Here is a 115,343-nt window from a genome sequence, read left to right on the forward strand (position 1 = left end):
TCGACGTGGTGACCGGTGAACCCGCCAAGGCCCACCACCAGCGCTCCGATGTCTGTGCCGTTCCGGCCGCCGGTATCGTCGCCGAGGCGATGGTCGCGCTGGTGCTCGCCGACGCGGTCGCGGAGAAGTTCGGCGGCGACAGCGTCCCCGAGACCCACCGCAATGTGCAGTCGTACCTCGACCACCTGCAGATCCGATGAGCGCCCCGCTGATCGTCCTGGTCGGCCCGATGGGTGTCGGCAAGTCCACCGTCGGTGAGCTGCTCGCCGCACGGCTCGGCACCTCCTACCGCGACACCGACGCGGATGTCGTCGCCACGGCCGGAAAGCCGATCGCGGAGATCTTCTACGACGAGGGCGAGGACCGGTTCCGCGAGCTGGAGAGCGGGGCCGTCCGGGCCGCGGTCGCCGAGCACACGGGCGTGCTCTCGCTCGGCGGCGGCGCCGTCCTCGACGAGACGACGCGCGCCCTGCTGGCAGGCCATGCCGTCGTCTATCTCTCGATGGACGTCGACGAGGCGGTCAAGCGGGTCGGGCTGAACACCGCGCGTCCGCTGCTCGCCGTGAATCCGCGCCGGCAGTGGCGCGAACTCATGGAGGCCCGCCGCCACCTCTACACGGACGTGGCCCGCGTGGTCGTCGCCACCGACGAGCGCACACCGGAAGAGGTCGCCCAGGCGGTCCTCGACGCACTGGAACTGCCGGACGCGCCGTCGTCCGGCCGGGAGAACGCAACGATGACGGACCAGGGCCCCACACGCATCCAGGTCGCCGGCAGCGCGGGCACCGACCCGTACGAGGTGGTGATCGGCCGGCAGCTCCTCGGCGAGCTGCCCACGATCATCGGTGACCGCGTCAAGCGCGTCGCGATCCTGCACCCCGAGGCGCTCGCCGAGACCGGCGAGGCGGTCCGCCAGGACCTCGCCGCCCAGGGCTACGAGGCCATCGCCATCCAGCTGCCGAACGCCGAGGAGGCCAAGACCGTCGAGGTCGCGGCGTACTGCTGGAAGGCGCTCGGCCAGACCGGCTTCACCCGCACCGACGTCATCGTCGGCGTGGGCGGCGGCGCGACCACGGACGTCGCCGGGTTCGTCGCGGCGACCTGGCTGCGCGGCGTGCGCTGGATCGCCGTACCCACCACCGTGCTCGCCATGGTGGACGCGGCCGTCGGCGGGAAGACCGGCATCAACACCGCCGAGGGCAAGAACCTCGTCGGCGCCTTCCACCCGCCGGCCGGAGTGCTCTGCGACCTCGCGGCCCTCGACTCGCTGCCGGTCAACGACTACGTCAGCGGCATGGCCGAGATCATCAAGGCCGGCTTCATCTCCGACCCGGTGATCCTCGACCTCGTCGAGGCGGACCCGCAGGCCGCCCGTACGCCCGCCGGACCGCACACCTCCGAGCTGATCGAGCGCGCCATCCGGGTCAAGGCCGAGGTCGTCTCCAGCGATCTCAAGGAGTCCGGGCTGCGCGAGATCCTCAACTACGGCCACACGCTGGCCCACGCCATCGAGAAGAACGAGCGCTACAAGTGGCGGCACGGTGCGGCCGTCTCGGTCGGCATGGTCTTCGCCGCCGAACTGGGCCGGCTGGCCGGACGCCTGGACGACGCGACCGCCGACCGGCACCGCACCGTCCTGGAGTCCGTCGGACTGCCGCTCACCTACCGCGGCGACCAGTGGCCCAAGCTGCTGGAGAACATGAAGGTCGACAAGAAGTCCCGCGGCGACCTGCTGCGCTTCATCGTCCTGGACGCCCTCGGCAAGCCCACCGTCCTGGAGGGACCCGACCCGGCCGTTCTGCTCGCCGCCTACGGGGAGGTGTCCGCGTGACCCGCAGGGTGCTGGTGCTCAACGGTCCGAACCTCGGCCGGCTGGGCTCCCGCGAGCCCGATGTCTACGGAGCCACCTCGTACGCCGGGCTCGTCGACAGCTGCCGCACCCTCGGCAAGGAGCTCGGCTTCGACGTCGACGTCCGGGAGACCAACGACGAGGGGGAGCTGATCCGCTGGCTCCACGAGGCCGCGGACGGTTCAATTCCGGTCGTTCTCAACCCGGGCGCCTTCACGCACTATTCGTACGGAATGCGGGACGCGGCGGCCCAGCGCACCGCCCCGCTCATCGAGGTGCACATCTCGAACCCGTACGCGCGCGAGGAATTCCGCCACAACTCCGTGGTCGCACCGGTCGCCACCGGGACGGTGGCCGGGTTCGGCATCGGTTCCTACCGGCTCGCCCTGCGCGCTCTCGCGGACGAGCTGACGGACTGACGGACTGACGGACCGGACGGCCGACGTGGCCGACGGGGCACTCCGTACCGTCCCCGGCCGTTCCCTGTGTGGCGGCCGAGGACGGTACGGTTGCCGTTCCACCAGCGCCAGTTGCCTGTACGAGACGGAGTGCCACCGGATGCAGCACGCAGTGGGGGCACCGCTGCCGCCGCCCCAGGGACCCGGAAACGGGCCCGTCGGCTGGTCGCACCAGGCCCAGCACCCCGGCCACCCCGGTCCGCCGGTTCCACCCCCGGCCGGCCCCCCTGGCCCGCCCCCGGCGAGCCGTCCCCTCCCGCCGCCCCCGGCCGGACACCCCGCCCCGCCGCCCCCGGCCCCGCCCGCCCAGCAGAGGCAGAGCCAGGGCTGGAGCGGGCCCGCACCGCACCAGGCGCCGGCGCCGGTCTCCAGGGAGACCACCGGGCACATCCAGCTGCCGCCCGGAGGGCCCGTACCGCTGCCCGCGCCGCCCGCCGAGCCCGGGACCGGCACCGCGACCCTCGCCGTGCTCCTGATCGGCCCGGCAGGCGCCGGAAAGACCACCGTGGCCAAGCTCTGGGCCAGCCGGCGCCGGGTCCCCACCGCCCACGTCAGCCTCGACGACGTCCGCGAGTGGGTCTGCTCCGGTTTCGCCGACCCGCAGGCGGGGTGGAACGACCAGTCGGAGGCCCAGTACCGTCTGGCCCGCCGCACCTGCGGCTTCGCCGCCCGTAACTTCCTGGCCAACGGCATCTCCTGCATCCTCGACGACGCGGTCTTCCCGGACCGCCCCGTGGTCGGCCTCGGCGGCTGGAAGCGCCATGTCGGCCCGGGGCTGCTGCCCGTCGTCCTGCTGCCGGGCCTGGAGATCGTCCTGGAACGCAACGCCGCCCGCCGCGGCAACCGCCGCCTCTCGGACGAGGAGGTTGCCCGGATCCACGGCCGGATGGCCGGCTGGTACGGCTCCGGGCTGCCGATCATCGACAACTCGACGTACGACGTGGAGACCACCGCCCGCGTCCTGGACGACATACTCGCCCGTTCCGTAGCCAGCCCCCCGGCCTGGTAGCGCCCACCGCCCGCCGTACCGCCCCCGGTCGGGTGCGCTGACCGGGCGGGCCCGCGCCCGCGCTCGTACGCTCGATGTATGTCAGAGGTGTACGCCGTCCGCCGCGGGCTGCTCCGCGACCGGTGCGCCGCCGTCGGATCCGCGGCCGCCCTGGTCTCCCGCCCCGCCAATGTCCGCTACCTGGCAGGGGGAGCGCCCCCGGGCGCCGTGCTGCTGCTCGGTCCCGACGAGGACGTTCTGCTCTGCCCGCGCCCACCGACCGGCGATCCGGCCGACGGACGTACCGACGAACAGCTCCGGGTGGACCTGCTGTCGGTCACCGGCGGCGATCCGGTGGTCGCCGCGGCGGATCTGGCCACCTCCTGCGGCGCCGAGTCCCTGGCCGTCGAGGAGCACGATCTGACGGTGGCCCGGCACCGGGCCATGGGCGCGGTCGCCCCCAAGCTCCGGCTGGCCGACCTCGGGGTCACCGTCGAGCAGCTGCGCATCGTCAAGGACGAGGAGGAGATCGGCTGCCTGCGGATCGCCGCCGAGATCACCGACCAGGCGCTCGGCGAACTCCTCGAATCGATCCTGGTCGGCCGCACCGAACGGCACCTCGCGCTGGAACTGGAGCGCCGGCTGGTGGACCACGGCGCCGACGGCCCCGCCTTCGCCACCTCCGTCGCCACCGGTCCCAACTCCGGCCGGGGCCGTCACAGGCCCTCTGACCGAAGGGTGGAGGAAGGAGATTTCCTCTCCGTCTGCCTCGGTGCGAACTACCGCGGCTACCGGTGCGAGATCGGCCGTACCTTCGTCATCGGAACGGCTCCGGCCGACTGGCAGATCGAGCTCTACGACCTGGTTTTCGCCGCTCAGAGGGCTGGACGGGAGGCACTTGTGCCCGGCGCCGCCTACCGCGACGTGGACCGTGCGGCCCGCCACCTGCTGGATTCCGCGGGGCACGGTGAGGGGCTCCCGCCCCGGACCGGGCACGGGGTGGGGCTCGAAATCGTCGAGGACCCGCAGCTGGCACCTGCGGCCATGGGTAAACTGGACGCTTGCGTGCCGGTCACCGTCGAACCGGGGGTTCACCTCCCGGGCCGGGGCGGGGTCCGGATCGATGACACGCTCGTCGTGCGCCCCGAGGCGGACGGCGGACCCGAGCTACTCACCATTACGACCAAGGAGCTGCTCGCGCTCTAGCGCGGATCCTCGGTCGTTCCACCAGCTTCAGTCCAGGAGATTCCGCAACCGTGGCTTCCACGAACGACCTCAAGAACGGCCTGGTGCTCAAGCTCGACGGAGGCCAGCTCTGGTCCGTCGTCGAGTTCCAGCACGTCAAGCCCGGCAAGGGCCCCGCCTTCGTGCGCACCAAGCTCAAGAACGTGCTCTCCGGCAAGGTCGTCGACAAGACGTTCAACGCCGGTGTGAAGGTCGAAACGGCCACCATTGACCGACGCGACATGCAGTTCTCGTACATGGACGGCGAGTACTTCGTCTTCATGGACATGGACACCTACGACCAGCTGATGGTCGACCGCAAGTCCGTCGGCGACGCCGCCAACTTCCTGATCGAGGGCTTCACCGCCTCCGTGGCGCAGCACGAGGGCGAGGTGCTCTACGTCGAGCTGCCGGCCGCCGTCGAGCTCGTCATCCAGCACACGGACCCGGGCGTCCAGGGCGACCGTTCCACCGGTGGCACCAAGCCCGCCACGCTGGAGACCGGTTACGAGATCGGTGTCCCGCTCTTCATCACGACCGGCGAGAAGATCAAGGTCGACACCCGCTCGGGCGATTACCTCGGCCGGGTGAACAGCTAACCGTGGCTGCCCGGAATACGGCCCGCAAGCGCGCCTTCCAGATCCTCTTCGAGGCCGACCAGCGCGGTGAGTCCGTGCAGACGGTCCTCGCGGACTGGGTGCGGCACTCGCGGTCCGACACCCGTCAGCCGCCGGTCACCGAGTACACGATGGAGCTTGTCGAGGGGTACGCGCAGTACGCGGACCGGATCGACGACCTCATCGTCACCTATGCGGTGGACTGGGAGATCGACCGGATGCCGGTCGTCGACCGGAACATCCTGCGGCTCGGTGCGTACGAGCTGATCTGGGTGGACGCGACCCCGGACGCGGTGGTGATCGACGAGGCGGTCCAGATCGCCAAGGAGTTCTCCACCGACGACTCCCCGTCCTTCGTGAACGGCCTGCTGGCCCGTTTCAAGGACCTCAAGCCGAACCTTCGCCGGGAGCAGTAGCTGCCGGCGGTGCTCAGCCGACGAAGGGCCCGCGGTCGAGAGACCGGGGGCCCTTCGTCATACTCCGGCCCACCCGCCGTGACCGGGTCCGGAAAACAGGAACGCCGGAGCGGCGGGGCATCCGGGAAAGGGCCCCGCCGCTCCGGCGGCACGTTTCTGCTGGGGTGCTCAGCCCTCGTCGTGGGCGACCGCGCGGCGCGCGTCCGCGTCCAGCACGCCCCAGCTGATCAGCTGTTCCGTGAGCACGGACGGCGACTGGTCGTAGATGACCGCGAGCGTGCGCAGGTCGTCCTGGCGGATCGACAGCACCTTGCCGTTGTAGTCACCGCGCTGGCTCTGGATCGTCGCCGCGTAGCGCTGCAGCGGTCCGGCCTTCTCCGGCGGGACGTGGGCGAGGCGCTCCAGGTCCAGGACGAGCTTCGGCGGCGGCTCGGCAGCTCCGCCGGGCGTCGTGCCGGGCAGGAGCTCCTGCACGGGGACCCCGTAGAAGTCGGCCAGCTCGGCCAGGCGCTGTACGGTCACGGCACGGTCGCCGCGCTCGTACGATCCCACCACGACGGCCTTCCAGCGGCCTTGGGACTTCTCCTCGACGCCATGGAGGGAGAGGCCCTGCTGGGTGCGGATGGCACGGAGCTTGGCCCCGAGCTGCTTTGCGTATTCGCTGGACATAAGGCTCCCGGGACGCTGGAACATTTCGCGGCTCCGCCGCGTGGCTGGTAACTCACTGTGAGGTTACGCAGCGTTACTTGGGTGCGTCAAGCTGAAAGATTCGGACCGGTACCTCCCGGGGGTGCGACCAGGGCCCTGCACAAGCCCTGGTAACGTGGATGACGCAATTTCGACGTCCTTTAAGATCCGTCCAGTGAGGCGGAGAAGGAGGTCCGTTTCTTATGGACGCACAGCACGACGCCACCGGCAATGCGGCACGCCCCGTTCTCGAGGCTCCCGACATCGCCCGAGTACTGACCCGTATCGCCCACGAGATCGTCGAACGCGCCAAGGGCGCCGACGATGTGGTGCTTCTCGGCATCCCGACCCGGGGCGTGTTCCTCGCCCGCCGGCTCGCCGACAAGCTCGAAGAGATCACCGGCCGGAAGATGCCGGTGGGCTCCCTCGACATCACGATGTACCGCGACGACCTGCGGATGCACCCGGCACGGGCCCTGGCCCGCACCGAGATCCCCGGCGAGGGCATCGAGGGCCGCCTGGTCGTCCTCGTCGACGACGTCCTCTTCTCCGGCCGTACGATCCGCGCCGCGCTCGACGCGCTCGGCGACATCGGCCGGCCCCGCGCGGTGCAGCTCGCGGTCCTCGTCGACCGCGGACACCGCGAACTCCCGATCCGCGCCGACTACGTCGGCAAGAACCTCCCCACGTCGCTGCGGGAGACGGTCAAGGTCCAGCTCGACGAGGAGGACGGCCGCGACGCCGTGCTGCTCGGTGTCGGGCGCACCGCCCCGGCGGGCGAGCAGTAGCTGCACATCCCGTACGGCTCACCTGCCGTACGGCGGCTTCCGCACGCCCGCACGCCTGAACCCTCCAGCCACCCGGAGAACACCCAGATGAAGCGCCACCTCATCTCGGCCGCCGACCTCACCCGCGACGACGCCGTCCTGATCCTCGACACCGCCGAGGAAATGGCCAGGGTCGCGGACCGGCCGATCAAGAAGCTCCCCACCCTGCGCGGCCGGACCGTCGTCAATCTCTTCTTCGAGGACTCGACACGGACCCGCATTTCCTTCGAGGCAGCCGCCAAGCGGCTGTCCGCCGATGTCATCAACTTCTCCGCCAAGGGCTCGTCCGTCTCCAAGGGGGAGTCGCTCAAGGACACCGCCCTGACCCTGGAGGCGATGGGCGCGGACGCCGTCGTCATCCGGCACGGCGCCTCCGGCGCTCCCTACCGGCTGGCCACCTCGGGCTGGATCGACGGTGCGGTCGTCAACGCCGGTGACGGCACCCACGAGCACCCCACCCAGGCCCTCCTGGACGCGTTCACCATGCGCCGCAGGCTGGTCGGGGCCGACGCCGGACTCGGCAAGGACCTCGACGGCCGCCGGATCACGATCGTCGGCGACATCCTGCACAGCCGGGTCGCCCGCTCCAACGTCCATCTGCTGACCACCCTCGGCGCCCACGTCACCCTGGTCGCTCCGCCGACCCTGGTCCCGGTCGGCGTCGAACAGTGGCCGTGCGACGTCAGCTACAGCCTCGACAAGGTGCTGCCGGCGTCGGACGCGGTGATGATGCTCCGGGTGCAGCGTGAGCGGATGAACGCCGCGTACTTCCCGACCGAGCGGGAGTACTCCCGCCGCTACGGCCTGGACGGCGAGCGGATGGCGAAGATGCCCGAGGACGCCATCGTCATGCACCCCGGCCCGATGGTCCGCGGCATGGAGATCACCGCCGAGGTCGCCGACTCCGACCGCTGCACGGTCGTCGAGCAGGTCGCCAACGGGGTCTCCATCCGGATGGCCGTGCTCTACCTGCTGCTGGGCGGCTCCGGACCCGCCGCCCCTTCCCACCCGTCGCCCGCCGCCCGTACCGAGGAGAACAAGTAACCATGAGCAAGATCCTTATCCGCGGCGCGAAGGTCCTCGGCGGCGAGCCGCAGGACGTCCTGATCGACGGCGAGACCATCGCGGCGGTCGGCACCGGCCTCGACGCCGCCGGCGCCACCGTCGTCGAGGCGGCGGGCCAGGTCCTGCTGCCCGGTCTGGTCGACCTCCACACCCACCTGCGCGAGCCCGGCCGGGAGGACTCCGAGACCGTCCTGACCGGCACCAGGGCCGCTGCGGTCGGCGGCTTCACCGCCGTGCACGCCATGGCCAACACCTTCCCGGTCGCCGACACCGCAGGTGTCGTCGAGCAGGTCTGGCGGCTCGGCAGGGAGTCCGGCTACTGCGACGTGCAGCCCATCGGCGCCGTCACCGTCGGCCTGGAGGGCAAGCAGCTCGCCGAACTCGGCGCCATGCACGATTCGGCCGCCGGAGTGAAGGTCTTCTCCGACGACGGCAAGTGCGTGGACGACGCGGTGATCATGCGCCGCGCCCTGGAGTACGTGAAGGCGTTCGACGGAGTCGTCGCCCAGCACGCCCAGGAGCCCCGCCTCACCGAGGGGGCCCAGATGAACGAGGGCATCGTCTCGGCGGAGCTCGGCCTCGGCGGCTGGCCCGCGGTCGCCGAGGAGTCGATCATCGCCCGCGACGTGCTGCTCGCCGCACACGTCGGCTCCCGGGTGCACATCTGCCACCTGTCGACCGCCGGTTCCGTCGAGATCGTCCGCTGGGCCAAGTCCAAGGGCTGGAACGTCACCGCCGAGGTCACCCCGCACCACCTGCTCCTCACCGACGAGCTCGTACGGTCCTACAACCCGGTCTACAAGGTGAACCCGCCGCTGCGCACCGAGGCCGACGTCCTGGCCCTGCGCGAGGCCCTCGCCGACGGCACCATCGACTGCGTCGCCACCGACCACGCCCCGCACCCGCACGAGGACAAGGACTGCGAGTGGGCCGCGGCCGCCATGGGGATGGTGGGCCTGGAGACCGCGCTCTCCGTGGTCCAGCAGACGATGGTCGAGACCGGACTCCTCGACTGGGCCGGCGTCGCCGACCGGATGTCGCTGCGCCCGGCCGCCATCGGCCGGCTGGACGGCCACGGGCGGCCCGTCGCCGAGGGCGAGCCCGCCAACCTCACCCTGGTCGATCCGGCATACCGTGGAGCGGTGGACCCCGCGGGCTTCGCCTCCCGCAGCCGCAACACCCCGTACGAGGGGCGCGAGCTGCCGGGCCGAGTGACCCACACCTTCCTGCGGGGCCGTGCCACGGTCGTCGACGGGAAGCTCGCGTGACAACACTCAGCCCGAACTATCAGCTGTACCGACTGGCCGCCGAGCAGAAGTCGGCGGAGGTCACCGACTGGTCCGCCCGGATCAGCTGGGTGATCGGACTGGCCGTCTTCGTCGCCTTCGTCTACTGGCTGATGCGCCAGGGATGGAAGTGGCGCGGCAGCCTCCAGTCCGGACTGTCCGACCTCGCGGTCCGCCCGGACGGGTTCGCGGACGGCGGGAAGCTGCTCACCCTGACCGGGCGCTACCACGCCTCGACGACGGCCGGGCAGTGGCTCGACCGGATCGTCGCCCACGGCCTCGGCACCCGCAGCCGTGTCGAGCTCACCCTCACCGAGCAGGGCCTCGACGTCGTACGGCCCGGCGCGGCGGACTTCTTCGTCCCCGCCGCCGACCTGCGAGCGGCCCGGACGGACAAGGCACTCGCGGGCAAGGTCCTCCCCGAGGGCGGTCTGCTGATCATCACCTGGGCGCTCGGCGACCAGCTGATCGACTCCGGATTCCGCTCCGACCACTCGGCCGAACACCCTGCCTGGGTCGAGGCCGTCAACCACCTCACCAGCTCTACGGAAGGCACCGCACGATGACGATCTCCAATCCGGGGCACGCCTCGAAGAGGGAGAGGGTGTCTCCCGCCGTACTCGTACTGGAGGACGGCCGCGCCTTCCGCGGCCGCGCGTACGGGGCTGTGGGGGAGACCCTCGGAGAGGCGGTGTTCTCCACCGGCATGACCGGCTACCAGGAGACGCTGACCGACCCGTCGTACCACCGCCAGGTCGTCGTGATGACCGCCCCGCACGTCGGCAACACCGGTGTGAACGACGAGGACCCCGAGTCGAAGCGGATCTGGGTCGCCGGCTACGTCGTGCGCGACCCCGCCCGGGTGCCCTCCAACTGGCGCTCGCAGCGCTCGCTCGACGAGGAGCTCACGACCCAGGGCGTAGTGGGGATCAGCGGCATCGACACCCGCGCCCTCACCCGCCACCTGCGCGAGCGCGGTGCGATGCGCGTCGGCATCTTCTCCGGCAACGCACTCGCCGACGAGGGCACGCTGCTCGCCCGGGTGCGCCAGGCCCCCGAGATGAGCGGCGCCGACCTCTCCGCCGAGGTCGCCACCAAGGAGGCCTACGTCGTCCCCGCGATCGGCACCAAGAAGTTCACCGTCGCCGCGGTGGACCTCGGCATCAAGGGCATGACCCCGCAGCGGATGGCCGAGCGCGGCATCGAGGTGCACGTCCTGCCCGCCACCGCCACACTGGAGCAGGTGTACGCGGTGAAGCCCGACGGCGTGTTCTTCTCCAACGGCCCCGGCGACCCCTCCACCGCCGACCACCCGGTCTCCGTCATGCAGGGCGTCCTGGAGCGCAAGACCCCGCTCTTCGGCATCTGCTTCGGCAACCAGATCCTGGGCCGCGCGCTCGGCTTCGGCACGTACAAGCTGAAGTACGGCCACCGCGGCATCAACCAGCCCGTGCAGGACCGTTCGACCGGCAAGGTCGAGGTCACCGCGCACAACCACGGATTCGCCGTCGACGCCCCGCTCGACAAGGTCTCCGACACCGCCTACGGGCGGGCCGAGGTCTCGCACGTCTGCCTGAACGACCAGGTCGTCGAGGGCCTCCAGCTCCTCGACCGGCCGGCCTTCAGTGTCCAGTACCACCCCGAAGCGGCCGCCGGCCCGCACGACGCCGCGTACCTCTTCGACCGCTTCGTATCCCTGATGGAGGGCCAGCGTGCCTAAGCGCTCCGATATCCAGTCCGTCCTGGTCATCGGCTCCGGTCCGATCGTCATCGGCCAGGCCGCCGAGTTCGACTACTCCGGCACCCAGGCCTGCCGCGTACTCAAGGCCGAGGGCCTGCGCGTCATCCTGGTGAACTCCAACCCGGCGACGATCATGACCGACCCGGAGATCGCCGACGCCACCTACGTCGAGCCGATCACCCCCGAGTTCGTCGAGAAGATCATCGCCAAGGAGCGCCCCGACGCGCTGCTTCCCACCCTGGGCGGCCAGACCGCGCTGAACACCGCGATCTCCATGCACGAGAACGGTGTCCTGGACAAGTACGGCGTCGAGCTCATCGGCGCCAATGTCGAGGCCATCAACAAGGGCGAGGACCGCGAACTCTTCAAGGGTGTCGTCGAGGCCGTCAAGGCGAAGATCGGCTACGGCGAGTCCGCCCGCTCCGTCATCTGCCATTCCATGGACGACATCATCAAGGGCGTCGACACGCTCGGGGGCTACCCGGTCGTCGTCCGGCCCTCCTTCACGATGGGCGGCGCCGGTTCCGGCTTCGCCCACGACGAGGAGGAGCTGCGCCGCATCGCCGGACAGGGCCTCACGCTCTCCCCGACCACCGAGGTGCTCCTGGAGGAGTCCATCCTCGGCTGGAAGGAGTACGAGCTGGAGCTGATGCGCGACCGGAACGACAACGTCGTGGTCGTCTGCTCCATCGAGAACTTCGACCCGATGGGCGTCCACACGGGCGACTCGATCACCGTCGCCCCGGCGATGACGCTCACCGACCGCGAGTACCAGCGGCTGCGCGACATCGGCATCGCGATCATCCGCGAGGTCGGCGTCGACACCGGCGGCTGCAACATCCAGTTCGCCATCGACCCGGTCGACGGCCGGGTCATCGTGATCGAGATGAACCCGCGCGTCTCCCGCTCGTCGGCGCTGGCGTCCAAGGCCACCGGCTTCCCGATCGCCAAGATCGCCGCCAAGCTGGCCGTCGGCTACACGCTCGACGAGATCCCCAACGACATCACCGAGAAGACCCCGGCCTCCTTCGAGCCGACCCTCGACTACGTCGTGGTCAAGGCCCCGCGTTTCGCCTTCGAGAAGTTCCCCTCCGCCGACTCCACCCTCACCACCACCATGAAGTCGGTGGGCGAGGCCATGGCGATCGGCCGGAACTTCACCGAGGCGCTGCAGAAGGCGCTGCGCTCCCTGGAGCGCAAGGGCTCGCAGTTCGCCTTCACCGGCGAGCCCGGTGACAAGGCGGAGCTGCTGGCCGAGGCGGTCCGCCCGACCGACGGCCGGATCAACACCGTCATGCAGGCGATCCGGGCCGGCGCCACCCAGGAGGAGGTCTTCGACGCCACGAAGATCGACCCCTGGTTCGTCGACCAGCTCTTCCTGATCAAGGAGATCGCCGACGAGCTGTCCGCCGCCGACAAGCTCGTCCCCGAGCTGCTGGCCGACGCCAAGCGGCACGGCTTCTCGGACGTTCAGATCGCCGAGATCCGCGGCCTGCGCGAGGATGTCGTCCGCGAGGTGCGGCACGCGCTCGGTATCCGCCCGGTCTACAAGACGGTCGACACCTGCGCCGCCGAGTTCGCCGCGAAGACGCCGTACTTCTACTCCTCCTACGACGAGGAGAGCGAGGTCGCGCCCCGCACCAAGCCCGCGGTGATCATCCTCGGCTCCGGCCCCAACCGCATCGGCCAGGGCATCGAGTTCGACTACTCCTGCGTCCACGCCTCCTTCGCGCTGAGCGACGCGGGCTACGAGACCGTGATGGTCAACTGCAACCCGGAGACCGTCTCCACGGACTACGACACCTCCGACCGCCTGTACTTCGAGCCGCTGACGCTCGAGGACGTGCTGGAGATCGTGCACGCGGAGTCCCTCGCGGGCCCGATCGCGGGTGTCATCGTGCAGCTCGGCGGCCAGACCCCGCTCGGCCTGGCCCAGGCGCTCAAGGACAACGGCGTGCCCGTCGTCGGCACCCCGCCGGAGGCGATCCACGCCGCCGAGGACCGCGGCGCCTTCGGCCGGGTCCTGGCCGAGGCCGGTCTGCCCGCCCCCAAGCACGGCACCGCCACCACCTTCGCCGGGGCCAAGGCCATCGCCGACGAGATCGGCTACCCCGTCCTCGTACGCCCGTCGTACGTGCTCGGCGGCCGCGGCATGGAGATCGTGTACGACGAGACCCGGCTCGCCTCGTACATCTCCGAGTCCACCGAGATCAGCCCCACCCGGCCGGTCCTGGTCGACCGCTTCCTCGACGACGCCATCGAGATCGACGTCGACGCGCTCTACGACGGCACCGAGCTCTACCTCGGCGGCGTCATGGAGCACATCGAGGAGGCCGGTATCCACTCCGGGGACTCCGCCTGCGCACTGCCCCCGATCACCCTCGGCGGCTACGACATCAAGCGCCTGCGCGCCTCGACCGAGGGCATCGCCAAGGGCGTCGGCGTACGCGGACTGATCAACATCCAGTTCGCGCTCTCCGGGGACATCCTCTACGTCCTGGAGGCCAACCCGCGCGCCTCGCGCACCGTGCCCTTCACCTCGAAGGCCACCGCGGTCCCGCTCGCCAAGGCCGCCGCCCGGATCTCGCTGGGCGCGACCGTCGCGGAGCTGCGCGAGGAGGGCCTGCTGCCCAAGCACGGCGACGGCGGCACGCTGCCGCTGGACGCGCCGATCTCCGTCAAGGAGGCCGTCATGCCGTGGTCGCGCTTCCGCGACATCCACGGCCGCGGCGTCGACACGGTCCTCGGCCCGGAGATGCGCTCCACCGGCGAGGTCATGGGCATCGACTCGGTCTTCGGCACGGCGTACGCCAAGTCGCAGGCCGGCGCGTACGGCCCGCTGCCCACCACCGGCCGCGCCTTCATCTCGGTCGCCAACCGGGACAAGCGCTCGATGATCTTCCCGGCCCGCGAGCTGGTCGCCCACGGCTTCGAGCTGATGGCCACCTCCGGCACCGCCGAGGTGCTCAAGCGCAACGGCATCAACGCCACGGTCGTGCGCAAGCAGTCCGAGGGCGAGGGCCCGAACGGTGAGAAGACCATCGTCCAGCTGATCCACGACGGCGAGGTCGACCTCATCGTCAACACGCCGTACGGAACCGGCGGCCGGCTCGACGGCTACGAGATCCGTACCGCGGCCGTCGCCCGGTCCGTACCGTGCCTGACCACGGTCCAGGCGCTCGCCGCGGCGGTCCAGGGCATCGACGCCCTCAACCACGGCGACGTGGGCGTCCGTTCCCTCCAGGAACACGCGGAACGTCTGACCGCGGCCCGCGACTGACGGCCTCTCGTCCGGATCGGGCCAGACCTCAGCCCGGCCTGATCCGGACGAAAGGCCCACAGCCCAGCAGGGGGGCACCGGAAACGGTGTCCCCCTCTTCGTGAGAACACCGAGGACACCCCCGATGTACAAACTCTTCTTCCAGCTGGTCTTCAAGCGCATGGACCCGGAGCAGGCCCACCACGCCGCGTTCCGGTGGATCCGCCTCGCCGCCCGCGTCCCCGTCCTGCGCACCTTCGTCGCCGCCGCGCTCGCCCCCCGCCACCGGGAACTGCGCACCGAGGCGCTCGGCCTGCGGATGCACGGGCCCTTCGGCCTCGCCGCCGGCTTCGACAAGAACGCCGTCGCGATCGACGGCATGTCGATGCTCGGCTTCGACCACATCGAGATCGGTACGGTCACCGGCGAGGCGCAGCCCGGAAACCCCAGGAAGCGGCTCTTCCGCCTCGTCGCGGACCGCGCGCTGATCAACCGCATGGGCTTCAACAACGAGGGCTCGGCCGCCGTCGCCGAGCGCCTGGCCGCCCGCGTGCCGGTCTTCCGGACCACGGTCGGCGTCAACATCGGCAAGACCAAGGCCGTCCCCGAGGCCGAGGCCGCAGCCGACTACGTGAAGTCCACCGAGCGGCTCGCCGCCCACGCCGACTACCTCGTCGTCAACGTCTCCTCGCCGAATACGCCGGGCCTGCGCAACCTCCAGGCCACCGAGTCGCTGCGCCCGCTGCTGTCCGCGGTGCGCGAGGCCGCCGACCGGACCGTCACCGGCCGCCGGGTCCCGCTGCTCGTCAAGATCGCCCCCGACCTCGCGGACGAGGACGTCGACGCGGTCGCCGACCTCGCGGTCGAGCTGGGCCTGGACGGCATCATCGCCACCAACACCACCATCGCCCGCGACAGCCTGGGCCTGAAGTCCTCGCCGTCACTGACCGGGGAGATCGGCGGGCTGTCCGGCGCACCCCTCAAGGAACGCTCCCTGGAGGTCGTGAGCCGCCTCTACGCGCGCGTGGGCGACCGGATCACCCTGGTGGGCGTCGGAGGCATCGAGAACGCCGAGGACGCCTGGCAGCGCATCCTCGCCGGCGCCACGCTCGTACAGGGCTACAGCGCCTTCATCTACGAGGGCCCGTTCTACGCGCGGGCGATCCACAAGGGCCTGGCCGCGCGCCTGGCCGCCTCCCCGTACGCCACCCTCGCCGACGCCGTCGGCGCGGAGACCAGGAAGGCCGCCCGATGACCCAGGAACCCTTCGGCGCACGTCTGCGCCGGGCCATGGACACCCGTGGCCCGCTCTGCGTCGGCATCGACCCGCACGCCTCCCTGCTGGCCTCCTGGGGGCTGAACGACGACGTGGCGGGCCTGGAGCGCTTCACCCGTACGGTCGTGGAGGCGCTGGCCGACCGGGTCGCCGTGCTCAAACCGCAGTCGGCGTTCTTCGAGCGCTTCGGCTCGCGTGGCATCGCCGTCCTGGAGAAGGCCGTCGAGGAGGCCCGCGCGGCCGGCGCACTGGTCCTGATGGACGCCAAGCGCGGCGACATCGGCTCCACCATGGGTGCCTACGCCGCCACCTACCTGGACAAGGACTCGCCGCTGTTCTCCGACGCGGTCACCGTCTCGCCGTACCTCGGCTTCGGCTCGCTGCGGCCGGCCCTCGACGCGGCCGAGATCTCCGGCTCGGGCGTCTTCGTGCTGGCCCTCACCTCCAACCCGGAGGGCGCCGAGGTGCAGCGTGCCACCGCGGCCGACGGCCGCCTGCTGGCGCAGCTGATGCTCGACCACATGGCGGCCGAGAACGAGGGGGCCACCCCGCTCGGCTCGGTCGGCGCGGTGGTCGGGGCCACGCTGGGCGACGCGGGCGTGGACCTCGCGATCAACGGACCGCTGCTCGCGCCCGGCATCGGCGCCCAGGGCGCGACCCCCGCGGATCTGCCGGGGGTCTTCGGTGACGCGGTGCGCGATGTGCTGCCCAGCGTGAGCCGGGGCGTGCTGCGCCACGGTCCGGACGCGGCAGGGCTGCGCGAAGCCGCCGAGCGGTTCGCGGACGAGGTCCGCGCGGCCGTCTCGGATGGCTGACCATCCCACGTAACAGCGTGTTGACGTAATCCTGACCAAAAAACTCGGTTGTTATGCCAGGAATGTCCTGGTCGGCAAAGGCTGACCAGGACTTTTCGTCTGTTCTCGCTGACTCCGGCGGCCCTGGCCGCTAGTCTCCGTCGAGAGCCAACGCGCACAGGTTGTTCGTTGCTCACCAGGTGAGGGACGATCCAGTTGCCTCACCGGTCCGTATCCGACAGATCGACATCCGAGGTGACGTAGGCGTGGCTCTTCCGCCCCTTACCCCTGAACAGCGCGCAGCCGCGCTCGAAAAGGCCGCCGCGGCTCGCCGGGAGCGGGCCGAGGTCAAGAATCGACTCAAGCACTCCGGCGCCTCCCTCCACGAGGTCATCAAGTCGGGCCAGGAGAACGACGTCATCGGGAAGATGAAGGTCTCCGCCCTGCTCGAGTCCCTGCCCGGCGTGGGCAAGGTCCGCGCCAAGCAGATCATGGAGCGGCTCGGCATCTCCGAGAGCCGCCGGGTCCGGGGTCTTGGCTCCAACCAGATCGCATCCCTGGAGCGTGAGTTCGGCGGCAGCGCCGCCTGACGTTCTCAGGCACTCCTGAGAACCTGGATAATCGCTCCATGGCTGCAACATCCCGGGGGACGTCCCCCGTACCCCCGGACGTACGTCCGCGGCTGACCGTGCTCTCCGGCCCCTCGGGGGTCGGCAAGAGCACGGTCGTCGCGCATATGCGCAAGGTCCACCCCGAGGTGTGGCTCTCGGTGTCGGCGACGACCCGCAAGCCCCGCCCCGGCGAACGCAACGGTGTTCACTACTTCTTCGTTGACAACGAGGAGTTCGACAAGCTGATCGCCAACGGCGAGCTGCTGGAGTGGGCCGAGTTCGCCGGCAACCGCTACGGCACGCCGCGCCGCGCCGTGCAGGAGCGGCTGGAGGCGGGTGAGCCGGTGCTGCTGGAGATCGATCTCCAGGGCGCCCGGCTGGTCAGGCAGTCGATGGCCGACGCGCAGCTGGTCTTCCTGGCGCCGCCGAGCTGGGACGAGCTGGTCCGCCGGCTCACCGGCCGCGGCACCGAGGCGCCCGATGTGATCGAGCGTCGTCTCGGCGCGGCCAAGATCGAACTGGCTGCCGAATCCGAGTTCGATACGACGCTTGTCAATACCTCCGTCGAGGATGTGGCACGTGAGCTGCTAGCCTTGATGCTGGAGGCTTCCGGCCACCGTGCCGACAGCGACTGAACACACTGGACGCACCGACACGGGACCGCATCACACAGCCCCTGACTGTCAAAGATTTCTTTGATCTTCACCCCCTTCGGAAGGCAGAGAGTGTCCTCTTCCATCACCACGCCCGAGGGCATCATCAACCCGCCGATTGATGAGCTCCTCGAAGCAACCGACTCGAAGTACAGCCTCGTGATCTACGCCGCCAAGCGCGCGCGCCAGATCAACGCGTACTACTCGCAGCTCGGTGAGGGACTCCTCGAGTACGTCGGCCCGCTCGTCGACACCCACGTGCACGAGAAGCCGCTCTCGATCGCACTCCGCGAGATCAACGCGGGCCTGCTCACCTCCGAGGCCATCGAGGGCCCCGCGCAGTAAGCAGGAGACGCACCTTCACCACAGGCCCGGCGGTCACCACCGTCGGGCCTGTGGTGTGTCCGGGGCGGCAGACCGGCGTCCGCGACAGTGAGGCAGCATGGGTGCGTACGTATCCGAGTACGTATCCGAGTGCGGGGAGACGCAGTGGAGAAGCCGAAGGTCGTTCTGGGCGTCAGCGGGGGCATCGCCGCGTACAAGGCGTGCGAGCTGCTGCGGCGGCTGACCGAGTCCGGCCACGACGTACGGGTCGTGCCGACCGAGTCGTCGCTCCACTTCGTGGGCGCGGCCACCTGGTCGGCGCTCTCCGGCCACCCGGTGTCGACCGAGGTCTGGAACGACGTCCACGAGGTCCCGCACGTACGGATCGGGCAGCACGCCGACCTCGTCGTCATCGCTCCCGCCACCGCCGACCTGCTGGCCAGGGCCGCTCACGGGCTGGCCGACGACCTGCTCACCAACACGCTGCTCACCGCGCGCTGTCCGGTCGTCCTCGCGCCTGCCATGCATACCGAGATGTGGGAGCACCCGGCCACCCAGGAGAACGTCGCCACCCTGCGCCGCCGGGGCACCGTCGTCATCGAGCCCGCCGTCGGCCGGCTCACCGGTGTCGACACCGGCAAGGGCAGGCTGCCCGACCCGGCGGAGATCTTCGAGGTCTGCCGCCGGGTGCTGGCCCGCGGCGTCGTCGCCCCCGACCTGGTGGGGCGCCATGTGGTGATCAGCGCGGGCGGCACCCGGGAACCGCTCGACCCGGTCCGGTACCTCGGCAACCGCTCCTCCGGGAAGCAGGGGTACGCGCTCGCCCGCACCGCGATCGCCCGCGGCGCGCGGGTCACGCTCATCGAGGCCAACACCGGCCTGCCCGACCCGGCCGGGGCCGACGTCGTGCGGGCCGGGACCGCGATGCAGCTGCGCGAGGCCGTGCTGAAGGCGGCGACGGACGCGGACGTCGTGGTGATGGCGGCGGCGGTGGCCGACTTCCGCCCGGCCGAGTACGCCACGGGGAAGATCAAGAAGAAGGACGGCCAGGAGCCCGCGCCGATCGCTCTCGTCCGCAACCCGGACATCCTCGCCGAGGTCGCCGCGCGGCGCGCCCACCCGGAGCAGATCGTCGTCGGATTCGCCGCCGAGACCGACAACGTCCTGGCCAACGGACGCGAGAAGCTCCGCCGCAAGGGCTGCGACCTCCTGGTGGTCAACGAGGTGGGGGAGCGCAGGACCTTCGGCTCGGAGGAGAACGAGGCGGTGGTGCTCGCGGCCGACGGCGGTGAGACCCCGGTGCCGTTCGGGCCCAAGGAGGCGCTCGCCGACACGGTCTGGGATCTCGTGTCGCCGCGTCTTGGATGAATTTCTCGTGTCCTGGTACCGGTGGGTCCGATCCCTTGGGAAACGGGGCTTCGGCGGGGCCTTGTGAGGCCGCCGGAGGGTATCCGGCCGGCCGTGCCTCATGTCACAGAACTCCCAAAGGGCGAGACACGTTGTCCGGCAGCCGGAGCCGACCGATAAACTGATGCCGGACCTTACCGGGCGCAGCTCCCGGGCCGTCCGCCAAATGATCAGCCAGCAGCCGCTGCAACCCCAGGGAGCGATGTGTCCCGCCGTCTCTTCACCTCGGAGTCCGTTACCGAGGGTCACCCCGACAAGATCGCTGACCAGATCAGCGACACCATTCTCGATGCACTCCTATCCGAGGACCCGACGTCGCGTGTCGCCGTCGAGACCTTGATCACCACAGGTCAGGTGCATGTTGCGGGTGAGGTCACGACCAAGGCCTATGCCCCGATCGCGCAGCTGGTGCGCGACAAGATCCTGGAGATCGGCTACGACTCCTCCAAGAAGGGCTTCGACGGCGCCTCCTGTGGCGTCTCGGTGTCCATCGGCGCGCAGTCGCCCGACATCGCGCAGGGCGTGGACACCGCGTACGAGAAGCGGGTCGAGGGCGACGAGGACGAACTCGACAAGCAGGGCGCCGGCGACCAGGGCCTGATGTTCGGGTACGCCTGTGACGAGACGCCCGAGCTGATGCCGCTGCCGATCCACCTCGCGCACCGGCTGTCCCGCCGCCTCTCCGAGGTCCGCAAGAACGGGACCATCCCGTACCTGCGTCCCGACGGCAAGACCCAGGTCACCATCGAGTACGACGGTGACAAGGCCGTCCGTCTCGACACGGTCGTCGTCTCCTCGCAGCACGCCAGCGACATCGACCTCGACTCGCTCCTCGCGCCCGACATCCGCGAGTTCGTCGTGGAGCACGTGCTCGCGCAGCTGATCGAGGACGGCATCAAGCTGGACACCGAGGGCTACCGCCTGCTGGTCAACCCGACCGGACGTTTCGAGATCGGCGGCCCGATGGGCGACGCCGGTCTGACCGGCCGCAAGATCATCATCGACACCTACGGCGGCATGGCCCGCCACGGCGGCGGCGCCTTCTCCGGCAAGGACCCGTCGAAGGTGGACCGCTCGGCCGCGTACGCGATGCGCTGGGTCGCCAAGAACGTCGTCGCCGCGGGCCTCGCGGCCCGTTGCGAGGTGCAGGTCGCCTACGCGATCGGCAAGGCCGAGCCGGTGGGCCTCTTCGTCGAGACGTTCGGCACCGCCGCGATCGAGACCGAGAAGATCGAGCACGCCATCGGCGAGGTCTTCGACCTCCGCCCGGCCGCGATCATCCGCGACCTCGACCTGCTCCGCCCGATCTACGCCCAGACCGCCGCGTACGGCCACTTCGGCCGCGAGCTGCCCGACTTCACGTGGGAGCGCACGGACCGGGTGGACGCACTGCGCAGCGCCGCGGGCCTGTAAGCCCCCGGGCCGCCCCTTCTCGTCGGAGCCCGGACGCCGTCATCGGCGTCCGGGCTCCGGCGTCCCGTCCGCCCGGTCCCGGGCGGCGGCTGCGAATCACGGGTGCGCTGCCGGACGCGGGAGCCCTGCGGTGGCGTTCTCCCGCGCCTGATCCCGGGAGGCCCACATGTCCGCCGGGCGCCGCTGTCAGTGGCATCTGGTAGGAATTTGGCTGTGAGCAGCGACAACGAGCGGTCCGACGAGCCCGACACCGGGGCACCGGAGCAGCTTGCGCTGATCCGGGAGTCGGTGCGTCAGGCCAAGGTGCCGCGCGCCAAACCACGCACCTGGCGCGGGGCCGCTCTCGCCGGTGAGCTGCCCGTCGCCCGTGTCCTGGTGAACAAGGGCGCGCTCCACCTCGACCAGTACTTCGACTACGCCGTCCCCGAGGAGCTTGACGCCGACGCGCAGCCCGGGGTGCGGGTGCGGGTGCGCTTCGGTGCCGGCGGGCGCAATGTCCGGGGCGGGCGGCGCGAGGGCGGCGGGCTGATCGACGGATTCCTGGTCGAGCGGCTGGCCGAGTCCGACTACAGCGGCGCACTGGCCGCGCTCGCCTCCGTCGTGTCTCCCGAACCCGTCCTCGGGCCGGAGCTGCTCGGACTCGCCCGGTCCGTCGCCGACCGTTACGCGGGCAGCCTCGCGGACGTCCTGCAGCTCGCGGTGCCGCCGAGGAACGCCCGGGCCGAGTCCAAGGCGTCTCCCGAACCGCTGCCGCCGCCCCTGGCACCCTCTCCCGGTACCTGGGCGCGGTACGGGCAGGGCGCCGCGTTCCTGGAGGCGCTCGCCTCGGGCGGCGCGCCCAGGGCCGTGTGGACCGCGCTGCCGGGCCCGCACTGGCCGCAGGAGATCGCCAGGGCCGTCGCCGCGACCCTCGCGTCGGGCCGCGGCGCACTGGTCGTGGTCCCCGACGGAAGGACCGCGGGGCGGGTCGACGCCGCGCTCTGCGGGATCCTCGGCGAGGGCCGTCATGCCCTGCTGACCGCCGGCTCGGGGCCCGAGAAGCGGTACCGGGAGTGGCTCGCCGTGCGGCGCGGGTCCGTCCGGGCGGTCGTCGGGACGAGGGCCGCGATGTTCGCCCCGGTCGCCGACCTCGGCCTGGTCGCGATCTGGGACGACGGGGACTCCAGCCACAGCGATGACAACGCCCCCTTCCCGCACGTCCGCGAGGTCCTTGAGCTACGGGCCGCTCACAGCAGGTGCGCCTTCCTGCTCGGCGGTACGAACTGCACCGTGGAGGCCGCCCAGCTGGTGGAGAGCGGCTGGGCGCTGCCGCTGCGCGCCGACCGGGAGCAGACGCGGACCGCGGCGCCCCTGGTGCGTACCGTCGGGGACGGCGAGCTCGCGCGGGACGGCGCCGCACGGGCCGCGAGGCTGCCGAGCCTCGCCTGGCAGACCGTGCGGGACGGACTGCGCAGCGGCCCGGTGCTCGTGCAGGTGCCGCGTCGCGGGTACGCCCCGCGGCTGGCCTGCGAGCGATGCCGGGAGCCCGCGCGGTGCCGGCACTGCGCGGGGCCGCTGGAGGCGCCCGACCAGCAGGACCTGAACTGCGCGTGGTGCGGCCGGGCCGAGACGTCCTGGCACTGCGTCGCCTGTGGGGCCCGGCGGCTGCGGGCCCAGATCGTCGGTGCCCGCCGGACCGCGGAGGAGCTCGGCCGGGCGTTTCCCGCCGTGCCGGTGCGTACCTCGGGGCGCGACCATGTGCTGGACTCGGTTCCGGACCAGCCCGCGCTCGTGGTCAGCACCCCGGGGGCCGAACCGGTCGCCGAGGGCGGGTACGCGGCGGCGCTGCTGCTGGACGGCTGGGCGATGGTCGGCCGCCCCGACCTGCGGGCCGGGGAGGAGGCGCTGCGCCGCTGGACGGCCGCCGCCGCGCTGGTACGGGGGCAGCCCGAGGGCGGCACGGTGGTGATCGTCGCCGAGCCGACGCTGCGGCCCGTTCAGGCCCTGGTGCGCTGGGACCCGGTCGGACATGCGCGCCGTGAGCTCGCGGAACGGGCCGAGCTGGGCTTTCCGCCGGTGTCCCGGATGGCTTCGGTGACGGGTGAGCCGCAGGCGCTCGCCGCGTTCCTGGCCGCTGCGGAGCTCCCGCCGGACGCGGAGGTGCTCGGTCCGGTACCGGTCCCCGGCAGCGAGCCCGGCCGGCCCCGCAGGCCCTTCGACGCACCGCCGGGGGAGACCTGGGAGCGGGCGCTGGTCCGGGTGCGCCCGGGCAGCGGGGCGGCGCTGGCGGCCGCGCTGAAGGCGGCACAGGCGGCGCGGATGTCGCGGGGCGGTGGGGGTCCGGTGCGGATTCGGGTGGATCCGCCGGACATCGGGTGACGGGGGAGCGGGGGTGCGGGCGCCCGCTGGACGCTTCGTCCTCAATCGCCGGACGGGCTTGAGCCGGCGACAGTGGTGCCTTTGAGTTCCGTCGTGCTTGATGCCGGACGGGGCTGATGCCGGACAGGTCTGACCGGGCCCGTCCTGCCGTGCCGGGGCACGGCCGGACAGGCCCGGGTGGGTCAGCCGTTGCGCGGACCCGGGAAGGCGCCCGGGCGCAGGTCCTCGCGCAGGGACGGGCGGTCCGCCGACGGCTGCGGGGGCATCGAGCGCGCGGCCGGAACGACGGGCAGAGCCGGAGCGGCGGGGGATCCGGGAACCACCGGCACCGGACCGTGCACCACGGGCTCGGCGGCCTCGGCCGCCAACGGCTGCGGGGCGGCGCGCCGTGTGCCGTAGCGGCGGTGGACCGCCTGTTTGGTGACTCCGAGCGCGGAGCCCACCGCGTCCCAGGAGAAGCCCAGCGAACGGTCGAAGTCCACTGCCGCCGTCACCAGGGTCTCGACACTGTCCCGCAGTTCCTGCGCCAGCCTGACGGTGGGGGCCGGGGCCCTGCCGTAGACGACGAAGCCCGCGGACGGGCCGGAGCGGCGCGGACGGTAGACGTTGCCCAGTTGGGCGGTGAGCGTGCGCAGCGCGTCCACCTGCCGCCGGACCCGCTCGATGTCTCGCACCAGAAGATGCAGGCTGGCCCGCGCTTGGGCGTCGTGGGTTGCGTGGTCGGCCATGAAGAAGCCTCTCGAACCGGCGTTGAAAGGGATCGGGCCGCACCGTGGCGGCTCGCTTCGGTCAATCTCTCTTGACCAACGCCTCACCCGGGGATGTGGTCACGCTCCGGGGGCGTATACGCACCTGCAAGGGGCGCGCAACGCTGCGTACGCCCCCCGGGGAGGACGCCCCGGCGCCTTGCGCCCTGCACGCACCGGACGCCGCTCCCTGATCCCGCCAAGACCTCCAGCGCCCTCCCGGCCGCCGGGCCCATAGACTTGTGCGTTGCTCGTCACCGTACGTTTCTGGCCTGAGAGGCAGTCAGCCACCCATGAAGCTCGTCTTCGCAGGCACCCCCGAGGTAGCCGTACCCGCACTGGACGCCCTGATCGCCTCCGGCCGGCACGAGGTCGCCGCCGTCGTGACCCGGCCCGACGCGCCCGCGGGGCGCGGCCGCCGTCTGGTGGCCAGTCCCGTCGCCGAACGGGCCGAGGAGGCCGGGATCGAGGTGCTCAAGCCGGCCAGGCCACGGGACGAGGACTTCCTGGCGCGGCTGCGGGAGATCGCGCCGGACTGCTGCCCGGTCGTCGCCTACGGGGCACTGCTGCCCAAGACCGCGCTGGACGTGCCCGCCCACGGCTGGGTCAACCTCCACTTCTCGCTGCTCCCCGCCTGGCGCGGCGCCGCACCCGTGCAGCACGCCGTCATGGCGGGCGACGAGGTGACGGGTGCCTCCACCTTCCTGATCGAGGAGGGGCTGGACTCCGGGCCCGTGTACGGCGTCCTCACCGAGGAGGTCCGGCCCACCGACACCAGCGGCGATCTGCTGACCCGGCTGGCGTTCGCCGGAGCCGGGCTGCTCGCGGCGACCATGGACGGCATCGAGGACGGCACGCTGCACGCCGTTCCGCAGCCCGCCGAGGGGATCACCCTGGCGCCGAAGATCACCGTCGAGGACGCGCAGGTCCAGTGGTCCGCGCCCGCGCTGCGCGTCGACCGGGTGGTCCGCGGCTGCACCCCCGCCCCCGGCGCCTGGACCCTCTTCCGCGGGGAACGGCTCAAGCTGATCCAGGCAGTGCCCGTCCTGGCCCGGACGGATCTGGCACCCGGTGAGCTGTCCGCGGCCAAGAACAACGTCCACGTGGGCACCGGATCGCACGCGATCGAGCTGCTCTGGGTCCAGCCGCAGGGCAAGAAGCCGATGCGCGCCGCCGACTGGGCGCGCGGGGTGCGCATCGTTCCGGGCGAGCTCGTCGGGATCTGAGGCCTGTCCCGTGATCCGCCATGGACCACGGGACAGCCCCTGGGGTCCCCCGCCCGGTTCATGCCGGGCCCGCGGGGGCCCGGGGCCTCTCGCGGAGCGCCGGGGCCGGGCGGGGACGTAGGCTGGGGCGGTTCGCCCTCTCACCATCAGCGGAGCACCTTTCACGTGAACGACCAGCCGCGTCGCCGTCCCGCCACCCCGCACCGCCGCCCGCAGAAGGACCCGGTCCGGTTCCTTGCCTTCGAGGCCCTCAGGGCCGTCGACGAACGCGACGCGTACGCCAACCTCGTCCTCCCCCCGCTGTTGAAGAAGGCCCGCGCCAACGGCGACTTCGACAACCGGGACGCGGCGCTGGCGACCGAGCTGGTCTACGGAACGCTGCGCCGGCAGGGCACGTACGACGCGATCGTGGCGGCCTGCATCGACCGGCCGCTGCGCGAGGTCGACCCGCCGGTCCTGGACGTGCTGAACATGGGCGTGCACCAGCTGCTCGGCACCCGCATCCCGACCCACGCCGCGGTCTCCGCCAGTGTGGAGCTTGCCCGGGTGGTGCTCGGCGAGGGGCGCGCCAAGTTCGTCAACGCAGTCCTGCGCAAGGTCTCCGCGGACGACCTCGACGGGTGGGTGGCGCGGGTCGCCCCCTCGTACGAGGACGACGCGGAGGACCACCTCGCCATCGTGCACTCGCATCCGCGGTGGGTCGTCTCCGCCCTCTGGGACGCTCTCGGCGGCGGCCGCGCCGGCATCGAGGACCTGCTGGAGGCCGACAACGAACGGCCCGAGGTCACACTCGTCGCCCGCCCCGGCCGCTCCACCACCGATGAGCTGCTGGAGGCGCTGGGCGAGGAGAACGGGCTCCCCGGCCGCTGGTCGCCCTACGCCGTGCGGATGGCCGAGGGCGGCGAGCCCGGCGCACTGACCGCCGTGCAGGAGAGCCGGGCCGGTGTCCAGGACGAGGGCAGCCAGCTCGTCGCCGCGGCCCTCGCCAACGCGCCGCTGGAGGGCCGTGACACCCGCTGGCTCGACGGCTGCGCCGGGCCCGGGGGAAAGGCCGCCCTGCTGGCCGCCCTCGCGGCCGGACGCGGCGCCGCCCTGCTGGCGGCCGAGAAGCAGCCGCACCGGGCCCGCCTCGTCGAGCGCTCGCTGGCCGGCAACCCCGGCCCGTACCAGGTGATCACCGCCGACGGCACCCGCCCGCCGTGGCGGCCCGACACCTTCGACCGGATCCTGATGGACGTCCCGTGCTCGGGCCTCGGCGCGCTGCGCCGCCGGCCGGAGGCCCGCTGGCGACGCCGCAAGGAGGACCTGGAGAGCTTCGCGCCGCTCCAGCGCGGTCTGCTGCGCGAGGCGCTGAAGGCCGTACGGATCGGCGGCGTCGTCGGCTACGCGACCTGCTCCCCGCACCTCGCGGAGACCCGGGTGGTCGTCGAGGACGTGCTCAAGGGCCGCGGCGGGGCGCCGGTCGAGGCCGAGTGGGTGGACGCCCGTCCGCTGATGCCCGGGGTGCCCGCCCTGGGCGACGGGCCGGACGTTCAGCTGTGGCCGCATCTGCACGGCACGGACGCGATGTACCTCGCCGTGCTGCGGCGTACCGGCTGATCAGACCGGCTGAAGGGGCGGCCGCCCCCGGACCGGGGGTGAAAAGCCGGGAATGTGCGAACCGTAATGATCCCGTGAGGCTTTGGAGCGCACCGAAGCGGGGAAGTGCCGCAGAACGTGGCAGGCTTGGCCCATGGCCCAGATCAACCCCAGCATTCTCTCCGCCGACTTCGCACGCCTCGCCGAGGAGGCGCAGGCCGTCGAGGGCGCCGACTGGCTCCATGTCGACGTCATGGACAACCACTTCGTGCCCAATCTGACGCTCGGCGTGCCGATCGTGGAATCACTCAGCAGGGCCACGTCCACGCCGCTGGACTGCCATCTGATGATCGAGGACGCGGACCGCTGGGCCCCGCAGTACGTCGAGGCGGGGGCGGGATCCGTCACCTTCCACGTGGAGGCCGCGGCCGCCCCCGTGCGGCTGGCGCGGGAGATCCGGGCCAAGGGGGCCCGCGCGTCCATGGCGCTCAGGCCGGCGACGCCCATCGAGCCGTACGAGGACCTGCTTCCCGAGCTCGACATGCTGCTGATCATGACGGTGGAGCCGGGCTTCGGGGGCCAGTCCTTCCTGGACATCATGCTGCCGAAGATCCGCCGCACCCGTGAGCTGATCTCCAGGCACGGCCTCGAACTGTGGCTCCAGGTCGACGGCGGGGTCTCCGAGTCCACCATCGAACGGTGCGCCGAGGCCGGCGCCGACGTCTTCGTCGCCGGTTCCGCCGTGTACGGCGCCAAGGACCCGGCCGCGGCGGTGCAGGCCCTGCGCGCCAAGGCCGACGGAGCCATCGCCTCGGCGCCGTGGGCGTGCGGCCACTGACGCGGGCGACGGAGCATCCAGCCGCTCCGGCCCCCGATTGCCGGTCGGCCCGGCCAAGGGCAGATGAACGCGGTCCGACGGGACCGATCAAGGATCGCCGTATCTGACAGGATGAACGGCGTATCAAGAGCGTGAACAGCAGTGAGGAGAACGCGGTGTCTGCAATGTCGGCGGGCCGGTCCGCCCTGCGGATGGGGCCCGCGGAGCTGGTGCAGGCGGCGGCCATGGCCCGCCGCTTCTACCTCGAGGGCAAATCCAAGATCCAGATCGCCGAGGAGTTCGGCGTCAGCCGCTTCAAGGTCGCCAGGGTCCTGGAGACGGCGCTGGAACGCGACCTCGTACGGATCGAGATCCGGGTCCCCGCCGAGCTGGACGCCGAGCGCTCCGACGCGCTCCGCGCCCGCTACGGGCTGCGCCACGCCGTCGTGGTCGAATCCCCGGCCGAGGAGCAGGACGACGCCGCCGACCCGGAGAACCTGGGCGAGGTCGCGGCCGATCTGCTCGGCGAACTGGTGAACGAGGGCGATGTGCTCGGGCTGGCCTGGGGCCGGTCCACCATCCACATGGCGGCGGCCCTGGACCGGCTCCCGCCGTGCACGGTCGTGCAGCTCACCGGGGTGTACGACGCGGGGACCGCCGAGCGCGGCTCGGTCGAGGCGGTCCGGCGGGCCGCACAGGTGTCCGGCGGCGAGGCCCACCCGATCTACGCGCCGATGCTGCTGCCCGACCCGGCCACGGCCGCCGCGCTGCGCCACCAGACCGGGATCGCCCGCGCCTTCGACTACTTCGACAAGGTGACGGTCGCGGCGGTGTCCATCGGCTCCTGGGAGCCCGGCATCTCCACGGTCCACGACATGCTGTCCGACGAGGAGCGGGCGCACTACGCCTCGCTCGGCGTCGCCGCCGAGATGTCGGCGCACCTCTTCGACTCGGAGGGCCGGCGGGTCGGCCGGGACCTCGGCGAGCGCTGCATCACGGTCGAGGCGGACCGGCTGCGCCGGATTCCCGAGGTGGTGGCGATCGCGGGCGGCCAGCGCAAGGCCGCGGCGATCGGAGCGGTGCTGCGGTCCGGGCTGGTCACCAGCCTGGTGACGGACACCGCGGCGGCCGACTACCTGCTGACCGACTCGGCCGCACCGCGCAGGCCCGCGCTGGAGCGGTCCGACCCGGACGGGGAGTGAGCGAAGGACGCAGGGGGTGCGGGCGGTGTCACCGCCCGCACCCCCTGCGTCCTTGATGTTTCAGGCCCGGGTCAGCTCTGCCGGACGCCCAGGACTGTCGCCTCCAGATACTGCTCCGGCTCCTTGTACTGGCTGACGTCGGCCGGGTTGTACCGCGGGGTCTGCCGGGACCAGTCGAGATTGCCGCGCATCCAGCTCCGCATCCCGTCCAGATACGGCTTCAGCATCCAGTTGAGCTGCGGATACGCGGTGAGCAGCTCGGCCTCCGCGGCGAGGAAGCGCTCGGTCTCGGCGGCGATCTCCGCGCAGACGTGGTCGAGCGACTGCTGCTTGCCGTACCCGCGGTGGTGCCGGACCAGATGGACGAGATTGTGGATCTCGCCGAGGACCTGCTCCTTCTCGTACGAGTACACGTCATTGGCCCAGCACACGACGTTGCACGAGGCCTCCAGCGCGATGATGAACCGGGGATCGTTGTGGATCGACTCGGGAGCCTCGATGCCGGCCACGATCTCTATCAGGTCCATGCAGACATGTATCGCACCGGTGTGCCGGCGCTTCTCGATGTACGTCGCCTCGGGCGGGACCACGCCGTCGGCCCGGTTCCCGGCCTCCCAGGTGGTGGCGGTCGTGAGGTACTTCATCAGGTGATAGGTGAAGCGGCGCCGCCACTGCGGTGCGGCGGCCGGCACCGTGCGTTCCCACAGATCGACGAGGGCGACGACAGCGGCCGGCAGCTCCTCGTCCGCCGGTGTGCCGCTGCCGTCGACCACGCACCGCATCAGCTCGACCACGCTCCGCACCCGGTCCGGCCTGCGGCCGAGATGGCCGTCGTCCAGCTGGTCGTCGACGAGAAACAGCCAGACGAACCAGTCGGCGACAAGGTCCAGATTCTTACTGTCGGCGGTCGGGTACACCATGCCTACGAAGGCCCCGAAGTCCGCCTGCTCGAAGCGTTCCCTGGCTGAATCCCGGTGTACCAGGCCGGTGTTGCGGGTCCAGCTGTCGAGATGTGCCCTTACGTGCCCGACGTGCGGGTTCGTGCGCTGGGGGAACGGGCAGTAGATGTCCGGCAGTTCGCTCTCCACGGGCGGGTCGTGATCCTCTCCGGTCGTGCGTATGACGGAAGTTGTGACCAATCCGCCTGTTCCTCCGGGGCGTGTTACTGACCCGCGGGACCTGCGCATTTGAAGCTACCTGACCCCTTGTCACCAGGTCCAGGGATGCTGATCCCGAATGATCGGGATGCCGTGCAGGTAGGGTCTGTGGGTAAGGCAGGTTCCACTTGCCCGGGACTCCCGATCCGGTTCCTCGGAGGAACACACGAACGCGGGAGTCATTTGTTGTGTCTTCGTGGAAACGACCTGCGCCATTTCGTATGAAAAAATGAGTGTTATGCGTTTTCTTGAGCCCGGCACCGGTCGATACACAGAGTCCCCCGCCGTCCCGTACGACCTCACGTACGACGATGTCTTCATGGTCCCGGGCCGGTCGGCGGTCGGATCCCGCCAAGGGGTGGACCTGTCCTCGCCCGACGGCACCGGCACCACCATCCCGCTCGTTGTCGCGAATATGACGGCGATCGCGGGCCGTCGGATGGCCGAAACGATGGCCCGTCGCGGCGGTCTCGTCGTCATCCCGCAGGACATTCCGATCGAGGTCGTCACCGAGGTCATCGCCTGGGTCAAGACACGCCACCTCGTGCTCGACACGCCCATCGTGCTGGCTCCCGGCCAGACGGTCGCCGACGCGCTGTCCCTGCTCCCCAAGCGCGCCCACGGCGCCGGCGTCGTTGTCGACAGCGAGCGGCGGCCCGTCGGCGTGGTCACCGACCACGACCTGACCGGCGTCGACCGCTTCACCCAGCTCTCCGAGGTCATGTCCAAGGACCTGGTGCTGCTCGACGCGGACATCGACCCGCGCGACGCGTTCAACAAGCTCGACGGCGCCAACCGCAAGCTCGCCCCCGCGGTCGACGAGCAGGGCCGTCTCGTCGGCATACTCACCCGGAAGGCGGCACTGCGCGCGACGCTCTACACCCCCGCCACCGACGCGGGCGGCAAGCTGCGGATCGCCGCCGCCGTCGGGATCAACGGTGACGTGGCCGGCAAGGCCAAGCAGCTCCTCGACGCCGGCGCCGACACGCTGGTCGTCGACACCGCGCACGGTCACCAGGAGTCCATGATCAGCGCGGTCCGCGCGGTCCGGGCGCTGGACCCGCAGGTGCCGATCGTCGCCGGCAACATCGTCGCCGCCGAGGGGGTGCGCGACCTCATCGAGGCCGGCGCCGACATCATCAAGGTCGGTGTCGGACCGGGCGCCATGTGCACCACCCGGATGATGACCGGGGTCGGCCGGCCGCAGTTCTCCGCGGTCCTGGAATGCGCCGCCGAGGCGAAGAAGTACGGCAAGCACGTCTGGGCGGACGGCGGCGTCCGCCACCCGCGCGATGTCGCCATGGCGCTCGCCGCGGGCGCGTCCAACGTGATGATCGGTTCCTGGTTCGCCGGGACGTACGAGTCGCCCGGCGACCTCCAGCAGTCCGCCGACGGGCGCTTCTACAAGGAGTCCTTCGGCATGGCGTCCGCGCGCGCCGTGAAGAACCGCACCTCCGACGAGTCCGCGTACGACCGGGCCCGCAAGGCGCTCTTCGAGGAGGGCATCTCCACCTCGCGGATGTTCCTGGACCCGTCCCGTCCCGGCGTCGAGGACCTGGTCGACTCGATCATCGCGGGCGTCCGCTCCTCCTGTACCTACGCCGGCGCGGGTTCCCTCGAGGAGTTCGCCGAGAAGGCGGTCGTCGGTGTGCAGAGCGCCGCCGGTTACGCGGAGGGCAAGCCGCTGCACGCCAGCTGGAATTGATCCCGCGCACCGCACCATCCGTGCCCCTTCAGGCCGTTCGCGCCGGAAGGGGCACGGGCGTTCCGAGGGAGCTCAGGGGCCCTTTCGGAGGGCTCGCGCGGGCCGTTTCGGATGTCCGGATCCGGGTGCCTGAGAACGCTTTCACGCTTTCCAACTCAGTTGAAAATTAAGTAACATGAACCCCAATCAGCTGCCCGCCTCTCTGCGGTAAGGGATCTCATGTCCTTCTTCACTGACCTGGCCCATCAGTACATCGACGGCGAGTGGAGGCCGGGCAAGGGGTCCTGGGACATCATCGACTTCAACCCCTTCGACGGGGAGAAGCTCGCCTCGATCACGGTCGCCACGGCCGACGAGGTGGACCAGGCGTACCGGGCGGCCGAGACCGCTCAGCAGGCCTGGGGCGACACCAACGCCTACGCCCGGCGCACCGTGCTGGAGAAGGCGCTGCGGATCGTCGAGGACCGCGAGGCCGAGATCGGTGACGCGATCGTCGCGGAGCTCGGTGGCACACGGCTGAAGGCCGCCTTCGAGCTGCATCTGGCCAAGGAGTTCCTGCGCGAGTCGATCCAGCTCGCGCTGCGGTCCACCGGGCAGATCCTGCCCTCGCCGACCGAGGGCAAGGAGAACCGGGTCTACCGCGTGCCCGTCGGCGTGGTGGGTGTCATCAGCCCGTTCAACTTCCCCTTCCTGCTGTCGCTGAAGTCGGTCGCCCCCGCGCTGGCACTCGGCAACGCCGTGGTGCTCAAGCCGCACCAGAACACGCCGGTCTGCGGCGGCACCCTGGTGGCGAAGGTGTTCGAGGACGCGGGGCTGCCCGCCGGACTCCTGAACGTGGTGGTCACCGACATCGCCGAGATCGGTGACGCGCTGCTGGAGCACCCCGTTCCGCAGGTCATCTCCTTCACCGGCTCGGACAAGGTCGGGCGGCACGTCGCGACCGTGTGCGCGGCGAACCTCAAGCGTTCCGTGCTCGAACTCGGCGGCAACAGCGCGCTCATCGTGCTCGACGACGCCGATGTGGACTACGCGGTCGACGCCGCGGTGTTCAGCCGCTACGTGCACCAGGGGCAGGTCTGCATGGCCGCCAACCGGATTCTGGTCGACCGTTCGGTGGAGCAGGAGTTCACCGAGAAGTTCGTCGCCAAGGTCGCCTCGCTGCGCGTCGGCGACCCGGCCGACCCGGCGACCCAGATCGGTCCGCTGATCAACTCCACCCAGGCCGAGGCGATCGCCGCGCTCGTCGACCAGACCGTGGAGGCCGGTGCGACCGCACTGCTGCACGGGCGGGCCGACGGCAACCTCGTCAGCCCCTCCGTGCTGACCGGCCTGGCGGCCGACTCGCCGGTGCTGTCCCAGGAGATCTTCGGCCCGGTCGCGCTCCTCGTGCCGTTCGACGGCGAGGACGAGGCCATCCGGATCGCCAACGACACCCCGTACGGGCTGAGCGGCGCGGTGCACACCGGCAACGTCGAGCGCGGTGTCCGGGTCGGGCAGCGAATCCGCACCGGCATGATCCACATCAACGACGGCACCGTCCACGACGAGCCGATCGTTCCCTTCGGCGGCGAGAAGAGCTCCGGCCTCGGGCGGCTGAACGGCGACTCGATGCTCGACGCCTTCACCACCCAGAAGTGGATCTCCGTGCAGCACGGGCGCTCGCAGTTCCCGTTCTGACCCCGTTCCACCTGCGGTGAGCGCGCCCTGCGGGGCGGGCCCGTGGTCTACTTCGGGGGCGGCACCGCCGCCCCCGAACCGGCCGTCGCCCTGGCCGTCACCCGGCCATCGCCATCGCAGAGAAGTGATCCGTACGACGTGCGACTGAACGACCTCGACGAACGCATCGTCCACGCCCTCGCCGAGGACGCCCGCCGCTCCTACGCCGACATCGGCTCGATCATCGGGCTGTCCGCGCCCGCGGTGAAGCGCCGGGTGGACAGGCTGCGCGCCGAGGGCGCGATCACCGGGTTCACCGTACGGGTGGATCCGGCGGCGCTCGGCTGGGAGACCGAGGGGTTCATCGAGATCTACTGCAGCCGCAACACCTCGCCGGAGTCGATCAAGCACGGTCTCGCCCGTTATCCCGAGGTCGCGTCCGCGTCCACGGTGACCGGGGACGCGGACGCGATCGTTCAGGTGTTCGCGGCTGACATGCGCCACTTCGAGCAGGTGCTGGAGCGGATCGCGGGCGAGCCGTACGTCGAGCGGACGAAGTCCGTGCTGGTGCTCTCGCCGCTGCTGCGGCGGTACTCGTCGGGGTCGCCGGGCTAAGGTGCCGCGCCGCAGCCGGATGCCGCGGGTCGGGACGGAGACCTGGGTCACCTTGTTGACCTGCGGGAACGCTGGGCGCAATGAATCGTCGCCCGCGCCCGGTGGGGCGCAACGGATCGACGGTCGGTGCGCAACGGTCGCGCCTTGTCCGGGGGCGATCGCGGACCGTACCGTCAATACGTCCCCGCCCCGCCCGCACCGCCCGAGGTCTGCCATGCCGCCGTTGCGCACCGCCCTGCTCCAGAGCTCCGGACATCCGGGCTCGGTGGCCCGGAACATCGAGGTGATCGAGGACGCCGCACGCCGCGCCGCCGCCGACGGGGCCCGGCTGCTCGTCTGCCCCGAGATGTTCCTGACCGGGTACGCGATCGGGGACGACGTGCCCCGGCTGGCCGAGGCCGCCGACGGGCCCGCCGCGCAGGCCATCGCCGCGATCGCCGCCCGGCACGGGCTCGCCGTTCACTACGGCTACCCGGAGCGGGACGGCGACACCCTGTACAACGCCGCCCAGCTCATCGGGCCCGACGGCGCCGCGCTCGCGAACTACCGCAAGACCCATCTCTTCGGCGGCTTCGAGCAGCAGTGGTTCACCCCCGGCGAGCAGCCGGTCGTCCAGGCCGAGCTGGACGGCGTACGCATCGGGCTCATGATCTGCTACGACGTCGAGTTCCCGGAGAACGTGCGGGCGCACGCCCTCGCCGGCACCGATCTGCTGCTGGTGCCCACGGCATTGATGCACCCCTTCCCGTTCGTCGCAGAGTCCCTCGTCCCGGTCCGTGCCTTCGAGAACCAGCTGTACGTCGCCTACGCCAACCGGACCGGTCCGGAAGGCGAGTTCGAGTTCGTCGGGCTGAGCTGCCTGGCCGGTCCCGACGGCACGGTCCGCACCCGTGCCGGACGCGGCGAGGAGCTCGTCCTCGGGGACGTCGACCCGGCCCTGCTGGCCGCGTCCCGGGCCGGCAACCCGTATCTGCTCGACCGCCGCCCAGGTCTGTACGGCTCCCTCGTCTGAGCCCGCCGCTCCGCTCACTCACTCTTCCCGCAAGGAGTCCGTACCCCATGACGTCCACGGTGCCCACCGCCGTCCAGCACACCGAGGCAGCCCCGCCGATCACCATGTTCGGGCCGGACTTCCCGTACGCGTACGACGACTTCCTCGCACACCCCGCCGGACTCGGACAGATACCGGCGACCGAGCACGGCAGCGAGGTCGCGGTCATCGGCGGGGGGCTCTCCGGGATCATCACCGCCTACGAGCTGATGAAGATGGGGCTCAGGCCCGTCCTCTACGAGGCCGACCGGATCGGCGGACGGCTGCGTACGGTCGAGTTCGACGGCTGCACGGTGGACGGGCAGCCGCTCACCGCCGAGATGGGCGCGATGCGCTTCCCGCCGTCCTCGACCGCGCTCCAGCACTACATCGACCTGGTCGGGCTGGAGACGAAGCCGTTCCCCAACCCGCTCTCCCCGGTCACCCCGTCGACCGTCGTCGACCTGAAGGGCGCGTCGCACTACGCCCGGACGATCGACGACCTTCCGCAGATCTACCGGGACGTGATGGACGCCTGGAACAGCTGCCTGGAGGAGGGCGCCGACTTCTCCGACATGAACCGGGCGATGCGCGAGCGCGATGTGCCGCGGATCCGGGAGATCTGGGCCCGGCTCGTCGAGAAGCTCGACAACCAGACGTTCTATGGCTTCCTCTGCGACTCGGAGGCCTTCAAGTCCTTCCGGCACCGCGAGATCTTCGGCCAGGTCGGCTTCGGCACCGGCGGCTGGGACACCGACTTCCCCAACTCCATCCTGGAGATCCTGCGCGTCGTCTACACCGAGGCGGACGACCACCACCGCTCCATCGTGGGCGGCAGCCAGCAGCTTCCGCTGCGCCTGTGGGAACGCGAGCCGCAGAAGATCATCCACTGGCCGCTCGGCACCTCGCTGGCCTCGCTGCACGACGGGGAGCCGCGTCCCGCGGTGACCCGGCTGAACCGCACCGCCGGGAACCGGATCACCGTCACCGACGCCTCCGGTGACATCCGCACCTTCCGCGCGGCCGTCTTCACCGGGCAGTCCTGGCTGCTGCTCTCCAAGATCGCCTGCGACGACGCGCTCTTCCCGATCGACCACTGGACGGCGATGGAGCGCACCCACTACATGGAGTCCTCCAAGCTGTTCGTCCCCGTCGACCGGCCGTTCTGGCTGGACGGGGCCGTCGACGGCAACGGGGAGCCCACCGGCCGCGACACCATGTCGATGACGCTCACCGACCGGATGACGCGCGGCACCTACCTCCTGGACGACGGCCCGGACAAGCCGGCCAGCATCTGCCTCTCGTACACCTGGTGCGACGACAGCCTGAAGTGGCTGCCGCTCTCGGCGACCGAGCGCATGGACGTGATGCTCAAGTCGCTCGGCGAGATCTACCCGGGCGTCGACATCAGGAAGCACATCATCGGCAATCCGGTGACGGTCTCCTGGGAGAACGAGCCCTTCTTCATGGGTGCGTTCAAGGCCAATCTGCCCGGCCACTACCGCTACCAGCGGCGGCTGTTCACCCACTTCATGCAGGACCGGCTGCCCGCCGACAAGCGGGGCCTGTTCCTGGCCGGCGACGACATCTCCTGGACGGCCGGCTGGGCCGAGGGGGCCGTGCAGACCGCGCTGAACGCCGTCTGGGGCGTGATGACCCAGTTCGGCGGTGCGACCGACGCGGCCAACCCCGGCCCCGGCGACGTCTACGACGAGATCGCCCCGGTCGAACTCCCGGAGGACTGAGCGGGACTACGCGGGCCGGCAGACGCTGCGCTGCCGGCCCAGGCCGGAGATCTCGACCTCCATCACATCGTCCGGGCCCAGGTACGGGAAGCGACCGGACAGGGCCACCCCCTGGGGCGTACCCGTGTTGATGATGTCTCCGGGCTCCAGCACCAGGTACTGCGACAGATGGTGCACCAGATGCGCCACGCTGAAGATCATGTCCGCGGTGGAGGAGTCCTGCCGGGGCTCTCCGTTGACATGGCTGGTCAGCCTCAGCTGCTGCGGGTCACCGACCTCGTCGGCCGTCACCAGGACCGGGCCCAGCGGGTTGAACGTGGCGCAGCTCTTGCCCTTGGACCACTGGCCGCCGGACTCCTCCAGCTGGAAGGCGCGCTCGGAGACGTCGTTGCTCACCGCGTAGCCCGCGATGTGGGCGGCGGCGTCGGCGGGGGAGTCCAGGTAGGAGGCGCGGCGGCCGATGACGACGGCCAGCTCCACCTCCCAGTCGGTCTTCCTCGATCCGCGCGGGATGAGGACGTCGTCGTACGGGCCGACGACCGTGTTCGGGGACTTGTAGAACAGGATCGGCTGCTCGGGCGGCTCGGCCCCGGACTCCGCCGCGTGGGCGGCGTAGTTCTGTCCGATGCACAGGAGCGCGGAGGGCCGGGCCACCGGGGCACCGATCCGCTCGCCGGTGATGTCGGTCTCCGGGAGCTTCGGCTCGGCGGGGATCAGGTGCGGATTGCCGGCCAGCGCGGCGAGGAACGCGCCGTCGATGTCGTCGGTGATGCCCGACAGGTCGTAGTGGCGGCCCTCGGGGCAGACGACGACCGGGCGCTCGTGGCCCGGCTCGCCTATGCGCATCAGTCGCATGAAGGGTGGATCTCCTGACGGGTACGGGGGTCGGTACGGGTACGGGGCGGTCAGCGCAGCCGGACGAGGGCGTCGGCGGTGACGGCGTGCACCGGCGGACGCCCGGCGAGCAGTCGCAGCACCTCGTTGACGGCGCTGGTGCCGAGCCGCTGCCGGCACTCGACGCTGCCGGCCGCCTGGTGCGGGGTGAGCAGCACGTTCGGCAGGGAGCGGAAGGGGTGGCCGACGGGCAGCGGCTCGGCGTCGAAGACGTCGATCGCGGCGTCCAGCCGGCCGGTGGTCAGTTCGGCGAGGAGCGCGTCCTCGTCGACCAGCCACGAGCGGGCGGTGTTCACCAGGCCCGCGCCGTCCGGCATGAGCGCCAGCTGTCCGGCGCCGATCATCCGGTGGGTCTCCTCGGTGACCGGCGCGTGCACGGCCACGATCCGGCTGCCGGAGAGCAGCGTCTCCAGCGGTACGGACTCCACGCCGAGCGCCTCGGCGTCGGCGTCGGACAGGAACGGGTCGGTGACGCGCACCCGCGCCCCCATCGCCCGCACCAGCCGGATGTAGGCCCGCCCGGTGCGGGAGGCGCCGATCACCCCGATGTCGCTGCCGTGGATCTCGTGGCGCGGCGGTGCCTCGCTCGCCGCCGCCCAGTCCCGGCCGCCGCGCAGGGCGTGGTCGAAGCGCTGGATGCGGTGGAGCAGCGAGAGGGTGAAGGCGAGTGCGACCTCGGCGACCGGGCGGGCCATCTCGTCCCCGGCCTGGGTGACCAGGATGCCCCGCCTGAACACGTCCTCGGTGACGTAGGGCGCGACCGCCGAGCCGGTGTGCGCGACCAACTCCAGCCGGTCCGCGTGGGCCAGCAGCCCGGCGTCGACCTTGGGCGCCCGCCACGAGGTGATCAGTGCGCGGGCGCCGGGCAGCGCGGCGGCCACCGCCGCCCGGTCCGCGTGGTCGTCGATGACCGTGAGCCGTGCGGCCCGCTCCAGCTCACGCCATACCTCGGCGGTGAAGAACTGGGCGCGCAGGTGCGGCGGTACGGCGACGACCACCCGGGCGGAGCGGTCGGTGGATTCAGGAGAGCCAGGCATCGAGGTGCTCCGCAACGAAGGCGTCATCGGTCAGCCAAGGGTAGGCCGCGGCCACCCGGGTGATCTCCTCGGCCTGTCCGGGGGAGAGCGTCTCGGCCGGGTCCAGGCAGCGGATGTTCGCCAACAGGCCCTGGCGGCGCAGCACTTCGTGCACTCCGGCGATACAGCCGCGGAACGCGCCCCGTACGTCGAAGACCGCGCTGTTGGCGTCGGTCAGCTCGGTGCGGCGGGCCAGGCAGCGGACCATCGCCGCGTGGTCCCCGGCGCGGGCCAGGCGGACGTCGTCGAGCAGGGTCACCGCGGAGCTCGTCCACACCGCCCACTGGCCGAGCAGTCCGCCCGCGAACCAGCGCTGCGGGCCGTTCGCCGTCCCGTACGGGGTGAGCAGGTCGCCGACGATGTCGTCGTCGTTGCCGGTGTACAGCGCCACCTCGCCGGCCCGGTCCGCGGTGGCCACGGCCCGTACGACATCGGCGGTGCGGTAGCGGTCGAACGGGGCGATCTTCACGGCGGCCGTGTTCGGCAGATCGGTGAACGCCGACCAGAAGCCGGGTGACAAGTACCGTCCCCCGACGGCCTCCTGGAGGTAGAAGCCGATCACCGGAAGGACCTCGCCGACCGCCCGCGCCCGTTCCAGCAGCCCCTTCTCGTCCGCACCGGGCACGGCCGGGCTGAGCAGCACCGCGTCGTAGCCGAGCTCGGCGGCGGTGGTGGCCTCGGCGACGGCCTGCGCGGTGTAGCCGCAGGCGCCGGCGACCTTGACGAACGGGCGGCCGGCCTCGGCGTCGATGGTCTCGGCCGCGAGCTCCAGGACGGGCCGGAACAGGCCGACTCCCGGCTCGCGGATCTCGAACTGCGTGGTGTGGACGGCGACGGCGGCACCGCCCGCCCCGGACGCCAGGTAGTAGCGGGTGAGCGCGCGCTGCCGACGTTCGTCGAACGTTCCGTCCGCGTGCAGCGCGAGCGGGTGTGCGGGTATCGCGGCGCCGCGGGCGAGCAGCTCCAGCGCGGGCGTGGACGGGAGGGAAGGTGTGGAGGGAGTGGACATGGAGTGGATCAGAACCTTCCGTCACGTACCTGGAACTTGGTGGGCTTGCCGGACAGCGGCAGCCCGCGCCGCAGCCAGTCGGCCTGCCACTCGACGAGAGTGCGCAGCGCGACGTCCGGGTAGCCGAAGAGGGCGTGGCAGCGGCTCGCGTCGGAGAGCAGCGCGGTGGGCGCCTCCGTACCGGCGAGGACCGGCTCCCGGTCGAACTCCTCGCCGAACCACTGCGCGATGCGGCGTACCGAAGCGGTCTCCGGGCCGGTGAGGTTGAGGGTGAACGCCTCGCCGTCGGTGGCGTGCAGCAGCGAGCGCAGCGCGACCTCGTTGGCGTACCCCTGCCACACCACGTTGGCGTGGCCGGTCGTCACATCGACCGGCTCGCCGGCCTGCACGCGGTACGCGATGTCGGCGAGGACCCCGTAACGCAGGTCCACGGCGTAGTTGAGGCGGATGTTGGCGACCCTGGTGCCGAGGGTCAGCGCCGCATGGCCGAAGATCCGTTCCCGGCCGAGGCACGACATGGCGTACTCGCCGACCGGGCCGACCGGGTCGGTCTCGGTGCAGCCGCCCGAGGAGACCTGCACCAGCGGGTACACGTTGCCGGTGGAGAACGCGGTGATCCGCGAACCCGACCAGCGGCGGGCCACCCGGTCCGGCATCGCGGCGTTCACCGCCCAGGCGAGCGAGGGCGCCCCGGCGGAGCCGAACTTGGCGCCGACCATGAAGACGACGTTCCCGGCATCGGGCAGCCGGGTCAGATCGGCGGCCGGGTCCATCAGGTCGAAGGCGACCGTGCGGACCCCTGTGGCCTCCAGCTCGTCGGCTGCGGCCTTGTCGGACCAGCGGGAGACCGCGTACACGGTCACATCCGTGCGGCCCGCGGCGTCCAGTGCGCGGCGGGCCAGCCGGCACAGGCTGGGCCCCATCTTGCCGCCCGCACCGAGGACCAGCAGATCGCCTTCCAGGCGGCCGAAGTCGGCGACGAGCGCGGGGGAGGGGGTGGCGAGCCGCTCTTCGAGTGCGGCCTCATCGGTGAACATATACCTGGCTATCCCTTGATTCCGGACGCGGTGACGCCCTCGGTGAAGTAGCGCTGGCCCACCATGTACGCGGCGAAGATGGGCACGAACGCGATGACGGAGCCGGAGAGCACCACGTTGAGCGGCACGTTCTGCTGCTGGAGCGAGGCGATGCCGACGGTGAGGGTGCGCATGTCGGTGGACTGGCCGATCACCAGTGGCCACAGGAAGTCGTTCCAGTGCCACAGGAAGACGAAGACCCCGAGCGTGGCGAGGATCGGCTTCAGCAGCGGCAGCACGATCCGGTAGAAGATCTGCCACTCGCTGCACCCGTCGAGGCGGGCCGCCTCGAAGAGTTCGTCCGGCAGTCCCTGGATGAACTGCCGCATCAGGAACACCGCCTGGGCGTTGGCCAGGGTCGGCACGATCAGTCCCCAGTACGTGTCGACGCCGCCGAGCTTCGCGATCATCGCGAAGGTCGGGATCATCGTGACGTGATACGGGACCATCACCATCGACAGGAACGACCAGAACATGGCCTCCCGGCCCGGGAAGCGCTTCTTGGCGAACGCGTACCCGGCGAGCGAGGCGAGCAGCAGCACGCCGACGACCGAGACGACCGAGTACATCAGCGTGTTGAACAGCCAGCGCGGCACGTCCTGGGCGCCCATGACGGTGTCGTACGCCTCGCCGGTCAGCGGCCAGGGCAGCAGACTGCCGGGGAAGTCGACCGCGGCGGACGGCTTCAGCGAGAGCACGACCATCGCGTAGAACGGGAAGACCGTCACGATCGCGGCGAGCGTCAGCAGTGCGCCGCGCGCGAGCCGGCCGGTCCGGGTGGAGCGCATTCCGTACGGGACGGTGTCCTGCTCGGAGAGCTTGCGCAGCTTGCGTTCGGCCCGGCGCGCGGCCCGGTCCGGGGGCGCGGAGGCCTTGCGGACGGGCGGGGCCTTCATCTCTTCGGGTGCTGCGGTCATGGTCACTGGTCCTTCCCGATCACGAGCCGCTGGATCACCGCGACGACCACGGTCAGCACGAAGAGCGCGACACCGATGGCGGAGGCGTAACCCAGGTCGAAGTACTTGAAGCCCGCGTCGTAGAGCTGGAAGACGAGCGTGTAGCTGGCGTTGGCGGGCCCGCCGCCCGTCATGGTGTAGACGGCGTCGAAGACCTGGAACGAGGCGGTCGTCTCGATCACGGCGAGGAAGAACAGGGCGGGCTTGAGCTGCGGCAGCACGATGTAGCGGAACCGCTGCCAGGGGCCGGCCCCGTCGGTGAGGGCGGCCTCCTCCAGCTCGCGCGGGATGTCCTGCATCCGGGCGAGCAGGATGAGCATCCCGTAACCGAAGCGGGACCAGACGCCGACGAGCGCGAGCGCGGGAAGCACCAGCACGTCGTCGGAGAGCCAGGAGCCCTCGGACATCCCGAACCAGCCCATCAGGGTGGACCACGGGCCGCCGGTCGAGAAGATCCAGACGAAGACGGTGGCGGCCAGCACCAGCGAGGTGACGACCGGCAGGAAGAACACCGAACGGAAGAACTTGGCGCCGCGGAACGCGCGGCGGGTGATCAGCGCCAGGGACACCGACGCGATGAGCGTGCCCGGCACGGCGATCACGGTGTAGAGCACCGTGACCTTCAGCGCCTGCCAGAACAGCGGGTCGGCCCACAGGCGGGTGAAGTTGTCGAGCCCGATGAAGCTGCCGCCGCCGGTGAGGGAGTAGTCGGTGAAGCTCATCAGCACGCCGGCGACACCCGGACCGAACCGGAAGGCGAGGAAGAGCAGGAAACAGGGGAGGACGAAGAGCAGGCCGATCCGGGCCTCGCGGCGCGCCTGCGGCCCGCTGCGACGGCCCCGGCGGGTGGGTTCCGCGACGACTGCCACGGGGATCTCCTTGCGGTACGGGGGGATTGCGGTGGATCGGGGGATGTGCCCCCGGGGGGTGCGGGGCCGTGGTCCGGGTTCGGCCGGACCACGGCCCCGCAACGGTCAGCGGCCGAGCATCGCCTGCGCGGCCTTCTGCGCGGCGTTCAGCGCGTCCTGCGGGCTCTTCTTGCCGAGCAGCGCGGCCTGGATCTCCGGGGCGAGCACGCCCTGGACCTCACGCGCCTTGTCCTGGAGCGGGCCCACGTCCATGCTCGGCAGGGTGGCGCCGACGGCCGTCTGCAGAGCGTCGTCCGGGTACAGGTCGCCGCCGGACTTGCGGGCCGGGAAGTAGCCGGCGGCCTTCTGCAGTCCGGCCGCGTTCTTCGACTCGGCGACGAAGTTCAGCCAGTCGCCGGTGTTCTTCTTGTCGGCGCCCTTCAGCATCGACAGGGCGCCCACGGTGCCGTATCCGACCGACGCGGTGTCCCTCAGTGGCGGCTGGACGACGATGTTCTCCTTGCCCCAGAAGGGCTCGACGTCCGCCGGGGTGTTCTGCCAGGTGCAGGCGACCTTCCCCTTGGCGGTCGGGGTCTGCTCCAGCTTCGGGGTGGTCGTGACCAGGTCCCGGTCGGTGTAGCCGCCGTCGACGAGCTTCTTCAGGTACGTCAGGGCCTTGACGCCGGCCGCGTCGTTGAAGGTGACGTTCTTGCCGTCCTCGGAGAAGACGTCGCCGCCGGCCTGCCAGAGCAGCGGGTAGAAGGTCATGTTCAGTGTCTGCTGGGTGTCACCGCTGTAGCTGGTGGCGTAGTAGCCCTTCTTCTTCAGCTTCGGGGCCAGCGCCTGAAGATCCGCCCAGCTCGACGGGTAGGTCTTCTCACCGATCGCGGCGAACACGCGCTTGTCGCAGATCAGCGGGTTGGCGCTGGTCAGGATCGGAGTGGCGACCGGCTTGCCGTCGACCGTGACGGACTTCAGCGCGAAGTCGGTGTAGTCCGACTTGGCGGAGGCCGGCATGTACTCGTCGGCCGGGACGATGTTCTTGGCGTACTTCGGCAGCTGGTCCGGGATCAGGTAGACCGCGTCGGGGCCCTTGCCGGAGGCGATCGCGGTGGCCAGAGCGGTGTCGCGGTTGGCCCACGGGAAGGTCTCCACCTTCACCTTGACGCCTTCGTGCTTGTTCTCGAACGCCTTGACCAGGCCGTCCCAGTAGGCCTTGTTCTTGGCCTCGTCGAAGATGACCGGGTAGGTCCACATGGTCACGGTGTTGTCGTCGCCGCCGCTGCCGGAACACCCGGCCAGCACACCGGCGGCGAGCGCGGTGGCCAGAACGGGGGCGGCGAGGGCGCGGACTCTGGAACGGCGGGTGAGCAGACGGGACATGAGGTGGTCCTCCGGGAACCTGAGGCGGGGCGGGGAAGAGGGCCTGGTCCGAACGACTGGCCCTTCAGGGGATGTCACGTGGCCGGGACCGTCTGGACGGTGCCGGTGTGCCGGGCGCGTTCGGCGGCGAACGCCGCGAGATGGCTGCCGAGCGAGGTGGCGGGGCCGGAGCGGACGGCCCCGGCGTCACCGGTGGCGACGGCGGTGACGAACGCCTCGACGAGTGCGGCGTCCCCGCCGCCGTGCCCGTCGGCCGCGTTCGAACCGGACGCGCCGATTTCGTGGACGGTGGACTCGCCGGTCCGGAAGTCCTGCACCGTGACCCGCTCACCGTCGCCGATGAGCCAGCCGTGCGAGCCGAAGATCCGGGTCTGGCGGTGGGTCTGCTCGGTGAACGCGACCATCTGGAAGGTCGCGGTCACCCCGTCCGTCAATTGCATGGCGAGGACCTGGTGGTCCACCACGTCGTTGTCACTGCGGTACGCGCAGACCCCGTAGGGGCCCTCGCGCAGGGCCCGCACGAGCCCGGCCTCGTCGGTCGCCTCGGTGACATGGGTGACCGGCCAGACCGCGCCCTTCTCGCGCAGCGTCGGCATGTACAGCTTCAGCGCGCTGTACGGGCAGCCGGACTCGACCGCACAGTCGAGGCAGCGGTCGGCGGACCCGGCCGGGGCGTTCTCGGGCCGGAAGTGCTTCAGTCCGCCGAAGCCGGTGACCTGCTCGATCCGGCCGCCCATGATGTACGTGATCCAGTCCAGGTCGTGACAGGACTTGGCGAGCAGCATCGGGGAGGAGTCCTTCTCGCTGCGCCAGGGCCCGCGCACATAGCTGTGGGCGTAGTGCCACCAGCCGACCGGCTCCAGATGGTCGAGCGAGACGAGCTGCCCGAGCACACCGGAGTCCACGACGTCCTTCACCAGGTCGGTGTACGGGGTGTACCGCATGACGTGGCAGACGGCGAACAGCACCCCGGCCCGCTCCACCCCCTCGACGATCCGCCGGGTCTCCTCCTCGGTCGGGGCGAGCGGCTTCTCGGCGAGGATCGCGTAACCGGCCCCGGCCAGCGCCAGCACCGGCTCCACGTGGAAGCGGTCCTGGGTGGCCACGATGACGGCGTCGGCGATGCGGTTCTCGACGAGCGGCCGCCAGTCGTCGAATTCGACGGGTGCGCCGGCGGCGGCCCGCGCCGCGGGGCGCGGATCGGCGACGGCGACGAGTTCGGCGCGCTCCGGGTGCGCCTTGATCCACTCGGCGTACGTCAGACCGCGGTTGCCGGCGCCGACGAGTGCGACGCGTACGGGCCGGCCGGTGATCGGGGTATGCGTGGACACGGGGAATCCCTGGTACTCGATGGGCGGGGTGGTCAGAAGCGCAGCGTGGCCGCGGTGTGGGCGACGCGGTCGCCCTCGTCCGGGAGCGCGGTGCGCTCGGTGCCGTCCTCGACGCAGCCGGTGTGCAGCAGATGGCTGGAGCCGCCGAACGCCGCGGGCCGCAGTTCGAGCCGGCCACCGGTGAAGGTGGAGCCGGTGGCCCGGTAGTGGTTGGGCCCCTCGGTGAGCAGCACATGGGCGGTGCCCTTGGGCGCGGTCGAGTCGAGGCCGCCGAGCTGCCAGTCGACGGTGCGTCCGGAGCCGGTACGGGCGAGCAGGGCGCCGTCCTTGTTGGTGCCGGACAGCCGCGTCCCGTCGATGCGCAGCCGCTGGTCCTTCGCCGAGGTCAGCTTGAGACCGGTGTCGCGGAGCTCGCCGCCGAGGACGGTGATGTCGGTGTGCGCGAGCGAGACCGGGGCGGTGTCCTGGGAGCCGGTCAGCGTGCACTGGTCGACGACGAGCGGCCCGGTTCCGTTGAACACCGCGCCGTCCACGCCCTTCAGCGTGGTGCGCTGGAGGGTGAGCGGGGCGGTGACGTTGGACTGGGTGATCTCCGCGCCCGCGGTGAAGGCGAAGGAGGAGTCGGCGATCACGTTGGGCCGGGCGGACAGGTCGGAGGCCCGGGAGACGATCAGCGGACCCGTCGCCGTACAGCCCCGCATCTGCACGCCGTCCGCGTTGACCCAGAGCATTCCTGAGCCGTCCAGGGACTTCTTGCCGATGACCAGGACGTCCTCAAGGGTCAGATCGGTGATCTTGACGCGGGCCACGAACCAGGAGCAGGCGTGCCGGCGTACGGTGATCCGCTTGGCCCGGCCGCCCCAGGCCGCGCCCGAGTTGGCGAACGTCATCAGGCCGGAGTTGCCGGTGTAGGTGAGGTCGTGCTCGAACTGGCCGTGCGTCACGAACGGGCCCTCGTTGTCACCGTCGCCGTGGCAGTTGGTGACGTAGCAGTAGGCCGAGGCTGTGAAGTCGTTGAGGTGACGGGCGTTGGAGGTGTGACAGTCCTCCACGTGCCCGTACAGGCAGTAGATCTGCTGCGTGAGGTAGCCCGCGCCGCCGTAGGTGACGGACTTCGGGTTGGTCAGCGAGCACTGCTCGGTGCGGTAGTACGTGCACCAGCGGCGCATCACCACCGGCCAGAACGTGCCGATGGCCTCGATCCCGGAGACGTCGCAGCGCACCGCGTACTCGTAGGCGACCGGGTGCGAGCCGGTCATCTCGTCCTCGCCCCAGCCCTCGAAGACCATGTTGCGCACATGGGCGCGGTCGACGGGCTCGACACGGGTCCAGGTGAGCGTGCGGCCGGCGGCCAGGTCCCAGCCGATCTGGTAGTTGACCCGGATGTGCGTGGAGTCGACGACATCGGTGACCTGGACGAGCCGCTGGATCTCCTTCTCGTACTTCCCCGACAGGGCGTTGATCTCCACGGACCACCACTGGCCGACCGAGAACGCCGCCGAGTCGCCGACCTCGAAGAGGTCCGAGAGATCCGGCATCGGTGCGCTCAGCGTGTGGGTGACGGTGGTGTTCGTGGGGGTGCCGCGGAAGGAGAGGACGGCGCCGAAGGGGTTGTCGTGGGTGTTCTTCTCGATGCCTTCGGTGTGGAGGTGGTGGCCGCCGAAGTCGAGTTCGATGTTGGAGCGGTTCCAGAGGTGGCGTTTGGTGAGGAGGAGGTCGGTGTGGGCTTCGATGCGGTGGACGGTGGGGTCGGCGATCATCGCGTCGAGTGCGGCGTCGGCGGGTGTGGTGGCGTCGTGGTGGCCGAAGGTGCGGAAGTCGAGGGTGCCGGTGTGGAGCTGGTGCCAGCGGCCGGTCTTGCTGGTGTGGGTGGGTGCGATGACGGTGCCGCCGTTGTGGGCGGTGGTGGACTTCTTGTCCCAGCGCAGGGCCATCGCGCCGCCGTCGCCGGGGGTGTGGTAGCCGGCGAGGAGGATCTGGGTGCCGTGGTCGAGCGGCTTGGTGTTCAGGGCGCGCAGTTCGGCGACGGTGTCGAGGCGTAGTACGTCGCCGGTGTGTGCGGGTGCGGCCTGGGCCGGGGCGGTGGCCACGGCCGAACCGGCCATGACCAGACCGGCGAGACCCGAGGCCCGCAACAGATTCCGGCGGGACGACGCAGGGGTGTGGTGGTGCGGAACGCTCATGCGGACTTCGCCTTCCGAGAAGCGCGACAAGTGAGGGAGCGTTCCTGCGGTGGACTGCCATGAGGCGGATGGCTGAAAAGGGTTCGGCCGTCTGATGTTCGCGACGCGGTGGGCAGGCGTCGGAATCGGACCGGGAGGGGTAAATCGGCGGTGACGGGTGAGTGTCACCGCGGTTGGCAGGGAACCTACGGCGGGTTGTGCCGATCGGTCAAGACCCGATTTCGTCGGAATGCGATGCCGCGGTGTCCGACGGGTCGTCCTCCGGGGCGTCCACCCAGCCCAGGGAGACGCTGATCCGGCGGGCCGAGTCCCGCACCTGGCCGCCCAGTTCCTGGTAGCGCCAGGCCGGCAGGCCGAGCTTGAGACCGGTGATGGAGACGGCCCCGGCACACACCGAGCGGTCGTCGAACACCGGTGCGCCGATGCAGATGATGCCCTCGGCGTCCTCCTCGTCGTCCAGGGCGTAGCCGACCCGGGCGATGTCGCGCAGATGGGACAGGAAGGTCGCCGGGTCGGTGATCGTGCGGGACGTGCGCCGGGGCAGCCCGAACCGCTCGACGATCGAGGCCGCCTCGCCCGGCGGCACCGCCGAGAGCAGTGCCTTGCCCAGGCCCGTGCAGTGCGGCAGCTCGCGCTGGCCCATCCGCAGATCGAGCCGGACGCGCTGGTCGAGCTCGACCTGGTCCACCACGACCGCGTGGCCGTCCTCGGGCACGGCGAGCCTGGAGGCCATGCCGGTGGCCCGGGTGAGCTCGCGCAGGACGGGGTGGGCGACCCCGCGCAGCGAGACCTGGGACCTGGCCCGGTCGCCGAGCCTGGCCAGGCTCATGCCGAGCCGGTAGCGGCGGTTCATGCCCTCGCCGTCGTCCGAGACGAGGCCGTAGGCGCGCAGGGTCTGGAGCATGCCGAAGGCGGCGCTCTTGGAGATGGAGCAGACCTGGCCGACCTCGGTGACGCTCATGCCGTTGCCCTGCGAGGGGGCGGCGAGCGCTTCGAGGATGTCGGCTGCCCTGGCCACGCTCTTGACCCAGTACTTCGGTTCTTCTGGGGCAGCACTGTTCGTCATAGCAGAACAGCCTAGTGCCTCTGGGGTCCCGGGGCGTACGTCAGAGTCAAGGAAAGCCCGGAATTGGGGCCTTGAGTGGCTGAAAGGGGGTTGACCGGCCCCTGAGGCGGACGTAATATCCAGGCACTGTTCTGCTCTACAGAACAGTGTTCTGAAAATGCGAAACGCAGTACCGAGCACCACGGATCACCTCTTCCTGCGGCGACTGCCGGGCGGATGGCGCCAGGGACTCACGGGCCGGGCAGGGCCCGCGAAAACCGACGACTCTCGACGCAAGGAGCAAGCACCATGAGTTCAGGCCCGGTAGGCAACGAATCCGGAGCCCGACTCGCCGAACGCGCCCGCCAGGTCGTACCCGGCGGCGTGAACAGCGGTCAGCGCAGTGTTCCCGGACTGACCGACCTGGTCGTCACCGGGACCGACGGCGCACGGTTCCGTACCGCCGACGGACGCGAGTACACCGACTTCCACTCGGCGTTCGGCCCGCCGCTGCTCGGCCACAACGACCCCGACGTGGCCCGCGCCACCGCGGAGGCCGGCGCCACCCTCGGTCACATGGGTGTCGGCGTCACCGAGGGCGAGGTCCTCCTCGCCGAACAGCTCACCGAGCTGATCCCCTCGATCGAGAAGGTGCTGCTCACCAGCACCGGCAGCGAGGCGACGTTCCACGCGCTGCGGGTCTCCCGCGCCGCCACCGGCCGCCGCCTCGTCGTCAAGTTCCAGGGCTGTTACCACGGCTGGCACGACTCGGTCAGCCTCAACGTCATCTCCGCGCCCGAGAAGGTCGGCGGCCACGACCCGATCTCGACCGGCATCCTGCCCGAGGTCCTCGAAGCCACCCTCGTCCTGCCGTTCAACGACAGCGAGGCCGTCCGGCGCACCTTCGCCGAGCACGGCTCCGACATCGCCGCCGTCATCGTCGAACCCGTCCCGCACAACGTCGGCGCGCTCCTGCCGTACCAGGAGTTCCTCACCACGCTGCGCGAGGAGACCACGAAGGCCGGCAGTGTCCTGATCTTCGACGAGGTCATCACCGGCTTCCGCCACGGCCTCGGCGGCTGGCAGCAGATCTCCGGCGTCACCCCCGACCTCACCACCCTCGGCAAGGCCATCGCCAACGGCGCCCCCGTCGGCGCGATCGGCGGCCGCGCCGACCTGATGGACCTCTTCTCCACCCGTCCCGGCGCCCCGGCCTTCTTCGCCGGCACGTACAACGGCCACCCCTCCGTCGTCGCCGCCGCCCTCGCCACCCTGCGCAAGCTCCGTGAGGAGCCGGTCCACGACCACGTCTTCCGGCTCGGCGGCCGGGTCCGCAGCGAACTGACCGGACTGTACGAGCGCCTCGGCGTCCCCGCCGTCGTCACCGGCTACGGCTCCGTCTTCGTCAGCTACTTCATGCCGGGCGAGGCCCCCCGCACCTACGCGGACCTGCTGAACAACGACGCCTCGCTGTTCGTCGGCTACCGCCGCAAGCTCCTGGAGCACGGCCTGTTCGAGCTGCCGCTCAACCTCAAGCGCAGCCACATCAGCTACGCGCACACCGACGCCGACGTGGACCGCCTCATCGAGGGCACCGAGGCCGCGGTCAAGGCCGTCCTCGCCGACGGCGGCGCCCGCGACCTGGAGAACACCTCCACCATGGGTGGAGCGACCCGCTGATGCTGACCGTCAACCGCACCCGCCCGCCCGGCCCCGCCGGCCGGATCACCCGCGTCGAGACCCTGATGCTCGGCACCTCATGGCGCGACTTCGGCTACGTCCGGGTCCACACCGACGAGGGCCTGTCCGGCATCGGCGAGATCACCCACCCCTACCGGGTGGGCGAGGTCTGCGCGCTCACCGAGGCCATCGCCCGGCGGCACCTGATCGGTGCCGACCCCTTCGACGTCGAGGAACTCTGGCTCCGCGTCTACCAGGGCGACTTCCTGCGCGGCGGCGACATGGGCGGCGTCGCCCTGTCCGGCCTCGACCAGGCGATGTACGACCTGATGGGCAAGGCGCTCGGCGTCCCCGCCTACCGGCTGACCGGCGGCGCCTGCCGGGACGACGTCCGGGTCTACGCCAACGGCTGGTACACCGGGGAGCGCGAGCCCGAGACCTTCGCCGCCAAGGCGAAGGAGACGGTCGCGAAGGGCTTCACCGCCCTCAAGTTCGACCCGTTCGGCCCCGGCCTGCACGAGCTGGAGCGCGCCGAACTGCGCCGCTCCATCGACCTCGTGGCCGCCGTCCGGGAGGCCATCGGACCCGACATCGACCTCTTCATCGAGGGACACGCCCGGTTCGCCATGCCGACCGCCGCCCGGCTGGTGCGGGAGCTCGAGCCCTTCGACATCGGCTGGTTCGAGGAGCCGATGCCCTGGACCCACATCGAGCGGTACGCCGAACTCCGCCAGCGCGCGGCGTTCCCCATCTCCGGCGGCGAGCACTTCCACAACCGCTACGAGTACAAGCAGCTCTTCGCCACGAACGCCGTCGACATCATCCAGCCCGACCTCTCCATGGCCGGCGGCTTCACCGAGGTGCGGAAACTCGCCGCGATCGCCGATACCCACGGCATGCTCGTGGCCCCGCACAACTCCAACTCCCCGCTCTGCACCACTGTCTCGGTGCACGCGGCGCTCGGAATCCCCAACTTCAAGATCCTCGAAACCTTCGACGGGCTGCTGGAGCCGTTCGTCTTCGACGCACTGAAGGGCACCCTTCCGATGGAAGGCGGCCGCATCGGCCTGCCGACCGCACCGGGGCTCGGCGTCGAACTCGTCGACGAGGTCTTCGAGGAACACCCGCCCAGCCACCGCTTCTGGAACATGTTCGCGGACGGCTGGGAGAAGCGGAACCGCACATGATCGTCGACGTCCACTCCCATCTCTTCCGGCACAGCCACGACTTCACCGACCCGTTCAGCTCCGACTCCGCCCGCGCCCACGCGGGCGAGGTCGACCTGACGGTGAAGTGGGAGGAGTACGCCGCCACCGCACCCGAGTCCACCCGCACGATCGTCGTCGGCGGCAAGGCGCGGCGCAGCGGGCTGTGGGTCGACGACGCCGCCGTGTCCGCCTACGTCGGAGAACACCCCGACCGGCTCATCGGCTACCTGGCCCTCGACCCCACCCAGCCCGGCTGGCAGGACGAACTCCGCTACGGCCACCAGGAGCTGGGACTGCGCGGCATCAAGCTGATGCCGATGTACGCGGGCTTCGACCCGGCCGCCGAGGAGTACGACGAGCTGTACACGTACGCCGAACGGCACGGGCTGCCGCTCCTGGTGCACACCGGCACGACCTTCGTGTCCAGCGCACCGCTGGAGTGGGCGATGCCCCGCCACCTGGACGCGGTCGCCATCCGCCATCCCGAGCTGCGGATGGTCCTGGCCCACCTCGGCCACCCCTTCGAGGGCGAGTGCATCGCGGTCATCCGCAAGCATCCGCATGTGTACGCCGACCTCAGCGCCCTGCACTACCGGCCCTTCCAGCTCTGGCACAGCCTCCGGCTGGTCCAGGACTACGGGGTCTTCCACAAGGTGCTGTTCGGCAGCGACTACCCGTTCACCACGGTCGACGACTCGGTGAAGGGGCTGCGGGAGATCGCCCGCATCCCTGGCATTCCGGGGCTGCCGCCGCTGGACGCGGACGCGATCGAGGAGATCATCCACCGGCCCTCGCTCGATCTGCTGGGCCTGAACGGCTGACCGGGCCGTTCCCACGAACTGCCGGTACGGTGCCCGGGTTCATCCCCCTGTCCGCGGGCGCCGGCCGGTAGCCGGGCCGCCGCGCAACCACCCAAGTGTCCCCGCGCGGCGGCCCGGACCCGTCCGGCGGACCAGGGCCGGTCCCACCCCCTGTTCCGCATCTCTCCGCTGGAGGAATCCCGCCATGACCGCAGCCGTCCCGCCCCGCGGAACCGACCGCTTCGACCTGACCGGCCGCACCGCGGTCGTGACCGGGGCCGCCCGGGGCCTGGGCCGGTCCTTCGCCGTCGGGCTCGCCGAGGCGGGTGCCGACCTGGTGCTCGTCGACCTGCCCGGTGCCGAGGGCGTGGCCGAGACCGCTGCGGCGGTCGAGGCGCTCGGGCGGCGCTGCCGCACCTATGGCCAGGACCTCGCGGACATCGAGGCGCTGCCCGGCTTCGTGGACGCCGTACGCGCCGAGACCGGGCCGCTGCACATCCTGGTCAACAACGCGGGCACGGCGGCGCTGGAGCGCTTCAACGAGATCACCCCGGCCAGCTGGTCGCACATCATGCGGGTCAACGTGGACGCGGTGTTCTTCCTCAGCCAGCGCGTCGCCGAACACATGACGGCGGATTCCGTCGCCGGCCGCATCATCACCATCACCTCGAAGAACGCCCTGGTGGCGGAGGCCGGACTGGCCCACTACAACGCCTCCAAGGCCGCCGCCCAACTGCTCACCGAGACCCTGGCGGTCGAACTCGCCCCGCACGGCATCACCGCCAACACCCTCGCCCCCGGCATGGTCGAGACCCCCATCGACGGCGAATTCCCCTTCGACCGGGAGGCCTTCGAGTCCGCGTACCGCGAGCGCATCCCGCTCGGACGGTATGCCGAGCCCGACGAGTGCGTGGGCGCCCTGCTGCTGCTCGCCTCGGACGCCGGGGCGTACCTCACCGGGGCGCGGATCGTCGTGGACGGCGGGGTGCTGGCCGACCAGATGCCGCGGATGCGCTTCATGCCGCCGTACCGCAACACGATCTGACCGCGACCGCGCGGCAGTCGGTTCCCTTCAGGTCCCATCGAGCACGCATCGACAACGCGAGGAGTACCTCCGTCATGTCCGCCAACGCATCGTCCCGCCGGAATCTGTTGCGGGCCTCGGGTCTCGCCGGTCTGGTCATGGCCGGTTCGGCCGTGGCCACCGCCCCGGCCCAGGCCGCACCCGCACACACCGGCGACGTACTGCGCCTCGACACCGTCGCCGAACTGCGCGCCCTGAACACCAAGCCGCTCGACCACGGCACCCAGATCCTCCTCGCCGGCTACCACACCCCCGGCGACGGCGGCGCGATGGCCCTGCGCTGGGACAAGAAGTCCACCACCGCCCACAACGGCGGCACCGTCATCGCACCCACCCACACCAGCAAGACCGGCCGCTGGCACCAGCTCCACACCGGCACCCTCGACTTCCGCACCTTCGGCCACCACGACGCCACCACACCCGCCGACGCCGCACTCGACGCGATGATCGCCGACCCCACCGTCCACCGCATCGAAGCCCACACCGACCTCCTCCTCACCAAACGCCACCTCTGGAACCGCTCCAACATCGAACTCGACTTCGGCGGCCACCATCTCCACACCGAAGGCATCGAGAAGAACACCCACGACAACCCCTTCGGCGCCGTCCTCTCCTTCCGCGGCACCCCCACGAACACCACCGTCACCCACACGCTCTCCGGCAAGGTCATCGAACTCACCGACACCTTCCCGGTCCCCGACGCGAAGGCGTTCGCGGTCGGCCAGTGGTGGTCCGTGCAGGTCGGCCCGGTCAAGGGCGGCGGCGGTGACGAACGCGAGCTGCAGAAGCTGGTCGAGATCACCGAGATCATCGACGCGGGCCACATCCGGATCGGCTACCTCAACGGCTGGGAACTCGCCGAGGGCCGCACGCTCACCTGGACCCGCATCGAGCCGGTCCGAAACACCCACATCCGCAACATGGTCTTCGAGGGCGCGGGACCCGACGAGTACACCGGCTCCCACCCCGTCAGCTTCGAGTACGCGGTCGGCTGCGACGTCTCCGGCATCCACGCCACCGGTACGTTCTGGCCGGTCATCATGCGCCGCTGGTGCACCCGCTTCCGTACCGAGGACTGCTCGCTGAAGAACCCGCCCACCGTCGAGTACGGCGGCGCGGGCTACCTCACCCAGCAGATCTACTGCCTGTACGGTCGGGTCGCCGACTGCACGACGAGCAATGTGCGCCATCTCAACGACCTCACCGCCTCCGCCTACTGCACCGTCGTGAACTGTCACGGCGACGGCGACGACGCGGGCGGCAACCCGTTCACCACCCACGGCCAGTACGAGCACGATCTGCTCTTCGACGGCAACTCAGGGCTGATGGACATCGCGAACTCGGGTGCCCAGTGGGGCATTTCCGCCAAGCGGATCACCGTGCGCAGACATGTCTGCTCCTGGTTCACCGCCAACACGAAGATCACCGATCTGACCCTCGAAGACATTACGGTGATCGCGCGCCCGACCTTCGACCAGGCCGGCACCCTGACCGTGAACGCCGACGGGGCCCAGGTGCGCGGCTGCACCGCGAAGACCTTCGCGGTCGCCCAGCGCTCGGACCGCTCCACCCGGCCGACCACCATCAGCGACTGCTCCTTCGAACCGCCCGCCGGCGCCGTCCTCGTCCAGACCCCGGTCACCGCACCCGTCCACTTCGTGCGCTGCACGTTCAAGGGCGTCGACGGCCTCGTCCTGCGCGGTGCGGGCCCCGTCCACCTCACCGACTGCACCGTCACCGGCGCCGACGACGCGGCCCCCCTCTCGGTCGGGTCGGCGGATCTGCGGGTCGACGGCGGTACCTACCACAACACCGGCATCGAACTCAGCGGTGTGCGCGACCAGCGGATCACCGTCACCGGCGGCACCCGGCTCACCGGCGGAAACAAGACCAAGGCGCTGCTCGGCCGGGCGGCCGGCTCCGGGAGCACGACCTGGGACCTCACCGGTCTCAGCAGCACCGCCTCCGGAGCGGACACCGCGCATGTCCGGATCGCCGACGGCACGAACCACTACGCGGCGACCGGGAGCCGCTTCACCGGCGGCGTCCTCCACCTCGCCCCGGACGCCCTGGACTCGGTCCTGCACACCTCGTGCGTGGAGGACGGCACGCGGCGCAGCGCGATGCCCGAGGACGGCGACCGGGTGCGCACCGACGGGAACCTGATCCTGTGAGCGCCACCGTCCGCACCGCCACCGCGGCCGACGATCCGGCCCTGTCCGCCCTGTGGAAGCGGTGCTTCGAGTCCCCGCACCTCGCCGCCCTGCACGCGCTCGACCCGGACCGCCACCGGCACACGTTCGTCGCGCAGAACGACGCGGGGGACGGCATCGACGCGGTTGTCGTCTATGTACCGAGGCTGATCCGGGACGCGGACGGCACCCCGCAGCGCGTCGGCGGGATCGGCAGCGTGGCGACCCGCCCCGAATCCCGGGGACAGGGGCTGGTGCGACGGCTGCTGGTGGCGGCGGAGCGCACCATGACGGCCGAACAGTGCGCCTGGTCCCTGCTGTTCACCGGCACGCCCGGCGTCTACCGGGGCTCGGGGTGGCAGGAGTTCGCGAGCACGTACACCGAGGGGACGCTCGTCCCCTCGCCCGCCGACACGTCCGCCGCAGGGGCGTTCCGGGTCCGTGGCGCCACCGCGCGGGACGCCGTGGAGGTGGCCGCGCTGCACCACGCGTACAACGCGAAGCGGGCGCTCAGCTCGCTGCGGGCCCCCGATGACTGGGCGGTGCGCGTCCCCGCCTGGTACGGCACGATCGACCGGTCGCTCGTGGCGCAGGATCCCGTTTCGGGCGCGATCGCCGGCTGGATGGTGGCCGGGCACGAAGGGGACTGCGTGCAGGTGCGCGAGTTCGCGGGATCGGACGAGTGCCTGGGGTCGCTGCTCGCCGCCGTCGGCTCCCGGGGCCGGGCGGCGGGGCTGACCCTGGCCCGGGTCCGGATTCCCGTCACTCCCGGCGTGCGGGCCGCGCTCCCCGGCCTGCTGACGGACGCCCGGCAGGTGACGGAACACGTGGGGATGGCACGGCCGCTGCACGCCACGGCGGAGTCGGTGCGGGCCACGGTCACGGCGCCCGGCGCGGTCCACTGGTACGGCGACTGCTTCTGAGCCCCGCCCGGGGCCCGAGGCACCCCAACTCCTCCAACCGCGCCATGGGAGTGGCCTCCCGCCCGTAGGCTCGCCGTGGCGCCGGGCGGGCGGCGCCACGGGGCGGCGGAGGGGAACGAGGAGTGCCGGGCGTACGCACACAACGCCGGATCGCGCAGAGGCAGTTCAGGGAACGCAGACAACGCGCGCGCCGTCGGGCCATGGTCGTCGTCGCCTCCGCGGTGGTGGCCGTCGGTACGGCGGCCGGGGTGATCTCGGCCGTCGCGGGGGAGGGGGAGCGGGCCACCGCCCGCCCCGGCACCACCGCGTCGCCGACCGTGGCACCGCTGCCCGCGGTGCCCAGCGCGACGACGACGCCGGACCGGCCGGCCTCATCGGCGCCCGCCGCCCCGCAGCCGCCCCGGTCGCGGGAGCCGGCCCCGCCGCGGGCGTCCCGCAGCGCTGCCGTCCCGTCCGGCGGCCGGCTCTACCGCCACCCCGGCTCCCAGGTCCTGGACTGGGTCGCCGGTCACCGGAGCGACCCGCGGCGCCCGTTGATCGAGGCCCGGATCGCGGCCCGCCCCGCCGCCGTCTGGTTCGCCGCCCACAACCCGGGGGCCGTCACCGGGCAGGTCCGGTCGGTGACCGCGGCAGCGGCCGGGGCGGGCCGGACCCCGGTGCTGGTGCCGTACGCCATCCCCGACCGGGACTGCGGGGGAGCCTCGCAGGGCGGTGCGCCGGACCTGGGCGCGTACGACGCGTGGATGCGGCAGTTCGCGGCAGGGCTCGGCGACGGGCCGGTGATCGTGATCCTGGAGCCGGACGCCATCGCGCTCTCCGACTGCCTCCCGACCGGTGAAAGGGCGGCGCGCAACGCGTCGCTGGCCCGCGCGGGCCGCGTCCTGCACGCGGCGAATCCGAGGGCCAGGGTCTACTTCGACGGCGGCCACTCGGGATGGCACCCGGCCTCGGAACAGGCCGCCGCGCTGCGGGCGGCGGGTGCGGCGGACAGCGGCGACGGCATCTTCACCAATGTGTCGAACTTCCACCGCACGGCGGATGAGGCCGACTACGCCCGCCGGGTGCTGGCCGCGCTCGGCGGTCCGGCGCGGCTCGGTGCCGTCATCGACACCAGCCGCAACGGCAACGGTGCGCCGAAGGCGGGGCAGTGGTGCGATCCCGAGGGCCGGGCGCTCGGCACGGCGCCCACGACCGACACCGGGCAGGCCCGGATCGACGCCTGTCTGTGGGTGAAGCTGCCGGGCGAGTCCGACGGCTGCAAGGGGGCCGCCGGCTCCTTCAGCCCCGACTACGCGTACCAACTGGCCACGGGCTGAGCGGTCAGGCCCCGTCGGCCGGCGGCTTCTCGTCGTAGTCGGACGTCCCCGAGTCGAGCAGGGGCTCCTGGGTCTTCAGATGGGCGGGCGCGAAGGCCCGCAGCACGTGGTATCCGGTGATCACGACGATGGTGCCGAGCGCGATACCGCTCAGCTCGAAGTTGTCGGACACCTTCAGGCTGACCCCGCCGACCCCGATGATGATGCCCGCCGCGGCCGGTACCAGGTTCAGCGGGTTGCGCAGATCGACCTTGGCGTTCAGCCAGATCTGGGCGCCGAGGAGGCCGATCATGCCGTAGAGGATCACCGTGATACCGCCGAGGACCCCGCCGGGAATGGCCGCCACCACCGCACCGAACTTGGGGCAGAGGCCGAACAGCAGGGCGAAGCAGGCGGCGGCCCAGTAGGCCGCGGTGGAGTACACCCGGGTCGCGGCCATCACGCCGATGTTCTCCGAGTACGTCGTGTTCGGCGGGCCGCCCAGCGCGGTCGACAGCATCGAGGCGGCGCCGTCCGCGGCGATCGCGGTGCCCAGCTTGCCGTCCAGGGAGCGGCCGGTCATCTCGCCGACGGCCTTCACATGGCCGGCGTTCTCGGCGATCAGCGCGATGACGACGGGCAGTGCGACCAGGATCGCCGACCACTCGAAGTTCGGCGCGTGGAAGGCCGGCAGTCCGATCCAGTCGGCCTTCGAGACCCCCGACAGGTCCAGCCGCCAGTGGTCCACGGCCTCGGCGCCGCCCGCGGGGGAGTGGATCTTCCCGAAGACCTGGTCCAGAACCCAGGACAGGACGTAGCCGAAGACCAGGCCGAGGAAGATCGCGATCCGGGAGAGGAAACCGCGCAGACAGACCACGGCGAGTGCGGTGAACAGCATCACCAGCAGGGCCGTCCACTGGTCCTGCGGCCAGTAGGTCGACGCGGTCACCGGCGCCAGGTTGAAGCCGATCAGCATGACGACCGCACCCGTCACCACCGGTGGCATCGCCGCATGGATGATGCGCGCGCCGAACCGCTGCACCGCGAGACCGGCGAGGAAGAGCACCGCACCGACCACGAAGACCGCACCGGTGACCACGGCACTGCTGCCGCCACTGGCCCGGATCGTCGCGGCGACCCCGACGAACGAGAGCGAGCAGCCCAGATAGCTGGGCACCTGCCCACGCGTGGCCAGCAGGAAGATGGCCGTCGCGACACCCGACATCATGATCGCCAGGTTCGGGTCGAGACCCATGAGTACCGGGGCGACGAACGAGGCCCCGAACATCGCCACCACGTGCTGGGCGCCGAGCCCGAACGTACGCGGCCAGGAGAGCCGTTCGTCCGGGCGGACCACGGCTCCCGGTGCCGGGGTCTTCCCGTCGCCGTGCAAGGTCCAGCGCACGCCGAGGCCCATGGTCGCTCCCTGTGTGTAGGTGCGGAGGCCGGTGCCTCGTGGGGCACGGCGCAGACCGCAGAAAAGATCAGCGCCATGGTAGTGCCGGATCGGGATGAGCCTCCGGCCGGGATACGGGCACGAGGCTCGTCGCCCCCGGACGGTTCCGTCACGCCTTGCCTCGACGGCGATGCCGACCTGCTGCATGTGGTCGAAGTCGGCGAGGCTGTAGGGGCCGACACGGACACCACGTACGCGTCCCGGTCCACGCGGGCGGCGCCGGCACGTTGTGCGCGAACGGTCCCGGCACCTCGGGACCTGGAGTGCGTGATCGTCAGTTCTCGGTGTCGAGTTGGATGTGCTCGATGCGGTTGTCCAGGAAGGCGGTCAGGTCCTGGGCTTCGGTGTAAACGGCCTCCTGTTCCAGGGCGGTGAGGGGGCGCAGGGAGCTGATGTGGAGTTGGTGGTCGCGCACGGTCCAGGTGGCGGTGACCCGTCCGTCGACAAGGACGGTGCGGTGGCCTGCGACGGACAGACCGAGGTGGGGGGCGTCGATGATGCGGCTGCGGTCGTGGTAGCCGAGGATGGCGTTGTCGAAGGCCGGAAGGAACCGGACGGGGGCCGGGGTGTCGGGGTGGGGGCGGGGTGCGTCGGGCAGGTCGAGCAGCTCGCGGCCGCGTTCGTCACGGAAGACGACGAGTTCTTCCCGGGCGGCTTTGATGGCGGCGGGAAGGCCGGCGAGGCCACACCAGGCACGTACGTCCGCACTGGCGGCGGGCCCGTACGCGGCGAGGTAGCGGCGCAGCAGTTGCTGTCCGATGGGATCACTGCCGTCGGCGGGCACGGGGTCGATGTCCCGTTCCAGCCAGGTACTCAACGGCAGGTTGCGTACGCCGGCGGTCTGGTGCCACAGGCCGCGGGGCGGGAGTTGGGCCATGGGAATGAGGGCTGCGACGAGCAGCTCGCCCAGGACACGGCGTGGTGGGCCGGGCCAGCGGTCTTCGAGAGCTTGCACGAGCTCGGCCATGGTGCGGGGCCGCTGGTCGGCCATGACCGCGCGGCCGGCGGCGGCGAGCTCGTCCATGTCGATGCCGGCCAGTTCGCGCCGGTAGGTTCCCAGCACTCGCCGGCGCAGCATCGCGTCGTGGCGGGCTCGCCAGGCGAGCGCGTCGTCGGCGGAGACGAGGTGGACGGTGCGACGCATCAGATGGGTGCGCACCACCACGCGACCGGTCAGCGCATCGTCCAGCTGCTTGGGTTTGAAGTCGGACAGGCGGGACCACAGCCCGGTGAAGGGTTCCTGAGGATCCTGCGCCTGCAGGCCGCACAGATGGGCCACAGCCTCCGACACGGATCTGTCGCTGCGCTTGAGCAGGTGCTGGCGGGCGAGGGTGGCGCGATTGAGGGCACGCGCGTCAAGGACAGTCATGGCATTCTCACGCGGCGGATCGCTCGTGGGACGGGCGTCGGCGCAGGTCCGTGTGGGTGAGGGAGGGAGGTACGCAGGACCGCGTCGAGCTTGCGCCCGTCGGCGAGGTGCCGGGGGACCCGGTCCGTGCGGGCGTTCTCCGGCCGCGGCGCGTTCTTGCGGTAGCGGCCAGTGAGCAGGCCCGGCCAGCGGGCTCCACACCAGAACGCATAGGCCGTAGCGGTGGCAGGCGGGCAGGATCTCCCGCTCGATGCCGCGGTCGAGGATGGAGTAGGTGGGCTGCTCGGTGCGCAGGCGGTGCCGTCCACGCCGCTGGGGCACCCACTGGGCTTCGACGATTTCCGAGGCCGGCAGGTCGGAGGATCCGATCGCCCGGACCTTCCCGGCCCGTACGAGGCCGGTGAGCGCGGAGAGGGTCTCCTCGATGTCCGTGTACGGGTCGGGGTGGTGGATCCGGTAGAGGTCGATGTAGTCGGTCCGCAGCCGCTTCGGTGAGCCCTCGACCGCCTGGACGGCCCAGCGCCGGGAGCTGCCGCCGCGGTTGGGGCCCTCGCCCATCGGTCCGTTGCCAGGCAGTCGGCACTGACTTCGACGCCCGCCCGTCCCAGCTTCCGCATCCTCACGGTGTCCCGTTTCCTTCCGCCGCTGTACGTGTTCGGTGCCGGCGGCCGTCCGGGGCGCCGCCCGTGTGGCGGCGGCCCGGACGGCGCGGGCGTGTCAGGTCGGTCGGTTGGTTCAGCCGTTGTACGGAGCGGTGACGTCCAGGACCCAGGTGACGCCGAAGCGGTCGGTGAGCATGCCGTACAGCGGCGCCCACTGCGCGGGCTCCAGTGGACTCACGATGGTCGAGCCCTCGGCGAGCTTGCCCCACAGGGCACTGATCTCCTCGGCGTCGTCTCCACGCACGGAGACGAAGAACGGGTTGTCCCCCTGGTTCCAGGGCAGCTGCGAGGGCACGTCGTAGGCCATGACGTGGAATCCGTTGCCGCCGGCCACCTCGCCCCACATCACCCAGTCCGCCTCGCTCTCGTTCCGTACGGCGCCCGCGTCCTTGTAGGTGACCGCGACAGTACGTCCGCCGAAGACGGACTGGTAGAAGTCCAGCGCCTCACGTGCGGTGCCCCGGAAATTCAGGTGGGTGGTGGTCGTGACGGACATGACCTGCTCCTTGCCTCGATGTGACACATGTGCGCCGTCGGCCGTCGATGCCGAGCGGCGGCTGCCGTGACCAGGGGTCATGCCTCCCGAACGGCTCGTATGCCACGATGGCAGAGGTAGCGGACAGGTTGTGTCCGGTACTCCGGGAAGTAGGGGTGTCATGCATAAAACGTCCGCGCGGCTGCTCGCGCTGCTCTCGCTCCTTCAGACGCCCCGTGACTGGTCCGGCGATGATCTCGCCGAGCGTCTCGGCATCACCTCGCGCACCGTGCGCCGTGACATCGACCGCCTGCGCGAACTCGACTACCCGATCACGACCGTCAAGGGACCGGCCGGCGGCTACCGCCTGGAGGCCGGCACTCACCTGCCGCCCATGCTGTTCGACGACGAGCAGGCCGTCGCCCTGGCCGTCGCGCTGCAGACCGCGGCGGCCGGCACCACCGTCGCCGAAGACGCTGCCCGCGCGCTGGCCACCCTCAGCCAGGTCATGCCGCCCCGCCTGCGCCACCGCATCGACCTGGTGCACATCACCGCGGTCCAACCGCCTGCGGCGGCCGGCGACACCCCCCAGGTCGGCGCTCAGGTCCTGATGGCCCTGAGCCGCGCGATTCATGCCTGCGAGGAACTGCGCTTCGACTACGCCCAGGGTCCGAGCACCTCGGCCGATGACGCCCGCCGCGTACAACCCCACCACCTGGTCACCTGGCGTCATCGCTGGTACCTGGTGGCCTGGGACCTCCACTGCGAGGACTGGCGTACCTTCCGCGTCGACCGCATCCGGCCCCGCACACCCACCGGCCCCCGCTTCGCCCCGCGCGACCTCCCCGGCGGCACCGTCTCCACCTTCGTCACCAGCCGGTTCCGCGGCAACGACGGCACCACCACCGACTGGCCCTGCCGAGGCGAAGTCATCCTCCACCTGCCGGCCGCCGAGGTCGCGCCCTTCGCCCAGGACGGAGTCGTCGTGGAACTCGGCCCCCACCACTGCCGGCTCATCCTCGGCTCCTGGTCATGGACCGGACTCGCCGCCGCCATCGGCCGCTTCGACACCGATATCGAGGTCGTCGGCCCGCCCCAACTGGCCACCGCATTCGGGGACCTCGCCGCCCGCTACGCCCACGCCGCCGGCACCCCAGGACCAGAGACCGTCCCGGCGCGGTGAGAACGGAACTCACCACGGCGTTGGCCGGCTCCGTCACGCCGAACGCCGTGGTCTTGCCCGCATCGAGGGCGGCCGCGCGCAGCTTGGCCATCTCCGCCGTGGACGCACCGGCGACCGACCAGGGCCTTCTCGCGCAGGTCAGCGATCCTGCGCGGCGGTCTCACGGCCGGTACAGAGAAAGCCTCGGCCGACGGCGCGAGGCGTGGAAGCGAGGCCCAGTGGTCTCGGTCTTGGTGTGGGTCGGATGCGGAGTCCGGCGACCGTGACGGTTGCCGAGGCGTAGGTGGGTTGAGGCCCGCGAGGACCAGACCGGTCGGAGTGGACCTCTGGGCGTACGAAGGACCCCAGGGCCAGAGCCTGTTCAAGGCGATCGGCTACCTGCTGCCCGCCGCGACCCGGGAGTCCCCCTGGCCCCATCCGGCGCTGGAGTTCCACCGGTACGCGGCGAGCGACATCGTGCACGCGGCCGCCGACGCGGACGTCGCCGGGGCCCGAGCGGCCGTCGGACGGCTTCAGGCCCCGCCCTGCGGCGGCCTCTGGGCCCCGCGGCCCGCCGCGGAACAGCTCGACTCGATCGCCGGCCGAGCCGCACCCCTGAACCGCCCGTCGCGCCCGTGGGCCGGACGGTTCAGGGGTGCGGCTCGGCCGGCGCCGTGCTCGGAACACCGGCGTCCGGGGAGGCCACGGCCTTGCGGTCGCCCGCGCGCAGCACACCGGCTCCGAGCACCAGCCCGAAGGCCAGCACCGACACCAGGCCGAAGGAGACGATCAGCGAGGTCGCCTCGGCGAGCGAGCCGATCGCCGACGGGGCGATCAGGCCCGAGGTGTACGTGATCGTCGCGACGCCCGCGATCGCTTGGCTCGGGTTCGGTCCGCTGCGCCCGGCCGCCGCGAAGGCGAGCGGCACGACCACGGCGATGCCGAGGCCCATCAGGCCGAACCCGCACATCGCCAGTGCCGCGTGGGGTGCGGTGACCACCAGCACCCCGCCGACCGTGGCGAGGACGCCGCCGGTCCGTACGGTCCGTACCGCGCCGAAGCGGTCGACGACCCGGTCACCGGCGATCCGGGCCACCGCCATGGTCAGCGCGAACGCGGTCGTCGACGCGGCCGCCAGACCCGCGGAACTGCCCAGGACGTCCCGCAGGTAGATCGCCGACCAGTCCAGGCTGGCGCCCTCGGCGAACACCGCGCAGAAGCCCACCGCGCCGATGATCAGGGCCGACTTGGGCGGCAGGGCGAAGCGCGGCGGCGCCTGTGCGTCCGGCTCGCTGCGCAGATCCAGCACCCGCCGGCAGGCGACCAGGCCGAGTGCGGTGAGAACGAGGGCGGCGATGGTGTGGTGCAGTCGTGCGTCGGCGCCCAGATGCGCGGCCACCGTGCCCGCCGCCGAACCGACCAGGGCGCCCACGCTCCACATCCCGTGCAGCCCGGACATGATCGACTTGTTGAGGCGGTTCTCCACCTCGACCCCGAGCGCGTTCATCGCCACGTCCGACATGCCCGCCGACGCCCCGTACACCAGGAGTGCCCCGCACAGCGTCAGCAGATTGGGGGCCAGGGCGGGCAGGACCAGTGCCAGGGTCCACAGCATCAGCAGCCCGCGCAGCGCGGTCCGGGCGCCGAAACGGTGGCTGACCGCACCGGCCAGCGGCATCGCGAGCGAGGCGCCGATCGCCGGGAAGGCCAGGGCTATGCCGAGCTGTCCGGCGCTGACCCCCGCGTGGTCCTGGATCCACGGCACCCGGGTGGCGAAGCTGCCGGTCACCGCCCCGTGCACGGCGAAGACCGCGGCGACGGCGTACCTGGCGCGCCTCACCTGCTCCGTGCTGAAGACCGTTGCCGTGGAATCCGTCGTCATACCGCCGTGCCCTCCCCTGGGAACTCTCCGATGCCGCGGTTCCGACGCTCCCCGGCGTCCTTCTCCACGATGCGGGCAGTAAACTATCAGGAACCCTGCCTGATAAATAGGCCGAGTCGGCATCGATCGCGGCGGCGGTCTGGAAGGATCCCGGCATGCCCGCATCACCGAGCACCGCCAGGGCCATCAACGACCGGCTCGCCCTGCGGCTCCTCCAGCAGGACGGTCCGCTGACGGCCACGCAGCTGAAGACCTCGACCGGGCTCTCCCGGCCCACCGTCGCCGACCTGGTCGAACGGCTCCAGGGAGCGGGCCTGATCCAGGTGGTCGGCGAGGCCGGGGCCGAGCGCCGCGGACCCAACGCCCGGCTCTACGGGATCGTCGCCGACCGAGCCCACCTGGCCGCCCTGGACGTACGCACCGACAGCGTCGCCGTGGTCGTCGCCGACCTCCTGGGCGTGACACTGGCCGAGGCCACTCTGCCGATCGGCAGCGAGACCGCCACCGACGACGCCGTCGAACGGGCCGTGGCCCTGGTGGAACGCACCGCGAAACGGGCGGGCACCGCGCCGCTGCACAGCGTCGGCATCGGCGCCCCCGGCCTGATCGACCCGGTCACCGGGGAACTCCGCGACACCACCGGACTGCCGGCCTGGCACCGCACCCTGGTCCGGGCGCTCCAGCAGCGGCTGCCCGCGACCGTGCTCGTCGAGAACGAGACCAATCTCGCCGCCGTCGCCGAACACCGCGTCGGAGCGGCCCGCGACCACGACACCTTCGTCCTGCTGTGGCTCGGGCACGGCGTCGGGGCGGCCGTCATGCTGGACGGGAAGCTGCGCCGCGGAGCCTCCGGCGGCGCGGGCGAGATCGGCTTCCTGCCGGTCCCCGGCACCAGGGGCATCCCCTCGGCCGTCAACTGCGACGGCGGTTTTCACTCCCTGGTGGGCTCGGTGTCGCTCTGCGAACTGGCTGCCGCCCACGGCATCGCCGCCCCGGCCGGCGGACAGGAGCCGGGCGCGGCGGCGGCCGTGCGCTCGGCCCTCGCGGGGACGGGCGACAGCGAGGCGTTCCTCGACACCCTCGCCGACCGGCTGGCCCTGGGCGCGGCAGCCGTCGTCTCGGTCCTGGACCCGGGGTGTGTGCTGCTGTCGGGCGAGGTCGGCCGTGCGGGCGGGGACGCCCTGGCCGCAAGGGTCGAGGAACGGCTGGCCATGATGTCCCCGCTGCGCACCGAGGTCAGGGCCGGTCTGCTCGGCGGCACGGCGGTGCTGCGCGGCGCGCTGCTGGCCGCCCGCGAGGCGGCTCAGGACGCGCTGTTCACCCCGGCACTCTGACGGAGCGGCGCGGGGTTCCGGGTTGCGGGATTTTGGGGCTCGGGGTTCCGTCCTCAAACGCCGGACGGGCTTGAGAGACGCGGGCGCGCCGCGGGGTGCGCCGTCCCGGTGGTGGGGTCGGTGCCCCTCCGGGGTGGGGCCGTGCGAGGAGTCCCCGCAGGAAATGGCGTACGGTCCGGGTCCCGCGTCGCCCTGCGGGGACTCCGCCGCACGCCCCTGACCGGCGGCGCGCGAGAAGTGGCCGAAACAGCCCTTGTCACAGGCTGTCTGTGAGCCACTCCACAGCGTTCACTCGCATGGGCCACGGCGAGTCGTGGCACACTGATCGTGTACCAGCAGCAGCGCACTCCGGGGTCGGTGCAATTCCGAACCGGCGGTTATAGTCCGCGACCCGTCCGCATCCAGCGGCCGGTTGACCAGGTGGGATTCCTGGACCGACGGTTAAAGTCCGGATGGGAGGCAGTGCGCGGCGGGCCGTTTCGCGGGTACGCCGCCGTCGGCGGATGGTTTTCGGGCGACCGGTCCATCCGTTTTGCGGGCATCCGGCGTCCCCGTTCCGCGTTCCGCTTCATCTGTCGTCATCGACAGGCCCCGGAGTCCGTGCCCGAAGAGGCAGGAGGACCCGGTGGACACCGCAGCCGACATCACCGCAATGCGCCGAGCCATCGCGCTCGCAGCCCGCGGTCTCGGCTCCACCAGCCCCAACCCGGTCGTCGGATGCGTCGTCCTCGACGCGACGGGCCGGCCGGCCGGCGAGGGCTTCCACCGGCGCGCCGGAGGGCCGCACGCCGAGATCCACGCCCTGCGCGCGGCAGGCGAGAAGGCCCGCGGCGGCACCGCCTACGTCACCCTCGAACCCTGTAACCACACCGGACGCACCGGCCCCTGCGCCCAGGCGCTCATCGAGGCCGGGATCGCCCGCGTCGTGTACGCGGTCGGCGACCCGAACCCGCAGGCCACCGGCGGTGCGGACGCCCTGCGCGCCGCAGGCGTCAAGGCCGAGCAGGGCCTCCTCGCCGAAGACGCCGAGCAGGGCAACACCGCCTGGCTGACCTCGATGCGCCTGGGCCGGCCCCATGTCACCTGGAAGTACGCGGCGACCCTGGACGGCCGGAGCGCGGCCGCCGACGCCACCAGCCGCTGGATCACCTCGGCCGAGTCCCGCGCCGACGTCCACCGGCTGCGCGCCGAGGCGGACGCCGTAGTGGTCGGCTCCGGCACCGCCCGCACCGACGACCCCCACCTCGGGGTCCGGGGCATCGACAGCGCGGTCCAGCCGCTGCGGGTCGTCGTCGACACCGCCGCCACCGCCGTCCGGCCCGGTGCCCGGGTCCTCGACACCACCGCGCCCACCCTGATCGCGGTCGCCGACGACGCGGACGTCCGCCACCTCCCCGAAGAGGCCGTCCTGAGGCTGCCGCGCGCCGCGGCCGGTCCCGGACTGGACCTTCCCGCACTGCTCGCCGCCCTCCACGGGCGCGGCATCCGTTCTGTACTCCTCGAAGGCGGACCGACCCTGGCCGGGGCCTTCGTCGCGGCCGGAGCGGTCGACCGGATCGTCGGCTACCTCGCCCCCGTGCTCCTCGGCGCGGGCCCCGCGGCCCTCGCCGACGCCGGAATCGCCACCATCACCCAGGCGTTGCGCCTCCATGTGACCGAGGCCGTGCGTATCGGCCCCGATCTGCGCATCACCGCCGTCCCCGGCCCTGCCCCGAAGGGAAACTGAGTGTTCACCGGAATTGTCGAAGAGCTGGGTGAGGTCACCGCTGTCGAGAACCTCGGCGACGCCTCCCGATTCCGCCTGCGCGGACCCGTGGTCACCGAGGGCGCCAGGCACGGTGACTCGATCGCCGTCAACGGCGTGTGCCTGACCGTCGTCGACCACGGCGAGCAGGAGTTCACCGCCGATGTGATGGCCGAGACGCTGAACCGGTCCAGCCTGGGCGCACTGCGGGCCGGCTCCCGGGTCAACCTGGAGCGGCCCATGGCGGTCGGCGGCCGGCTCGGCGGGCACATCGTGCAGGGGCACGTCGACGGCACGGGCCGCATCGTCGAGCGCAAGGTCTCCGAGAACTGGGAGATCGTGAAGGTCTCCCTCCCCGCGGAGCTCACCCGGTACGTGGTGGAGAAGGGGTCGATCACCGTCGACGGCGTGAGCCTGACCGTCGTGGACGCCGGACCCGACTACTTCACCATCAGCCTCATCCCCACCACCCTCGCCCTGACCACGCTCGGCCACAAGGAGCCCGGCGACCCGGTCAACCTCGAAGTGGACGTCATCGCGAAGTACGTCGAGCGACTGCTCGGCCACCGCGCGCAGGAGCCCGAGGAGCCGGTGAAGTGAGCGCCCTTCACTGGCTGAACTCGGAGGCGTTCAGCGTCTTCGGACAGCACATCATCTGGTCCGACATGCTCGGCAACACGATCGGTCTGATCGCGCTGACCCTGGGCTGGCTCCGCTCGATCTGGACCTGGCCCGCCCAGCTGCTGTCCGGCGTCGTCCTGGTCGCCGCCAACGTCTCCGTGCACCAGGCGGGCAGCGTGGGCAAGCAGGTCGTCGTCATCGCCGTGGCCGTCTGGGGCTGGCAGCAGTGGACCCGGGGCAGGCAGCAGGCCCAGGACGGCTCCATCGCCGTACGGTTCGCCACCTGGCGTGAGCGCGGCTGTCTGCTCGGCGGAGCCGCGGTCGGCACCCTCGCCGTCGGCGGCCTGTTCACCGCCTTCCCCTCGCTCTCCTGGAGCCCGTGGGCGGACGCGTACATATTCGCCGGCACGCTCGTGGCGATGCTCGCCCAGGCCCGCCGCATGGTCGAGTTCTGGTTCGCCTGGCTCCTCGTCGACCTCGTCGGCGTACCGCTCAACTTCCACAGCGGTCTCGCCTTCTCCGGTCTCATCTACGTCGTCTACGGCGCCCTCGTCCTGTGGGGCATGCGCGACTGGTGGCTGCGTACGCGGACACCCGCTCTGGAAGGAGCCACGGCATGACTGCCCAGCCCACCTGGTTGCACCGGGAACACCACGCGCCCGACGAGGACCTCACCCTGGACCCCGTGGCGCAGGCCGTCCGCGACATCGCGGCCGGCCGCCCCGTCGTGGTCGTCGACGACGAGGACCGGGAGAACGAGGGCGACCTCGTCATCGCGGCCGAGAAGGCCACCCCCGAGATCGTCGCCTTCATGATGAGCGAGTGCCGCGGACTCATCTGCGCGCCTATGGAGAACGACGAGCTGGAACGGCTCGAACTCCCGCAGATGGTCGACCACAACACCGAGTCGATGAAGACGGCCTTCACCGTCTCCGTGGACGCCTGCGCCGCGCAGGGCGTGACCACCGGCATCTCCGCCGCCGACCGGGCCACCACGCTCCGGCTGCTCGCGGGCGGCGCCGCCGGCCCCGGCGACTTCGTACGCCCCGGCCACATCTTCCCGCTGCGCGCCCGCTCCGGCGGTGTGCTCGTGCGCAACGGCCACACCGAGGCAGCCGTCGACCTCGCCCGGCTCGCCGGGCTGCGGCCCGCCGGGGCGATCGTCGAGATCGCGGGCGAGGACGGCGTCATGCTGCGCCTTCCCCAACTGGTCCCGTTCGCCCGCAAGCACGGGCTCACGATCATCTCCATCGAGGACCTGATCGCCTACCGGCGCACCTGCGAACCGACCGTCCGCCGCGAGGCCGAGGTCCGGCTGCCGACGGACTTCGGCGCCTTCACCGCCTACGGCTACCGCTCCACCGTGGACGGGGTCGAGCACGTCGCGCTGGTCCACGGCGACATCGGGGACGGCGACGACGTCCTGGTCCGGGTCCACTCCGAGTGCCTGACCGGCGACATCTTCCAGTCCGAGCGCTGTGACTGCGGCCCCCAGCTGCACGCCTCCATGCGGCGCATCACGGACGAGGGGCGCGGCGTCGTGGTCTATCTGCGCGGCCACGAGGGACGAGGCATCGGACTCGTCTCCAAGCTGCGCGCGTACGAACTCCAGGAGCGCGGCGTCGACACCCTCGACGCCAATCTGGAGCTCGGCCTGCCCGCCGACGCCAGGGACTACGCGGCAGGCGCCCAGATCCTCAAGGATCTCGGCGTCCACAGCCTGCGCCTGATGACGAACAACCCCGAGAAGACCGCCGCGATCCTGCGGCACGGCCTGGCCGTCACCGGACGGGAACCGATGCCCGTCCAGGCCGGCGAACACAATCTGCGGTACCTGCGCACCAAGCGCGACCGCATGGGCCACGACCTGCCCTGGCTCGACGCCGCCACCGTGTCGACCTGCGGCAACCAGTAGCCCCAGCAGTCCCCAGCAGTCACCCGAGGAAACGAGCGGTAGGAGAGACATGAGCGGCAAGGGCGCACCCGAACTGTCCGTACGCAACTGCGGTGACCTCCGTGTGGCGGTCATCGCCGCGCAGTGGCACGAGAAGGTCATGGACGGACTCGTCGACGGCGCGCTGCGCGCCCTGCACGAGCTGGGCATCGACGAGCCGACCCTGCTGAGGGTCCCCGGCAGCTTCGAGCTCCCGGTGGTCGCCAAGGTGCTCGCCGGGCGCGGATACGACGCGATCGTCGCCCTCGGCGTGATCATCCGCGGCGGCACCCCGCACTTCGAATACGTGTCCCATGGCGTCACCAACGGCCTCACCCAGGTCGCGGTCGACACCGGTGTGCCGGTCGGCTTCGGCGTCCTCACCTGTGACACCGAGGAGCAGGCACTGGACCGGGCGGGCATCGAGGGGTCCAACGAGGACAAGGGGCATGAAGCGGTCACCGCTGCCGTGGCCACCGCCACCACACTGCGCTCGGTCAGCGAACCCTGGCGCTGAGTGCGGGCCCGGGACCCGTATTCTAAGGACATCATGGCGAACAAAACCTTCGAAGAGCTCTTCGCCGAGCTGCAGCTCAAGGCCGCCAACGGCGACCCCTCCACCTCCCGTACCGCCGAACTGGTGGACAAGGGCGTGCATGCCATCGGCAAGAAGGTCGTGGAGGAGGCCGCCGAAGTCTGGATGGCCGCCGAGCACGAGAGCAAGGACGCCGCAGCCGAGGAGATCTCCCAGCTGCTCTACCACGTCCAGGTGATGATGGTCGCGCGCGGAATCTCGCTCGACGACGTCTACGCCCATCTCTGAGCACGACCCCCGCACCCGCCCCGCATTCCACAGACCTCTTTCGCAAAGGAAACCCGACCTCATGCTGCGCATCGCCGTCCCCAACAAGGGTTCACTCTCAGGGCCTGCGATGGCGATGCTCCATGAGGCCGGCTACCAGCAGCGCAAGGAGTCCAAGGAGCTCGTCCTCGTCGACCCCGAGAACCAGGTGGAGTTCTTCTACCTGCGGCCCCGCGACATCGCGATCTACGTCAGCTCGGGCCGCCTCGACATCGGCATCACCGGCCGCGACCTGCTGCTGGACTCGGGTGCCGAGTCGGAGGAGATCCTCCAGCTCGGTTTCGCCCGCTCGACCTTCCGCTACGCCACCAAGCCCGGCACGGCCGCGGGCCCGCAGGACTTCGACGGGCTGACGATCGCCACCTCCTACGAGGGCATCGTCGCCAAGCACCTCGCCGACGTCGGTGTCAACGCCTCCGTCGTCCACCTGGACGGCGCCGTCGAGACCGCCATCGAGCTCGGCGTCGCGCAGATCATCGCGGACGTCGTCGAGACCGGCACCAGCCTGCGCAACGCCGGCCTCGAGGTCATCGGCGAACCGATCATGAAGTCGGAAGCGGTCGTCATCCGCCGCGTCGGCGCTCCGGACGACGAGCCCAAGGTGCAGCAGTTCCTGCGCAGGCTCCAGGGCGTCCTGGTCGCCCGCAGCTACGTGATGATGGACTACGACTGCCGCGTCGAGCACCTGGAGCGCGCGGTCGCCCTCACCCCGGGCCTGGAGTCGCCCACCATCTCCCCGCTGCACCACGAGGGCTGGGTCGCCGTCCGCTCCATGGTCGCCGCCAGGGAGGCGCAGCGGATCATGGACGACCTGTACGAACTCGGCGCCCGCGCCATCCTCACCACGGCCATCCACGCCTGCCGGCTCTGACGGCGGGACACGGAAGAAGACCATGTCAGCCCCCGCACCCCGAACCGAACCCCCCGCCCTTCCGGTCACTTTCCGGCCGACTCGCACCCGAGTGGTCCTGCTGAGCGTCGGGGTGGTGATGTTCGCCGTCATCACCGTCGTCGCCTTCACCCTGGAGCAGCTCAGCGCGGGGGAGCGGACCAGCTTCGTCTTCACCGCGCTGGTCTTCCTCGGCGTTCTCGCACTGCTCAGCCGCCCCAAGATCATCGCGGACGACAGCGGGGTGACCGTGGTCAATCTCACCCGTACCCGGCGGCTGTCCTGGGCCGAGATCGTGCGCGTCAACCTGCGGGTCGGCGACCCGTGGGTCTTCCTCGACCTCAGCGACGGCACCAGCATGCCCGCCCTCGGCATCCAGCCCGGAATCGCCAAGGAACACGCCATCCGCGACGCCCGCGCGCTCCGCGCCCTCGCCGAGAACCACGGCACGGGCACGGACAACGGCTGAGCCCTCTGCCCCGTACGGCCTCTTGTTGATTACTCTGGAGGGCGGTGGCGCCCTGTGCGCCCCGCCCCCACCAGTGGTCCCCGAGACCCGCGGGGCTTTCCTGCGACCCAAGGAGTGACTCCTTCCAGCAATGGACGGATCTTCCGGTAGTACTTGCGCCGCCCCTTCCGTGGAGGCGGCGGTATGACCACCCCCCTGCTGCTTCTCACTGCGGCATTCCTTCTCATCCTCGCCAACGGATTCTTCGTGGCAGCCGAATTCGGGCTCGTCACCGTGGAACGGGCGGACGCCGAGCGCGCCGCCGCCGAGGGCGACCGGCGGGCCCGTACCGTCGTCGACGCCCTGCGCGAACTCTCCTTCCAGCTGTCCGGCACCCAGCTCGGCATCACCATCACCTCACTGGTGGTCGGCATGCTCGCCGAGCCGGCTCTCGCCCAGCTGCTGGAGAGCCCCCTCACCCTGACCGGTCTCCCCGACGGTGCCGTTCCCGGCATCAGCGTGGTGATCGGCATGCTCCTCGCGGCCGCCGTCCAGATGGTGATCGGCGAACTCGTACCGAAGAACTGGGCGGTCTCCAAGCCGCTCCAGGTCGCCCGGTTCGTCGCCGGCCCCCAGCACCGGTTCACCCGGGTCTTCCGGCCGGTGATCGGCCTGCTGAACACCGTCGCCAACCGGCTGGTGCGGCTGCTCGGCGTCGAGCCGGCCGACGAACTGGCCTCCGCCCGCACCCCGGGGGAGCTGGTCTCCCTGGCCAGGCACTCCGCCGAGGCCGGCACCCTCGAACAGGACACCGCGGATCTCTTCGTACGGACCCTGTCGCTCGCCGGCCTCACCGCCCAGCACGTCATGACCCCGCGGGTGAAGGTCAGCGCCCTCCAGTCGACCGCCACCGCGGCCGACGTCCTCAACCTCACCCGGGCCACCGGCCTCTCCCGCTTCCCCGTCTACCGGGAGCGCATCGACGAGGTCGTCGGCATGATCCACCTCAAGGACGCGCTCGCCGTTCCGTCCCGGGACCGGCTGCGCACCCCGGCCGGCCGGATCGCGGTGCCCCCGCTGCTGGTGCCCGAGACCCTGCCCGTCGAGCAGCTCCTCCAGCGGCTGCGCAAGGAACAGCCGATCGCCGTCGTGGTCGACGAGTACGGCGGCACCGCCGGTGTCGTCACCCTTGAGGACATCATCGAGGAACTCGTGGGCGAGGTCAGGGACGAGCACGACGCCGAAGGCGCCGACCGCCCCGAACTGGCCCCCGCCGCCCCCGAGGACGGCAGGCCCGCCTGGGACGCCGAAGGCAGCTGCCGGGTCCTCACCCTGCGGCGGATAGGGCTCGACGTCCCCGACGGCCCGTACGAGACGGTGGCCGGGCTGGTCGCCGATCTGCTGGGCCGGATTCCCGCCCCCGGCGACCGGGCCGAACTGCCCGGCTGGCGGATCTCGGTCCGCCAGGTCGGCCACTACCGGGCCGAGAAGGTCCGCTTCGTGCGGCTGGCCGGAGTCGTGGACCCGGTCACCGCCGAACCGGCCGCCCGCGGTGTCCTGGAGGCCGCGCGATGAGCCTGGTCCAGTTGCTCTTCGCCGGACTTCTGGTCCTCGCGAACGGCTTCTTCGTCGGCGCCGAGTTCGCACTCGTCTCCGTACGCCGCAGCCAGATCGAGCCGCTCGCGGCAACCGGGTCCAGCCGGGCCCGGCAGGTGCTGTACGGCCTGGAGAACCTGCCGCAGATGATGGCGGCCGCCCAGTTCGGCATCACCATCTGCTCACTGACCCTCGGCGCCGTCGCGGAACCGACGGTCGCCCAGTTGCTGGAGCCGGTCTTCCACGCGGTGCACCTGCCCGCGGGGCTGATCCATCCGCTCGGCTACGTGCTGGCGCTGGTCTTCGTCGTCTTCCTCCATCTCGTCATCGGCGAGATGGTCCCGAAGAACCTGGCGATGGCGGCCCCGGAGAAGACCTCGCTGTGGCTCAGCCCCGGACTGGTCGGCTTCGCCCGCCTCTGCCGCCCGGTCACCGCCGCGCTGGGCGCCTGCGCCCGGCTGGTGCTCCGGCTCTTCGGCGTCGAACCGAAGGACGAGGTGGAGGCCGTCTTCACCAGCGAGCAGCTCAACCGGCTGGTCGAGGACTCCGGGCAGGCCGGACTCCTGGGGCCGGACGCGCAGGAGCGCCTGGAGGACGCACTGGAGCTGGGCAGCAGGCCCGTCACCGACGTGCTGCTGCGCCGGGCGTCCCTGGTGACGGTCGACCCGTCCGTCACCCCGCACCGGATCGAGGCGCTCACGGTGCGGACCGGCTACTCGCGGTTCCCCGTCTGCGCGGAGGGCGGCGGCCCGTTCATGGGCTACCTGCACGTCAAGGACGTCCTCGACCTGGAGGACGGCGAGCGGGCCGTCCCGCAGCACGTGTGGCGCCCGATGGCGACGGTACGGGCCGAACTCCCGCTGGACGACGCCCTGACCGTGATGCGCCGCGCCGCGACGCACCTGGCCCAGGTCGCCGACGCGTCGGGCCGGGTACTCGGCCTGGTCGCCATGGAGGACGTCCTGGAAATGCTGGTCGGTGAGGTCCGCGACCCGGCCCACCGGGTCTCGGAGCCGCGCCGCACCGAGCAGAAGAAGACCGGCTCGGACGAACTCACGGCCCTGGTCGGATAACGCGCACGGTCCTCAATCGCCGGCCGGGCAGTCAAGCCCGTAGGGACGGAAATCCGAGCCCGTCCGGCGATTGAGGACAAAGCCCCTGGCCCCCGCCGGCCCGCTCACCCCGCCGGCGGCTCCTGCTGCCGCCGCCCCGCCGGCCCCCGCCCCGACAGCACCTCGCCGTACGCCTGCATCAGATCCGGCAGCCGCAGCGTCGCCAGATCGTCCCGCGTCGGCACCGTCGCATAGCCGGAGAGCCGCAGATCGCGGTAGGCGCAGCTCTTCTCGTACAGCGTGCGCAGGAACCGGCCGTTGCCCAGCTCGTCGAGCCAGCCCTGGTCGACTACATGGCCGCTGACGGAACGCAGCTCCTCCAGCGACTCCTCGTCCCACGCGTCCCCGTTCTCCGCGGCCAGGACCTCACCGATCGAGGTGAGTTCCAGCGGGCGGTAGCTGGGGAAGTCCACCCGGGTGGTGAACCGCGAGGACAGCCCGGGGTTGGTGGCGAGCAGCCGGTCCATGCCCTCCGGGTATCCCGCCAGGATGACGACGAGATGGTCCCGGTTGTCCTCCGCGCGCTTGAGGAGGACCTGCAGGGCCTCGTCCCCGTAGGCGTCGCCCTTGCTGTAACCCGTGTTGGAGAGGCTGTACGCCTCGTCGACGAACAGCACCCCGCCCAGCGCGGAGTCGATCAGCTCATTGGCCTTGACCGCCGTCTGGCCCAGGAACTCCCCGACCAGATCAGCCCGTTGGGCCTCGACGAGATGGTCCCCGCCGAGCAGCCCCAGTGCGTAGAACACCCGGCCCAGAATGCGGGCCACCGTGGTCTTCCCGGTGCCGGACGGTCCGGAGAAGACGAAATGCCGTTTCGGCGGCTGTACCGGCAGCCCCTGGCCGGCCCGCAGCCGTGCCATGTTCAGCTGCGCGGACAAGGCCTTGACCTGCCGTTTCACCGGTTCCAGCCCGACCATCCGCTCCAGCTCCGCCAACGCCTCGGCAAGGAGCACCGGATCGCTGGGGCCGGCCGGGAACGACTGCGGCGCGGACTGGCCCGGGACCGCGGTCTTCTCCCGCGCCCCGCCCGGCGGCGGTGACACCCCGACTCCCGGCAGGTCCTGCGGCTCACCGCCGGGGCGCAGCTCCCGGCCGTCCACCAGATCGGTGCCCAGCATCGAGTCGCCGTCCGGCTGGGACTCCGCGAAGGTGCCGTCGACGCCCAGGCCGGTCAGGGACACGGCGGCCAGGCCGGACACCTCGTCGGAGCCGTCGAGACCGTCGTAGTCCGCGATCGCGGCCAGCCGCGCCGAGGTGTCCATGAACGCCGGATCGATCCGGTGCACCGCCCGGTACAGGGGCAGCGCGGCCGCACTGCGGCCGGTTCCCTCGTGCGCCCGGGCCAGCCAGTAGCGCAGCTCCTTGCGCTGCGGCTGCTCGCTGCGGCAGCGCATCAGCGCGGTGGAGAGCAGCGGCTCGGCCTGTCCGTACATCTCCAGCCGCACCCGCGCCATACCGCCGAAGAGCCCCGCCTCGATGCCCAGCAGCGGATCGTCGATCAGCTGCTCCGTATGGCGTACGAGCTGCTCCCAGTCCTTGACCAGGTAGGACCGGCAGGCGTGCAGGAAGCGGACCTGCGCGTCGGCGTCCACCGGCGGCAGCCCGGCCAGCGCCCGGTCGAGATCCGGCACATGGCGTCCGTCCAGCCAGTGGGAGGCGTGCGCCAGCAGCAGATCGCGTGGGCTCTCCAGCACCGGCTGCACCCACCAGCCCAGCCAGTACCAGGAGTTCAGCGTGCGGCGATGACGGCCACGCTGCTCGCCGAAGCGGTCGCGATGGCGGTACATGTGCAGCAGCGCCGTCGTGGTGTCGACCCGCAGCGCGTGGAGGCCCAGCCAGGCGTCCGCCATGCCGGGATCGAGCCGGACGGCAGCTCTGAATTCCTCTTCGGCCTGCGGATAGGCGCCCATCGTGTAGGCGTCCACGCCGCGCAGCCAGGCGAGGTCGGCCGGGGCCTGTGCGCCCTGCGTGCCGATGTCCATCTGGTCCCCCACAAACCCTGCCCCCAGGATGTCCCGCCGCACGACCGGCTGCCGAGGCGCGCCGAATCACTGTGCCGTGGACGGGAATTGACCGCACCGAGAGGCATCGTACCTGCGCAGCGAGTGTCCGACTAAGGGCGCCGCAGGCCGAAGGGAGACCGTGACCCACGGTAAGCGGAGTGAGGGGGGCCGCGGCTGGAAAAGGTGCGCCGGGCACAGGACGAAGCCCCCGATCACGGGGGAACAACCGGGGGCTTCGCGTCTGCGGGGGCTCCGAAAAGCCGCACATTGAGAACGTAAGACCTGTACCGCCCCGGGTCAAGCAGAGTTGAGGCACTTCCGGGCCGATTTCCGACTGCTCAGTATGGAGGTGCGAAATGATCACGGTGGGTGACGGAATGGTTCACTCCTGCTGTCGCACCGGATCCCTTCAGCCACTCGTACCCCACAGGCAACTGGCGTACCAGCACATCGGCCGAGGGGCGGGAGGGATCGGCCGAGAAGTGAGCCCTTTCGGCGGCGGTCCAGTCGTCCCAGAACGCCGTCAGGGCCGGCCCGTCCCGTCGCCGGCCCCGCTCCCAGGACTCGGCGGCGGGCAGATCCATCCACAACAGGTGCGCGAGGAAGGGGCGCAGGGCCCGCCGGCCGGCGCCGACCCCCTCGACCAGAACCACCGGGGCGGGTTCCAGGCTGCGCGGCGGGCCGAAGCTCCGGGCCGTCCAGTCGTACGGCTCGTAGTGTGCGCGATCCCCGTGCGACAGCGGCTCGACGACCTGGTCCCGGAGCCGGTCCGTCCAGTCGAACGGCTCTTCGTGGGTCGCCAGGTCGTCCAGGTGCAGTACGGGTGCGCCGTCGAGCACCGCCGCGAGCCGGGCGGCGAGGGTGCTCTTGCCCGATCCCGCGTGGCCGTCGACGGCGATCAGCCGGACCGGTCCGCAGGACGGCGGCAGGGTGCGCAGCCACGCGGCGTGGAGCGAGAGGTCGTTCATCCGTCCAGCCTACGAGCCGCAGCGAAGCCGTTGCAGGTCACGCCAGTGGTCGAGACCAATATTGGTCCTGTGGCACGAGGCGAATCGCTGGCCGAACCGGGGGGCGACCCGCAATAGTTGGCCCACTGTCGTGTACCTGCAGCCCCATTCCGCTTACGACCGGGGGTCTCGCCCATGCCCAGTCCGACCTCACGCAGAACCGTGCTCACCGCCGCCATCGCGGCCGCGGCCGGCTCCGGAGCGGTGTCGTCCACCGCCTCCGCCGCTCCCTCCCGTACCCCGCACCGCGCACCTTCGGCGGCAGCCTCTTCCGTGGACAACCATTCCTGGAGCACGTACACCGACTGGCGCTGCGGCTCCGGCGCCGGAACCCGTGCCGTCGCGGGCCGCCGGGCGGGCCTGGTCATCGCCCACGCGCTGGGGAGCACCGACTACACGGACCCGCACACCGGTACGAAGGCGGCCTGGGAGTACGCGACCTGGACCTCACCCGTCCACCGCTCCGCCGTCCCGGCCACCGAGGCCATCGCCTCCTGGAACGCGCACACGCCGGCCGGCACCTGGATCCAGATCGAACTGCAGGGCAGCTACTCGGACGGCACCGGTACCCCCTGGTACGTCATGGGCCGCTGGGCGGCGGGCGACGGCGACATCCGCCGGACCTCCGTCGACGACCAGAGCGACGGCAAGAGCTCCGTCTGGACCGACACCTTCTCGGTGGACGACGCGGCGAGCGGCCTGCGGCTCCTGTCCTACCGGCTGCGGCTGACCCTGTACCGCACCCCGGGCACCCGGCTCACCCCCACGGTGTGGCGGGTGGGCGCGATGGCCTCGGACATCCCCGACCGCTTCACCGTGCCCGCCTCCGTCCCCGGCCTGGTCCGAGAACTGCCGGTGCCGCGCTACTCGCAGAACGTGCACGCGGGCCAGTACCCCGAGTACGACAACGGCGGCGAGGCGTGGTGCAGCCCCACCTCCTCGCAGATGATCATCGAGTACTGGGGCCGCCGGCCCAGCGCCGAGGACCTCGCCTGGGTCAAACCGGGACTCCAGGACCCGCAGGTCTGCCACGCGGCGCGCTTCACCTACGACAACCAGTACGAGGGCTGCGGCAACTGGCCGTTCAACGCCGCCTACGCGGCCACGTACGAGGACATGAGTGCCGTGGTGACCCGGCTGGGCTCGCTGAAGGACCTGGAGACGCTGATCAGGGCGGGGATCCCGGCCATAACGTCGCAGTCGTTCCTCAAGGAGGAACTGACGGGTGCGGGGTACGGCACCTCGGGCCACCTGATGACCGTGATCGGCTTCACCTCGGACGGCGATGTGATCGCCAACGACCCCGCGTCACCGAGCGACGAGGCGGTCCGCCGCGTCTACCGGCGGCACGAGTGGGAGAACATCTGGCTGCGGACCAAGCGGTATGACGCGAATGGGCAGGTCAGGGGCGGTACGGGAGGGGTCTGCTACATCTACTGGCCGACGAACCCAGCACCGACTCAGCACCGCGCTCTGCGGTCGCTCGGTCTGCTGTGACCAGGTAGGGGCCCACGGCCGCCTCGACGACCTGACGTCAGCGTTCCTGGCCGTCCTGGGTGAGGTGGCCGTACCGGTCCACCGTGACCTTGATCGAGCGGCGCCCGAGCCGGCGGGACACTTCGTGCGTAGAGACGCCGCTGGTCAAGCTCACGGTCGTCCATGTGTGCCCCAGGTCGCGCGGATCCTGCCCGCGCCTGGACTGGCACCCGGGAATCGATGGCTGGAGCCTCCTCGGCCACCCGCCCAGGCGGGACGCCCACCCGGAAGCGCTCGTGGCGTTCGGCGCGGCCACGGCGGCGCGGAAGGAAATCAGCGACCACCGCAGCCTCGGTGAGCGAGTTCGACAGCACGCGGCTGGGTTTCGCCCGGCCTCGACTGCCCGGCCTCCCGGCCTCGCCGTGCCGTCGGGCGTGTCGGGCTCACTTCGCACCAAGGCCAGATCCGCGCGCGAGTGAGCGCCGGTCAGGCCAATGGCGCGTTCTTGAGGCAACTGCAATCCTGCTCACCTGCGGCGATCGCGGAAGGTTACCCTTTAGGGTGCGATGACGGAGGGGAGCTGGTTGGCTACGGAGTGCCCCCACCTCCCACCTAAGGAGTGACGATGAGCGTTGCAGGTGAGTTCCCCAGCCGCCCGCAGCAGATGCAGGAAAAGGTACGTCAGCTGAACGAGCGCGCTGAACGAGCGGTCAGCCCCGAGGAACGGCGTCGGCTGCATGAAGAGGCCCGGCGCCTCCATGAACAGTTCGCGCAGGAAGCCGACCCCGCAGACCGGCCTGGCCGTCGACCTGAGCGCGAGAGGGAATAGCCCCCTCATCCAACGGAGCGGACGGCTCCGACAGGTGGGAGTTCAAGCCTCTCACCACCGCCAACCTCGGCATCGACGCGCACGTCGTCCGGCGGGACCACACCACCAGGGGTTCTACCGTGTTGCCCCGCTGCTGACGCGTCGAGCGGACTCGGACGCCTCATGAACCACCGGCACCTGGTCCGCGACTACGGAGCCCACGCACACCGGTCCGAAGCCGGGATCTGCCTCGCGACGATCAGTCCCATCACCCACGGACTCGCCGCTGAATCCACCCGAACCCCGACGTACGCAGCGTGGAAACCGTGCGCAGCCCGGCAATCCAGGATGAGGAAGCAGGGCGAAACGCCCTTTGAAACGCTCAGGGCCCTGGCCTAGCCGGTCAGGGCCCTGAATTGCGTGACCCGTGGGGCGGATTCACGCGCGCCGAGCTTAACGTTACGGGCTGTCTTCAGGACACGGATCCTCGTCGGCATTCACCCAGCAGGCGGTGGGCCGGATCTGCAAGTGCCTGATGGTGCCACCAGTCGGGTTGACCTTGCTGGTAATCCGAGGAATGTACAAGGAAACGTGTGCGACTGGCTCTGATATTGAGCTCGGCATCGGTGCACAGAAGAGCAAGAGGCCCGGAAGCAGAACCACGACGGCCAGACGGCCCCGGCGCCGTGGGTGAGACCTTCCCGATTATGGCCGAGCGGGGGATCTCACTTCATGTTGACCAGTGAAGTTCACGAATGAACGAAACCAGATGCCAGCTGACGGCGTGGCAGCGAAAGGAGCGCGGGAATGCGCTGTACCCGATTTCTCCTCACATCAGCCGCTGCCGCTACGGTCCTCAGCAGTGTTGCACTGGTTGTCATGGGTACCTCTGAGTCCACCTGGGACCCGAAGAGACCGTTCCACATCGGAGGGCCCCACCAGGACGGTGGCCATGCCGGCCCGAACGCGCGCCAAGACCACGAACGCCGTCCCCAGCCCGTCGTGGCCGCGGACAACTGGAGTGACGCCGAACAGGAACTGGCGGTCGGAGGCGTCCTCGTCCTCAGCGGCAGCGCGCTCGGCGTCGGCGGATATCTCCTGCGCCGCAAGGCGAGCGTAGGCGCAGACTCCTTCGGGTGACTCGCGCCTGTGCGGCGTTAACCTCTGCGGGGGCACCGCGCATCGCGGTGTCCGGCATATGGAGAAGGGGGTCCGCCGGAGCCGGCCGGTCACTGCCAATGGGTGCCGGGTGGCTGGGCAGCGGTGTACGTGGGTCCGTTGTGCGGCCGGGGGCGGCCATCGAGGAGTGTGGCGTACAGGCCCCTCTGGCTGAGGAGTTGGGTGTGCGTACCCGACTGCACCAGCCGTCCCCGGTCCAGGACCAGAATGCGGTCCGCGTTCGCGGCCAGCGACAGATCGTGCGTGATCACGATGGTGGTACGTCCTTCGGCGAGGCGTCGCAGTGGTGTGAGGATGCGCTCCGCGGCCAGGGTGTCGAGTCCGGTGGTGGGTTCGTCGAGCAGCAGGACGGGCGCGTCACGCAGCATGGCGCGGGCGATCGCGACGCGCTGCAGCTGTCCTCCGGAGAGCCGCGAGGTGCCGGGGGAGATGACGGTGTCGTACCCGTCCGGGAGGGCCCGGATGAAGGCATCGGCGTCGGCGGCTCGCGCGGCCTCCACGACGTCCTGGTGGGTGGCGCCGTCCCGTCCGCAGCCGATGTTCACCTCGATGGTGTCGTGCAGGACGAGGGTGTCCTGGGGCAGGAGCGTGATGTTCTGGCGGAGATAGGTCAGCGGCAGCTTGTCCACGGATACCCCGTCCAGCCGGATGCTGCCGCTGTCGGGGTCGTAGAACCTCAGCAGCAGGGCGGCCAGGGTCGACTTGCCCGCGCCGCTGGGGCCGGTGATGACCAGCAGTTCTCCCGGGCTCGCGCTGAACGACAGCTCGTGGAGAACCGGCTCGGTGTTGTTCGGGTAGTGGAAGCGGACCTGGTGCGCCTCCACGACACCGGACGCGCGGCTGCGGGTGGGGGCGGTCACGGAACCGGTCGGGTCGGTGACGGCGGGCCGGGCGTCGAGGATCTCCAGCAGCCGCTCGGCTCCGGCCGTGGCCGCGGTGGCCGTCAGTCCGAACTGGCCGAGCGAGCGGACCGGCGGGTAGAGGTAGCCGACGAAGGCGGCGAAGGCGAGGAGCTCGCCGAGGGTCATCCGCCCTGCGGAGATCTCCCAGGCCCCGAGGCCGATGATCGTCAGGATGCAGAACGTTTCGAGGACCTCTACGACCTGTGCGTAGAGCCCGGTGAGCCTTGCGGCCGTGACCGCGGCCTTCAGCCGCTTCGCCGCTTTGTCGAGGAGCCTTTCCTCCTCGTCGTGCTGCCGGTTGTACGCCTGGGTCAGGAGGACATTGACGAGGGTCTCCTCGACCACCGCCGTGATGGCACCGTCCGCCGCACGTCCGCGACGGGACACCTCGCGCAGGCGTCCGGTGAAGCTGCGGGTCGCGGCGTAGAAGAGCGGAACCAGGAGAAACGTGGCCAAGGCCAGTTCCCACCGCAGCCACAGAGCCGCCGCCGCGTAGAAGAGGGCGCTGAACACGGCCGACACCACCGCGACGATTCCGGTCACCACAAGCTGTTCGATGGCGTCCACGTCACCGGTCAGCCGCTCCACCAGGTCACCGCGCCGGTTGCGCTGGAAGAAGTGCGGCGGCAGCGTCTGGAGGTGCGAGAAGACCCGGGCCCGGAGCCGCAGTACGAAGCGCTCGGCGGTCCAGGCGGCGAGGGAGCTGCCCAGGTACCCCACCACCGCACCGATGACCGCCACGGTGAGCCATTGGCCGGCGGGCTTCCAGAAGGCGCTGACAGAGCCGTTCCGCAGAGCGGTGTCGGTGAGTTCGGCGAAGAGCAGGATCGTGATGGTCTCGGCGATCGCGGCCATAATGGCGAACAGGCAGATCAGCAGAATCCAGCGCCGGTCGCCTCTGGTCAGTGGCCAGAAGCGCCGGAACGCGAGCGCGATGCTGACGGGATCGGTACGGATCGGGATATCCGTCGCCGAGTGCTGAGTGGGCTCCTCGGGGGGCGCTGGGCGCCGAGGTGAGCTGCGAAGGCTCATGGCGTCACGTCACAGAGGTGCTCGGGCCATGGTCCGATGCCATGGACGGGGGCCCCGGACCGCGAGACGGACCCGCGCGATCGGCGCGAGTCCGCCTCGAGTCCATTGGGGGGTTGGAGGACCTACGGTCAGTAGCCGCACCACCGGTCGTTGCGACCGCCGAAACGGTCTCCGCGTCCGTTGTCCCGGTCTCCGTACCGCCGGTCACGGTCCCGTCCGAATCCACGGTCGCCGCGATCGCGGTCCCGGTCCCTGTTCCGGAAGATATTGCGTGCGTTCATCTTGGCCTCCTTCAGGAGGTTGATGTGCCGCTCCTTGCTTCTGACTGCGGCACTACCGACACTACGGCTCCCTGCAAACACCAACAACTCATGCACAGCGGGGGACGGTAGTAGCCGGTCTCCCTGGCTGCTGCGACGGCCAGTGCAGCCGGGCCGTTCCCGCCGGTCGCGATGCGGGGACAGACGCAGTCCACCAGGCCGTACGACTGTGCTCGACTGGTCGTGCGGTGGTCGACTCCAGTCACGTGCGAGTCAAAAACAGCGGGAGCCAGGCGGGGCCGAGTCCGGTCGGTCGCGGCCGAACCGGATCGAAACACCCCTGATCAGCGACGGACACGGCACACCGCCCGCCGCGGCAGCCTCACGGCACAGGACTGGGCACCTACCGCTGCGTCGTCGAACGCAGCTTCGCCTGGCTCCACGGATGCACACGTCGCCGTCTTGGCTGGGAACGACGAGCAGACATCCACGAAGCCCTTCTCGAACTCGCCTGCTGCCTCATCACCCACCGACAGGTCGACTCATAGTGCTAGCCGTTGTTAAAGGGACGGCACTGGTTCATCGCCAGTGGACCGGTTGTAAGGGGGACCACGGGGACCACTTGATACGAGACGGGTGCGGCTCCCCCTCGTGGTCCTCGCTGTCCGCAGGTTGCGTGAGCCACGCCCCGGTGTCGGCACCCTTGAGTTGCCTTGGCCGCCCGACTCGACGCGAGAGAAATCTCTTGGTGGAACGAGACGATTTCATCCCGGACCGCTACGAGCCGCGCAGGTGCGTGCCCCCCAGCGATCCATCGCAACGGTGCCTCGAATGCCGGAGCCTGGACGACTTAGTTAAATGTGTGGGGCATCTAAAATTCGTGCGATCGAGGATGGTGATGACCGCGTGTCGCTCCGGAATCCGCGACACGACACCGCGGGTTTGAGTGGGTGTCAGTGCATCACCCGGAAAGGCTAAAGGAGCGTCAACTAGCTTTAAATACAACACACTTGGGCTCTGTATCCGACTCGGTAGCCGAGGGTCGCCGATGCGGACATACGGCCAGTCGGATTAATTCTCCCATTTTCAGCCTGTCCGATAAATGACTTATTGGGATTCTATGTATCTTCATTCACAGAACGGTCGTCCGGCCGATCTCTCCGAGAAGAGAAAGACACTGACATGAGCAAGCGCTCCATTGCCGTATCTGCCGCCATTGTCGGCGCTGCAGCCCTCGCCGCCACCGGCATCAACTACGCCGCTGCCGCCGGCCCGGAGGCCGTCCCGGCCGCCGCCCCGGTCTCCGCCCCGGCCGTCCACCAGGCGGCCGCCCCCGCCGCGGCGCCGCTCGGTGGCGACGTCGGCAAGGGCAATGAGAAGGAGGGCAACCGCGACCGTGACCGTGACCGCGACCGTGACCGTGACCGCGACCGCGAGGGCCGGATCCACTTCAACGAGCGGTCCTACTCGGAGCACACGGACGGCTGCATCACCGTGGTCAGTGGTCTGGGATCGCGGAGCTTCAACGTCCGCAACGACAGCCGGAAGTCGGTGGAGGTCTTCCGCGGCGCGACCTGTGACAACGGGGCCCCCATTGCCACGGTCGGACCGTTCAGCACCAGCACGAGCGTCATGCCGCACGACCACATCAAGGGCGGCGTGTTCGTACGTGACGGCGTCGTGGGCAGCTTCCGCGTGATCGACGACCACCGTGACCGCGACCGCGACCGCGACCGCTGGTAGTACCTACCACCAGAATGATCGAGGCCCCGGCCCGTCGGAATCGGGCCGGGGCTATCGATAAAAACTATATACCAGGCAGGCACGCCTCGCCCGAGGTGGCCGAATGTTTGTACGGATCACCTCGGGTGAGGCGCGCCCCCATTGAGGTGACATCAGGCGCCCGGCCCGCATGTCGCGCGTCGCCGAAGGTGCGCCGAGGTACGCCCAATCCTCCGGACTCGATCGAGATCTGGCAGAGAACCTCGAACCGTTGTTCCTGATCGGGTTTCCTCACTTGGATCCGGCTCGCCTGAAGGGTTTTCGCACATCTCCGTACCGACTTGCTCGCCGGAGACGTGTAGAACCTTCGGCCGGCCGTAAGTGCGGGCGAGCTGCGCGCCCGCACCATCGTTCGTATCTTCGGATATCGGCTATCAAAGTCGCATCGGCTGCCGTCGGTCATGTCGCATATTCCGTATACGCGCGGGGAAACGCGAATCGGGCGCCATGACCGACAAGCCAAGAATATGAAATCGATGAATGCGGACCCATGTGGTCCGCGTGTTAAACAAGCCGGTGGTCCGGCCTTTGGTAGCGAATCCGGTATAAATAATTCAAACTCTTCCTTCAAGCTTGAGGGATTCATGAAACTGCTGCACAGATCGCTCAGAAAATCAAAGACTGCGGCCGGCGCCGCAATCTCGAAAAGACTTGAAGAAACCATCGAAAGCACCGAATACTGGGCGAAAAGGATGCCGCGGGAGGCTGTGCGCGCGCTGCATAAAGAGCGCCTTTTCGGTATCGCTTCCGGAGGGATCAGCCTGCTCACCGGGCTTTTGGTCTGGCCTGCTCTCGCAGATTCCTCGGCGCTCGCGGTGCCGGCTCTTGTCTCTGGGCTGTCTGGGCTGGCAGCGCTGACAGTTGCCGCCCCTTACATCAGCGGTCTGAGTGATCGCAGCGAAGACTCCATCAAGCTGGGCGGCGCGTATGGAGCCATTAATCGCGAACTCCTGCGCGCGAGAGAAGCGGGTGTCGCTGAATCTATGAAAAATGCGTCGCAACTGTCTGAAATCTTTGGGCAATTCGACTGCGTGGAGGAACGCAGAGATGTCCTCGGAATTCCGGTCAGACCGCCCATGTTGAATGCGTATGGGGTTCCACTGGGCGAGGAGTGCGAACGGCCGGTGCGTGCACTTCCAATTGCGCCGAGAAAATACACTGAGAGATCTGTTTCGTCGGCGCGGATGGACAGAGGTCGTACGGTGGTCGTGGATCAGGATGCGGTCGCCACGCTCATCTACCTCCTGGCAAACCAATTGGCGTCGCAAGACAAGGATTCGACAGTTCTTCACCGCTCATTCCCGGTTCAGTCCGAGATCTGGGAAGAGGCTGCGCCAGGGCATCACCTCGAATCGCACAGGCAGCTCGCCTTGCCGTTTGAGTCCTCGCGGAGTTCTGATTCGGGGAGGTGACAGGGCAGACGTTTCACGGCAACGTCCCATAGAACTCGTAACACGATCTTGCTGAAGTGTGCGGGTGAGGCGTCGCCGGTGAGACGATTTAGGTCCTGTTTCTCGGATCTCCTGACCTGCGAGGGGTGTTGGGGCCAGGCTGGGTTCATGGGCCGTGGGGATCTGACGAATGCGGAGTGGGATCGGCTGGAGTCGTTCCTACCTCCTGGTGGTACGCGTGGAGGTCGGTGGAGCGATCACCGCCGGGTGAACAACGGGGTTCTCTACCGGGTGCGGACCGGCGTGCAGTGGCGGGATCTGCCGGAGCGATTCGGGCCATGGGAGACGGTCTATAAACGACATCGCCGCTGGTCAGCCGATGGAACCTGGCAGATGCTGCTGTCTCGCATCCAGGTAGCCGAGGACGCCGAGGGCGGCATCGACTGGGACGTGTCGGTGGACTCGACAGCCGTGCGAGCCCACCAGCACGCCGCCGGTGCGAGGAAAGCGCCCCCGGCCGCCGTCCCTCAAAGGGGGGCCAAGTGGGGGACGAACCAGGTCGATCCGGTACTGCGGAGACTGACCATCCGCCTGGAGGAGGTGGTCAGGTCGGCGAATGTCTGGGACGTTCCCGCGGAGGATTCACCACCAAGATCCACCTCGTTGCCGAGGGACGATGCCGGCCCCTCGCCTTCGTCCTGACACCCGGACACTACGGAGACGGACCCCAGCTCGAGCGGGTGCTGGAACAGGTTCTGGTGCCGCGAGCCGGAGTCGGCCGGCCACGCACCCGGCCCGACCATGTCTTGGCGGACAAGGCCTACACGTCCCGGAAGAACCGCCGCTACCTGCGACGACGCGGAATCCGGCACACCATCCCCGAACGTCTCGACCAGCAGAGACACCGCAAGAACCGAGGTTCACGCGGCGGTCGGCCTACCGGTTTCGACAGCGAGCTCTACAAGAAGCGCAACACCGTCGAACGCACCATCAACCGCCTCAAAGGCTTCCGCGCCGTCGCGACCCGCTACGAGAAACGCGCCTACATCTACCTCGGCACCGTCACACTCGCAGCACTCATGATCTGGCTCCGTACATGATCCGAGAAACAGGACCTAGCCGTTTCGAGGGTGTGGGTACTCGACCCTGGACGATGAGCTCTGGGTGCTGATCGAACCGTTGCCCCCACCGTTGCGCCTCGCCTGCGGCTTGGGTGGGCAGCTACCTCAAGTGCGCCTCCGCAGCGAGCACTTCACCCTCCTTCGTCCCTCCAGCCGTGGTACCACAGAAGGGGTTTGTCAGGTCGAGTGTCGAACGGGGTGATGTGGTGGCTGTGGGGTATCTGGTGACCGTGGTGTTGGCCGTACTGATCGTGGTGTTCTGTCTGGCTCGCATACGCGGGCCGAAACCGCTCTTCTACTTCAGCTACCGGCTCGGCCTGGTCTTCAACGAGATTCCGCACGTCGCTCTCTACGCGTTGGTGGCCTCGACGGCACTGGCCTTCTCTGAGGGCGACATCACCACGACCTCCGACTGGGTGAACGTCGGGGTGGCAGGGGCCGCGGCTGCCGGGCTTGTGGTGGTGACCCTGCGCGGAATGCGGGCGGCGTCCGTGGTGCGTGTCGCCTTGGACGACGCGCTCGGCGCCGGGACGGGGACGCACCGCCGGCCGCCGCTGGCACGCATCCTGCTCAGGCCCGTCTTTCGCCGCCGCCGTGACGTCAAGCGGGTGAGCAACCTCAGCTACGGGGACGCAGGCCGTCGCAACCTCCTCGACGTCTACCACGGCCGCTCACGCCCCGAGGGCGGCTCCGTAATGATCCACTTCCATGGTGGCCACTACGACCAGGGTCGGAAGAGCACTCAGTCGCTGCCCCTGCTCTACCGGCTCGCCAGCCAGGGCTGGGTCTGCATCAGCGCCAATTACCGGCTGCGCCCCGACTTCCCGCATCCCGCCCATCTGATCGACGCGAAGAAGGTCATCTCGTGGGCGCGCGAACACGCAGCGGAGTACGGCGCGGCGCCCGCGGCGGCCGTGTTCGTGGCGGGGAGCTCCGCGGGTGGGCACATGGCGGCTCAGGCAGCACTCACCCCCAATGAACCGGCCTACCAGCCCGGGTTCGAGGAGGCGGACACCTCCGTGACCGCCGCCGTCGTGCTCAACGGTTTTCTCGCGGAGTACTTCGACGGCGACCCAGCGACCTCGCCGGTGAACCTCGTCCGGACGGATGCACCACCATTCCTCATCGCGCACGGGGACCTGGACGAGCTGGTGGACACGGAGAACCCCAGGGCTCTTGTCACCGCTCTGGGATCGGTCTCCACCTCGCCGGTCGTGTACGTCGAACTACCGGGTGCCCACCACGCTTTCGACCTCTTCCACTCCTTCCGGTTCGAGGGGCTCATCGGCGGCGTCGAGGACTTCGCCGCGTGGGTGACGGCCCGGAAGAACCGGCCTAAGAGCTCGTAACACGATCTTGTTGAAGTGTGCTGGTTGGCCGTGACCGGTGTGAGGATTCGGCCGTTCGTGATGGTGTGAGTACTCGGCCGTGGATCGTGGACGACGACTTGTGGGCGCTGATCGAGCCGTTGCTGCCGCCTTGGCCGGACCGGTCTCCAGGGCCTCGGCCGGTGTCGGACCGGCTCTGTCTGCAGGGCATTCTGTTCGTCCTCTACAACGACATAGCCTGGCAACTCCTGCCCCTGGAGCTGGGCTTCGGCTCGGGGCAGACTTGCTGGCGCCGACTGGACCGGTGGCAGAAGACAGGAGTCTTCGACCGGCTGCACCGGGTCCTGCTCGCCGAGCTGAACGCGGCCGGCGAACTCGACTGGTCGCGGGCATGCGTGGACGGCTCCCACATCCGCGCGAAAAAGGGGGACCCGACACCGGTCCGTCGCCGGTCGACCGGCGCAAGACCGGCAGCAAACACCACTTGATCTGCGACGGCCGCGGCACCCCACTCAAGGGCATCACCACCGCGGCGAACGTCAACGACGTCACCCAGACCCTCGCCCTGGTCGACGGCATCCCGCCCGTCGCGGGCCGCCCCGGCCGGCCTCGCCGCCGACCAGACGCCCTGCTCGGCGACAAGGGCTACGACTCCAACCCGAACCGGAACGCGCTGCGCGAGCGCCGGATCCTGCCTGTCATCTCGCGCAAGGGATCACCCAACATCAAGAGCATCGGCAAGCTCCGCTACGTCGTCGAGCAGACCTTCGCCCTGCTCCACCACTTCAAACGCCTCGCCGTCCGATGGGAACGACGCACCGAACTCCACGACGCCTTCGTCTCCCTCGCCTGCAGCCTCATCTGCTACCGACGCCTCAAGAAGGCCCACTCATGATCGTGTTACGAGCTCATAAGTTTCTGTCGAAGTTGCCCGGTCCGACCGGATCGCTGCGACGATGTGACTGTTCATGACGGGGTGTCCGGTCAAGAACGGCGAACGAGATGCCCTGTTCCCAGCTGATGCTGGACACCGTGGCCGAGTTGACTGGAGTCGTAGTCGCGAGCAATGCGGTGCACACCCAGTGCGAGTACGCCGGCTGCCGCCGCTGGTTTACGGTGCAAACGCTCGTGACGCGCCCCGTCCCCTTGCTCTCTCGGGGCGTACGTGACCACGAAACGGCATCCCACGGAAGGTCCGCCCACGGACCTGCTCGCCCGGCGGAACTCGAGCGAAGCCCTCGGTCCCATCGTCCTCATCGAGCTCGCAGGCGTCGAAGTGGAAACACTCCGGTTCATCGCGGAGCCCCGGTAGCAGCCGCGTTCGGCGCCCCTGCCCCAGTGATGTCTCCGGGGCCCGCTGGGCTCTGATCGAACCGGTCTGCAGTCACCACTGCCGGTACACGGTGGCTTTCGTGCCGGTCACCAGGCTCGCCGGTGGAACGTCATCGGCCACCACCGCACCGGCGGCGATCACGGCATCGCGGCCGATGCTGACGCCGGGCAGGATCGTGGACCCGGCCCCGATCCACACGTTCTCCGCCACGTCGATGGGCGCGCCGGTGAGGTACAGCCGCCGCTCCTCGGGATCGACCGGGTGGCCGCCGGTGATGAACGTGACCTTCGGGCCGACCATCACGCGCTCGCCGAGCCGGATGCCGGAGTAGTCCAGGAACGTGCAGTTCTGGTTGATGAACACGCGCTCGCCGAGGTCGAGATGGAGGCCGTGGTCCGTGTAGAAGGGCGGATAGATCGTGACTCTCGGCGGCAGTGGCTTGCCGAGGATCTGTTCGAACAGCTCCGCCTTGCCCGCTTCGTCCTCGAAGGGCAGGACGTTCAGCCGGGAGGTGAGCTCGCTGACCCGCAGAACCCTCTCCGCCATGGCCTGGAACTCGGCGCTGTGGATGCGCATGAGGCGGTCGCTGGACATGCCGCGATCCTTTCTGGTGTACGGGTGACCGGACAGGACCCACTGGGTGCTGGTGGCGGCCGCTGTCAGGAGCCGGTCCAGTCACTCCTGGCGGGATCGGGACCTGTGGGCGTTCGCGATATCGCTGTCGCCACGTCGTGTCGCTGTCGCCCAGGACGGGTGCCAGACCGTCTCCGGGAGCCTTGGCAGGCTTTCGAGATGGGCGATGACTCCGCGGAGCCCCGGATGCGGGTTCGCTCTGGGGAGGATGAGCGAGAGCGGGTAGGCGAGGGTCGGATTCACGACAGGGATGCGCCGTAGGTCGTGGTCCGCCGGCCAGATGTACCGGTCGCGTGCCCCGACGAGGGTGGCCACGTCCGCGGAGTCCGCGAGGGTGTCCAGGAGTACCTCGTCTCCGAAGTGCGGGCCGGCCGCGTCGATGCGCAGGCCGAAGTCGGTGGCGAGCTGATCGTAGAACTCCGCCCATTCGCTCCTTGGCGCGATGCCCGGCACCCAGATCCGGTGCTTGCGCAACTGCGGTGGCGTCAGTTCGCGCGCGGAGGCGAGCGGATGTGCCGGGCCGACGAGAAGTTCCAGCGGGGAGTCGAACGCGTGGATCATCTGCACGTCGGGCGGCAGTACGGCCGGGTCGGTGACGGTGCGGAACGAGGCGTCGATGTCGCCCGCTTCCACGGCGGCGACCGCCACGCGCGGGTCGTCGGCCCTGATGGTCACCACGTCGAGACTGACCTCGGGATGCGACCGCCAATAGTCGTGCAGGACAGCCGACTGCGCGCTTCGCAGGCCGAGGACGTCGATCCGGAGAGCCCGTGAGCCCGGCCTGACCGCGGTGACGGCGCGCTCGACACTCGCGACGATGCTCCGTGCGTGGGGGAGGAACGCCTGACCGTCGAGCGTCAGCTCGACCCCTCGGGCGGTACGTGTGAACAGACGCACTTCCAGCGAGCGCTCCAGGGTGGCGATCCGTTTGGAGACCGCCTGCTGTGTCACGCCCAGCTCATCGGCCGCATGACGGAACTGTCCGAGCTCGGCCGCCCGGACGAACGATCGCAATGCCTCGGTGTCCACTGATGCATCCTAGGTTGACCCAACCAATCGTTGTGGCTCGCCGAGGACTGGTTGTCCGAGCGCGCTCCGGCCTCGGGCGGCTGTGGTCGGCCCGCGCCGTCGGCGCATACCGGCACCGAGCTCTCGCGGGGCGTTCGCGCTGGACGGACCCGGTCCCCGGTGGATCTCGTCAGATGCCCGGCGGGCCAGGGTCGGACCGGCGGGCCCGGGGACCGCTCCGGGCTGCTGGAGGACCGTGGACGGGACGGCCGACGCGACGGGGGCGGGGAGCCCGCCCGGCTCCCCGCCCCCGTCATGCCCGCTGCGGCCAGATCAGTTGATCGCCTTGATCAGCTCGCCGTCGGTGGTGTCACCGCTGAGCTCCCAGAGGAAGGTGCCGCCCAGGCCCTGCTGGTTCTTGTAGTCCATCTTGGTGCCGATGGTGGCCGGGGTGTCGTAGCTCCACCAGTTGGTGCCGCAGTGCGCGTAGGCGGTGCCGGCGATGGTGCCGGTGGTGGGGCAGCTGTTCTTGAGGACCTTGTAGTCCTCGATGCCCGCCTCGTACGTACCCGGGGCGGCGCCGGTGGCGGTGCCACCGGGCGCGTCCTGGGTGACGCCGGTCCAGCCGCGGCCGTAGAAGCCGATGCCGAGCAGCAGCTTCGAGGCGGGGACGCCCTGGGCTTTCAGCTTGGCGATGGCCGCGTCGCTGTTGAAGCCCTCCTTGGGAATGCCCGGGTAGGAGTTCAGCGGGGAGTGCGGGGCCGTCGGGCCCTTGGCGTCCCAGGCGCCGAAGAAGTCGTACGTCATCGGGTTGTACCAGTCGACGTATTGCGCTGCGCCGCCGTAGTCGACGGCGTCGAGCTTGCCGCCCTCGGAGCCGTCCGCGCTGATCGCCGAGGTGACCAGGTTGTTTGCGCCGAACTTCGAGCGGAGGGCGGACAGCAGGTTGCCGTAGGCGTCACGGCCGCTGGTGTCACAGGTCAGACCGCAGGCGTTGGGGTACTCCCAGTCGATGTCGATGCCGTCGAAGACATCGGCCCAACGCGGGTCCTCCACCAGGCTGTAGCAGGAGTCGGCGAACGCGGCCGGGTTCTGCGCGGCCTCACCGAAGCCGCCGGACCAGGTCCAGCCGCCGAACGACCAGAGGATCTTGAGGTCGGGGTGCAGCTTCTTCAGCTTGCGGAGCTGGTTGAAGCTGCCGCGCAGCTCCTGGTCCCAGGTGTCGGCCACCCCGTCGACCGACTGGTCGGCCGTGTAGGCCTTCTCGTAGTCGGCATAGGAGTCACCGACCGTGCACTTGCCGCCCTGGACGTTGCCGAAGGCGTAGTTGATGTGCGTGAGCTTGTCGGCCGAGCCCGAGGTCTCGATGTTCTTGACGTGGTAATTGCGCTGGTAGACACCCCAGTCGGTGAAGTAGCCGACCACCTTGCTGCCGGCCGCTGTGGGGGCGGCGGGCGCTGCCGCAGGGGCGGCGGCCTTCAGGTCGGCGGGGGCCGCGCCGGCGGATCCGGTGCCCGCGACGCCCAGCAGGGCGGCGCCCAGGGCGGCGGTACAGGCGGCAGCGGCGAACGCCCGGAGGCGGGCTCCCGGGCGATGCAGTCCGATCATCGTTGCTCCTCGTGGGGGAGGGACTTACCGGTGGACGACCGGCTTTCGGCGCTCGCACAGAGTTGGCATGAACGCGGAAAGTCGGTTCGCAGGGAACCGTAGATGGACTAGACCAGTTGGGTCAATGGTTCGGACCAATCCCGCTGACCGGTCGCCGGCCGCGGCGCCCTGGTACGAATCGAGCAGCCGGACGACGTACGACCGCTCGACGTACTGGCTGAGCACGACCACCGGCAGTCCGGCGTACGCCTCCCGCAGGGTGACGGCCGCCCGTAGCCCGTCGTCCCGGTTCGCGGGCGGCATCCGCGGACGGGACACCGGGCAACACCGACGAGGTGGTCGGGCCAACCCGGTGGGCAGGGCCGCGCTGCCGACCCGGGCCTTCGTCCGCGACAAGGACGGCACGCTCACGGTCATCGACGCGCTCGGCTCGCGCGACGCCCGCTGGAACAGGCCGGGGCTGGCGGCGCTCGGCGAGGGGACGGCGGGCCTTCTCGGCCTGCGGGCCGGTGACCAGTACGCGGTGAGGTTCGCCGACGGTGCCACGGCGAAACCGCGCATCGCCCAGGTCCTGCCGGACGACCCGGCCCGGGGTGATTTCGTGCTGCCCCGCCGGCTGGTGCGCGCACATGACCGAGCCCCGCGCCCGGTCCTGAGTTCCCGCGCGGGGCGCGCGCGGACCGGGACCGGCGGCGTCCTTCCACCGGCGGCCGTGGCCGAAGTGTTCTGTCACCCAGTGACGGATACCGTCCGATCGGGCATACTCAAGCCGCCACAGCCGCTGACCGGCACCTCTCGTAATCCGGGAGGGCAACATCGGCTGGGCCGCAGTCTTTTCGGGCCCCGCCCGGAGATCCCCCGGCGGCGCCGCTCACACCCCGCGCGCGCGACCGCCGCAACGCCCGACAGGGAGGAGAGCGCCGTCATGTCCGACCGTGCTCCGCAATCAGTGGAACGCCGTCTGCCCACCGAGGAGTCCAGGCAGCTCATCGCGCTCGTCCGCGACATCGCCCAGCGGGAGATCGCGCCGCGGGCAGCCGAGGAGGAGGACGCCGGCAGGTTCCCGCGCGAAGTCTTCACGCTGCTCTCCGCGTCCGGCCTGCTCGGGCTGCCGTACGACTCCGATCACGGTGGCGGCGACCAGCCTTACGAGGTGTACCTCCAGGTCCTCGAAGAGCTCGCGGCCGCCCGCCTCACCGTCGGGCTCGGCGTGAGCGTCCACTCCCTGGCCTGCCACGGGGTCGCCGGCTACGGCACCAAGGAGCAGCAGGCCGAACACCTTCCGTCGATGCTCGCGGGCGGCCTGCTCGGCGCCTACTGCCTCTCGGAGCCCGCCTCGGGCTCCGACGCCGCCTCGCTGCGGACGAAGGCCGTACGGGACGGGGACGACTGGGTCATCACCGGCACCAAGGCGTGGATCACCCACGGCGGCGTCGCCGACTTCTACACCGTGCTGGCCCGTACCGGCGCCGACGGTGCCCGCGGGATCACCGCCTTCCTCGTTCCCGGGGACGCGGCGGGACTGAGCGCGGCCGTCCCCGAGAAGAAGATGGGGATGAAGGGCTCGCCCACCGCCCAGCTCCACTTCGACGGCGTACGGGTCCCGGACTCGCGCCGGATCGGCGAGGAGGGGCAGGGCTTCGCGATCGCGCTGTCCGCACTCGACTCCGGCCGGCTGGGCATCGCCGCCTGCGCCATCGGGGTGGCCCAGGCCGCGCTGGACGAGGCCGTCGCCTACGCCACCGGGCGCAAGCAGTTCGGCCGTCCCATCGCGGACTTCCAGGGGCTGCGGTTCATGCTCGCCGACATGGCCACCCAGATCGAGGCGGGCCGGGCGCTCTATCTGGAGGCCGCCAGACTGCGGGACGCGGGCAGCCCGTTCTCGCGGCAGGCGGCCATGGCCAAGCTGTTCTGCACGGATGCCGCGATGCGGGTCACCACCGACGCCGTACAGGTGCTCGGCGGATACGGCTACACGCTGGACTTCCCCGTCGAACGGTTCATGCGCGAGGCCAAGGTGCTGCAGATCGTCGAAGGCACCAACCAGATCCAGCGCATGGTCATCGCCCGCCACCTCGCGGGTCCTGAGACGCACTGATCCGCAGCGGCCGGTCCGACCACACGGGCATCGTCATGATCCGGTTCCACTCCTGGTCATGGCGGCCCGGCAGGGTCCTGCCGGTGCCCTCCCAGTGCCGGAGCATCGCCCGGTAGATGGGCGGATCGGTCGAGTGGGGCACCGAGCGCGGCGCCGCACGGGGCGGCTCGGACTGCGGCGCCGGTGACGATCCGGGCTGCGGAACCGATTCTTCGGAGGCCGGAACGGCGAGACGGCGGCGACCGGGGCCGGCCGTGGAGTGCAGCAGGGTCATGCCAGGCCAACGCCGCAGGACAGGGCCGGGTCACTGTCCGGCCGATTCGGGCGCCCGTTCGCCAGGTTCCCCGGGGCGGCACAGGCGCCGGAGCCCCGTTCGCTGCCCGCACCACGCCGGCCGGGCCGTCGTGGTGCCGCGCAGTTCTGTCGTCAGGCGGTTAGCGGTCCCGCGAAGGCGGCAGGCCGGCTCAGGCGGCGTCCCGCCGGAGCTGCTGCGGCATCCGGAACGGGCGGGAGCCGTCACCCCCGGCGTGCGAGAAGGGCTGCATCCTCCAGTCGAGCCCCTGAGGGAGCGTCAACAGCAGGGCCGTCTCCTGCTCCTGGACGTCGGGCGACTCATCGGCGGGCCGCGCCTTCGACGCCGGAGCGCCGGTACCGGCGCACACCGTGAGGACGAACGGGTTCCACGGAGTCGGGCACAGGGCGTGCTCCGGCAGCGTGTCCTCGTCCGCCAGGAGAGCGATCGGCTGTGCGCAGTCCGGGCAGGTGACCCGGTACATCTCAAGTGTGTCGTACACGTCGGGAGCGGTGTCCTCGAAAGGATCAACGGGCTCCGGATCGGTACGTCCGGTGAGCTTCAGGCTCTGCATGGGAAATTCCCCCCTCGGGTGGGCCGACAAGGCGCCGCGGCCTCGGCCAAAGCAAGCACTTCCCGTCGCGGATCGGCCGTAACCGCGAGGCGCTCTGCTACTGACCCGTAAACCTGTGGCATTCGTCACATGCCCGCCGCAGGTGCTCTTCGGCGGCTCCTGCGGCTGTGCCTGGAGGGACTCGGGGCCATAGATTGATCCATATGGAGGAGCTGGACCGTCAAATCGTGGAGTTGCTCGTCAAGGACGGGCGGATGAGCTACACCGACCTGGGCAAGGCCACCGGCCTGTCCACCTCGGCCGTTCATCAGCGGGTTCGCAGGCTGGAGCAGCGCGGGGTGATCCGCGGCTATGCCGCGGTCGTCGACCCCGAGGCCGTCGGCCTGCCGCTGACCGCGTTCATCTCGGTCAAGCCCTTCGATCCGAGCGCCCCCGACGACATCGCGGAGCGGCTCGCGGGTGTCCCGGAGCTGGAGGCGTGCCACAGCGTCGCGGGTGACGAGAATTACATTCTGAAGGTACGGGTCGCGACCCCGCTGGAGCTTGAGCACCTGCTGACGCGGATCCGTTCGCTCGCCGGTGTCTCCACGCGCACCACGGTCGTCCTCTCCACGCCGTACGAGGCGCGGCCGCCGCAGATCTGAGGGGTCGCGCACGGGGCGGAACCCGGCAGGCGGGAGACTGGTTCCCATGACCGAGAGCACCGCCCCCCAGAGCGAACACCGCACCGTGCTGCTGCGCGGTGGAGACGTCCACAGCCCCGCCGACCCCTTCGCCACCGCCATGGTGGTCGAACGGGGCCATGTCGCCTGGGTGGGCTCCGAAGGGGCCGCCGACGCCTTCGCCGGCGGTGTCGACGAGGTGATCGACCTCGACGGGGCGCTGGTCACCCCCGCGTTCACCGACGCCCACGTCCACACCACGTCGACCGGACTGGCCCTCACCGGCCTCGACCTCTCCGGTGCCCGCACCCTGGACGAGGCCCTCTCTCTCGTACGGACGTACGTGGCGGCGCACCCCGGCGACCGCGTGGTCCTGGGGCACGGCTGGGACGCCACGCGCTGGCCCGGGCAGCGTCCGCCCTCGCGCACCGAGCTCGATGCGGCGGCCGGCGGCCGGCCGGTCTACCTGCCCCGGATCGACGTGCACTCGGCGGTCGCCAGTACCGCGCTGCTGGACCTGGTGCCCGCAATCACCTCAATGCCCGGCTACCACCCGCAGGCACCGTTGACCGCCGCCGCCCACCACGCGGTGCGTTCGGCCGCCCACGGCGCCGTCTCGCCGCGGCAGCGCGCCGACGCCCAGCGCGCCGCGCTGCACCACGCCGCGTCCCTGGGCATCGGTACGGTCCACGAGTGCGGCGGCCCCGACATCTCCGACGAGGAGGACTTCACAGCGCTGCTGAAGCTCGCCGCGGGGCAGCACGGACCGCGGGTCTTCGGCTACTGGGCCGAACAGGTCGCCGACGAGAAGGACGCCCGGCGCATCCGGGAGCTCGGCGCGGTGGGCGCGGCCGGGGACCTCTTCGTCGACGGCTCGCTCGGCTCGCACACCGCCTGCCTCCACGAGCCGTACGCCGACGCCCCGCTTTCCGGCACCGCGCATCTGGACGCCGAGCAGATCGCGGCCCATGTCGCGGCCTGCACCGAGGCCGGGTTGCAGGCGGGCTTCCACGCCATCGGCGACGCCGCGCTCCACGCCGTCGTCGAGGGCGTCAGGGCAGCCGCCGAGAAGGTGGGCCTGGGCCGGGTGCGGGCCGCCAGGCACCGGATCGAGCACGCCGAGATGCTCACCCCCGAGACCGTCGCCGCTTTCGCGGAACTGGGGCTCACCGCCTCGGTCCAGCCCGCCTTCGATGCCGCCTGGGGCGGTGAGGAGGGCATGTACGCCCAGCGGCTGGGTGCCGGGCGGGTGAGGACCCTGAACCCGTACGCGGCCCTCCTGCGGGCCGGTGTGCCCCTCGCCTTCGGCTCCGACAGTCCGGTGACCCCGCTGGACCCGTGGGGGACGGTGCGGGCCGCCGCGTTCCACCGGACGCCTGAGCACCGGATCTCCGTACGGGCGGGCTTCACCGCCCACACCAGGGGCGGCTGGCGGGCCGTCGGCCGCGACGACGCGGGCACGCTGGTGCCGGGCGCCCCGGCCGACTACGCGGTCTGGCGCACCGAGGAACTGGTGGTCCAGGCCCCGGACGACCGGGTCGCCCGCTGGTCGACCGACCCCAGGTCGGGAACGCCCGGACTGCCGGACCTCAGCCCTGGGGCCGAACTCCCGGTCTGCCTGCGCACGGTCGTGTTCGGACAAACTGTCTACGTACGACCGAACGAGTGACGTGCGGACATTTCGTACCGCCGATCGAAGGTGCCCCGGTTCTCCCGCGACCTGGGGATCTCCGGTACTGACCAGGCAAGTTCGGTAAACGATGCAGGTCAGGCAACTATTGACAGAATGCGCCCACCGGCCGGTAGGTTCGGCCGAGTCCACCACAGGACGTCCGACCGGTTAAACCTCCACGCAGTCGTCGAACGCCGCTGGGTCATGGGGTGGTGTGCCGCACCGGCGCACCACCGCTGACAGCCAGGTTCAGCGCCCGCGCCTCGGGGGCGAGGGAAGGTTTCAGCCGGACGGAGGGTGCGACCCGGGTGGGGCCCGGACGTTCAGTAGACAACGGCTCTAGGTCGACCCGCAGCCGGCGGGTCCCAGGTCGGCCCGAAGGACGCCGGGCCCCGATCCGCAGTTCTGTCCGTACTTCCGCTCTTCTGTCCGCCGTCGCGCCCCGAGCCGTCCCGACCGGGTCGGTCTGCGGCCCCGTCGCGCTGGATATGGTGTGCATCTGCGTACGGACTTAAGGGGCAGTAAGTGAACGACGGCGGTCAGAGGCGATACGGCCCGCTCGGCAGAACCTTGGTGATCATTCCGACCTACAACGAGGCCGAGAACATCAAGCCGATCGTCAGCCGGGTGCGCGCCGCCGTACCGGAGGCCGACATCCTGGTCGCCGACGACAACAGCCCCGACGGCACCGGCAAGCTGGCCGACGAGCTGGCCTCCGCCGACGACCGGGTCCATGTGCTGCACCGGCAGGGCAAGGAAGGGCTCGGCGCGGCCTATCTCGCCGGCTTCCGCTGGGGGATGGACCACGACTACGGCGTGCTCGTCGAGATGGACGCGGACGGCTCCCACCAGCCCGAGGAGCTGCCCCGGCTGCTCACCGCCCTCAAGGGCGCCGACCTGGTGCTGGGCTCCCGCTGGGTCCCGGGCGGGCGCGTGGTCAACTGGCCCAAGTCCCGCGAGATGATCTCCCGCGGCGGCAGCACCTACTCGCGGCTGATGCTCGGACTCCGGACGAGAGACGTCACCGGCGGATACCGGGCGTTCCGCACGGAGACCCTGCAGGGGATCGGCCTGGAGGAGGTCGCCTCGCAGGGCTACTGCTTCCAGGTGGACCTGGCGCGCCGCGCGATCGAGGCCGGCTACCACGTCGTGGAGGTCCCGATCACGTTCGTGGACCGGGAGATCGGTGACTCCAAGATGAGCCGGGACATCCTCGTCGAGGCGCTCTGGCGGGTGACCGCCTGGGGTGTCACCACCCGTACGAACCGGGCGCTCGGACGCCGGACGCCCTGAAGCCTCCGGCCAGGTGATCCTCACCCCCTTACGGCGCCCGGACCCGTGGCCAGGCACACTGGGGGCATGACGACCGGCACACCGCCCCCGACCGCCCGTCGGCGCTCGCGCGCCCGGACCCTCGTACCTCTCGCCATGGCCGCCTGGGCGGTGCTGGAGATCTGGCTGCTCATCGTGGTGGCGGACGTGGCGGGCGCTTTCACCGTCCTGCTGCTCCTGGCCGCGGGTGTCGTGCTCGGAGCCGTGGTGATGAAGGCGGCCGGCCGCCGCGCCTTCCGCAATCTCACCGAGACGCTCCAGCAGATGCCGGGACAGCCGGGCGCCGACGGCTCCTCGCCCGCTCCTGCGAGCAGCAGGGGCAACGGCTTCCTGATGCTCGGCGGGCTGCTGATCATGATTCCGGGGATGATCTCGGACGTCGCCGGACTGCTGCTCCTGGTGCCGCCGGTCCGGTCGGCGCTCAGCAGGTACGCGGAGCGCTCGCTGGAACGCCGAATGCGCGTGGCGGCCCCCGGTGGCCTCTCGGACGCCTTCCAGCAGGCCCGTATGCACAGGCCCGACGGAAAGGTCGTCCAGGGCGAGGTAATCCGCGACGACCCCTCCCACCCCGACGAGAACCCCCGCCCGCCCCTGACGCCGTAGCCCGAACGCGGCCCCGCCCCGCCGAGTCGAGTCCGTCCGCGATTGAGGACACCTCGGACGTCGGTCCGGGGGAGGCCTCTCGTGCACCTGCCCCCCGACGCAGCCGGCCGTCAAGGCCCACGCACAGAGCCGCGGGCCTCGACACACAGTGTGTCGAGGCCCGCGGCTCTGTCTCAGGGCTGTGCTACGCGGTCAGGCAGACTTCCTGCTGTCCCGCGGATGCACGGCAATATTCATGGCTCCGGAGCGCAGAACCGCCAGCCTCTCGGCCAGCACCTCCTCCAGCTCCTCGCGTGTGCGCCGCTCCATGAGCATGTCCCAGTGCGTACGCGCAGGCTTGCCCTTCTTCTCCTCGGGGCCATCCCCGTCCACCAGGAGTGCCTGGGCGCCACACGCCTTGCACTCCCACTCCGGCGGAATTTCCGCCTCTACCGAGAACGGCATCTCAAATCGATGTCCGTTCTGGCATGCGTACTCCACCGCCTGGCGCGGGGCCAGATCGATGCCGCGGTCCGTCTCGTAGCTGGTAACCACAAGTCGCGTGCCGCGGAGAGCTCGCTCACTCATGAATCGTGCCTCCCGGGCTTGTCGCCCACAGGACAGGTGTCGCTGTCGTCGTCATCCGGCTCAACGTCCGGTCGGCGGCAAAGATTCCCGTTTCCGGTCATGCGTCGCCCGTCGTGCCGCTGAGTATTCAGGTTTGCCAGGGTTCAAGTACCCGCCAACGCCCGGTTTGTCACATATGGCAGAAGTTGTCACCCAACAGTTTGGATTCTTCCACTGGCGGTAACGGTCCTCCGGGCAGGCCAAAGGCGTACACTACCGGCCTTTTACTTCAACGTCTAAATCCGTTCGGGAACGGGGTTCCCGGCCGCCGCCACGGCCTGCCGGACCGGCACCCTCGCGAGCAGCACGGAACCGACCACGAAGAAGATCACCAACGAGATGATCGCATCCCGATAACTGCCGGTCAGCTGGTACGCGAGCCCGAACACCAGCGGCCCCAGCCAGCTCAGCCCGCGGTCGCTCATCTCGTACGCCGAGAAGTACTCGGCCTCCTTGCCGCGCGGCACCAGATGCGAGTAGAGCGAGCGGGACAGGGCCTGACTGCCGCCGAGAACCAGGCCGATCGCCGCGGCCAGCGCGTAGAAGAACACCGGTGCGTCGGCCGGCAGGAAGTACCCGGCGACGAGAATCAGCGTCCAGACGACCAGGGACGCGAGGATCGTGTGCTTCGCGCCGTACACCCGGGCCAGCCGGCCCATCCCCAGCGCTCCGGCCACCGCGAGTATCTGGACCAGCAGCACGGCTGTGATCAGCGTCGTCTGGTCGAGGCCCAGCTCCTCGGAGCCGTACACCGAGGCCTGCGAGATCACCGTCTGCACGCCGTCGTTGTAGACGAGGTAGGCCAGCAGGAAGGAGAGGGTGAGTGGATGGCGGCGCATGTCGCGCAGGGTCGCCATCAGCTGCCGCCATCCGGACCCGACCGCTCCGTGGCCGCCCGGCGCCACCCGCCGGTCGCGCAGCCGGCGCAGCGGTACGACGGTGAAGGCGCCCCACCAGACGCCGGCCGAGGCCAGGCAGATCCGGACGGCGTCCGACTCGGAGAGGCCGAAGGAGTCGTGGCCCGTGTAGAGGATCAGGTTGAGGACGAGGACCAGCGCCCCCGACGTGTAGCCGAAGGCCCAGCCGCGTGAGGAGACCGCGTCGCGTTCGTCGGGTTCCGCGATCTGCGGCAGATAGGCGTTGTAGAGGACCATCGACACGGATATCGCGGCATTCGCCACGATGAGCAGGAAGGCGCCGAGCAGATAGCGGGTGCCGTCCAGGAAGAACATTCCGGCGGTCGCGGTGGCGCCCACGTAGGCGGCCGCCGCCAGCAGCGGCTTCTTGCGGCCCGAGCGGTCGGCGGCGGCGCCGACGACCGGCATCAGGATCACCGCGACGATCACGGACGCCGAGACCGCGTAGGCGAACAGCGATCCGGCGCGGACCGGGATGCCGAGCGGATGGACGAAGCCGTCGGCGTCGGCGGCTGCCTTGGCGATCGACGTCAGATACGGCCCGAGGAACACCGTGAGGACGCTCGTCGAGTAGACGGAGCAGGCGAAGTCGTAGAAGTACCAGCCGCGCTGCTCGCGCCGCCGCTCGCCGGGGTCGGCCTCCCCGGCATTACCCTCCGCCGGTTCGGCGGTGTCCGCGGTCTCGGCGCTCATTGCGCACCCCTCGTCTCTCCCCGTGGAGACGTCACCGGGCCGGCGTCAGGCCCAGGCCCCCCGCTCGCTCAGCACCGTACGCAGCGTCTCGATGTGATCGGTCATGATGCCATCCACGCCGAGGTCCAGGAGCGCTGCCATCCGCTCCGGTTCGTTCACCGTCCAGACGTGCACCTGGAGCCCCCGCGCGTGCGCCTCCCGCACGAAGCGCCGGTCCACGACCCGGACGCCGCCCTGGCTCTCCGGCACCTGTGCGCACACCGCTCCGGCGCGCAGCGCCGCCGGGATGCCGTACGAGCGCAGCCGCAGGCCCAGGACACCGCGCACTCCGTAGGAGGTGGCCAGCCGGGGGCCCGCCAGGCGGTGCGCCCTGGCGACCCTGGTCTCGGAGAAGGAGCCGACGCACACCCGGTCCCAGGCATCCGTCCGGCGGATCAGGTCCACCAGCGGCTCAAGGGCCGGCCCGGCCTTGATGTCCACGTTCCAGCGGGCCTCCGGGAACGTCTCCAGCAGCTCCTCGAACAGTGGCAGCGGTTCACGGCCCGCCACCCGGGCCTGCCGTATCTCGCTCCACGGCAGCTCCGACATCCGCCCCCTGGCATCCGTCACCCGGTCCAGCGTGGCGTCGTGGAAGGCGACCAGCCGGCCGTCCGCCGAGGCGTGCACATCGGTCTCGAAGTAGCGGTACCCGGCGTCGGCGGCCCGGCGGAACGCGGCCGCCGTGTTCTCGATCCCGCCCGCCGCCCCGCCCCGGTGGGCGAACGCGAGCGGGGCGGGGTGGTCCAGATAGGGATGGCGTACGGAAGTCACTGCGGCAGTATGGCCTGCCCGGATGCCGGGGCGGTGACCGTGGTGCCGCCGTTGTCCGAGATCGCGAAGAAGCGCAGGAAGAACTGGGCGAGCGGGCCGATCGCCAGGGCGTAGAGGACCGTGCCGACGCCGAGGGAACCGCCGAGCAGGAATCCGGTCACCACGACCGCCACCTCGATCGCCGTGCGGACCAGCCGGATGGAGCGGCCGGTGCGCCGGTGCAGCCCGGTCATGAGCCCGTCGCGCGGCCCGGGGCCGAACCGGGCCGCGATGTACAGCCCCGTCGCGACTCCGTTCAGGACGATGCCCGCCACCATCACCCCGGCCTGCGCGGCGAGCCCGTGCACATCGGGGACGAGCGCCAGCGTGCCGTCCATCGCGATCCCCACCGCGAAGACATTGGAGACGGTGCCCAGCCCCGGCCGCTGCCGGAGCGGTATCCACAGGAGCAGCACGATCGCGCCGATGATGATCGAGACGACGCCGATGGTGATCCCGGTGCGTTCGGCGAGCCCCTGGTGGAGCACCCCCCACGGCTCCAGACCGAGCCCGGCGACGACCAGCAGCGCCGAACTCGCCCCGTACAGCGCCAGACCTGTGTACAGCTGGATCAGCCGTCGGGTGAGGTGCGTTCCGCGCGGGGCGGTGGTGGTGGACAAGTGGTGCCCCCTGGTGTGGTGGTAGTGGACTGCTGCGTGTCACTCTGTGGCAGGGGATTGGCTGCCGACCATGGCCAATCCGAGGAAGGTGGACTGATTCTCGTGGCACAGTGGACTTCGGCGGTCGGTGCGGCTCAGCTCGCCCGGCAGCTCCACGCCCAGCAGCCCAGGCCGACGGGCCCCGGCAACCGCAGACCGCCGGCCTACCGCGCGCTCGCCGACGGCATCCGGCTGCTCGTCCTTGAAGGCCGGGTCCCGGTCGCCGCCCGGCTCCCCGCCGAACGTGAACTCGCGCTCGCCCTGGCCGTCAGCCGTACGACGGTGGCCGCGGCCTACGAGGCGCTGCGGGCCGAGGGGTTCCTGGAGTCCCGGCGCGGGGCCGGCAGCTGGACCGCGGTGCCCGCGGGCAACCCGCTGCCCGCCCGCGGCCTGGAGCCGCTTCCCCCCGAGGCGCTCGGATCGATGATCGACCTGGGCTGCGCCTCGCTGCCCGCCCCCGAACCGTGGCTGACCCGGGCCGTCCAGGGCGCCCTGGAGGAGCTGGCCCCGTACGCGCACACGCATGGCGACTACCCGGCGGGGCTCCCCGCGCTGCGGCAGATGATCGCCGACCGGTACACCGCCGACGGCATCCCGACGATGCCCGAACAGATCATGGTCACCACCGGTGCGATGGGTGCGATCGACGCCATCTGCCACCTCTTCGCGGGCCGCGGCGAACGGATCGCGGTGGAGTCCCCGAGCTACGCCAACATCCTCCAGCTGATGCGGGAGGCGGGCGCCCGCCTCGTGCCGGTGGCCATGGAGGAGGGGCTGGGCGGCTGGGACATGAACCGGTGGCGCCAGGTGCTGCGGGACGCGGCCCCGCGGCTCGCGTACGTCGTCGCGGACTTCCACAACCCCACCGGGGCGCTGGCCGACGAGGACCGGCGCCGCGCGCTGGTGGACGCCGCCCGCTCGGCCGGTACGGTCCTGGTCGTCGACGAGACGATGCACGAACTGCACCTGGACGACGACGTGCGGATGCCGCGCCGGGTCTGCGCCTTCGACCCGGCGGGCAGCACCGTGCTCACCGTCGGTTCGGCCAGCAAGGCCTTCTGGGCCGGTATGCGGATCGGCTGGGTGCGCGCCGCACCGGATGTGATCCGCAGTCTGGTGGCGGCCCGTGCCTACGCCGACATGGGCACTCCGGTCCTGGAGCAGCTGGCCGTCAACTGGCTGATGCGCACCGGCGGCTGGGAAGAGGCCGTGCAGATCCGCCGGGAGCAGGCGCGGGACAACCGGGACGCGCTGGTCACGGCCGTGCGGCGGGAGCTGCCGGACTGGGAGTTCGCCGTACCGCGCGGCGGCCTGACGCTCTGGGTGCGTACCGGCGGCCTCTCCGGATCGCGGCTCGCGGTGGCCGGGGAGCGGGTCGGGGTGCGAGTGCCGTCCGGGCCCCGGTTCGGTGTCGACGGCGCCTTCGAGGGATACGTGCGGCTGCCGTTCACGGTCGGCGGGCCGGTGGCGGACGAGGCGGCCCTGCGGCTCGCGGCCGCCGCCCAGCTGGTCAGCTCGGGGGCGGGCGCGGGCGCGGAGGCGCCTCGGACGTTCGTCGCCTGAGCGGTCGCCGTGGCGGAAGTGCGGGAGGGCCAGCGGATCACCTCGTCTGCGGGCCCTCCCGCACTTCCGTGGCCGTCAGTCGCTGACGGCCACGGACTCCATGGCGACGGAGACGGCCGCGGTCTTGGCCGGCACCGGGTCGGGCGCGGTCGCCTCGATCGCCCTGCGCCGTTCGGGCAGCAGGCCGAGCACCGTCTGCCGCTGTGCCTCACTGGTCGCGTCGTCGTACGGGTCGGGCGTGGCCGGCACCTGGATACGCAGCACCGGACCGGTGCCGAGCCGTGCGTACCCGCGGCCGGGCGGGACGTCCGGGGTCGGGGTGGTGTGCGGCTCAAGCCCCAGGACGGACTCGATCTGGACGGGGGAACAGGGGCCGAGTACCACCCGGGCCCTGGTGTGGGTCCGCACGGTGCCGTTCAGGCCGTCCAGGCAGTCGAACTGCTCGGTCATCACCACGGTGACGTTGGCGGCCCTGCCGTGCCGCAGCGGGACCTGAAGCAGCTCCTGCGGGTCGGGTCCGCCGTCGGCGGCTGCCAGATGGCCGAGCACGCTGGGCCGGTCCAGCAGGATCCAGAGCGGGCGCCTGGTGTCCTCGGGAACGGCGTGGCCGGACTGCCGGGCCCGGTTGGCCTCGATCAGCCGGCGCTCCGTCTCGTGTGCCGCCCATTCCAGGGTGGCCAGCGCCCCGGCCGCCCCGCACTCCACGGCCAGCACGCCCTCGCGGCCGTTGAAGCAGGAGTACTCGCCGATGCCGCTGCCCTCGATGATCAGGATGTCGCCCTGCTGGAGTGCCTGGAGCGCGATGGAGCGCATCAGTGTGGTGGTGCCGCTGCCGGGCTGGCCGGCGATCAGCAGATGCGGCTCCGTGGTGCGTGCGCCGGTCCGCCAGACGACCCCTGGCGCGTCCCGGGTCTCGTCCCCGTCGCGCACCGGGACGGTGCGCTGCACCGCGTCGTCGTCCGTGAAGCCGAGGACGGTCTCGCCGGGGGCGGTGACGAAGCGCTGGGCGGTGATCGAGGTGGGCAGGGCGTCGAGCACGCTCATGACGAGCCGGTTGCCCTCCTCGTCCCAGCTGAACCGGTACTCCCGGCCGCGGCCCGACTTGGCGTGCAGCAGCTGTTCGATCCGGGCACGGGAGGCGGCCTCGCTGTCGGTGAAGTACGCGGGGTACGCCACCCTGAGCCGGGATACCCGGCCGTTGCCGTCGAACTCGTAGTCACTGAAGACCTGGTCCCAGTCGCCGCCGTGGGCGAACAGCGGGCTGGGGTCGTCGGCCGTGGAGAAGTACGGCACGAGTGCCTCGTACAGGGCCTGCAGGCGCCCGGTCTCCGCCTCGTTTGGGCCGGTCCTGACGGGAGTGCGCTCCCGCCCCTTCCATGCGGCGGCGCCCATCACCGTGACCAGGGCCATCAAGGACCCGTAGGGGATGAGCGCGACCACGAGTACGCAGGCCGCGACGAGGAACAGCGTGGGACCACGCCGGTCCTTGGGCGTCGCGGCCCACTTCTGCCGTCCTGCACCTGCCAGCAGCCGCAGACCACGGGTGATCGTGATCAGCGGATGGAGCACGTCGGTGGCGCTGTCGGTGGCCGTGCGCGCGAACTCGCGACTGCGAGTGATCGAAGCGCTGCCGCTGCTCAGAATGCGGGGGAGTGGTCGCCGGGCCACGTCTGTCTCCTGGAGGGGGGTGGGAGCGGGAGCGGAGGGTCAGAACTTGATCCCGCCCAAGAGGCCGGCGAGGCTCGCACCGCCCGCCGTGATGCTCGGTGCGATGGCGGTGCCGGCCAGGTAGAAGCCGAACAGGGCGGTGATGAGGGCGTGCGATGCCTTGAGGCCGTCCTTCCTGAAGAACAGGAAGACGATGATGCCGAGGATGACGACGCCTGACATGGAAAGGATCATGAGTGGTTCTCCTGGTTGGGGGGACGGTCACCATGAGTCCTTCCAGGCTCACCGGAAGTATCTATAGGATAAAAGGTGCAAGTGGGTGAAAAGTGAGGTTTTTCACTGGACTGGCGGACAGTGGAGCGCAGGTCGGAGGGGTTTTCGGTGCCGCGCCTCGCTCCGTCGTCACTCGACGTGATCTTTTGCCATGGGTGGGCCGGGTCATGTGCGCGTCCGGGCAGTACCCTGTCGATTCACTCGTACGGCCTCAAGGCGCACGCCCCCACAGGCCGGCAGCGGAGAAATCGGTTAATGGAAGGGCGGTCCCCCGATGAGCGAAACCCCTGATCCCGAGGTGGTGGAGCTGGCGACCAAGGTCTTCGACCTGGCGCGCCACGGCGACACCGACGCGCTCGCGGCCTACGTCGATGCCGGAGTCCCCGTGAACCTCACCAACGACCGGGGCGACTCGCTGCTGATGCTCGCCGCCTATCACGGGCACGCCCCCGCGGTCACGGCACTGGTCGGCCGCGGCGCCGACCCGGACCGGGCCAACGACCGGGGGCAGACGCCGCTCGCCGGAGCCGTCTTCAAGGGTGAGGACGGGGTGATCGCGGCCCTGCTCGCGGCAGGGGCCGATCCGGCGGCCGGAACGCCCTCCGCCCTGGACACCGCGCGCATGTTCGGCAAGGCCGACCTGCTGGAACTCTTCGGTTCCCGCTGACCGGGTCCGCCGTAAATGTGGTCGCGGTGGCGAAATGGGTGGGTCATCATGACGTCGCGGGCCCGATTCGGGCCACCGATGAGAGGCAGAGGAAGATGGTCTACACCAGGCAGAAGACGGCGGTCGGCCGATCATGTTGCTGCGCGGTCTAGTGCCCACCCGGCACGTGGAACTGCACAGTCCCCGGTTGCGTCGACAGCTTGATGTGAGGCTTTTCCCATGTTTGATCCGTTCATAGCGCCGAGCGGCACCCTGCTCGGTCTGCTGCAGAGGGGCCGCGGCGACGGCACGCTCCACGCGCTCGCCGCACCGCGCCCCGAGGCCCTGGCGGCTCTCAACCACTGCGTCCTGAGCGATCCGCGTCACGACTGGCAGGTGGAGAACCGCTCCCTCTACTACGCGCGCCTCTATCTCGACCTCGACGGCGGCATCGACGAGATCGAGCGGCACCTCGCTGACCCCGACGACCACCTCGACACGGACGAGTCACGGACCGGCCTGGCCCTCGCCGTACTCGGCCACCTCGCCTCGTACGGACGCGACGACGCCCTCGCCCTGCTGCGGCGCTACGCCGCGACCGGTTCCAACTGGGCCTGGGCCCTGGACGAGCTGGCCCTGCGTGACGACGACGCCGGCCTCCGTTCCCTCGCCGTCCCCGTGCTCGCCCGCTTCGGCACGGACGCCGAGGGGGCCGCCGAGCTGGCCACCGCCGTACGCGACGCCTTCGAACCCAGGCCCTGGCGGCTCTGGGCCGACGATCCGCGCGAAGCGGTCGGTGCCCGGGTGAGGGCCGCCTCCGAACAGGGCTCCTTCGACCGCTGGCAGCGGCAGATGCGGCCCGGAGGACCGCGCCCCGGCTGGAGCGTCCAGGCCGTCTTCGACTGGGCCCAGCAGGGGCTCGACCGCGGCAGCGACCTCCATGTGCCGGCCGCCCGCTGTCTCTCCGCCGTCGCGGGACCGGAGGACCGGCCCGTGATCGTCGAGGCCGCCCGCAGCGGTCCGGACGGCGCCCGGTGCGCCGCCCTGCACTACCTGACCGAGGCCCAGGACCCGGTCGTACTCGACCTGATAGAGGCCGCGGCGGTCAGCTCCTCGCGCACGGTCGCCGACGCGGCCGTCGCCGCCTTCGAGCGGATGTGCGGTGAAGCCGCCGTCGACCGTGCCCGGCGCTGGGCACGGCGGCCCGACGCGCTCGGCGCCTCGGCGGCCGGTGTACTGGCCGGCCGCGGAGGCACGCAGGACGCCTCGCTGGTCCTCGGCGCCCTGCGCGAAGCCGTACGCGGCGACGGGCCCGACGCCCTGCGCCTGTGGACACTGGTCGACGGCACCGGACGCCTCGGCATCGCCTGCGCCGCTCCCGTCCTGCGCCACGTCTACCGGGAGACGTCCTCCTCCCACCTGCGGGGCAGGGCCGCCCGCGCGCTGGCCGCCACCGACCCCTCCTTCGCCACCGGCTTCGCCGTCGAGTGCCTGTGGGACTGCGAGGAGACGACCCGGGAAGTCGCCGCACGCCACGCGGAGACCGGCGACATCAGGGTGGCCGAGCGGCTGCGCCGGCTGGCCGCCGACCCGGCCGAGGAGGCCGAGGTGCAGACAGCGGTGCGCAGCAGGATCGGTCCGGACGCACCCGCCGTCTGACCGGGCCGCGAGCAGTACGGGCGTTGCGCGTCGGGGGCGCGCGGCGCGACGCCGCCGGGCCGCGTCGATACGTCATCCACGCGCTGTGCGGCCGGGAGCGCGGCCCCCGTGCCGGGGGCCGGGGAGCGGAGCCGTCCCGGTGCGCGGAGCCGTCCGGCAGGGCGTGACCGACTCCGGGGCAACCAGCCGCTTCTGCGCCGTTTCGACCGTTGTCGGTGCGAGGACCTAATCTGTGCAGCGTGACTTCGCCTGCCTATACGGAAAACGCTGCGCCCCAGCTCAGCGCGGGGCCGCGGCCCGCACCGGGCCCGGCCGCCGACGAGGGGCTCTCGCGGCGGCTGCGCGCCCTCGCCTGCACGGCGCCGCTGCACGACCTCGACGTGCGCAAGGCGAACCTCGCCGGTGAGTACACCGTCTACGCGATGGCGGAGGTCGCCCTCGCCGCGATCGACCTCGTCACGCTCAACATGGACTTCGACACCGGCGCGGACCACGACCAGATAGTGGCCAGACTCCTCCCGCGCGTCGCCGCGCAGGCCCCGCGCCGCCCGGTCGCCGAGCACGAACGGGTCGCGCGCTGGGTGCTGGAGAACCTGATCAACGTCGGCAGTGTGGACCGCGGCTTCCGGGCCGTCTACGGCACCTTCGGCCCGGACGGCACGTACGTCCGCCGGGACTACGACTTCAAGCTGGTCGAAGAGGTCCCGGGATACGGCGGCAGCGTCTATCTGCGGGCCACCGACGAAGCGGTCAACGTCCTGGTCGGCGCCCTCGACACGGACGTCACCAGCGCCCAGATCGCCGCCGAGGTGAAGCTGGAGGTCCTGATCAGCCGCGGTCGCCTCGCCGACGCGCAGCTCGCCGCCGAGCAGGCCCGCTACCGGACCGTGCAGTACGCGCAGACCCTCCGCAAGACACTCGACGCGACCCGGCGCAACGTCCGGGCGGTGGACTGGCTCAACGCCGTGCCCGACATGATCGCCGAGGCACTGGACCACATCGCCGACCGCTACCGCCACGAGAACGCCATCCTCACCAACATCCGCAAGGCCCGTGACGAGGCCGAGGAGCCCGAGCACAAGCGGCGCGCCGCCGAACTCGTCGACATCGTCAAGGACTGCATCCGCCGCCACACCCAGCTGCAGTCCCGTCTGCTGGAGGCCGGGCCGCTGTTCCGCGCCGAGCAGGACCGGCAGGCGTTCGCAGCACCGGCCCTGCGGACCGGTCTCGACCTGTACGGGCAGCTGCTGGCACCGCTGCTCCCGCTCCCCGTCGAGCAGGCGATCCGCGCCACCGACGCGTTCTTCGCCCACGGCACGGGACTGCGCACCCCCACCTCGGTCCGGGTGGGCGACCTGGTCGACATGCTGCTGACCCCGCCGGTGGAGCGCGAACACCTGGGCGCCGAGATGCCCGAGCCCGATCTGATCGCCACCCCGGCCGACAGCCGTTTCAGCGAGGAACAGCTGGCGAGCGCCATGGAGCTGCTGGAGCTGGAGCCCGACGCGCCGCGCCGCCTCTCCGGGCTGCTGGCCGAGGCCAGACGTCGCGATCCGGACCTGCCCTACCTGGTCGCCCTCCTCGCGGTGCACGCGGCGAGCCCGCCGGTCGGCACCGCCTACCGGCAGGGTGAGCGCCGCCTGCTCTTCTCCGTCGACGACGGGACCCAGCTGGAGGACCCCGAATTCGGCGGTGCGGACCTGATCGTGGGTACGGCCCTGCTGGACGCGGCAGGCATGGCCGCGGACCGCTCGGAGGCGGCGTGAGAGGCCCGCGGTCCTTCCGGACCGCTCTCCTGCGGACCGCTCCCTCCCGGGCCGCGGCCACAAGCACCGGCACCGTCCCGCGCCCAGCGGGCGGGACGGCCGCGAGCACCCGACCCGCCCACCCCGTACCGAAGACCGCCCGCAGCAAGGAGCGCCCGTCTTGAGCGACCACCGCGCAGAGCACGCCGACGCGTGGAGCGAGCAGAGCGCCGGGTACCCGGCCGACCGGACCGCGTCCGCGCAGCCGTCCGCGCCCGCCGCCGTCACCCCGGCCGACGCCGCCGACGCGGCCCGGCTCGTCGCCTTCGGGCTCCAGCCCAAGCTGCTGCCCGCCCGCGACGCCGAGTACGCCGAACTGCTGCGCCGCTACCGGGAGGAGCCGGCCTTCGGCCGGCTCGCCGACGCCGTGGCCACCGGACTCGGCCTCATCGTGCTCGAGGTGTCCACCCGGGCCGGCATGGCCGTCACGGCGGGCGAGGACTCGGTCTTCGCCGTCCGCATGGGCGACTACGCCCGCCGGGCCTCGCCGGACTCCGCCGACCGCTTCCTGCACGGCCTCGCCCACCTGGCCGTCGCCGCGATGGCCTTCCCGCGCCCCGAGGACCTCGCCGACGACGCGTACATCGGCCGGATCACCGTCAACGGCGTCGACGCCTTCGTACGCCAGGCGTGCCACCGCCTGGAGGAGCGCGCCGAGGCGCACGGCGACAACACCGACCCGGCCAGTGACGCCCCCGGCCTGGAGGCCGGCTGGCGGGTCTACGCCCGGCGCAGCTCCACCGGAGCGACGAAGGACGCCCGTCGGCTGGCCGGATCCACCACCGGCATCGTCGGCAAGGCCGTCGCCTTCCTCACCGACTCCGGCTTCCTCCAGCGCACCGGGGACGACGCCGGAGGAGCCTTCCGCACCACCGCCCGCTACCAGCTCCAGGTCCGCGACATGGCGGGCAGTGCCGCCATGGCCGAACTGCTGGAACTGGGAGTGGTTCCGGTCACCGACGGATCGGCGACGCTGCTGCCGCCACCCGACCCCGACGACCTGGAGCTGGCGGCCGACGCCGGCCTGCCCTTCCACGGCTGACCGGCCGTGGCCGGCCACCGCACGGCCGGCCACCGCCACCGACGCCTTCCTCCCGCTCCCTCCCGCTGCCTGAACGACGAGAGTCCGCCGCCATGTACGAGCTGTCCCGGGTCCGCCTCTACTCCATCGGGCCTGCCGGTGCGCGCTACGCCGACACCGTGCTTGACCTGCGCGGGGTCGGCGCGCCCGTGCCCCACCCCGCACCGGCGCAGGCGGAGTTCTTCGAGGAGGAACCGGTCGGCCCGCCGCGCCGCCCCGCCCCCGCCGGAGTGCTCTTCCTGGAGAACGGCGGCGGCAAGTCCGTCCTGCTGAAGCTGATCTTCTCGGTGATGCTGCCCGGCCACCGCAACACCCTCGGCGGCGCCAGCTCCGGCGTACTGCGCAAGTTCCTGCTCGCCGAGGACTGCGGGCATGTCGCGCTGGAGTGGCAGCACACCCTGACGGGCGAATGCGTCGTCGTCGGCAAGGTCAGCGAATGGCGTGGACGCCAGGTCTCCAACGACCCCAGGAAGTTCGCCGAGGCCTGGTACTCCTTCCGGCCCGGCCCCGGACTCAGCCTCGACTCGCTGCCCGTCGCCGAGGCGACCTCGGTGGGCCGCCCCGCCGAAGGCGTCTCCGGCGCCCGCGGCAGGCGCCGCACCATGAAGGGCTTCCGCGACGCGCTCACCGAGGCGGGCAAGTTCTACCAGCACCTCGACGTGCACTGGGAAGAGATCCACGACCGCTGGAACGAGCACCTCGGCGACATCGGTCTGGACCCCGAACTCTTTCGCTACCAGCGCGAGATGAACGCCGATGAGGGCGAGGCCGCAGGACTCTTCGCCGTCAAGAAGGACTCCGACTTCACCGACCTGCTGCTGCGCGCCGTCACCGACACCCGCGACACCGACGGCCTCGCCGACCTCGTCAGCGGCTTCGGCAGCAAACTGGGCCGCCGCGCCGAACTCACCGCCGAGCGCGACTTCACCGCGGGCTCCGTCGATCTGCTCGGCCGCATCGTGGAGGCCGCCGGAACGCGTTCGCGGACCAGGGACATCCACGCCGGCGCCGAGCGCCGCACCCGCACACTGGCCCGCAGGCTCTCCGCCCGCGCCGGCCTGGAGCGCGGCCGGACCGCGGAGCTCGCCCAGCAGGTCACCGGCGCGGCCCACACCGTCACCGGCGCCGAGGAGACCCGTGGCCGGGCCGCCCTGATCGCCGCCGAACTCGCCTACCGGCACGCCTCCCTGGCCCTCACCGCGGCCGAGAAGAGCGCGGCGGCCCAGCGCCGGGAGCTGGGCGACGCCCGCACGCTGCACTCCGCCTGGCAGGCGGCCGAGGCCGTACTGCGCCACCGGGCCGCCGCTGACCGCGCCGCGCGCGTCGCCGTCGCGATCCGGGAGGCCGAGCGCGACGCCGCCCCGGCGCTGGCCGCACGCGCCACGGCCGCGGCTGATCTCGTACGGGCCCTGCACACGGCCGCCGAGGCGGGCGAGGGCGTGGCCAACGAGGAGGAGGAGCGCTCCGAGACCCTTCAGGCCTCGGGCGAGGCCGCGCACCGTGACGCCACCACGGCTGCCACCGAGGCCCAGCGTGCCCGCAGCGAGGCCGGCCACCTGCGC

Annotated in this window: 98 protein-coding genes, 3 pseudogenes and 1 riboswitch (2 of these 102 only partly in view); of the genes and pseudogenes, 70 read left to right on the top strand and 31 right to left on the bottom strand. The window is 70.8% G+C overall.

Going from position 1 to position 115,343, the window contains the following annotated elements; genetic code table 11:
* From aroC to nusB, 7 genes are all read left to right on the top strand, one after another.
* Window positions 1–200 carry the end of a chorismate synthase gene (gene aroC / locus OG322_RS32190; RefSeq protein WP_123468372.1) on the top strand. 985 nt of this gene lie to the left of the window's left edge, so the window shows 200 of its 1,185 coding nt (coding positions 986–1,185); its start codon lies off the left edge, out of view; the stop codon is at window positions 198–200.
* Window positions 197–1,831 carry a 3-dehydroquinate synthase gene (gene aroB, locus OG322_RS32195; protein WP_124286547.1) on the top strand — a complete coding sequence of 545 codons (1,635 nt, stop codon included), beginning with the start codon at window positions 197–199 and terminating at the stop codon, window positions 1,829–1,831. The genes aroC and aroB overlap by 4 nt, the downstream gene beginning before the upstream one ends.
* Window positions 1,828–2,268 (top strand): type II 3-dehydroquinate dehydratase, encoded by a 441-nt coding sequence (gene aroQ / locus OG322_RS32200; RefSeq protein WP_123468368.1) that lies wholly within the window; start codon window positions 1,828–1,830, stop codon window positions 2,266–2,268. Before aroB ends, aroQ begins: the two co-directional genes overlap by 4 nt.
* A 139-nt stretch (window positions 2,269–2,407) precedes the next feature.
* Window positions 2,408–3,316, top strand: coding sequence for a Pro-rich N-terminal domain-containing protein (locus OG322_RS32205; RefSeq protein WP_329307323.1), 909 nt, complete (start codon window positions 2,408–2,410; stop codon window positions 3,314–3,316).
* A 78-nt stretch (window positions 3,317–3,394) separates the two neighbouring features.
* Window positions 3,395–4,501 carry an aminopeptidase P family protein gene (locus OG322_RS32210; RefSeq protein ID WP_123468364.1) on the top strand — a complete coding sequence of 369 codons (1,107 nt, stop codon included), beginning with the start codon at window positions 3,395–3,397 and terminating at the stop codon, window positions 4,499–4,501.
* 50 nt (window positions 4,502–4,551) lie between these two features.
* On the top strand, window positions 4,552–5,118 hold the full coding sequence (gene efp, locus OG322_RS32215; protein ID WP_024490947.1) for an elongation factor P: 567 nt from the start codon (window positions 4,552–4,554) through the stop codon (window positions 5,116–5,118).
* Window positions 5,119–5,120: 2 nt separating this feature from the next.
* Entirely contained in the window at window positions 5,121–5,552 is a 432-nt protein-coding gene (gene nusB / locus OG322_RS32220; protein ID WP_024490948.1) for a transcription antitermination factor NusB, read from the top strand.
* Between the two features lie 168 nt (window positions 5,553–5,720).
* Here nusB and bldD read toward each other — a convergent pair whose 3' ends face one another.
* Entirely contained in the window at window positions 5,721–6,221 is a 501-nt protein-coding gene (bldD, locus tag OG322_RS32225) for a transcriptional regulator BldD (protein ID WP_014157378.1), read from the bottom strand.
* Window positions 6,222–6,442: 221 nt separating this feature from the next.
* Here bldD and pyrR point away from each other — a divergent pair, with 221 nt between their 5' ends.
* The 14 genes from pyrR (at window position 6,443) to OG322_RS32295 (ending at window position 23,253) form a co-directional block, all read left to right on the top strand.
* Window positions 6,443–7,027, top strand: a complete 585-nt coding sequence (gene pyrR / locus OG322_RS32230) for a bifunctional pyr operon transcriptional regulator/uracil phosphoribosyltransferase PyrR (protein ID WP_123468362.1) — start codon at window positions 6,443–6,445, stop codon at window positions 7,025–7,027.
* Window positions 7,028–7,114: 87 nt separating this feature from the next.
* A complete protein-coding gene (locus OG322_RS32235) occupies window positions 7,115–8,110 on the top strand; it encodes an aspartate carbamoyltransferase catalytic subunit (RefSeq protein ID WP_123468360.1) in 996 nt (331 codons plus the stop codon).
* Between the two features lie 2 nt (window positions 8,111–8,112).
* Window positions 8,113–9,399, top strand: a complete 1,287-nt coding sequence (locus OG322_RS32240; protein ID WP_123468358.1) for a dihydroorotase — start codon at window positions 8,113–8,115, stop codon at window positions 9,397–9,399.
* Window positions 9,396–9,983, top strand: a complete 588-nt coding sequence (locus OG322_RS32245; protein WP_123468356.1) for a PH-like domain-containing protein — start codon at window positions 9,396–9,398, stop codon at window positions 9,981–9,983. The genes OG322_RS32240 and OG322_RS32245 overlap by 4 nt, the downstream gene beginning before the upstream one ends.
* Window positions 9,980–11,137, top strand: coding sequence for a glutamine-hydrolyzing carbamoyl-phosphate synthase small subunit (gene carA / locus OG322_RS32250; RefSeq protein WP_123468354.1), 1,158 nt, complete (start codon window positions 9,980–9,982; stop codon window positions 11,135–11,137). Before OG322_RS32245 ends, carA begins: the two co-directional genes overlap by 4 nt.
* Window positions 11,130–14,438 carry a carbamoyl-phosphate synthase large subunit gene (gene carB, locus OG322_RS32255; protein ID WP_123468352.1) on the top strand — a complete coding sequence of 1,103 codons (3,309 nt, stop codon included), beginning with the start codon at window positions 11,130–11,132 and terminating at the stop codon, window positions 14,436–14,438. The genes carA and carB overlap by 8 nt, the downstream gene beginning before the upstream one ends.
* A gap of 124 nt (window positions 14,439–14,562) precedes the next feature.
* Window positions 14,563–15,672: a quinone-dependent dihydroorotate dehydrogenase gene (locus tag OG322_RS32260; RefSeq protein WP_124286548.1), complete on the top strand. Its 1,110-nt coding sequence runs from the start codon at window positions 14,563–14,565 to the stop codon at window positions 15,670–15,672.
* Complete coding sequence (pyrF, locus tag OG322_RS32265; RefSeq protein ID WP_124286549.1) at window positions 15,669–16,508, top strand: orotidine-5'-phosphate decarboxylase; 840 nt, start codon at window positions 15,669–15,671, stop codon at window positions 16,506–16,508. Before OG322_RS32260 ends, pyrF begins: the two co-directional genes overlap by 4 nt.
* 245 nt (window positions 16,509–16,753) lie before the next feature.
* On the top strand, window positions 16,754–17,077 hold the full coding sequence (locus tag OG322_RS32270) for an integration host factor (protein ID WP_018524251.1): 324 nt from the start codon (window positions 16,754–16,756) through the stop codon (window positions 17,075–17,077).
* Between the two features lie 38 nt (window positions 17,078–17,115).
* Window positions 17,116–17,733: a guanylate kinase gene (gene gmk, locus OG322_RS32275; protein ID WP_123468346.1), complete on the top strand. Its 618-nt coding sequence runs from the start codon at window positions 17,116–17,118 to the stop codon at window positions 17,731–17,733.
* A 90-nt stretch (window positions 17,734–17,823) separates the two neighbouring features.
* Window positions 17,824–18,096: a DNA-directed RNA polymerase subunit omega gene (gene rpoZ / locus OG322_RS32280; RefSeq protein ID WP_003970369.1), complete on the top strand. Its 273-nt coding sequence runs from the start codon at window positions 17,824–17,826 to the stop codon at window positions 18,094–18,096.
* A gap of 144 nt (window positions 18,097–18,240) precedes the next feature.
* The gene (gene coaBC, locus OG322_RS32285; protein ID WP_123468344.1) at window positions 18,241–19,443 is read left to right on the top strand and encodes a bifunctional phosphopantothenoylcysteine decarboxylase/phosphopantothenate--cysteine ligase CoaBC; all 1,203 of its coding nucleotides are present in this window, start codon (window positions 18,241–18,243) and stop codon (window positions 19,441–19,443) included.
* A gap of 243 nt (window positions 19,444–19,686) precedes the next feature.
* On the top strand, window positions 19,687–20,895 hold the full coding sequence (gene metK / locus OG322_RS32290) for a methionine adenosyltransferase (protein WP_123468342.1): 1,209 nt from the start codon (window positions 19,687–19,689) through the stop codon (window positions 20,893–20,895).
* Window positions 20,896–21,108: 213 nt separating this feature from the next.
* Window positions 21,109–23,253, top strand: coding sequence for a primosomal protein N' (locus tag OG322_RS32295; RefSeq protein WP_124286550.1), 2,145 nt, complete (start codon window positions 21,109–21,111; stop codon window positions 23,251–23,253).
* A 182-nt stretch (window positions 23,254–23,435) separates the two neighbouring features.
* Here the strand turns inward: OG322_RS32295 and OG322_RS32300 are convergent, their stop codons facing one another.
* Window positions 23,436–23,981, bottom strand: a complete 546-nt coding sequence (locus OG322_RS32300; protein ID WP_123468338.1) for a hypothetical protein — start codon at window positions 23,979–23,981, stop codon at window positions 23,436–23,438.
* 311 nt (window positions 23,982–24,292) lie between these two features.
* Here OG322_RS32300 and fmt point away from each other — a divergent pair, with 311 nt between their 5' ends.
* The 4 genes from fmt (at window position 24,293) to OG322_RS32320 (ending at window position 28,822) form a co-directional block, all read left to right on the top strand.
* Window positions 24,293–25,225 (top strand): methionyl-tRNA formyltransferase, encoded by a 933-nt coding sequence (gene fmt / locus OG322_RS32305; protein ID WP_123468336.1) that lies wholly within the window; start codon window positions 24,293–24,295, stop codon window positions 25,223–25,225.
* A 165-nt stretch (window positions 25,226–25,390) separates the two neighbouring features.
* On the top strand, window positions 25,391–26,824 hold the full coding sequence (locus OG322_RS32310; protein ID WP_123468334.1) for an RsmB/NOP family class I SAM-dependent RNA methyltransferase: 1,434 nt from the start codon (window positions 25,391–25,393) through the stop codon (window positions 26,822–26,824).
* Window positions 26,825–26,957: 133 nt separating this feature from the next.
* Window positions 26,958–27,641, top strand: a complete 684-nt coding sequence (rpe, locus tag OG322_RS32315) for a ribulose-phosphate 3-epimerase (protein ID WP_266412544.1) — start codon at window positions 26,958–26,960, stop codon at window positions 27,639–27,641.
* Window positions 27,642–27,805: 164 nt separating this feature from the next.
* Window positions 27,806–28,822 carry a sugar-binding transcriptional regulator gene (locus tag OG322_RS32320; RefSeq protein WP_123468330.1) on the top strand — a complete coding sequence of 339 codons (1,017 nt, stop codon included), beginning with the start codon at window positions 27,806–27,808 and terminating at the stop codon, window positions 28,820–28,822.
* A gap of 71 nt (window positions 28,823–28,893) precedes the next feature.
* Here OG322_RS32320 and OG322_RS32325 read toward each other — a convergent pair whose 3' ends face one another.
* Complete coding sequence (locus OG322_RS32325) at window positions 28,894–29,910, bottom strand: terpene synthase family protein (RefSeq protein WP_329307324.1); 1,017 nt, start codon at window positions 29,908–29,910, stop codon at window positions 28,894–28,896.
* Between the two features lie 307 nt (window positions 29,911–30,217).
* Between OG322_RS32325 and OG322_RS32330 the strand changes: the two genes are divergently transcribed.
* From OG322_RS32330 to OG322_RS32350, 5 genes are all read left to right on the top strand, one after another.
* Window positions 30,218–31,684 carry a GuaB1 family IMP dehydrogenase-related protein gene (locus OG322_RS32330; protein WP_123468326.1) on the top strand — a complete coding sequence of 489 codons (1,467 nt, stop codon included), beginning with the start codon at window positions 30,218–30,220 and terminating at the stop codon, window positions 31,682–31,684.
* A 219-nt stretch (window positions 31,685–31,903) separates the two neighbouring features.
* Window positions 31,904–33,361: an aldehyde dehydrogenase family protein gene (locus OG322_RS32335; protein WP_123468324.1), complete on the top strand. Its 1,458-nt coding sequence runs from the start codon at window positions 31,904–31,906 to the stop codon at window positions 33,359–33,361.
* 138 nt (window positions 33,362–33,499) lie between these two features.
* Window positions 33,500–33,955 (top strand): Lrp/AsnC family transcriptional regulator, encoded by a 456-nt coding sequence (locus OG322_RS32340; protein ID WP_123469724.1) that lies wholly within the window; start codon window positions 33,500–33,502, stop codon window positions 33,953–33,955.
* Window positions 33,956–34,169: 214 nt separating this feature from the next.
* Window positions 34,170–34,967 (top strand): carbon-nitrogen hydrolase family protein, encoded by a 798-nt coding sequence (locus OG322_RS32345; RefSeq protein WP_329307325.1) that lies wholly within the window; start codon window positions 34,170–34,172, stop codon window positions 34,965–34,967.
* 47 nt (window positions 34,968–35,014) lie between these two features.
* Window positions 35,015–36,730, top strand: a complete 1,716-nt coding sequence (locus tag OG322_RS32350; RefSeq protein ID WP_123468320.1) for a flavin monoamine oxidase family protein — start codon at window positions 35,015–35,017, stop codon at window positions 36,728–36,730.
* 6 nt (window positions 36,731–36,736) lie between these two features.
* Here the strand turns inward: OG322_RS32350 and OG322_RS32355 are convergent, their stop codons facing one another.
* The 10 genes from OG322_RS32355 to OG322_RS32400 all read right to left on the bottom strand — a co-directional run bounded on the left by OG322_RS32355 (window position 36,737) and on the right by OG322_RS32400 (window position 48,552).
* Entirely contained in the window at window positions 36,737–37,585 is an 849-nt protein-coding gene (locus tag OG322_RS32355; protein ID WP_207316491.1) for a fumarylacetoacetate hydrolase family protein, read from the bottom strand.
* A gap of 50 nt (window positions 37,586–37,635) precedes the next feature.
* Window positions 37,636–38,661 (bottom strand): hydroxyacid dehydrogenase, encoded by a 1,026-nt coding sequence (locus tag OG322_RS32360; protein WP_123468315.1) that lies wholly within the window; start codon window positions 38,659–38,661, stop codon window positions 37,636–37,638.
* Window positions 38,645–39,709: a dihydrodipicolinate synthase family protein gene (locus OG322_RS32365; RefSeq protein WP_123468313.1), complete on the bottom strand. Its 1,065-nt coding sequence runs from the start codon at window positions 39,707–39,709 to the stop codon at window positions 38,645–38,647. The genes OG322_RS32360 and OG322_RS32365 overlap by 17 nt, the downstream gene beginning before the upstream one ends.
* A gap of 8 nt (window positions 39,710–39,717) precedes the next feature.
* Window positions 39,718–40,746 (bottom strand): NAD-dependent epimerase/dehydratase family protein, encoded by a 1,029-nt coding sequence (locus OG322_RS32370; RefSeq protein WP_123468311.1) that lies wholly within the window; start codon window positions 40,744–40,746, stop codon window positions 39,718–39,720.
* An 8-nt stretch (window positions 40,747–40,754) separates the two neighbouring features.
* Window positions 40,755–41,702, bottom strand: coding sequence for a carbohydrate ABC transporter permease (locus tag OG322_RS32375; RefSeq protein ID WP_123468309.1), 948 nt, complete (start codon window positions 41,700–41,702; stop codon window positions 40,755–40,757).
* 2 nt (window positions 41,703–41,704) lie between these two features.
* On the bottom strand, window positions 41,705–42,610 hold the full coding sequence (locus OG322_RS32380) for a carbohydrate ABC transporter permease (RefSeq protein ID WP_123468307.1): 906 nt from the start codon (window positions 42,608–42,610) through the stop codon (window positions 41,705–41,707).
* A 105-nt stretch (window positions 42,611–42,715) separates the two neighbouring features.
* Window positions 42,716–43,972, bottom strand: coding sequence for an ABC transporter substrate-binding protein (locus tag OG322_RS32385; protein WP_123468305.1), 1,257 nt, complete (start codon window positions 43,970–43,972; stop codon window positions 42,716–42,718).
* A 74-nt stretch (window positions 43,973–44,046) separates the two neighbouring features.
* Window positions 44,047–45,303 carry a Gfo/Idh/MocA family protein gene (locus OG322_RS32390; RefSeq protein WP_123468303.1) on the bottom strand — a complete coding sequence of 419 codons (1,257 nt, stop codon included), beginning with the start codon at window positions 45,301–45,303 and terminating at the stop codon, window positions 44,047–44,049.
* 32 nt (window positions 45,304–45,335) lie between these two features.
* A complete protein-coding gene (locus OG322_RS32395; protein ID WP_185095647.1) occupies window positions 45,336–47,486 on the bottom strand; it encodes a peptidase C14 in 2,151 nt (716 codons plus the stop codon).
* Between the two features lie 208 nt (window positions 47,487–47,694).
* A complete protein-coding gene (locus OG322_RS32400) occupies window positions 47,695–48,552 on the bottom strand; it encodes an IclR family transcriptional regulator (RefSeq protein ID WP_123468301.1) in 858 nt (285 codons plus the stop codon).
* Between the two features lie 288 nt (window positions 48,553–48,840).
* Between OG322_RS32400 and OG322_RS32405 the strand changes: the two genes are divergently transcribed.
* From OG322_RS32405 to OG322_RS32435, 7 genes are all read left to right on the top strand, one after another.
* Complete coding sequence (locus OG322_RS32405) at window positions 48,841–50,211, top strand: aspartate aminotransferase family protein (RefSeq protein ID WP_123468299.1); 1,371 nt, start codon at window positions 48,841–48,843, stop codon at window positions 50,209–50,211.
* Entirely contained in the window at window positions 50,211–51,398 is a 1,188-nt protein-coding gene (locus OG322_RS32410) for a mandelate racemase/muconate lactonizing enzyme family protein (protein WP_123468297.1), read from the top strand. Before OG322_RS32405 ends, OG322_RS32410 begins: the two co-directional genes overlap by 1 nt.
* Window positions 51,395–52,240 carry an amidohydrolase family protein gene (locus tag OG322_RS32415; RefSeq protein WP_329307326.1) on the top strand — a complete coding sequence of 282 codons (846 nt, stop codon included), beginning with the start codon at window positions 51,395–51,397 and terminating at the stop codon, window positions 52,238–52,240. The genes OG322_RS32410 and OG322_RS32415 overlap by 4 nt, the downstream gene beginning before the upstream one ends.
* A gap of 184 nt (window positions 52,241–52,424) precedes the next feature.
* The gene (locus OG322_RS32420; RefSeq protein WP_124286555.1) at window positions 52,425–53,264 is read left to right on the top strand and encodes an SDR family NAD(P)-dependent oxidoreductase; all 840 of its coding nucleotides are present in this window, start codon (window positions 52,425–52,427) and stop codon (window positions 53,262–53,264) included.
* 74 nt (window positions 53,265–53,338) lie between these two features.
* The gene (locus tag OG322_RS32425; protein WP_185095646.1) at window positions 53,339–55,477 is read left to right on the top strand and encodes a peptidase C14; all 2,139 of its coding nucleotides are present in this window, start codon (window positions 53,339–53,341) and stop codon (window positions 55,475–55,477) included.
* Window positions 55,474–56,418 (top strand): GNAT family N-acetyltransferase, encoded by a 945-nt coding sequence (locus OG322_RS32430; protein ID WP_329307327.1) that lies wholly within the window; start codon window positions 55,474–55,476, stop codon window positions 56,416–56,418. Before OG322_RS32425 ends, OG322_RS32430 begins: the two co-directional genes overlap by 4 nt.
* Before the next feature lie 200 nt (window positions 56,419–56,618).
* Window positions 56,619–57,734 carry a glycoside hydrolase family 6 protein gene (locus OG322_RS32435; protein WP_329307328.1) on the top strand — a complete coding sequence of 372 codons (1,116 nt, stop codon included), beginning with the start codon at window positions 56,619–56,621 and terminating at the stop codon, window positions 57,732–57,734.
* A gap of 4 nt (window positions 57,735–57,738) precedes the next feature.
* On the opposite strand, the gene OG322_RS32440 is transcribed toward OG322_RS32435, so the two are convergent.
* From OG322_RS32440 to OG322_RS32455, 4 genes and pseudogenes are all read right to left on the bottom strand, one after another.
* Window positions 57,739–59,130, bottom strand: a complete 1,392-nt coding sequence (locus OG322_RS32440; RefSeq protein ID WP_123468287.1) for a uracil-xanthine permease family protein — start codon at window positions 59,128–59,130, stop codon at window positions 57,739–57,741.
* A gap of 313 nt (window positions 59,131–59,443) precedes the next feature.
* Window positions 59,444–60,538, bottom strand: coding sequence for a winged helix DNA-binding domain-containing protein (locus OG322_RS32445; RefSeq protein WP_221198177.1), 1,095 nt, complete (start codon window positions 60,536–60,538; stop codon window positions 59,444–59,446).
* A 237-nt stretch (window positions 60,539–60,775) separates the two neighbouring features.
* A pseudogene (locus tag OG322_RS32450) lies at window positions 60,776–61,096 on the bottom strand (aldo/keto reductase); the annotation flags it as partial.
* A gap of 177 nt (window positions 61,097–61,273) precedes the next feature.
* The gene (locus OG322_RS32455) at window positions 61,274–61,696 is read right to left on the bottom strand and encodes a VOC family protein (RefSeq protein ID WP_123468284.1); all 423 of its coding nucleotides are present in this window, start codon (window positions 61,694–61,696) and stop codon (window positions 61,274–61,276) included.
* Between the two features lie 160 nt (window positions 61,697–61,856).
* On the opposite strand from OG322_RS32455, the gene OG322_RS32460 reads away from it, so the two are divergent.
* Window positions 61,857–62,858 (top strand): helix-turn-helix transcriptional regulator, encoded by a 1,002-nt coding sequence (locus OG322_RS32460; RefSeq protein ID WP_329307329.1) that lies wholly within the window; start codon window positions 61,857–61,859, stop codon window positions 62,856–62,858.
* A gap of 306 nt (window positions 62,859–63,164) precedes the next feature.
* Window positions 63,165–63,440 (top strand): annotated as a pseudogene (locus tag OG322_RS32465) (alginate lyase family protein); the annotation flags it as partial.
* 46 nt (window positions 63,441–63,486) lie between these two features.
* Here the strand turns inward: OG322_RS32465 and OG322_RS32470 are convergent.
* A complete protein-coding gene (locus OG322_RS32470) occupies window positions 63,487–64,719 on the bottom strand; it encodes an MFS transporter (protein WP_123468280.1) in 1,233 nt (410 codons plus the stop codon).
* A gap of 155 nt (window positions 64,720–64,874) precedes the next feature.
* Here OG322_RS32470 and OG322_RS32475 point away from each other — a divergent pair, with 155 nt between their 5' ends.
* From OG322_RS32475 to OG322_RS32525, 11 genes are all read left to right on the top strand, one after another.
* Complete coding sequence (locus OG322_RS32475) at window positions 64,875–66,053, top strand: ROK family transcriptional regulator (protein WP_123468278.1); 1,179 nt, start codon at window positions 64,875–64,877, stop codon at window positions 66,051–66,053.
* A 339-nt stretch (window positions 66,054–66,392) separates the two neighbouring features.
* A riboswitch (FMN riboswitch) is annotated at window positions 66,393–66,523 on the top strand.
* 155 nt (window positions 66,524–66,678) lie between these two features.
* Window positions 66,679–67,779: a bifunctional diaminohydroxyphosphoribosylaminopyrimidine deaminase/5-amino-6-(5-phosphoribosylamino)uracil reductase RibD gene (ribD, locus tag OG322_RS32480; protein ID WP_329307330.1), complete on the top strand. Its 1,101-nt coding sequence runs from the start codon at window positions 66,679–66,681 to the stop codon at window positions 67,777–67,779.
* A complete protein-coding gene (locus OG322_RS32485) occupies window positions 67,780–68,397 on the top strand; it encodes a riboflavin synthase (RefSeq protein WP_124286561.1) in 618 nt (205 codons plus the stop codon).
* Window positions 68,394–69,038 (top strand): nicotinamide mononucleotide transporter family protein, encoded by a 645-nt coding sequence (locus tag OG322_RS32490; RefSeq protein ID WP_123468272.1) that lies wholly within the window; start codon window positions 68,394–68,396, stop codon window positions 69,036–69,038. Before OG322_RS32485 ends, OG322_RS32490 begins: the two co-directional genes overlap by 4 nt.
* Window positions 69,035–70,333 (top strand): bifunctional 3,4-dihydroxy-2-butanone-4-phosphate synthase/GTP cyclohydrolase II, encoded by a 1,299-nt coding sequence (locus tag OG322_RS32495; protein WP_123468270.1) that lies wholly within the window; start codon window positions 69,035–69,037, stop codon window positions 70,331–70,333. The genes OG322_RS32490 and OG322_RS32495 overlap by 4 nt, the downstream gene beginning before the upstream one ends.
* A 49-nt stretch (window positions 70,334–70,382) precedes the next feature.
* A complete protein-coding gene (gene ribH, locus OG322_RS32500) occupies window positions 70,383–70,868 on the top strand; it encodes a 6,7-dimethyl-8-ribityllumazine synthase (RefSeq protein WP_024493156.1) in 486 nt (161 codons plus the stop codon).
* Between the two features lie 33 nt (window positions 70,869–70,901).
* Entirely contained in the window at window positions 70,902–71,174 is a 273-nt protein-coding gene (locus OG322_RS32505) for a phosphoribosyl-ATP diphosphatase (protein WP_018524273.1), read from the top strand.
* 61 nt (window positions 71,175–71,235) lie between these two features.
* A complete protein-coding gene (hisG, locus tag OG322_RS32510; protein ID WP_123468268.1) occupies window positions 71,236–72,084 on the top strand; it encodes an ATP phosphoribosyltransferase in 849 nt (282 codons plus the stop codon).
* 22 nt (window positions 72,085–72,106) lie between these two features.
* Window positions 72,107–72,571 carry a PH domain-containing protein gene (locus tag OG322_RS32515; RefSeq protein WP_123468266.1) on the top strand — a complete coding sequence of 155 codons (465 nt, stop codon included), beginning with the start codon at window positions 72,107–72,109 and terminating at the stop codon, window positions 72,569–72,571.
* A 183-nt stretch (window positions 72,572–72,754) separates the two neighbouring features.
* The gene (locus tag OG322_RS32520) at window positions 72,755–74,125 is read left to right on the top strand and encodes a hemolysin family protein (RefSeq protein WP_123468264.1); all 1,371 of its coding nucleotides are present in this window, start codon (window positions 72,755–72,757) and stop codon (window positions 74,123–74,125) included.
* Entirely contained in the window at window positions 74,122–75,219 is a 1,098-nt protein-coding gene (locus OG322_RS32525; protein WP_123468262.1) for a hemolysin family protein, read from the top strand. Before OG322_RS32520 ends, OG322_RS32525 begins: the two co-directional genes overlap by 4 nt.
* A 104-nt stretch (window positions 75,220–75,323) precedes the next feature.
* On the opposite strand, the gene OG322_RS32530 is transcribed toward OG322_RS32525, so the two are convergent.
* Window positions 75,324–77,240, bottom strand: coding sequence for an AAA family ATPase (locus OG322_RS32530; RefSeq protein WP_206432516.1), 1,917 nt, complete (start codon window positions 77,238–77,240; stop codon window positions 75,324–75,326).
* A gap of 359 nt (window positions 77,241–77,599) precedes the next feature.
* Window positions 77,600–78,229 carry a uridine kinase family protein gene (locus OG322_RS32535; protein ID WP_124286563.1) on the bottom strand — a complete coding sequence of 210 codons (630 nt, stop codon included), beginning with the start codon at window positions 78,227–78,229 and terminating at the stop codon, window positions 77,600–77,602.
* Between the two features lie 174 nt (window positions 78,230–78,403).
* Between OG322_RS32535 and OG322_RS32540 the strand changes: the two genes are divergently transcribed.
* The 3 genes from OG322_RS32540 (at window position 78,404) to OG322_RS32550 (ending at window position 81,692) form a co-directional block, all read left to right on the top strand.
* Window positions 78,404–79,765, top strand: coding sequence for a peptidase C39 family protein (locus tag OG322_RS32540; protein WP_124286564.1), 1,362 nt, complete (start codon window positions 78,404–78,406; stop codon window positions 79,763–79,765).
* Between the two features lie 604 nt (window positions 79,766–80,369).
* Window positions 80,370–80,573, top strand: a complete 204-nt coding sequence (locus tag OG322_RS32545) for a DUF6381 family protein (RefSeq protein ID WP_164494595.1) — start codon at window positions 80,370–80,372, stop codon at window positions 80,571–80,573.
* A gap of 858 nt (window positions 80,574–81,431) precedes the next feature.
* The gene (locus OG322_RS32550) at window positions 81,432–81,692 is read left to right on the top strand and encodes a hypothetical protein (RefSeq protein WP_124286565.1); all 261 of its coding nucleotides are present in this window, start codon (window positions 81,432–81,434) and stop codon (window positions 81,690–81,692) included.
* 89 nt (window positions 81,693–81,781) lie between these two features.
* On the opposite strand, the gene OG322_RS32555 is transcribed toward OG322_RS32550, so the two are convergent.
* Window positions 81,782–83,665: an ABC transporter ATP-binding protein gene (locus OG322_RS32555; RefSeq protein ID WP_123468252.1), complete on the bottom strand. Its 1,884-nt coding sequence runs from the start codon at window positions 83,663–83,665 to the stop codon at window positions 81,782–81,784.
* 634 nt (window positions 83,666–84,299) lie between these two features.
* Between OG322_RS32555 and OG322_RS32560 the strand changes: the two are divergent.
* The 6 genes and pseudogenes from OG322_RS32560 to OG322_RS32585 form a co-directional block, all read left to right on the top strand.
* Window positions 84,300–84,473, top strand: a pseudogene (locus OG322_RS32560) (transposase); the annotation flags it as partial.
* Window positions 84,474–85,107: 634 nt separating this feature from the next.
* The gene (locus tag OG322_RS32565; protein ID WP_123468251.1) at window positions 85,108–85,668 is read left to right on the top strand and encodes a hypothetical protein; all 561 of its coding nucleotides are present in this window, start codon (window positions 85,108–85,110) and stop codon (window positions 85,666–85,668) included.
* Window positions 85,669–86,291: 623 nt separating this feature from the next.
* Window positions 86,292–87,119 (top strand): hypothetical protein, encoded by an 828-nt coding sequence (locus tag OG322_RS32570; protein WP_124286566.1) that lies wholly within the window; start codon window positions 86,292–86,294, stop codon window positions 87,117–87,119.
* A gap of 147 nt (window positions 87,120–87,266) precedes the next feature.
* Window positions 87,267–88,198 (top strand): IS5 family transposase gene (locus tag OG322_RS32575; RefSeq protein WP_329307331.1). Its coding sequence is split into 2 segments (ribosomal slippage): window positions 87,267–87,614 and window positions 87,617–88,198, totalling 930 coding nucleotides; the frame shifts between segments, so codons are not numbered across the junction.
* Between the two features lie 227 nt (window positions 88,199–88,425).
* Complete coding sequence (locus OG322_RS32580; RefSeq protein WP_123469715.1) at window positions 88,426–89,568, top strand: alpha/beta hydrolase; 1,143 nt, start codon at window positions 88,426–88,428, stop codon at window positions 89,566–89,568.
* A 65-nt stretch (window positions 89,569–89,633) separates the two neighbouring features.
* Window positions 89,634–90,442 (top strand): IS5 family transposase gene (locus OG322_RS32585; protein ID WP_329307332.1). Its coding sequence is split into 2 segments (ribosomal slippage): window positions 89,634–89,951 and window positions 89,954–90,442, totalling 807 coding nucleotides; the frame shifts between segments, so codons are not numbered across the junction.
* Window positions 90,443–90,931: 489 nt separating this feature from the next.
* Here OG322_RS32585 and OG322_RS32590 read toward each other — a convergent pair.
* The 3 genes from OG322_RS32590 to OG322_RS32600 all read right to left on the bottom strand — a co-directional run bounded on the left by OG322_RS32590 (window position 90,932) and on the right by OG322_RS32600 (window position 94,129).
* Window positions 90,932–91,474, bottom strand: coding sequence for a DapH/DapD/GlmU-related protein (locus tag OG322_RS32590; protein WP_164494596.1), 543 nt, complete (start codon window positions 91,472–91,474; stop codon window positions 90,932–90,934).
* Between the two features lie 81 nt (window positions 91,475–91,555).
* A complete protein-coding gene (locus tag OG322_RS32595; protein ID WP_329307333.1) occupies window positions 91,556–92,542 on the bottom strand; it encodes a LysR family transcriptional regulator in 987 nt (328 codons plus the stop codon).
* Between the two features lie 312 nt (window positions 92,543–92,854).
* Window positions 92,855–94,129 carry a glycoside hydrolase family 18 protein gene (locus tag OG322_RS32600; RefSeq protein WP_123468245.1) on the bottom strand — a complete coding sequence of 425 codons (1,275 nt, stop codon included), beginning with the start codon at window positions 94,127–94,129 and terminating at the stop codon, window positions 92,855–92,857.
* Window positions 94,130–95,054: 925 nt separating this feature from the next.
* Between OG322_RS32600 and OG322_RS32610 the strand changes: the two genes are divergently transcribed.
* On the top strand, window positions 95,055–96,227 hold the full coding sequence (locus OG322_RS32610) for an acyl-CoA dehydrogenase family protein (protein WP_329307790.1): 1,173 nt from the start codon (window positions 95,055–95,057) through the stop codon (window positions 96,225–96,227).
* A 464-nt stretch (window positions 96,228–96,691) separates the two neighbouring features.
* Here OG322_RS32610 and OG322_RS32615 read toward each other — a convergent pair whose 3' ends face one another.
* Window positions 96,692–97,093 carry a hypothetical protein gene (locus OG322_RS32615; RefSeq protein WP_123468243.1) on the bottom strand — a complete coding sequence of 134 codons (402 nt, stop codon included), beginning with the start codon at window positions 97,091–97,093 and terminating at the stop codon, window positions 96,692–96,694.
* A 203-nt stretch (window positions 97,094–97,296) separates the two neighbouring features.
* On the opposite strand from OG322_RS32615, the gene OG322_RS32620 reads away from it, so the two are divergent.
* From OG322_RS32620 to fxsA, 4 genes are all read left to right on the top strand, one after another.
* Window positions 97,297–97,737, top strand: coding sequence for an Lrp/AsnC family transcriptional regulator (locus OG322_RS32620; RefSeq protein WP_024493538.1), 441 nt, complete (start codon window positions 97,297–97,299; stop codon window positions 97,735–97,737).
* A gap of 46 nt (window positions 97,738–97,783) precedes the next feature.
* The gene (locus OG322_RS32625; protein ID WP_329307334.1) at window positions 97,784–99,424 is read left to right on the top strand and encodes an amidohydrolase; all 1,641 of its coding nucleotides are present in this window, start codon (window positions 97,784–97,786) and stop codon (window positions 99,422–99,424) included.
* A 528-nt stretch (window positions 99,425–99,952) separates the two neighbouring features.
* Window positions 99,953–100,720 (top strand): polyprenol monophosphomannose synthase, encoded by a 768-nt coding sequence (locus tag OG322_RS32630; protein WP_123468239.1) that lies wholly within the window; start codon window positions 99,953–99,955, stop codon window positions 100,718–100,720.
* Window positions 100,721–100,786: 66 nt separating this feature from the next.
* On the top strand, window positions 100,787–101,362 hold the full coding sequence (gene fxsA / locus OG322_RS32635) for an FxsA family membrane protein (RefSeq protein ID WP_329307335.1): 576 nt from the start codon (window positions 100,787–100,789) through the stop codon (window positions 101,360–101,362).
* Between the two features lie 192 nt (window positions 101,363–101,554).
* On the opposite strand, the gene OG322_RS32640 is transcribed toward fxsA, so the two are convergent.
* The 4 genes from OG322_RS32640 to yczE all read right to left on the bottom strand — a co-directional run bounded on the left by OG322_RS32640 (window position 101,555) and on the right by yczE (window position 105,047).
* Window positions 101,555–101,929 carry an RNA polymerase-binding protein RbpA gene (locus OG322_RS32640; protein ID WP_003959706.1) on the bottom strand — a complete coding sequence of 125 codons (375 nt, stop codon included), beginning with the start codon at window positions 101,927–101,929 and terminating at the stop codon, window positions 101,555–101,557.
* A 275-nt stretch (window positions 101,930–102,204) separates the two neighbouring features.
* Entirely contained in the window at window positions 102,205–103,578 is a 1,374-nt protein-coding gene (locus OG322_RS32645) for an MFS transporter (protein WP_123468234.1), read from the bottom strand.
* Between the two features lie 45 nt (window positions 103,579–103,623).
* Entirely contained in the window at window positions 103,624–104,388 is a 765-nt protein-coding gene (locus OG322_RS32650; protein ID WP_329307336.1) for a glycerophosphodiester phosphodiesterase, read from the bottom strand.
* Window positions 104,385–105,047: a membrane protein YczE gene (gene yczE / locus OG322_RS32655; RefSeq protein WP_329307337.1), complete on the bottom strand. Its 663-nt coding sequence runs from the start codon at window positions 105,045–105,047 to the stop codon at window positions 104,385–104,387. The genes OG322_RS32650 and yczE overlap by 4 nt, the downstream gene beginning before the upstream one ends.
* Before the next feature lie 102 nt (window positions 105,048–105,149).
* Here yczE and OG322_RS32660 point away from each other — a divergent pair, with 102 nt between their 5' ends.
* Entirely contained in the window at window positions 105,150–106,649 is a 1,500-nt protein-coding gene (locus OG322_RS32660; protein ID WP_123468227.1) for an SCO1417 family MocR-like transcription factor, read from the top strand.
* Between the two features lie 75 nt (window positions 106,650–106,724).
* On the opposite strand, the gene OG322_RS32665 is transcribed toward OG322_RS32660, so the two are convergent.
* Window positions 106,725–108,317, bottom strand: coding sequence for an ATP-binding protein (locus OG322_RS32665; RefSeq protein WP_123468225.1), 1,593 nt, complete (start codon window positions 108,315–108,317; stop codon window positions 106,725–106,727).
* 39 nt (window positions 108,318–108,356) lie between these two features.
* Entirely contained in the window at window positions 108,357–108,551 is a 195-nt protein-coding gene (locus OG322_RS32670) for a hypothetical protein (protein ID WP_123468223.1), read from the bottom strand.
* 313 nt (window positions 108,552–108,864) lie between these two features.
* Here OG322_RS32670 and OG322_RS32675 point away from each other — a divergent pair, with 313 nt between their 5' ends.
* From OG322_RS32675 to OG322_RS32695, 5 genes are all read left to right on the top strand, one after another.
* Window positions 108,865–109,257: an ankyrin repeat domain-containing protein gene (locus tag OG322_RS32675; RefSeq protein ID WP_123468221.1), complete on the top strand. Its 393-nt coding sequence runs from the start codon at window positions 108,865–108,867 to the stop codon at window positions 109,255–109,257.
* Between the two features lie 219 nt (window positions 109,258–109,476).
* Complete coding sequence (locus OG322_RS32680) at window positions 109,477–110,895, top strand: HEAT repeat domain-containing protein (RefSeq protein WP_123468219.1); 1,419 nt, start codon at window positions 109,477–109,479, stop codon at window positions 110,893–110,895.
* 239 nt (window positions 110,896–111,134) lie between these two features.
* Complete coding sequence (locus tag OG322_RS32685) at window positions 111,135–112,661, top strand: hypothetical protein (protein WP_123468217.1); 1,527 nt, start codon at window positions 111,135–111,137, stop codon at window positions 112,659–112,661.
* Between the two features lie 160 nt (window positions 112,662–112,821).
* Window positions 112,822–113,742 (top strand): hypothetical protein, encoded by a 921-nt coding sequence (locus tag OG322_RS32690; protein WP_123468215.1) that lies wholly within the window; start codon window positions 112,822–112,824, stop codon window positions 113,740–113,742.
* 92 nt (window positions 113,743–113,834) lie between these two features.
* Window positions 113,835–115,343: the 5' portion of a hypothetical protein gene (locus OG322_RS32695; protein WP_329307338.1), read on the top strand. 3,309 nt of this gene lie beyond the right edge of the window; only the first 1,509 of its 4,818 coding nucleotides appear in the window; it begins with the start codon at window positions 113,835–113,837; its stop codon lies off the right edge, out of view.

It is taken from the genome of Streptomyces sp. NBC_01260, from assembly GCF_036226405.1.
In the GTDB taxonomy this organism is placed as follows: Bacteria; Actinomycetota; Actinomycetes; order Streptomycetales; family Streptomycetaceae; genus Streptomyces; species Streptomyces laculatispora.

Coding starts and splice junctions, on each gene's coding strand:
- aroB (WP_124286547.1), top strand. CDS start 197: ATGAGCGCCCCGCTGATCGTCCTGGTCGGCCCGATGGGTGTCGGCAAG.
- OG322_RS32205 (WP_329307323.1), top strand. CDS start 2,408: ATGCAGCACGCAGTGGGGGCACCGCTGCCGCCGCCCCAGGGACCCGGA.
- OG322_RS32210 (WP_123468364.1), top strand. CDS start 3,395: ATGTCAGAGGTGTACGCCGTCCGCCGCGGGCTGCTCCGCGACCGGTGC.
- bldD (WP_014157378.1), bottom strand. CDS start 6,221: ATGTCCAGCGAATACGCAAAGCAGCTCGGGGCCAAGCTCCGTGCCATC.
- pyrR (WP_123468362.1), top strand. CDS start 6,443: ATGGACGCACAGCACGACGCCACCGGCAATGCGGCACGCCCCGTTCTC.
- OG322_RS32235 (WP_123468360.1), top strand. CDS start 7,115: ATGAAGCGCCACCTCATCTCGGCCGCCGACCTCACCCGCGACGACGCC.
- OG322_RS32240 (WP_123468358.1), top strand. CDS start 8,113: ATGAGCAAGATCCTTATCCGCGGCGCGAAGGTCCTCGGCGGCGAGCCG.
- carA (WP_123468354.1), top strand. CDS start 9,980: ATGACGATCTCCAATCCGGGGCACGCCTCGAAGAGGGAGAGGGTGTCT.
- OG322_RS32260 (WP_124286548.1), top strand. CDS start 14,563: ATGTACAAACTCTTCTTCCAGCTGGTCTTCAAGCGCATGGACCCGGAG.
- pyrF (WP_124286549.1), top strand. CDS start 15,669: ATGACCCAGGAACCCTTCGGCGCACGTCTGCGCCGGGCCATGGACACC.
- gmk (WP_123468346.1), top strand. CDS start 17,116: ATGGCTGCAACATCCCGGGGGACGTCCCCCGTACCCCCGGACGTACGT.
- OG322_RS32300 (WP_123468338.1), bottom strand. CDS start 23,981: ATGGCCGACCACGCAACCCACGACGCCCAAGCGCGGGCCAGCCTGCAT.
- fmt (WP_123468336.1), top strand. CDS start 24,293: ATGAAGCTCGTCTTCGCAGGCACCCCCGAGGTAGCCGTACCCGCACTG.
- rpe (WP_266412544.1), top strand. CDS start 26,958: ATGGCCCAGATCAACCCCAGCATTCTCTCCGCCGACTTCGCACGCCTC.
- OG322_RS32320 (WP_123468330.1), top strand. CDS start 27,806: ATGTCGGCGGGCCGGTCCGCCCTGCGGATGGGGCCCGCGGAGCTGGTG.
- OG322_RS32330 (WP_123468326.1), top strand. CDS start 30,218: ATGCGTTTTCTTGAGCCCGGCACCGGTCGATACACAGAGTCCCCCGCC.
- OG322_RS32335 (WP_123468324.1), top strand. CDS start 31,904: ATGTCCTTCTTCACTGACCTGGCCCATCAGTACATCGACGGCGAGTGG.
- OG322_RS32345 (WP_329307325.1), top strand. CDS start 34,170: ATGCCGCCGTTGCGCACCGCCCTGCTCCAGAGCTCCGGACATCCGGGC.
- OG322_RS32350 (WP_123468320.1), top strand. CDS start 35,015: ATGACGTCCACGGTGCCCACCGCCGTCCAGCACACCGAGGCAGCCCCG.
- OG322_RS32355 (WP_207316491.1), bottom strand. CDS start 37,585: ATGCGACTGATGCGCATAGGCGAGCCGGGCCACGAGCGCCCGGTCGTC.
- OG322_RS32360 (WP_123468315.1), bottom strand. CDS start 38,661: ATGCCTGGCTCTCCTGAATCCACCGACCGCTCCGCCCGGGTGGTCGTC.
- OG322_RS32365 (WP_123468313.1), bottom strand. CDS start 39,709: ATGTCCACTCCCTCCACACCTTCCCTCCCGTCCACGCCCGCGCTGGAG.
- OG322_RS32370 (WP_123468311.1), bottom strand. CDS start 40,746: ATGTTCACCGATGAGGCCGCACTCGAAGAGCGGCTCGCCACCCCCTCC.
- OG322_RS32375 (WP_123468309.1), bottom strand. CDS start 41,702: ATGACCGCAGCACCCGAAGAGATGAAGGCCCCGCCCGTCCGCAAGGCC.
- OG322_RS32385 (WP_123468305.1), bottom strand. CDS start 43,972: ATGTCCCGTCTGCTCACCCGCCGTTCCAGAGTCCGCGCCCTCGCCGCC.
- OG322_RS32395 (WP_185095647.1), bottom strand. CDS start 47,486: ATGAGCGTTCCGCACCACCACACCCCTGCGTCGTCCCGCCGGAATCTG.
- OG322_RS32400 (WP_123468301.1), bottom strand. CDS start 48,552: ATGACGAACAGTGCTGCCCCAGAAGAACCGAAGTACTGGGTCAAGAGC.
- OG322_RS32405 (WP_123468299.1), top strand. CDS start 48,841: ATGAGTTCAGGCCCGGTAGGCAACGAATCCGGAGCCCGACTCGCCGAA.
- OG322_RS32410 (WP_123468297.1), top strand. CDS start 50,211: ATGCTGACCGTCAACCGCACCCGCCCGCCCGGCCCCGCCGGCCGGATC.
- OG322_RS32415 (WP_329307326.1), top strand. CDS start 51,395: ATGATCGTCGACGTCCACTCCCATCTCTTCCGGCACAGCCACGACTTC.
- OG322_RS32420 (WP_124286555.1), top strand. CDS start 52,425: ATGACCGCAGCCGTCCCGCCCCGCGGAACCGACCGCTTCGACCTGACC.
- OG322_RS32425 (WP_185095646.1), top strand. CDS start 53,339: ATGTCCGCCAACGCATCGTCCCGCCGGAATCTGTTGCGGGCCTCGGGT.
- OG322_RS32435 (WP_329307328.1), top strand. CDS start 56,619: ATGGTCGTCGTCGCCTCCGCGGTGGTGGCCGTCGGTACGGCGGCCGGG.
- OG322_RS32440 (WP_123468287.1), bottom strand. CDS start 59,130: ATGGGCCTCGGCGTGCGCTGGACCTTGCACGGCGACGGGAAGACCCCG.
- OG322_RS32445 (WP_221198177.1), bottom strand. CDS start 60,538: ATGACTGTCCTTGACGCGCGTGCCCTCAATCGCGCCACCCTCGCCCGC.
- OG322_RS32455 (WP_123468284.1), bottom strand. CDS start 61,696: ATGTCCGTCACGACCACCACCCACCTGAATTTCCGGGGCACCGCACGT.
- OG322_RS32460 (WP_329307329.1), top strand. CDS start 61,857: ATGCATAAAACGTCCGCGCGGCTGCTCGCGCTGCTCTCGCTCCTTCAG.
- OG322_RS32470 (WP_123468280.1), bottom strand. CDS start 64,719: ATGACGACGGATTCCACGGCAACGGTCTTCAGCACGGAGCAGGTGAGG.
- OG322_RS32475 (WP_123468278.1), top strand. CDS start 64,875: ATGCCCGCATCACCGAGCACCGCCAGGGCCATCAACGACCGGCTCGCC.
- OG322_RS32495 (WP_123468270.1), top strand. CDS start 69,035: ATGACTGCCCAGCCCACCTGGTTGCACCGGGAACACCACGCGCCCGAC.
- ribH (WP_024493156.1), top strand. CDS start 70,383: ATGAGCGGCAAGGGCGCACCCGAACTGTCCGTACGCAACTGCGGTGAC.
- OG322_RS32505 (WP_018524273.1), top strand. CDS start 70,902: ATGGCGAACAAAACCTTCGAAGAGCTCTTCGCCGAGCTGCAGCTCAAG.
- hisG (WP_123468268.1), top strand. CDS start 71,236: ATGCTGCGCATCGCCGTCCCCAACAAGGGTTCACTCTCAGGGCCTGCG.
- OG322_RS32515 (WP_123468266.1), top strand. CDS start 72,107: ATGTCAGCCCCCGCACCCCGAACCGAACCCCCCGCCCTTCCGGTCACT.
- OG322_RS32520 (WP_123468264.1), top strand. CDS start 72,755: ATGACCACCCCCCTGCTGCTTCTCACTGCGGCATTCCTTCTCATCCTC.
- OG322_RS32525 (WP_123468262.1), top strand. CDS start 74,122: ATGAGCCTGGTCCAGTTGCTCTTCGCCGGACTTCTGGTCCTCGCGAAC.
- OG322_RS32530 (WP_206432516.1), bottom strand. CDS start 77,240: ATGGACATCGGCACGCAGGGCGCACAGGCCCCGGCCGACCTCGCCTGG.
- OG322_RS32535 (WP_124286563.1), bottom strand. CDS start 78,229: ATGAACGACCTCTCGCTCCACGCCGCGTGGCTGCGCACCCTGCCGCCG.
- OG322_RS32540 (WP_124286564.1), top strand. CDS start 78,404: ATGCCCAGTCCGACCTCACGCAGAACCGTGCTCACCGCCGCCATCGCG.
- OG322_RS32545 (WP_164494595.1), top strand. CDS start 80,370: ATGAGCGTTGCAGGTGAGTTCCCCAGCCGCCCGCAGCAGATGCAGGAA.
- OG322_RS32550 (WP_124286565.1), top strand. CDS start 81,432: ATGGGTACCTCTGAGTCCACCTGGGACCCGAAGAGACCGTTCCACATC.
- OG322_RS32555 (WP_123468252.1), bottom strand. CDS start 83,665: ATGAGCCTTCGCAGCTCACCTCGGCGCCCAGCGCCCCCCGAGGAGCCC.
- OG322_RS32565 (WP_123468251.1), top strand. CDS start 85,108: ATGAGCAAGCGCTCCATTGCCGTATCTGCCGCCATTGTCGGCGCTGCA.
- OG322_RS32570 (WP_124286566.1), top strand. CDS start 86,292: ATGAAACTGCTGCACAGATCGCTCAGAAAATCAAAGACTGCGGCCGGC.
- OG322_RS32590 (WP_164494596.1), bottom strand. CDS start 91,474: ATGTCCAGCGACCGCCTCATGCGCATCCACAGCGCCGAGTTCCAGGCC.
- OG322_RS32600 (WP_123468245.1), bottom strand. CDS start 94,129: ATGATCGGACTGCATCGCCCGGGAGCCCGCCTCCGGGCGTTCGCCGCT.
- OG322_RS32610 (WP_329307790.1), top strand. CDS start 95,055: ATGTCCGACCGTGCTCCGCAATCAGTGGAACGCCGTCTGCCCACCGAG.
- OG322_RS32615 (WP_123468243.1), bottom strand. CDS start 97,093: ATGCAGAGCCTGAAGCTCACCGGACGTACCGATCCGGAGCCCGTTGAT.
- OG322_RS32620 (WP_024493538.1), top strand. CDS start 97,297: ATGGAGGAGCTGGACCGTCAAATCGTGGAGTTGCTCGTCAAGGACGGG.
- OG322_RS32625 (WP_329307334.1), top strand. CDS start 97,784: ATGACCGAGAGCACCGCCCCCCAGAGCGAACACCGCACCGTGCTGCTG.
- fxsA (WP_329307335.1), top strand. CDS start 100,787: ATGACGACCGGCACACCGCCCCCGACCGCCCGTCGGCGCTCGCGCGCC.
- OG322_RS32640 (WP_003959706.1), bottom strand. CDS start 101,929: ATGAGTGAGCGAGCTCTCCGCGGCACGCGACTTGTGGTTACCAGCTAC.
- OG322_RS32645 (WP_123468234.1), bottom strand. CDS start 103,578: ATGAGCGCCGAGACCGCGGACACCGCCGAACCGGCGGAGGGTAATGCC.
- OG322_RS32670 (WP_123468223.1), bottom strand. CDS start 108,551: ATGATCCTTTCCATGTCAGGCGTCGTCATCCTCGGCATCATCGTCTTC.
- OG322_RS32675 (WP_123468221.1), top strand. CDS start 108,865: ATGAGCGAAACCCCTGATCCCGAGGTGGTGGAGCTGGCGACCAAGGTC.
- OG322_RS32680 (WP_123468219.1), top strand. CDS start 109,477: ATGTTTGATCCGTTCATAGCGCCGAGCGGCACCCTGCTCGGTCTGCTG.